Here is a 115,343-nt window from a genome sequence, read left to right on the forward strand (position 1 = left end):
GCGCGGCGTCGTCGCGGATCATCGACTGCATCCAGAAGAAGCTGGCGACGCGCCGGCCCTGCGTCACCGGTTCGACCCGATGCAGCGAGGAGGAGGGATAGAGCACCGCCTGCCCCGCTGGCAGCTTCACCTGCTGCACGCCGAAATTAGTCTCGATCGTCAGCTCGCCGCCCTCATAGCTTTCCGGCTCTTCCAGGAACACGGTGATCGACAGGTCGGACCGGACACGAAAGCCGGTGCCGGCCTGGATGCGCACCGCATTGTCGACATGGGTGCCGAACGCCTGCCCGCCGGCATAGCTGTTGAACAAAGGCGGAAAAATCTTGAGCGGCAGCGCAGCGGCGATGAACAGCGGCGATCGCCCAAGCGCATCGAGGATCATCTGCCCCGCCTGGCGCGCTTCCGGCGCGCTTTCGGGCAGTTGCAGGTTGCGCTTGGCCAGCGCCGACTGATGGCCGGAGGTGACATTGCCATCGACCCATTGCGCAGCATCGATCAGCGCGCGGATATGGGCGACGCCGGCGGCGTCGATCAGGTCGGGAATGACGATCAGCATGAAGGATACTCCGGGGCGGGATGGCCTGGGCTTGCGGTCGCGCAAGGCGCGCCGGTGAAGTCCTGTCTGTCAGGCCCTGTCTGTCAGGCCTTGTCGGTGCGGATGACGAAGGGGATTTCGACCACGCCCTTCACCCGCACGGCCTGACCGTCGCGGAGGATCGGGCGCCAACGCCAATGCTTGACCGCATCGCGCGCGGCATCATCCAGTCGCGCAAAACCACTGCTGCGGGCTATGCCGATGCTCTCGACACCGCCATCGGTGCCGACCACCAGCGCCAGGACGACCGTGCCCTGCTCGCGCTTGCGTCGGCTGTCGATCGGATAGCGGGGCGGCTTGCCCGACACCATCTGCGCGCCGATATCGCCGGCCTGGATGACCGAGGGGGCCGCAGCCGCCATGACCGGCGCGGCAGGGGCCGGCGGCGATGGCGGGGCCGATACCGCGACGGGCGATGGCGCGGGGACCGGATCGGGCGTGGTGGCGATCTGCACCGGCGGCACCGGTGTCTGGACGATCGGCGGCGGCGCCACGACCTGCGGCTGGGATGGCGGCGGCGGGGGCGCTTCGGCGGCGGGCGGCGGCGGGGGTGGCGACAGGTTCACCACCGTCAGCTTCGCCTCTTCGGCCCGGACGACATGATTGCGCACCTGGATCAGCGCGCCGATCAGCAGCGCATGCACGACCAGGATGGCGGCAATGGCGGGCACATTGGGGCCGCGACGCGCGCCATAGCGTTCGGCCGGAACAGCGATGGCATGGCCGCTGGCAACGGGCATCGGACGATCGTCACCGACATCGGCGAAATCGGTCGCATAGACCTCCGCCCTGCCCTGTGCCGCCTGCAGCATTGCCCGTCCTCCGTCCGTCAGCCTAGGTCCGCGATACAGCGGACCATAATGCGAATCAATTTCATTCGCAGCGCCCTAGCCTATTTCGCCCCGGCGCAGAAGTGCGGAAGAAACGCTATAGCAATAAGGGAAAGAGGCGGGAGACGCTCAGCCTTGCGGAAAATCCTGTGTCCGGACGCGGGCAAAGAGCCAGCAGCGGATCGCGCTGGCCAGATTGGGGGGATCGTCGGCCGCCATCCGCGTCACGTCGATCCGGGCGATCAGCGCATTGATCGGCAATTCGGCCTCGGCAGCCGCTTCACGCAGCGCCTGCCAGAAGATCGGCTCCAGACTGATCGCGGTCTGGTGCCCGGCAATGGTCACGCTGCGCTTGACCGGAGGGGCAAAGGGCGACGCCCCGGACACGGCTGCGCCATCGGAAGCGTCGCCCTTGGCCATCAATACATGTGCTGGCCGCCGTTGATCGACAGCGTGCTGCCGGTCACGAAGCCGCCCTCGTCGCTGCAGAAGAAGGCGACGCCACGGGCGATCTCATGCGCCTGCCCCAGACGGCCGACCGGGATCTTGGCGACGATCTTTTCCAGCACCGGTGCCGGCACGGCCGCGACCATGTCGGTGTCGATATAGCCGGGCGCGATCGCATTGACGGTGACGCCATATTTGGCGCCTTCCTGCGCCAGCGCCTTGGTGAAGCCATGGATGCCCGACTTGGCGGCGGCATAATTGACCTGGCCATATTGGCCGGCCTGGCCGTTGATCGAACCGATATTGACGATCCGGCCCCAGCCGCGCTCACGCATGCCGCCAAAGGTCGCCTTGGCCATGTTGAAGCAACCACCAAGGTTGATGCGCATGACTTCGTTCCAGTCGTCGAAGCTCATCTTGGCGAGCACGCCGTCACGGGTGATGCCCGCATTGTTGACGACGATGTCGACCGGGCCGAGCGCTTCCGCCACCGCAGCGCAACCGTCCAGGCAGGCCTGATGATCGCCGACATCCCATTTGAAGCTGGCAATGCCGGTGGCGTCGGTGAAGGCCTTGGCCTTTTCCTCGTTGCCGGCATAGTTGGCGGCAACCGTATATCCCATTTCCTTGAGTGCCAGGCTGATGGCTTCCCCGATACCGCGGGTTCCGCCGGTCACGATCGCTACTCTCGACATGCGCCTGTCCTCTCCTGTGCTAGACCCTCTGGTCCACCCATCCTGAAAGCTCGCGGCCGACCAGCCGCTGGTAGAGGGTGATAGCTTCGGGGGATGCGTTTAGACAGGGCAAAAAGGCAAATTTTTCGCCACCTTCCGCTAAAAAAACTTCTTTCGCGCGAAGCCCGATTTCCTCTAGGGTTTCCAGACAATCTGCCGAAAATCCGGGTGTCACGACAGCAATGTTCCGGACACCTTCCTTTACCAATCTGGTGAGCGTCGCTTCGGTCTCCGGTTCCAGCCATTTGGCCCGGCCGAAACGCGACTGAAAGCTCATATGGACGGGCAGGTCCATCGCCGCGTCGAGCAGCCGGACCGTCTCCACCGACTGGTGATAATAGGGATCGCCCAGTTTCAGCGTCCGTTCCGGCATGCCATGGAAACTGGCGAGCAGCGCATCGGGCCTGAAGTCGAGCTGCGCCAGATGGCCGTCGATCGACGCCTTCAACGCGGCGATATAGTCGGGATCGGCATAATAAGGCGGCAGGGTGCGGATCGCCGGCTGCAACCGCATGTCGGCCAACGCGGCAAAGGCCTTGTCCAGTGCGGTCGCGGTCGTCGCGCCGGAATATTGCGGATAGAGCGGCGCCAGCAGGATGCGCTCGCACCCGTGCGCCATCATCGCCTGGAGCCGGCTGGCGATCGATGGATTGCCATAGCGCATCGCCCAGTCGACGATCAGGTCCGGCCCCATCGCCTGCTGCAACGTCTCCGCCGTCTCGCGGGTATAGACCGCCAGCGGCGATCCGCCGGGCATCCACACCTGCTGATAGGCATGGGCCGACTTTTTCGGCCGCGTCGTCAGCACCGCGCCGCGCAGGATCGGCTGCCAGATGATCTGCGGAATTTCCACCACGCGCGGGTCGGACAGGAATTCCGCCAGATAACGGCGCACCGATTTGGCATCGGGCGCGTCGGGCGTGCCGAGATTGATCAGCAGCACGCCGACGCGCGATGGCGTTCGAGTGTCAACTTCGCTGTCAGGCATCAGCCATTTCCCATGATCGGCAGGCTGCGGAATCGCTGCCCGGTGACGGTGAAGAGCGCATTGGCGATCGCCGGCGCGGCGAGTGGTGCGCCAAGATCGGTGACGCCGGCCGGATCGGCCGTGCTGCGGATCAGTTCCACGCTGATCTCTCCTATGTCGCCCAGCCGCGGCAGGTTCATCCGCCCCAGCATCGCGCGCGTCGGCATGCCACCGGCATAGGGCACCGACGCCCCCATGGCGAGCGCGAGGCCATGGATCAACCCGCTTTCTATCTGCTGCCGCGCGATATCGGGATTGACCTGATCGCCGCAATCCACCGCCGCAACCATCCGCCGGACGCTGAGCTTGCTGCCCTCGATCCCCGCCTCGACCATCACGGCGGCATAGGCGCCGTTCATCATATGCGCGGCGATCCCCTGCCCGCTGCCGGCAATGCCCCCCTGCCAGCCGCCCATGGCCGCTGCCGTGGAGAGGCAATGGGCGAGGCGCGGGTTCCCGCCCAGCATCTGGATGCGGAAGGACATCGCCTCGATCCCCGCCAGATGGGCGAGTTCATCCAGGAAGCATTCGGTGAAGAAGGCGCCATGGAGATGCGCATTGCCGCGCATGAAGCCGAGCGGCAGGCCAACGTCAGCGGGATAATGATCCACCGCCCAGTTCGGAATGGCATAGGGCGGCACCATGCCGGCCACCGCCAGCCGGGTCGCCTTGTCGCCCGCTTCGGCGGCAGCCTCATGCGGCAGCTTGCCATGGGCGATGCGCGACCAGGTCTGGGTCATGGCGCAGGGAGCCGCCACCTTGGCCAGCCAGCCTTCGACCATGCCACCACGACCCAGCTTGGCCGCCATGCGGGCATGGGCCGGCGCGCCGGGCCGATCCTGGATCACATCCTCCAGCCGCGACCAGAGCAGTTGCACCGGACGACCGACATCGCGCGCGATCAGCGCGGCCTGCACGCCCGCCTCCCAATCCATATGCCGTCCGGTCGCGCCGCCGGCATGGAGCGGGTAGAGCGTCACCGCGCTGTCCGACAGGCCCAATGCATCGGCGATCGCGGCGCGGGCCAGCGCGGGCGCCTGCGTCGCCATCCAGACTTCGGTGCCCTCCTCCGTCACCCGTGCCGTCGCGCACATCGGCTCCAGCGCCAGATGCAGGCCGGGATCGACCTGATATTCGCTGGCCAGGATCGTCGCCTTCTCGAACACCGGCAGCAGGTCGCCCTGCACATAGAGACGCCGGCCGGCGTTCCCGGAAAAGGCATCCTCCAGCGCAGCATCGATGCGGCCGCTGTCGACCGGCGTGCCGCGCAGGGTGAAGCTGGGATCGATCAGATCGAGCGCCCGGTTCGCCGCCCACCAGTTTGTGCCGACCGCCGCGATCCAGCGCTCGGTGCGCACCAGCTTCAGGAAGCCGGTGACCTTCTGCGCCTCGGCATCGCGCGCATCCTTCAGCACGGCGTCGCCGATCGGCCCCTGCCGGATCGAGGCGAAGACCATGTCGGGCAAACGGATGTCGGCGGCGAAATTATGGCTGCCGTCGATCTTGGACGGGGTGTCGAGCCGCGGCAGATCCTGCCCGGTCAGCCGACCGTCATTGCCCTGACGATAGGGCAGGATGTCGGGCAGGGTGAAACCGGCCGCATCCTCCACTACATCGCCCAGCCGCAGCTTGCGCTCCGCGCCGTCGGTGATGATGCCATTCTGGATGTCGCAGCTTTCCCAGGGCACGCCCCAGCGCGCCGCCGCCGCCTTGCACAGCAGCACGCGCGCCGCCGCACCGGCCCGGCGATAGGCGTCCTGGAACATCGGCACCGACGTGCCTGCCCCGGTCAGCATCAGCGCACTGCGCGTAGCATATTGGTCGATCGCCCAGGTGCCGGCATCGCCCGCCACGCGGGTCCAGTCGCTCGCCAGCCAGTCACGCGCCAGCAGGCCGTTGGCATAGAGCGGGCTGATCGGCGCGCTCTGCACCGCGACGGTGCGCCAGTCGGCGCCAAGTTCGTCCGCCAAAATCTGCGGCAGGATGGTGGTCACCCCCTGCCCCATTTCGGTCTGCGGCACGATGGCGATCACCTGCCCGGCCCGATCGATCTTGAGGAAGGCGTCGAAAACCTGCTCGCCCGGCCCGACATTGAGATTGGGCCGATAGCTGCGCGGCCAGGCCGCCCAGGCCAGAACCAGTCCCGCTGCCGCGCCACCACCGACCAGCAGCGTGCGACGGCTCACACCTGTGTCGCTCAAACCTCTGTCTTTGCGTCGTTTCAACGGTGCCCGCGCCATGGCCTTGCTGATAGAGGCGCTGGGCCGTGCTGCCTAGGGCTAATCCGCCGCGATCGGCGCAAGGCCAAGCCGCCGGATCTCGATCGCAGGGCAATAGTCCATCACGACCTTGAGCCCCGCCGCTTCGGCCCGCGCCGCGGCATCGGCATCGATCACCCCCAATTGCATCCAGACCGACTTGGCGCCAGCGGCGATCGCCTGGTCCACCACCTCGCCCGCGGCCTCGCTGCGCCGGAAGATGTCGACCATGTCGATCCGCACGCCGATGTCCGACAGCCGATCCCAGACAAATTCGCCATGGACATGCTCACCGGCGATCTGCGGATTGACCGGCAGCACGCGATAGCCATGATCCTGCAGCGTCTTCATCACGCTGTAGCTCGGCCGGTCGGGGCGATCGGAAATGCCGACCAGCGCGATCGTCCGGGTTTCGTTGAGCAGATCGGCAATATCCTGCGCGGCGGTGAGCGGCATGGTGGTCCTCCTGTTCTGGCCCCCGATATGGGCAGGGCGAAGGCGCGAACAAGGGGCCTGGCGCGCGCCGTTCCTAACCAATTCCTAAGCAGCATCCGGCTAGGCCCGGCAATGCGCGATTCGCGCCGGCCGGTGGGGACGGGCCGTATTCAGGGGGTCTGAGATGAAGTCTGTCGTCATTGCCGCGCTTGCCATCATGTCCGCGACTGCCCAGCCGCTGCTGGCACAGGCCGATGCGCCGCTGCCCGTCATGCAGCCGCCCGAGGCCAGTCCGGCCATGGTCCTGCCCGCCAACACCGCCGTCATGCTGCGCATGAACAGCGAATTGTCCAGCAAGACCGCCAAGGAAGGGTCGATGTTCGACCTGTCGGTCGCCGATCCGGTGATGGTCGATGGCTATGTCGTCATCCCGATGAATGCCCGCGCCGTAGGCGAAGTGACCTGGCTGACCGGCAAGGGCGCCTTCGGCAAATCGGGCAAGATGAATATCGAGCTGCGCTATATCGAAGTCGCCGGGCGCCGCATCCCGATCAAGGGCAGCTTCCGCCAGGAGGGCGAAGGCAATACCGCCGCGACCATCGGTGGCGTGATCGCGGCCGGCGTGTTCGCGGGCTTCATCACCGGCAAGACGGCGATCATCCCGGCCGGCCGGGAACTGCAGGCCTTCACCCAGAATGAGATCGCGCTGGCACCGCCACGCCGCCCTGCGCCCATGCTGGGCCAGGCGGCGCCGATCCCCCCCAGCTACACGCCCGCACCCCGCGCCGCGCCGCTGCCGGCCGCCCGGCCAGCACCGCGTCGGTCGATGGTCGACCCGTCGCTGGAGATCAACGTCAAATAAGCCGGACTTGGCCGTGGCGCACCGCACGCGCCACGGCTAGACCCTGCCCATGTTCGATATTCGCGAAGACGATCTGAGCGGCGCGCCGACCCGCGCGCTATTGGCCATCCATCTGGCCGGCATGCAGGCGGAATCGCCGCCCGAAAGCGTCTTCGCGCTCGACCTGTCAGGATTGCAGCAGCCGGACATTTGCGTCTGGACCGCCTGGGATGGCGACGAGATCACCGGCGTCGCCGCGCTGCGCGACCTGGGCGGAGGCCAGGGCGAACTCAAATCGATGCGCACCCATCCCGATCATCTGCGCCGGGGCGTGGCCGCAGCGCTGCTGCGCCATATCATCGGGCAGGCACGGCAGCGCGACATGACCCGGCTCAGCCTGGAAACCGGCAGCGGCCCCGCCTTCGATCCGGCGCTGACGCTGTATCGCCGGCACGGCTTCGGCAATGGCGAGGCGTTCGGCGATTATCGCGCGAGCGCCTTCAACCAGTTCCTGCACCTCGGCCTCTGATCAGGCGGCCTTCGCCAGCCAGGCCGCGACCTTTTCGGCGACGGCGCGGAAGGCATCGGCATGCGGCCCTTCGCCAGCCGCCGGCGGATTACCCGCGTCGGAGCGCTTGCGAATGTCGATCGCCAGCGGAATGCGGCCGATGAAGGACAGGCCAAGCTCGCCCGCCGCGGCTTCCGCGCCACCGCAGCCGAACGGGTCGGACACTTCGCCACAATGCGGGCAGGCATAGCCGGCCATATTCTCGACCAGTCCGATCATCGGCACCTGCGCCTGTTCGAACAGGCTGATCGCGCGGGTCGCATCCATCAACGCCAGATCCTGCGGCGTCGAGACGATCACGGCGCCGGCCGGCTTGTGCTTCTGGAGCATGGTCAGCTGGATGTCGCCAGTGCCCGGCGGCAGATCGATGACCAGCAGGTCGGTGTCGCCCCAGTCGGCATCGATCAACTGCCCCAGCGCATTGCCGACCATCGGCCCGCGCCAGGCCAGCGCCTTGCCCGGATCGACCAGATGCGCCATCGACAGCATCGGAATGCCGAGCGGGCTTTCGACCGGGAAGAGGCGCTTTTCGCGCGCCTGCGGCTTCTGGTCCTCGCTGGCTAGCAGGCGGGCCTGCGACGGGCCATAGATATCGGCATCGACCAGACCGACCTTGTGCCCCAGCCGCGACAAAGCGATGGCGAGATTGGCCGACAGGGTCGACTTGCCCACCCCGCCCTTGCCCGACGCCACGGCGATGATGCGCGGCGCGCGGCGCTCGGCCGTCATGGCGATGCGCACGTCGGTGACACCCGGCAGCATCAGGCCGCCCTCGCGGATGGCGGCGGCCACGGCATCGCGCCGTTCGGGCGCCAGACCGCCCACGTCGAGCGCCAAGGTCATGACGCCATCCTTCACCCGCGGCGCGCTGGCACGGCCATCGGTCAGCGTCTTCAGGCGGGCGGCAAAATCATCGATATCGGTCATGACTGGGCCCTCTAGGCAATAATCGTCGTTAAGGGCACTGTTTTTCGCGTGCAGCCATTCCTATAGAGATGACATGAGAAGATTATTCGGGTGGATGCCCGGCATCGCGAGCGCCATGGCCCAGGGTCCCTGGGGCGGCAAGGGTGACGGGCCTGAGGGCAATGACGGACCGGGCAAGAACGGGTCCGGCGGGGGCAGTGATGGCCCGCGCAATCCCTGGACCCAGCCCGGCAAGCCGGCCGGCGGCAAATCCCCCTCCGCGATCGAGGAATTGCTGCGCAAGAGCCGCGAAAGCTTTGGCCAGGGCGGCGGCTTCGGTGGCCTGCCGCCGCGCGCGAACAGCCGGGCGCTGTGGCCGATCGCCGTCGGCATTGTCGTCGTCCTTTGGCTGGTGCTGACCAGTTTCCACCGGGTCGGCCCGCAGGAACGCGGCGTCGTCACCCTGCTCGGCAAATATAGCCGCACCCTCTCGCCCGGCATCAGCCTGACCCTGCCCGCCCCGTTCGAGGCGGTGCGCACGGTCGATGTCGAGGAAATCCGCACGATCGATATCGGATCGGCCAGCGCGGAGAGCGAAAATCTGGTGCTGACCGGCGACCAGAATATCGTCGACCTGGCCTATTCGGTGCGCTGGAACATCCGCAATCCGGAACTCTATCTGTTCCAGCTGGCCGACCCGGACGCATCGATCCGCGAAGTGGCGGAAAGCGCGATGCGCTCGGTGGTCGCCAGCGTCAGCCTGGACGATGCGCTGGGTGCGGGCCGCACCGAGATCGAGCAGCAGGTCGAACAGCGGATGCAGGAGATTCTCGACGGCTACAAGTCGGGCATCCGCGTCCAGGGCGTGGCGATCAAGCAGGCCGATCCGCCGGCCGCCGTCAACGACGCCTTCAAGGAAGTGTCGGCCGCGCAGCAGACCGCCCAGACCTATCTGAACGAGGCGCGCGCCGCCGCACAGCAGGTCACGGCCAAGGCGCAGGGCGAAGCCGCAGCCTTCGACAAGGTCTATGAACAATATCGGCTGGCACCCGACGTGACCCGCCGGCGCATGTATTACGAAACCATGGAGGGTGTCCTGTCCACCGTCGACAAGACGATCGTCGAAAGCGGCAACGTCACCCCCTTCCTGCCCCTTCCCGAACTCAAGCGGCGCGCCCAGGGCACACCCCAGTCGGCTGCCAATGCGACGGAGGAAGGCCAGTGAGCTTGCGCAATCCCATCGCCCTCGCCATCGGCGCGATCATCCTGCTGATCCTGGTCGGCAGCACCGTCACCATCGTGCCGGAAACCCGGCAGGGCGTGATCGTCCGCTTCGGCGAGCCCAAGCAGATCATCAACCGCTATCGTCCGAACGAGGATTTCGGCAAGACCGGCGCCGGCGTCATCCTGCGCGTGCCCTTCTTCGACCAGATCGTCTGGATCGACAAGCGCGTGCTCTCGGTCGAGATGGAGCGCCAGCAGGTGCTTTCGACCGATCAGCTGCGCCTGCAGGTCGATGCCTTTGCCCGCTACCGCATCGTCGATCCGCTGCGGATGTATATTTCGGCCGGCAGCGAGGAGAAGGTGTCGGACGCGCTGCGCCCGATCCTGGGCTCGGCGCTGCGCAACGAACTGGGCAAGCGGCCCTTCGCCGCGCTGCTCAGCCCCGAACGCGGCCAGGTGATGCAGAATATCGAGGCCGGGCTTGACCGGGTCGCGCGCCAATATGGCGCCGAGATCGTCGACGTGCGGATCAAGCGCGCCGACCTGCCCGATGGCACGCCGCTGGAAAGCGCCTTCACCCGCATGCGCACCGCGCGCCAGCAGGAAGCGCTGACGATCCGCGCCCAGGGCCTGAAGCAGGCACAGATCATTCGCGCCGAGGCCGACGCCAATGCCGCCCGCATCTATGCGGAAAGCTTTGGTAAGGACGCGAATTTCTATGACTTCTATCGCGCCATGCAGGCCTATCGTTATACCTTCGCCCCGGATCGGGCGGGCGGCACGACGATGGTATTGTCGAAGGACAATGAGTTCCTGAAGCAGTTCCAGGGCCGCTAACAGCAGGTTTCAGGATCATTACGGAACCAGTGTCATTCAATATCGGTTAAGGCAGGGCGGCGCATCGATAAGGCTCCCCGAGAGTCCCGCCCTTCCCGCTCCCGAATTTCTGAAGAGGACCGTCACGAGTGCGTTACGCTTATGCCATCACCGGCGCCCTGCTGCTCGGCGGCACCGCCATCGCCGTCACGACCAGCTCCAATGTCGGCGCGCAGACCGCCCAGAATGAAGGCCTGCAGGCCGCTGCACCCGCCGGTGCCCCGGCAAGCCTGGCCGACATGGTCGAAAAGCTGCAGCCGGCCGTGGTCAACATCTCGACCAAGCAGCGCGTCACCGTACAGAATCCCTTCGCCGGCACGCCCTTTGGCGACCTGTTCGGCCAGGGTGGCGGCGGCAAGCCGCAGACCCGCCAGGCCCAGTCGCTGGGCTCGGGCTTCCTGATCTCGGCCGATGGCTATATCGTGACCAATAATCACGTCGTGTCGGCCGGTGCGGAAGGCGCCAGCGTCGACAGCATCACGGTCACCATGACCAACAAGGAAGAATATCCCGCCAAGCTGGTCGGCCGCGATCCCGCAACCGACCTTGCCGTGCTGAAGATCGACGCGAAGAAGCCCCTGCCCTTCGTCAAGTTCGGCGACAGCACCAAGGCGCGCGTGGGTGACTGGGTCGTCGCGATCGGCAACCCGTTCGCCCTGTCGGGCACCGTGACCGCCGGCATCATCTCCGCCGTGCATCGCGGCACCGGCGGCACCTATGACAAGTTCATCCAGACCGACGCATCGATCAACCAGGGCAATAGCGGTGGCCCGATGTTCGACATGCGCGGCAACGTGATCGGCATCAACAGCCAGATCCTGTCGCCTTCGGGCGGCAATGTCGGCATCGGCTTCGCCATCCCCTCGGAACAGGCAGCGCCGATTGTCGACACGCTGCGCCAGGGACAAAGCATCAAGCGCGGCTATCTGGGCGTGCAGATCAGCCCGCTGGGCGAGGACATGGCGGACTCGCTCGGCCTTGCCAAGAATCGCGGCGAGTTCGTGCAGGGCGTCGAGCCTGGCAAGGGCGCCGAAAAGGCCGGCATCAAGGCAGGCGACGTGATCGTCAGCGTCGCCGGTCAGGAAGTGACGCCGGACCAGAATCTGTCGTCGATCGTCGCCAACAGCAAGATCGGGTCGAGCGTGCCGATCGTGCTGCTGCGCAACGGCCAGCGCATGACCCTGAACGCGGTCGTGGGCGAGCGCCCGAGCGAAGACGAACTCAATAACTTCGCCCAGCAGCAGGATGACGATTTCAGCCAGCAGGGCGACCAGGGCAGCGACACCCAGGCGGCCCAGAAGTCGCTGGGCATCTCCGCCATCCCGCTGACCCCCAGCATCACCCGCCAGTTGGGCGTTGCCGGCGACACCCGCGGCATCGTCATCACCGCTGTCGACGGGTCGACCGACGCCGGCGCCAAGGGCCTGCGTCGCGGCGACGTGATCCTGTCGGCCAATAACCGGCCGGTGCTGACCCAGGCGGATCTGGATGCACAGGTGAAGGCGGTGTCGGCCCAGGGTCGCAACGCCATCCTGCTGCAGGTGCTGCGTCGCGGCCAGGCGCCGTTGTTCCTGCCCATCCGCCTGCGCGACAAGTAAGTCAGCGAAAGCGACAATCGTTACGGGCCGCGCTTGCCGGATTGCCTGCCTCCCTTCTAAGAAGGAGCAGACAGTCCGGCGGGCGCGGCCCGACCCGTTTTTGAGGAGCATAGGCCCATGAGCGACGGCATCTTCCTTGGTCTGGGCGCGCCCGAAAAGGACGGCGGCATCCCCCAATATCTGAACCTGCGCCGGGCCAATCGCCACGGCCTGATCGCCGGCGCGACCGGCACCGGCAAGACGGTGACGTTGCAGGGCATCGCCGAAAGCTTCTCCGCGCTCGGTGTCCCGGTGTTCGTGGCCGATGTGAAGGGCGACCTGTCGGGCATTTCGATGGCCGGTTCGCCGACCGCCAAAAATGCCGACAAGCTGGTGTCTCGCGCCAGGGAAATCGGCATCGCCGATTACAGCTATGCCGACAATCCCGCGATCTTCTGGGACCTCTATGGCGAACAGGGCCATGCGATCCGCACCACGGTCAGCGAGATGGGGCCTCTGCTGCTGGCCCGGCTGATGGGCCTTAACGACACGCAGGAAGGCGTGCTCAACATCGCCTTCAAATATGCCGATGAGGAAGGGTTGCTGCTGCTCGACCTGGGCGATCTGCAGGCGATGCTCGCCTATTGCGCGGAGAATGCCGATACGCTCTCGGCCCGCTTCGGCAATGTGACCAAGGCCAGTGTCGGTGCGATCCAGCGCCAGTTGCTCCAGCTCGAAACCCAGGGCGGCGACCATTTCTTCGGCGAGCCCGCGCTCGACATCCACGACTTCCTGAAGGTGGATGACAAGGGGCGCGGTTATGTGAACATCCTCGCCGCCGACAAGCTGATGCAGAGCCCAAAGCTCTACGCCACCTTCCTGCTCTGGCTGCTGAGCGAATTGTTCGAGACGTTGCCCGAAGTGGGCGATCCGGAAAAGCCGGTACTGGTCTTCTTCTTCGACGAGGCCCATCTGCTGTTCGATGACGCCCCGGCGGCATTGCAGGACAAGATCGAGCAGGTCGTTCGCCTGATCCGTTCCAAGGGCGTCGGCGTCTATTTCGTCACCCAGAACCCGATCGACATTCCCGAAGCCATTGCCGGCCAGCTCGGCAACCGGGTGCAGCATGCGCTGCGCGCCTTCACCCCGCGCGACCAGAAGGCGATCAAGGCCGCGGCCGACACCTTCCGCATCAACCCCGATCTCGACATCGAGACGGCGATCACCGAACTCAAGACCGGTGAGGCGCTGGTGTCGCTGTTGCAGGAGGATGGCGCGCCCGGCGTGGTCCAGCGCACACTGATCGCCCCGCCCCGCTCGCGCCTCGGCCCGGTCGACGCCAAGGAGCGGGCGATCATCCAGTCGATCTCGCCCTGCGAGGGCAAATATGACACCGCCGTCGACCGCGAGTCCGCCGAGGAAATCCTGGCCGCGCGCGGCGAGGCCGCCGCTGCCGCCGCGCAGGCAGCCAAGGCCAAGGCCGAAGCCGACAAGGCCGCCGCCGCCCAGGCCAAGATCGAGGCCAAGCAGCGCGAACAGGAGTTGAAGGAGCAGGCCCGTCGTGACGCGGCCGCCGCGCGCGAGGCGGCCAAGCCCAGCAGCCTCGACAAGGCGGTGCAGTCGGCGACCCGCTCCGCCGCCTCCTCGGTCGGCCGCCAGGTCGCCAATGAACTGGGCCGCGCGGTGTTCGGCGGATCGAGCCGCAAATCCTCGGGCGGTGGCATTGCCGGCCAGCTGGTGCGCGGCATATTGGGCAGCCTGTTCAAATAAGGATAGGCCAGTAAGGATGAACAGGGGGCCGGTCGATTATGTCCGGCCCGTTGCTATCCGCCACGGGATAAGGCTAGAGCGCGGGCATGTCTTCCTCTGCAGCCGCGCCCCACCCGCTCCATTTCGGCAATTTCCGCGCCTATCTGGTCGGCCGTTTCTGCGCCACGCTGGCGCAGTACAGCATGATGATCCTGCTCGCCTGGCAGGCCTATAATGTCGCGCGGGAGACGATGAGCACGGGCGAGGCATCGGCGCAGCTTGGCCTCATCGGCCTGGCGCAGTTCCTGCCGCTCTTCTTCCTGACGCCGGTAACCGGCTGGGTGGCCGATCATTTCGACCGGCGGATCATCACCCGGCTGACGCTGGCGCTGTTGATGCTCGCCGCAGCCGTGCTGGCCTTTGCCACCTATGAGGGCTGGGTCAGTCTGCCGCTGATCTTCGGCATCGCGGTCATCGTCGGCATCGCCCGCGCCTTCAACGGCCCGGCCTATGGGGCATTGGCGCCCAATCTGGTGCCGCCCGCCGTGCTGCCGACCGCCATCGCCCTGTCATCGGTCGCCTGGCAGACCGGCGACATCCTCGGCAAGGCGGTGGGCGGCTATGCCTATGCGATCGAGCCCTGGGCCGCCTATGCGCTGTCGGCGGCCTTGTTCGGCGTCGGCCTGATATCGATGATGATGATCGGGCCGGTGCCCCAGCCGCCGCGCCAGCAGGGCCGCCATCCGATCCGCCAGATGATCGACGGCTTCACCTACCTCAAGAGCAACCGGCTGGTGCTGGCGACGATCACGCTGGACCTGTTCGCGGTATTGCTGGCCGGTGCGACCGCGCTGCTGCCCGTCTATGCCCGCGATATCCTGCATGTCGGGTCGACCGGCTATGGTCATCTGGCGATCGCGCCGGGGATCGGCGCGGCGCTGACCGCGCTCTGGTTCTCCTTCCGGCCGATGAAGACGCAGGTCGGCCTCAAGATGCTGGCGGCGGTCATCCTGTTCGGCCTGGCCACGATCGCCTTCGGCTGCACCGCCTTCCTGCCGCGCGACATCGCGGTGGAGGCCGGCATCGCCGCGCTGATCGTGCTGGGCGGCGCCGACATGGTGTCGGTGTTCGTGCGCCAGTCGCTGGTGCAGCTGCACACGCCCGATGCGATGCGCGGCCGCGTTTCCAGCCTGTCGCAACTGACCATATCCGCGTCCAATGAACTGGGCGAAGCGGAATCGGGCTTCCTTGCGGCGCTCGTTGGGCCTATCGCTGCGGTCATCGGGGGTGGCGTCGGCGCCATTCTCGTCACGATATTCTGGGCGCGGCTCTTTCCCGAACTGCGCCTTGCACGCACTTTCGACCCACCCGACTTAAGGGAGGCGGACATCAGCCAGGAGACGGCCCAATGAAAGCTGCCACTATTCTCGATACCATCGGCAATACTCCCCATGTCCGGGTCAACCGGCTGTTCGGGGACGCTGAAGTGTGGATCAAGTCGGAACGGTCGAACCCCGGCGGGTCGATCAAGGACCGCATTGCGCTCGCCATGATCGAGGCGGCCGAGGCATCGGGCGACCTGAAGCCGGGCGGCACGATCATCGAGCCGACGTCGGGAAATACCGGCGTGGGTCTGGCCATGGTCGCTGCGGTCAAGGGCTACAAGCTGATCCTGGTCATGCCCGAAAGCATGTCGATCGAACGCCGCCGGCTGATGCTGGCCTATGGCGCGAGTTTCGACCTGACCCCGCGCGAAAAGGGCATGAAGGGCGCGATCGAACGGGCGCTGGAGCTGGTGTCGCAGACGCCCGATAGCTGGATGCCGCAGCAGTTCGAGAATCCCGCCAATATCGACGTCCATGTCCGTACCACCGCGCAGGAAATCATCGCCGATTTCGCCGATGCGCCGATCGACGTGCTGATCAGCGGCGTGGGCACGGGCGGCCATATCACCGGCACCGCCGAGGTGCTGAAAAAGCAGTGGCCGAACCTGAAGGTCTATGCGGTTGAGCCGACCCTGTCGCCGGTCATCAGCGGCGGCCAGCCCGGCCCGCACCCGATCCAGGGCATCGGCGCGGGCTTCATCCCGGCGAACCTGCACACCCAGATATTGGACGGCGTGATTCAGGTCGATCCGGCCGATGCGAAGGACTATGCCCGTCGCGCCGCCAGCCAGGAAGGCATGCTGGTCGGCATCTCGTCGGGCGCCACGCTCGCCGCGATCGCGCAGAAGCTGAAGGAACTACCCGCTGGCAGCCGCGTTCTGGGCTTCAATTATGACACCGGCGAACGCTATCTCTCGGTGCCCGACTTCCTGCCCGAATAAACGGCACAAAGCCTAGGGCATGACCGGCGGCACTTTCCCTGACCGGCCACATCGCGCGATGTGGCTGATATGGCTGTTGCTGTTCGTCGGTCTGCCCATGGCGGTCGCCGGCTGGGAAAGCCGGCCGCGCGCAGGCGACGAGGCGGCGCAGGGCCGCCGGCTGACGGCTGTTGCAGCCGCCCGCCAGCGCCGGCCCGCAACCCCGCCGCCCGCCGTCGAACCCGTCAAAGTTTTTGCACTCGGCCCCGAGCAGGCCCGCGACCTCAACGCCCAGATCCCCTTTTCGCGCGATCCCAATCCATCGGCCCGACCGTTCCTGTTCCGTGGATCGGAAACCGACCTTGCCCGCGCCACGGACTGCCTGGCGGCCGCCCAGCTTTACGAAGCGGGCGACGATGCCGTCGGCGAGCAGGCGGTGGCACAGGTCGTGCTCAACCGCGTACGCCACCCGGCCTTCCCCAAGACGGTCTGCGGCGTGGTGTTCCAGGGGCAGGAACGGACCACCGGTTGCCAGTTCACCTTCACCTGCGACGGCGCACTGGCCCGCACGCCATCCACCAGCGCCTGGGCACGGGCGCGGGAGATTGCGCGCGGCGCACTGGCCGGCAAGGTGTTCAAGGCGGTCGGCTATGCCACCCATTATCATACCGACTGGGTCGTGCCCTATTGGAGCGGCAGTCTGGACAAGATCACCGCGGTCGGCACGCATCTGTTCTTTCGCTGGCGCGGCTGGTGGGGCACGCCGCCCGCCTTCCGCCTGGGCGAAGCCGGTGGCGAGCCGCTGATCGCCCGCATCGCCCGCCTGTCCGCCGCGCATCAGGGCCTGCCGGGCAGCGGCCTGCCGGGCATGCCGCCGGTGCTGGCGACCGAAGCCGCCGCCGCGCTGGCCGCCAGGCCGGAACGCGCCATCGGATCGGACTCACTGGGCAAGACGATCGGCGGCGTCCGGCTGATCGCGATCGCACCGGGCGGGCGCAGCTTCCTGGTCGAACTCAATCGCAGCAGCCCGCCGGAAAGCTGGCCGGCGCTGGCCGAGACCTTCTGTGCCGGCCGGCCCGAATGCCGGATCATGGGCTGGCGCGGCGGCGCCGTCCCGACCGGCCTGCCGCTCAACGACGCCCAGCTTGAGGCGATGAGCTTCGCCTATATCCATTATGTCGGCAACGGATTGCAGCGCGCACTGTGGAACTGCAGCCAGTTCCCCCGCCCGACCAAGGCCGAATGCATGCGCCAGCGCGTGCCGACCGCGACGCCAGCGCCGCCGCCCGCGGCCGTCATCGTGCCTTCGCTGGATGGCGTGCGGCGCAAAGAGCGGTTCGAGACGGTCAAGATTGCACCGGCCCCACCCGCCACGCCGCCGATCGTGACACCGAAGGTGACACCCGCAGCGCCAGCCGGCTCCTGATGCGGACGGCGCTGGCGGATTTCGTGTGCAATTACGTTATGGTATAAAATCACGACATTTTCCGGGGGCAAGATGGTTACGCGGCGGGGCTTTATCGGACGGGCAGGCGGCGCGCTGGGTGTCACTTTCGGTGTCGGCCTGGCGCTGGACGGCGCGGTTGCGGCCACGACCGGACCGTCGGATGGCTGGCCCGACGAGGCCCCCTTCCGTTTCGCCGGCGACATGACGGATTTCGAGGCGGCACAGCGCGCACTGCTCCCTCTCTATGACGTGGAGCGGGATTTCGCGACCTTCGACGCGGCCTATTATGGGGCGATGACCCGGCCGGTGGCAGCCAGCTATCGCGCCTATTCGCAATGGGTGAACCGCAACAATTCGCTGTTCCTGCGCAATGCCGCGCCTGGCCATCCGCGCGACGCCGAGCTGGACCGGTCGCGCGCGGCTGTGGCAAAGCTGCTCGGCGCGCAGACCGAGGAGATCGCGCTGTCGGGCGGCGGCACCGAAGCGCTCTATGCGCTGATCGCCAATTATGCGCTGCTCAAGGCGGGCGACGCGGTGATCTATGCCGATGTCGACTATGACGAGATGCAATATGCCTGCGACTATCTGGAGCAGAGCCGCGGCGCCCGCATCGTCCGCTTCAGCCTGCCCGAGCCGCATACGGAAGCGAATATCCTGGCCGCCTATGAGAGGATCTTGAAGGAAACGCCGCGCGCGAAGCTGCTGCTGCTCACCCATTTGTCCAATCGCAACGGGCTGGTGCCGCCGGTCAAGGCGATCGTCGCCATGGCCAAGGCACGGGGCATCGATGTGATCCTGGACAGCGCCCAGGCGGTCGGGCACCTGCCCTTCACGGTCGAGGAGACCGGCGCCGACTTCATCGGCTTCTCGCTGCACAAATGGCTGGCCGCGCCGCTCGGCACCGGCGGCATCTATATCCGCAAGGACCGGCTGCAGGACATTTCCCCCTGGCTCGGCAACCGCATCCATGGGCCGGAAGATATCCGCGCGCGCATCCCGACCGGCACGGTCGACTTCGCCGCCCGCCTGACCATCCCGCGCGCCATCGCGGTGCAGGATGCGATCGGACTAGAGGCGAAATATCGCCATCTCGTCCGGCTGCGCGACTATTGGGTCGAACGCGTCCGCGACATCGCCGGGCTGGAGATATTGGTGCCGCAGGAGGCCGGCCGCTTCGGCGCCGTCACCGGTTTCCGCCTGCCCGGCATGAAAGGCCCGGATGGCGCCAAACAGGCGGCCAAGCTGTTCCTCGACAAATATCGCCTGCTGGTGGTGGCCAAGGCCGGGCTTGCATCCGGGCCGGCGCTGCGCGTGACGCCCGCCCTGTTCAACAGCAGCGCCGAGCTGGACCGGCTGGTCGCGGCGATCAGGGCGGAGCGGACACTGTTCAGCTAAGGCGGTCCGCTGCCTGTGCGAGCAGGCGCCGGGCTTCGTCCGTCACCGCGATTGCGGCGGGTGAGAGCGACCGGCCGGCCCGTCGCACCAGCGCGATCTCGCTCTGTATGGGCGGGCGGTCAACCAGATCGAGCATGACCAGCGCACCGGCCGCGATATCGGCCAGCGCCGCCGCCGGCGCCCCAACCCAGACTGCGTCCGAGCGCAGGGTCAGATCCCGCAGGATATGGAAATTGTCGCAGATGAAAGCACCGGTCATGTCCGGCAAGCCGGCCAGAACCAGATCGGACGCGCTGGCAATGGCAAAAGGGCCCAGATCCGCCCGACCAAGCCCGGTCCGCCCGGCCAGCGGGTGCCCGCTGCGCACCAGCAGTCCGACCTCGATCGCCCCGACCGTCTGCACGCTGAGCCCCTGCACATCGGCCAGCGGCCAGCTATTGCCGAAGATCAGTTCGATCTGATCGTCCATCAGCGCCTGGACCAACTGGTCGGGCGTGCGGATCATCGTCCGCAGCAGCAGGCCGGGGCGGGTGCGCTGCACATAGGCGCCAAGATCGGGCAGCAGCAGACTGGCCATCAACGGGCCAAAGCCGATCGCGACCTCTCCCGCCTCACCGCGTGCCAGGAGCCGCAGGTCGCGATCCATCCCTGATGCCAGCCCGACCAGATCGCGCGCCTGATCGATGATCTGGCGGCCGATCGCGGTCGGCATCACCCCGCTGCGGCTGCGATCGAACAGTCGCACGCCATAGCGCACCTCGAACGCGGCGATCGAGCGGCTGAGCGCCGGTTGGGTGATGTTGAGCTGCTCAGCCGCGCGCGAAAAGCTGCGGGTCTGCGCGACGGTCAGTATGTGGCGAAGGCGAAGGATATCCATGCACAGATATTATCTTAATCGCATCCAATATGCATTGGACGATATGCATCGCACACAGCACCCTGAAGCGAACCGTTCCTGAACGGACGACAGGGAGAGACCATGCACGCATTCCTCTATGCCAGCGCCGGCGCCGCTGCGCTGATGATCGCCGCCGCCAGCCCGGCGCAGACGGCGCGCACCATCCTGCCCATTCCCCCCGCGCCCTTCACCGGGGTCATTGCGCCCGATGTCGCCCATTCGCGCCCGATGCCGGTGCAACCGGTCCGCGCGCCAGCCGGCGCCCCCAATGTCCTGCTGTTCATGAGCGACGATGTCGGCTTTGCCATGTCCAGCGCCTTTGGCGGCCCGGTGCCCACGCCCAATTTCGAGCGGCTGGCGGCGATGGGCCAGCGTTACAACCGCTTCCACACCACAGGCATCTGCTCGCCCTCCCGCGCGGCGCTGCTGACCGGGCGCAACCATCATGCCGCGGGCAATGGCTATCTGAGCGACCTGCCGGCGAGCTTCCCTGGCTATATGGGCCGGATGGGACCGGACACCGCCACGATTGCCCAGATGCTGCGCCCCAACGGCTATAACAGCGCAATGTTCGGCAAGGACCATAATGTGCCCAAGAGCGAGCAGAGCGAGGCCGGGCCGTTCGACAACTGGCCCACGGGCCGGGATTTCGAATATTATTATGGCTTCATCGCCGGGGATAATGATCAATATTCCCCCACCCTGTTCCGGGGGATCAGCCGGGTCGCGCCGGAGGAGAATAAGGGCGACCTGCTCGACAAGCGATTGGCCGACGAGATCATCCGCTATGTCCATAACCAGAAGGCAGCCGCCCCGGACAAGCCCTTCCTGATCTATTATGCGCCCGGTTCCACCCATGCCCCGCATCAGGCGCCCGCCGACTATATCGCCCGCTTCAAGGGCCGGTTCGACCAGGGGTGGGACCGGATGCGGGAGGAAAGCTATCACCGGCAACTGACCATGGGCATCCTTCCCAAGGGCACGCAATTGACCGCCCGGCCGGCCGAAATTCCCGCCTGGGACAGTCTTGATCCGCAACAAAGGGCCTTTGCCGCACGGACGATGGAGGTCGCTGCGGCGCAATTAGTCTATCAGGACGAACAGTTCGGCCGGGTGCTCGACGAACTGGAGCGCATGGGTCTGCTGGAGACCACGCTGATCAGCGTGATACTGGGCGACAATGGCGCCGCCGCCGAAGCCGGTGTCGAAGGCACCGTCAACGAGATGCAGACCGTCGGCCGCCATAATGAAAGCCCGCAATGGCTGGCATCGAATATCGACCGCATGGGCGGACCGATGACCTATGGCACCTATCCCGCCGGCTGGGCCTGGGCGATGGACACGCCGTTCCGCTGGACCAAGCAGGTGGCATCGATGCTGGGCGGCATTCGCAACGGCATGATCATGGCCTGGAAGGGGCATGTCGCAAAGCCGGGCAGCATCTGTGCGCAGTTCGGCCATCTCAACGATATCGTGCCCACCGTGCTGGAAGCCGCCGGCCTGCCCGCACCGACGAGCGTCAACGGAATCGCGCAGAAGCCTATCGATGGGAAAAGCCTGCTCCCCAGCCTGAGCCAGTGCCAGCCCAAGGCGCCGCGCACCCAATATTTCGAGATCGGGGGCAAGGCTGCCCTCTATCAGGATGGCTGGTTTGCCAGCATGGACGATGGCCGTGCGCCCTGGGCCGCGATGCCACCGGGCGGCGCCAATCCCCCCGTCACCTGGACACTCTATGATCTGGAGCGCGACTTTTCGCAGTCGACCGACCTGTCGACCTCGCAGCCCGACCGGCTCAAGGCGATGCAGGCCACATGGCAGGCGGAAGCCGAACGCAACCAGGTCTTTCCACTGGACCACCGTTTCGGCGCCGGCCGGGCGGAAGGCATGGCGGCCTTTATCGGCGGCGGCAGGCGCCATTATGAATATTGGGGCAAGGATATCAGCCTGCCAGCGGTCGGCCAGCCCTTCCTGGTCGGTCGATCCTTCACCATCACCGCCCAGTTGCACCTCGACAAGCCGGATGCATCGGGCGCCATCATGGCGCTGGGCAGCCATTTCGGCGGCTGGAGCCTCTATCTCGACCATGGTCGCCCCAGCTTCGTCTTCGCCCGGTCGACCAAGCCCGAAGAGGTTGCACGGGTCGCAGCGGCCAAGCCTCTTTCCGCCGGCAGCACGTCGATACGGCTGCGCTTTTTCACCAGCGGCTTCGGCAAGCCGGCAGAGGTGACCCTCAGTTCCGGTGACACCCAATTGGGGCAGCTTTCGCTGCCGGTCAGCTTCCTGATGCCGGCCGGCAACGGCGAGACGCTGGACATCGGCCAGGACATTGGCGTGACCGTCACCGACTATGCGACAGCCCACGGTCGGCTGGAAGGGGATGTCCGCCATCTGACGATCGACATGGATTGATCCTGCCCCTTCACAAAGCCGCCCCCTTTTCCTATATGGGCGGTTCGAAATCGGTCCGTTCCTGTCCTCCCCGGATGGGATGGTCCGTCCCCCTCATCGCTCGGGGTCCGGTTCGCATGGCGCACGAAACCGGCGGAATTGGGCGAGTTTGGCGGGCAACAAGACGCTGACAGTGCGGATCGGACAGTCCCGGCCCGCACTTTTTTGCGTGGAATATGGGGTGCGAATCACCCCGGATTCCAGAGCATCCGGACTGAATTTCCGTTGCAATGCGGAAAAACACGACGAACAGACGACAGGCAGGAACCGCATGGCGACCAAGGCTCTCCCAACGATCAACACCGGCGCTAAGAAGCGCATCCGCAAGGTGTTCGGCGACATCCACGAAGTGGTGCAGATGCCGAACCTGATCGAAGTTCAAAGGGAGAGCTACGAACAGTTCCTGCGCTCCAACCCCGCGATCGGCTATGTCTCGGGCCTGGAAAAGACCCTGCGCAGCGTCTTCCCGATCCGCGACTTCGCTGGCACCGCCGAAATGGACTTCGTCCATTATGAGCTGGAAGACCCGAAGTTCGACGTCGAGGAATGCCGCCAGCGTGGCATCACCTATGCCGCGCCGATGCGCGTCACCCTGCGCCTGATCGTGTTCGAGGTCGATGCCGACACCGAAACCCGTTCGGTCCTCGATATCAAGGAGCAGGACGTGTACATGGGCGACATGCCGCTCATGACGCAGAACGGCACCTTCATCGTCAACGGCACCGAGCGCGTCATCGTGTCGCAGATGCACCGTTCGCCGGGCGTCCTGTTCGACCATGACCGTGGCAAGACCCACTCGTCGGGCAAATATCTGTTCGCTGCCCGCGTCATTCCGTACCGTGGTTCGTGGCTCGACTTCGAGTTCGACGCCAAGGACATCGTCAACGTGCGTATCGACCGCAAGCGCAAGCTGCCGGTCACCGCGCTGCTGTACGCGCTCGGCCTCACCGCCGAAGAAATCCTGGGCCAGTTCTACAACAAGGTCACCTTCGTCCGTGGCGAAGGCGGCTGGCAGATCCCCTACACCGCCGAAGCCTGGCGCGGCCTGAAGCCCGCGTTCGACATCGTCGACGCCAAGTCGGGCGAAGTCGTGTTCGCCGCCGGCCACAAGATCAGCCCGCGCGCTGCCAACAAGGCGGAAAAGGATGGCCTGGCCACCCTGCTGATCCCGACCGAGGAAGTCTATGGCCGCTACAGCGCCTATGACCTGATCAACGAGAAGACCGGCGAGATCTACATCGAGGCTGGCGACGAAGTGTCGCCTGAAAACCTCGAAAAGCTGGACAAGGCGGGCATCGACCGCCTGGAACTGCTGGACATCGACCATGTCACCACCGGCCCCTGGATCCGCAATACGCTCAAGGCCGACAAGGCCGAAGAGCGCGACCAGGCCCTGAGCGACATTTATCGCGTCATGCGCCCCGGCGAGCCGCCGACGAAGGAAACCGCCGAAGCGCTGTTCGCCGGCCTGTTCTTCGATCCGGAACGCTATGACCTCTCCGCGGTCGGCCGCGTGAAGATGAACATGCGCCTCGACCTGGATGCCGAGGACACCGTCACCACCCTGCGCGTCGAGGACATCCTGGCCGTCGTCAAGGAACTGGTGAACCTGAAGGACGGCAAGGGCGAGATCGACGATATCGACAATCTCGGCAACCGTCGCGTCCGCTCGGTCGGCGAACTGCTGGAGAACCAGTATCGCGTCGGCCTGCTGCGCATGGAACGTGCGGTCAAGGAACGCATGAGCTCGGTCGACGTGTCGACCGTGATGCCGAACGACCTGATCAACGCGAAGCCCGCCGTGGCCGCGGTGCGTGAATTCTTCGGCAGCTCGCAGCTGTCGCAGTTCATGGACCAGACCAACCCGCTGTCGGAAGTCACCCACAAGCGCCGCGTGTCGGCCCTTGGGCCGGGTGGTCTGACCCGTGAGCGCGCCGGCTTCGAAGTCCGCGACGTTCACCCGACCCATTATGGCCGTATCTGCCCGATTGAAACGCCCGAAGGCCCGAACATCGGTCTGATCAACTCGCTGGCCACCTTCAGCCGCGTGAACAAGTACGGCTTCATCGAAACGCCGTATCGCAAGGTGATCGACGGCAAGGTGACCAACGACGTCGTCTATCTGTCGGCGATGGAAGAGGCCAAGCACACGATCGCGCAGGCCAACGCCGAAACCAATGCCGACGGCACGCTGGCGGAAGACCTGATCTCCGCCCGTGAAGCCGGCGAATTCCTGATGGCGCCGCGCGACAACATCACCCTGATGGACGTCAGCCCCAAGCAGCTGGTGTCGGTCGCGGCCTCGCTCATTCCGTTCCTGGAAAATGACGACGCCAACCGCGCCCTCATGGGATCGAACATGCAGCGTCAGGCGGTGCCGCTGGTCCGTGCCGAGGCGCCGTTCGTCGGCACCGGCATGGAAGGCACCGTGGCCCGTGACTCGGGCGCGGCGATCGCTGCCAAGCGCGCCGGCATCATCGACCAGGTCGACGCGACCCGTATCGTGATCCGCGCCACCGGCGATGTCGAACCCGGCCAGTCGGGCGTCGACATCTACACGCTGCAGAAGTTCCAGCGCTCCAACCAGGACACCTGCATCAACCAGCGTCCGCTGGTGAAGGTGGGCGAACTGGTGCAGGCCGGCGACGTCATCGCCGACGGCCCGTCGACCGAGTTCGGCGAGCTGGCGCTGGGCCGCAACGTGCTGGTCGCGTTCATGCCCTGGAACGGCTACAACTACGAAGACTCCATCCTGATCTCCGAGCGGATCGTGAAGGATGACGTCTTCACCTCGATCCATATCGAGGAGTTCGAGGTCATGGCCCGCGACACCAAGCTGGGTCCGGAAGACATCACCCGCGACATTCCGAACGTCGGTGAAGAAGCGCTGCGCAACCTCGACGAGGCGGGCATCGTGTACATCGGCGCCGAAGTGGAGCCGGGCGACATCCTGGTCGGCAAGATCACCCCCAAGGGTGAATCGCCGATGACCCCGGAAGAAAAGCTGCTCCGCGCGATCTTCGGTGAGAAGGCGAGCGACGTGCGCGACACCTCGCTGCGTCTGCCGCCGGGCGTCGCCGGCACCGTCGTCGAAGTCCGCGTCTTCAACCGTCACGGCATCGACAAGGACGAACGCGCCATGGCGATCGAGCGGGAGGAAATCGACCGTCTTGCCAAGGACCGTGAAGACGAACGCGGCATCCTCAACCGTGCGACCTTCAACCGTCTGCAGGAAATGCTGATCGGCCAGACCGCCACTGCCGCCCCCAAGGGCGTCAAGAAGGGCGTTGTGATCGACGAGGCTCTGCTGGGCGAAGTCGAGCGTCACGAATGGTGGAAGTTCGCGGTCGAGGACGATGTCCGTCAGACCGGCATCGAAGCCGTCAAGGCGCAGTATGACGAAGCGGTGAAGCTGATCGTCGAGAAGTTCGAGGATCGCGTCGACAAGCTGCAGCGCGGCGACGAGCTGCCGCCGGGCGTGCTGAAGATGGTCAAGGTGTTCGTCGCGGTGAAGCGCAAGCTGCAGCCGGGCGACAAGATGGCCGGCCGTCACGGTAACAAGGGTATCATCAGCCGCATCCTGCCGGCCGAAGACATGCCCTTCCTGGAAGACGGCACCCCCGTCGACTTCGTGCTGAACCCGCTGGGCGTGCCGTCGCGCATGAACGTCGGTCAGATCTTCGAAACCCATCTGGGCTGGGCCGCACGCGGCCTGGGCGCCCAGATCGGCCAGGCTCTGGACGCATGGCGTGACGCCAATCCGAACCCCGAGGCGGGCCAGCCCCCCGAGGCGGTGAAGGAACTGCTCAAGACGATCTATGGCGACAATTATGTCGCCGAAATCGAGGCGCGCAGCCCCGAGCAGATCGTCGAGCTGGCGCAGAATGTCCGTGCAGGCGTGCCGATGGCGACGCCGGTGTTCGACGGTGCCGTCGAATCCGACGTGTCGGCGATGCTGAAGCTGGCGGGCCTGGACGAATCCGGCCAGGTTTCGCTGTTCGACGGCCGTACCGGTGACGTGTTCGACCGCAAGGTGACCGTTGGCTACAAGTATGTCCTGAAGCTGCATCACCTTGTCGACGACAAGATCCACGCACGTTCCATCGGCCCCTACTCGCTCGTCACCCAGCAGCCGCTGGGCGGTAAGGCGCAGTTCGGTGGCCAGCGCTTCGGTGAAATGGAAGTGTGGGCGCTCCAGGCTTATGGCGCCGCCTACACGCTGCAGGAAATGCTGACGGTGAAGTCGGACGACGTGGTCGGCCGCACCAAGGTCTATGAGGCGATCGTCAAGGGCGACGACACGTTCGAGGCCGGCATTCCCGAAAGCTTCAACGTGCTGGTCAAGGAAATGCGTTCGCTGGGCCTCAACGTCGAACTCGCCGCGATGGACGAGATTGACGACGACGGCATGGCGGCTGCGGCGGAATAAGGGATGCGCGGGCGCTGCTCCGGCAGCGCCCCCTCCCCTGCTTCGCCCGAAAATTACACCCTCTAGAGGGACTTGAGATATGAACGAACTGACGAACTTCGCCAATCCGATCCAGAAGCCGGAAACCTTCGACCAGATCCAGATTGGCCTCGCCTCCCCGGAGCGCATCCGCAGCTGGTCCTTTGGCGAAATCAAGAAGCCGGAAACCATCAACTATCGCACGTTCAAGCCCGAGCGTGACGGCCTGTTCTGCGCCCGCATCTTTGGTCCGATCAAGGACTATGAGTGCCTGTGCGGCAAGTACAAGCGCATGAAGTACAAGGGCATCGTCTGCGAAAAGTGCGGCGTGGAAGTGACCGTGTCGAAGGTCCGCCGCGAGCGCATGGGCCATATCGAACTGGCCGCGCCGGTTGCCCACATCTGGTTCCTGAAGTCGCTGCCCTCGCGCATCGGCCTGCTGCTCGACATGCAGCTCAAGCAGCTTGAGCGCGTCCTCTATTTCGAAAGCTATATCGTCACCGAGCCGGGCCTGACCCCGCTGGAGAAATATCAGCTGCTGACCGAGGACGAACTGCTCGACGCGCAGGACGAATATGGCGAGGACGCCTTCTCGGCCGGCATCGGCGCCGAAGCCGTCAAGCAGATGCTGATGGATCTCGACCTGGAAGGCGAGAAGCAGGCGCTGCTGGACGAACTGGCCGTCACCAAGTCGGAACTGAAGCCCAAGAAGATCATCAAGCGGCTGAAGGTCGTCGAGAGCTTCCTGGAATCGGGCAACCGCCCCGAATGGATGATCCTGGACGTCGTGCCGGTCATCCCGCCGGAACTGCGCCCGCTGGTGCCGCTGGACGGTGGCCGCTTCGCGACCTCGGATCTCAACGATCTGTATCGCCGCGTCATCAACCGCAACAACCGCCTGAAGCGCCTGATGGAGCTGCGCGCGCCGGACATCATCGTCCGCAACGAAAAGCGCATGCTGCAGGAAGCCGTCGACGCCCTGTTCGACAATGGCCGTCGCGGCCGCGTCATCACCGGTGCCAACAAGCGTCCGCTCAAGTCGCTGTCCGACATGCTCAAGGGCAAGCAGGGCCGCTTCCGTCAGAACCTGCTCGGCAAGCGCGTCGACTATTCGGGTCGTTCGGTCATCGTGACCGGTCCGGAGCTGAAGCTGCACCAGTGCGGCCTGCCCAAGAAGATGGCGCTCGAACTGTTCAAGCCCTTCATCTACGCCCGCCTCGACGCCAAGGGTCTGTCCATGACCCTGAAGCAGGCCAAGAAGTGGGTCGAGAAGGAGCGCAAGGAAGTCTGGGACATCCTCGACGAAGTCATTCGCGAGCACCCGGTCATGCTGAACCGCGCGCCGACGCTCCACCGTCTGGGCATCCAGGCGTTCGAGCCCGTGCTGATCGAAGGCAAGGCGATCCAGCTGCACCCGCTCGTCTGCTCGGCCTTCAACGCCGACTTCGACGGTGACCAGATGGCCGTCCACGTGCCGCTCTCGCTGGAAGCCCAGCTGGAAGCGCGCGTGCTGATGATGTCGACCAACAACATCCTGTCGCCCGCCAACGGCAAGCCGATCATCGTTCCCTCGCAGGACATGGTCCTGGGTATCTATTACCTGTCGATGGAACGCGAAGGCGAGCCGGGCGAAGGCATGCTGCTGTCCGACATGCAGGAGGTCCATCAGGCCCTCTATGCCAAGGCGGTCACCCTGCACTCGAAGATCATCAGCCGCGTGCCGCAGACCGACGAAAATGGTCAGCAGTATATGAAGCGCTTCGAGACCACGCCGGGTCGCATGCTGCTGGGCGAATGCCTGCCCAAGTCGCACAAGGTGCCCTTCGACGTCGTCAACCGCCTTCTGACCAAGAAGGAAATCGGTGACGTCATCGACCAGGTCTATCGTCACACCGGCCAGAAGGACACGGTGCTGTTCGCCGACGCCATCATGTCGCTGGGCTTCCGCCACGCGTTCCAGGCCGGCATCAGCTTCGGCAAGGACGACATGGTCATCCCCGACAGCAAGGTGACGATGGTCGACGAGACCAAGGCACTGGTGGCGGATTATGAGCAGCAGTATCAGGACGGTCTGATCACGCAGCAGGAAAAGTACAACAAGGTGATCGACGCCTGGAGCCGTTGCGGCGACCAGGTCGCGAACGCCATGATGGACGAAATCCGTGCCCAGCCCAAGGATCCCAAGACCGGCCGTCTGGCGCCGATCAACTCGATCTACATGATGGCGCATTCGGGTGCCCGTGGTTCGCAGGCCCAGATGAAGCAGCTGGCCGGTATGCGCGGCCTGATGGCCAAGCCGTCGGGCGAGATCATCGAAACGCCGATCATCTCGAACTTCAAGGAAGGTCTGACCGTCCTTGAATACTTCAACTCGACCCACGGTGCTCGTAAGGGTCTGGCCGACACCGCGCTCAAGACGGCGAACTCGGGTTACCTGACCCGCCGTCTGGTCGACGTGTCGCAGGACTGCACCATCGTCGAGGACGATTGCGGCACCGAAAAGGCGCTGGAGATGAAGGCCATCGTACAGGGTGGTTCGGTCATCGCCTCGCTGGGCGAACGCATTCTGGGCCGTACCACGGCGCAGGATATCGTCGACAGCAAGGATGGCACCGTAATCATCCCGATCGGCACCCTGCTGGACGAAGCCATGATCACCCAGATCGAGGCGATCGGCACGCAGGCCGTGAAGATCCGCAGCCCGCTGATCTGCGAAAGCCGCATGGGCGTTTGCGGCAAGTGCTACGGCCGTGACCTCGCCCGTGGTACGCCGGTGAACATCGGTGAAGCGGTCGGCGTCATCGCGGCACAGTCCATCGGTGAACCGGGCACGCAGTTGACCATGCGTACCTTCCACATCGGCGGCGCGGCGAACTTCAACGAAACGTCGAACCTGGAAGCCCTGTCGGACGGCACGATCGAGCTGCGCGACATGCCGACCATCACCGACAAGAATGGCCGTCGCCTGTCGCTGGCCCGTAACGGCGAAGTCGCGATCATCGACAGCGAAGGCCGCGAACGCGAAACGCACCGCCTGCCTTATGGTGCCACCATCCTGTTCGCAGATGGCGATGCCGTGAAGAAGGGCGATCGCTTCGCCGAGTGGGATCCGTTCACCATGCCGGTGATCACGGAAAAGCCGGGTATCGTTAAGTATGTCGACCTGATCGACAACAAGACGCTGACTGAACAGACCGACGAAGCCACCGGCATCGCCCAGCGCGTCGTCATCGAACATCGTGGTGCCGCCCGGACCAAGGAAGACCTCCGTCCGCGCCTGACCCTGATGGACGACAATAGCGGTGAAGCCGCCCGCTACATGCTGGCGGTCGGTGCGACCCTGTCGGTCGACGATGGTGCAGAGGTTCAGGCCGGTGACGTGCTGGCGCGTGTCAGCCGTGAAGCGGCCAAGACCCGCGACATCACCGGTGGTCTGCCGCGCGTTGCCGAGCTGTTCGAAGCCCGCAAGCCCAAGGACAATGCGATCATTGCCAAGGTCTCGGGCCGCGTGCAGTTCCTCAAGGATTACAAGGCGAAGCGCAAGATCGCCATCAATCCCGAGGATGGCGGCGAGCCGGTCGAATATCTGATCCCCAAGAGCAAGGTGATCGACGTTCAGGAAGGCGACTACGTGAAGCGTGGCGACAACCTGATCGGTGGTTCGCCCGATCCGCACGACATTCTGGAAGTGCTCGGCATCGAGCCGCTGGCCGAATATCTGGTCGCCGAAATCCAGGAAGTCTATCGCTTGCAGGGCGTGAAGATCAACGACAAGCACATCGAGACGATCGTTCGTCAGATGCTGCAGAAGGTCGAGATCATCGAGTCCGGCGACACCACCCTGCTGGTGGGCGAGCAGGTCGATCGCGAGGAAATGGACGAGATCAACAGCAAGCTGCAGCCGGGCTTCGCCCCTGCTGCCGGCAAGCCGGTGCTGCTCGGCATCACCAAGGCCTCGCTGCAGACCCGTTCGTTCATCTCGGCGGCATCCTTCCAGGAAACCACCCGCGTCCTCACGGAAGCGGCGGTCCAGGGCAAGAAGGACACGCTGGTCGGCCTGAAGGAAAACGTCATCGTCGGCCGCCTCATCCCGGCGGGCACCGGTGCCGGCATGAATCGCCTGCGCGTTGCTGCCTCGTCGCGTGACGCGGCGATGCGGGCCGCGCTGCGCGCTTCTGCCCAGGTCGACCTGATCGCGCCGAAGAGCGCGGCCGAGGAACATGCGGCCGAACTGGCCCAGGGTCCGGAAGCCGCGATCGGCGACGATCCGCTGGGTGCCGTGCAGGGTGATGATTTCACCACGCAGGACATGGACTGACTTTGAAAAGGCGGGAGCCGCTTCCTACATCGGAAGCGGCTCCCAGCCCGGTTTTGAGAGAGACCGACATATTGCCCGCCGGATCAGAGATGATCCGGCGGGCTTTTCTTTGTCCGGTGAAGGCAGCCAGCCGGCGATCGGGAGGATCGACAAAAAACTGCGGAAAGGCTGCACAAAGCGCTTGACCGACTCTGAATCCCCGCCTATCTGCGGCCTCCCAAGCGGGGCAAGCCCTGCTGATGATGCCCGATCCTCTAATGGTAAGAGAGCGGACTCTGACTCCGTCAATCAAGGTTCGAATCCTTGTCGGGCATCCAATTCTTCCCCATCAGATAAAAACTGACCAGCAATGTTGTCGCGCGCCCTATGGACGTAGGCGGCCATCATCCCTATATACCGGTCGGTATGGAAATGACGGCAACACAGAGTGGCAGGGGTCGCCCGCGGGAGTTCGATCCCGAGGAAGCCCTGGCGGCTGCGCTTCAGGTCTTCTGGCGGCGCGGCTATGAAGGCGCATCGCTGGCGGAACTGACCGAAGCGATGGGCATCACCAAGCCCAGCCTCTATGCCTGTTTCGGCAACAAGGAAGCCCTGTTCCGCAAGGCGCTCGACCTCTATGAGCGCGACAAGCTCTGCTATGTGAAGTCGTCGCTGGAGGCACCGACCGCCAAGGCGGTGGCCGAGCGCATGCTGCGCGGATCACTGGCGATCCAGACCGGTAACAAAGATCCCCAGGGGTGCATGGGTGTCATCAGTTCGGTAGGCGGCACCGCCCATTCCGAATGTATCCGCGATGAGGTATTGGCCCGCCGCGCCTCGTCCGACCGCGCCCTGCTCGACCGGTTCGAACGCGCCCAGGCAGAGGGCGACCTCCCCGCCGGAGTCGAGCCACAGGCGCTTGCCTGTTACCTCTCGACCGTGATCCAGGGCATGGCCGTGCAGGCCGGTGCCGGTGTGCCGCGCGATCGGCTGGAACAGCTGATCGATACAACGCTCACCATGTGGCCGAGCAAATAGCGGAATTTATTTCGCTTTTGCAGCGATGCGGGCCTTGAAATTGCCGCACTGCAAATAAAATACCTCCCGGTACAAAAAGACGGTTGACGGGACAGCCCCCGTTAATATATACCATGCGGTACACAATGATGCTGGGTGTGTAGCCCAGGGAGGTCATCATGCAGCAATTCCACCATCGGCGCTGTCGACGATAGCGTCACCCAAAGGGGCGGTTTCCCGGTAACGGGTTCCTCCTGATTCACCATCTTTGCGCCCTCTTCGCGACGGTTTGTGCCGTTCGCGCCGCAGGGACGCATGCCCGCATCTTCGGGCACTTATTTCGGGACGCGATCCGCGCTTTTCCGCGCGCGGCCGTGTGCCCGCTTCAGATAGCAGGAAGGAACAGGCCATGGCTTTCCTTGATTTCGCCCAGGCGCTTGCCGGTCCGCAGATGGCGGTCGGCGCCGCCCGCCCCGCCCCCGCAGTGCCCGCCATCAGTGTCGAGGCCCAGGCAACCAGCTTTTCCGCCCAGGAATGGCAGATCGTCGACCTTGCCCGCACCGACGGGCTGCGCTCGCTGCGTGGCCCCGGTTCTTTCGCCCGTCTGCGCAAGTGGATCTGGGGCGAGGAACATAGCCCCACCCTGGCCAGCGAACGGCTGGAAGCACTGCGCCGCCTGGCCGTCGAGGCCTGGCACAAAGGCTATGCCGTGTCGCTTTCCGCCCTCGCCGCCTTCCGCGCGGCCGGCTTTTCCACCGCGCAGCTCGAATTGCTGCTCGCCACCATCAGCGCGGGCCGCACCGCCCGCGTCCCCCGGAGCTAATCCATGAACCAGTTCACCAAGATCACAGCCGACGGCACCGCGTCGGACGTTCACGCGCCACCGGGCAACCGCTGGTCGCGCAAGCATGGCGGCATCGCCGCCGTCGCGCTCATCGCCCTGTTCGGCATCGGCTGGAAGCTGGTCGACCGCCCGTCGGCCCAGGCCGCAGCCGCCCCGCTGGCGGCGGTCGGTGTTTCCGCGCCGCTCGCCCGCAGCGTGACGCAGTGGGATGACTATGTCGGCCGCTTCGCCCCCAGCCAGACGGTCGAGATCCGCCCCCGCGTATCGGGCGCGGTGACCGCCATCCACTTCCGCGACGGCGACTTCGTACGCCAGGGACAGTTGCTCTTCACCATCGATCAGCGCCCCTTCCAGGCCGCCCTGGCCGAAGCCCGCGCCAGCGTCGCCTCCGCTCGCAGCGCGCTGCTGCTGGCCCAGAATGACTATGGCCGCGTCCAGCGGCTGACCGGCGACGAAGCCGTGTCGGCCAGCGAAGTGGATTCGCTCCGCTCGCGCCTGCAGGCGGCACAGGCCGCCCTGGCCGGCGCGCAGGCCCGCGAACGCAGCCGGGCGCTGGATGTAGAATTCACCCAGGTCCGTGCCCCGATCTCCGGCCGCGTGTCGGATCGCCGTGTCGACATCGGCAATCTGGTGTCGGGCGGCGAAGGCAGCACCGCGTCGCTGCTGACCACGGTCAACAAGCTCGACCCCATCTACTTCAACTTCGATGCGTCCGAAGCGCTCTACCTCAAGTCGCAGCGCGACAAGGAGAATGGCGGCGCGGTCGAGGTGCGGTTGCAGGATGAGGCGGACTATAGCCACAAGGGCCGGCTCGACTTCACCGACAATGGCCTTGATCCCCGGTCGGGCACGATCCGCATCCGCGCAGTCTTCGACAATCCGGGCAATTTCCTGACCCCCGGCCTGTTCGGCAATATGCGTCTGGCCAATGGCGGCAAGGCCAATGCCCTGCTGGTCCCGGACGAGGCGATCCAGTCCGACCAGGCACGCAAGACCGTGCTGGTGGTGGACAAGGATGACAGCGTCGCGGTGAAGCCGGTCGAGCTAGGCCCGATCGTCGATGGGTTGCGCATCATCCGCAGCGGCCTCGATCCGCAGGACCGGGTCGTCGTGACCAATATCCAGGCGGCGATGCCCGGCGCCAAGGTCGCGGTGAAGCCGGCCCGGATTACCCCGACCCCGGCACCCGTCACCCCGGTCGACAGCGCCGCCCCGGTCGCCGCCCAGGCCACCTTCGCTCGGTAAGCACTGACCCCACCCTTCACACGGGTGGGGTCAATCAAACGAAATCCCAAGCCCGTGATCCGGCCCGGCCGGATCGCGCGGTATCCCTTTCGCTCGTTCGCAAAGGATGATCCGATGCGTTTCTCCCGTTTCTTCATCGACCGGCCGATCTTTGCCGCCGTCATCGCGGTGGTCATCACCGTGGTCGGTGCGCTCGCCTTTATCGGCCTGCCGGTATCCCAATATCCCGACATCGTGCCCCCCACGGTCACGGTTTCCGCCCAATATCCCGGCGCATCCGCCGAAACGGTCGCGTCGACCGTGGCCGCGCCGATCGAACAGGAAATCAACGGCGTCGACGACATGCTCTATCAGAGCAGCCAGTCGACCGGCGATGGCAAGGTCGTCATCACCGTCACCTTCAAGATCGGCACCGACCTGGATGCCGCGCAGGTGCTGGTGCAGAACCGCGTCGCGGTCGCCATCCCCCGCCTGCCCGAGGAAGTGCAGCGGCTGGGCGTCGTGACCCGCAAGACCACGCCCGAATTCCTGATGGTTGTGAACCTGCAGTCGCCCGACGGCACCTATGACCGCGACTATATTTCCAACTATGCCCTGACCCAGGTGCGCGACAGACTGGCTCGTCTGGATGGCGTGGGCGACGTGCAGCTGTTCGGTTCGCGCGACTATGCCATGCGCATCTGGATCGATCCCGATCGCGCCGCCGCGCTGGACCTGACCGCCGGCGAGATCGTCTCGGCGCTCCGGGCACAGAATGTCCAGGTGTCGGCCGGCTCGATCGGCCAGCCGCCCTATGATCGGGGCGAAGCCTTCCAGCTTGGCGTCGAGATGCAGGGCCGCCTGACCACGCCCGATCAGTTTTCCGACATCGTGATCCGTTCGGACGCCGATGGCCACCAGGTGCGCGTGCGCGATGTCGCCCGCGTAGAGCTGGGCGCGCAGGATTATGGCACCAACACCTATCTCAGCAACAAACCGACGGTCGTCATCGCGACGATGCAGCGCCCCGGCTCCAACGCGCTCGACGCGGCGCAGAAGGTCAAGGCGGAGATGGAGCAACTGTCCAAGCGCTTCCCCAAGGGCCTGGAATATAGCATCATCTACAACCCCACCGAATTCATCAGCCAGTCGATCGACGCCGTCTATCACACGCTGTTCGAAGCGGTGATCCTGGTCGTCATCGTCATCCTGATCTTCCTGCAGAACTGGCGCGCGGCGGTCATCCCGATCATCGCGATCCCGGTCTCGCTGATCGGCACGGCAACGATGCTGGCTGCGGTCGGATACTCGCTCAACAACCTGTCGCTGTTCGGCCTGGTGCTGGCGATCGGCATCGTCGTCGACGACGCGATCGTCGTGGTCGAGAATGTCGAACGCAATATCGAAAACGGCATGAGCCCGCTGCAGGCGGCGCGCGTGTCGATGGACGAAGTGTCGACCGCGCTGATCGCGATCGTGCTGGTGCTGTGCGCCGTGTTCGTGCCGACTTTGTTCATCACCGGCATTTCCGGTGCCTTCTACCAGCAGTTCGCGGTCACCATCTCGACCGCGACGGTGATCTCGCTGATCCTTTCGCTCACCCTGTCGCCGGCTGCAGCCGCCCTGCTACTGAAGCCCAAACATGGTGCCCATGATCTCGACAATGCGCCGCGCTGGCGCCAGATCACGGCCAGGGCAGCGGATCGCTTCAACCAGGGCTTTGATCGGATGAGCGCGGGCTATGCGCGCCTCACCCGCTTCCTTGTCGCCCGACCCAAGAAGATGCTGCTGACCTATGCCGGCCTGATCGCCGCCACCATCGCCCTGTTCTGGGTGACGCCCGGCGGCTTCATCCCGGCACAGGACCAGGGCTACTTCCTGGCCGTCGTCCAGCTGCCCTCGGGCGCATCGCTGGAGCGCACCGACAAGGTGACGCGCGAGGTCGCAGCGAAGATCCTGCCGATCAAGGGGCTGCGCGGTGCGGTGATGTTCGCCGGCTTCCACGGCCCGTCGCAGACGCAGGCGCCCAACAGCGCGGCGATCTACTTCCCGTTCAAAAGCTTTGCCGAGCGCAAGGCGGAAGGTGCCACCTATGCCGGGATCATGGATCAGGCGAACAAGGCGGTCGCGGGCTATGACAAGGCGCGCATCCTGCTGGTGCCGCCGCCGCTGATCCAGGGCATCGGCTCGGCCGGTGGCTATCGCCTGATGCTGGAGGACCGGGAGGATCGCGGCTATACGGAACTCAACAAGGTTGCCGGCGAACTGATCGGCAAGGCCAATCAGAGCCCCAGCCTGGCGCAGGTCTATACCCTGTTCGACGTCGGCACCCCGCGCATCTTCGCGGATGTCGATCGCCGCAAGGCCGACCTGCTGGGCGTGCCGCCCGAGCGCGTGTTCGAAGCGATGCAGGTCTATCTCGGCTCGGCCTTCGTCAACGACTTCAACCTGCTCGGCCGCACCTATCGCGTGACTGCCCAGGCCGATGCCGACCATCGCGGCACCGTGGCCGACATCGCCAACTTGAAGACCCGGTCGAACAGCGGCCAGATGGTACCGATCGGTTCGGTCTCCACCTTCCGCGACAAGACCGGCCCCTATCGCGTGGTCCGCTACAACCTGCTGCCCGCGGTGGAAATCGATGGCGACACGGCACCGGGCTATTCGTCGGGCCAGTCGCTCAGCACGATGGAGAAGCTCGCCGACGCGGCCCCCGCCGGCTATGCCAGCGAATGGACCGGCGTTGCCTATCAGCAGATCAGTGCCGGCAATACCGCAGGCATCGTCTTCGGCATGGCGGTCTTCTTCGTCTTCCTGGTGCTGGCGGCGCAATATGAGAGCCTGACCTTGCCGCTGTCGATCATCCTGATCGTGCCGATGTGCCTGTTCGCGGCCATGCTGGGCGTGAACCTGCGCGGGATGGACAACAACATCCTGACGCAGATCGGTCTGGTCGTGCTGATCGCGCTCGCGGCGAAGAACGCCATCTTGGTGGTCGAATTCGCCAAGCAGGCGGAAGAGGAACAGGGGCTGAGCCCGGTCGAGGCCGCGGTTCAGGCGGCGCAAACCCGTCTGCGCCCGATCCTGATGACCAGCTTCGCCTTCATCCTGGGGGCAGTGCCGCTGGTGATCGCCAGCGGGGCCGGTGCGGAACTGCGCCAGGCGCTGGGCACGGCAGTCTTCTTCGGCATGACCGGCGTGACGGCCTTCGGCCTGCTCTTCACCCCCACCTTCTATGTCGTGTGCCGTGCGCTGGGCGATCGTTTCGCCCGTCGCCGGCGCCCGGAGGCTGACGATGCTGCGGCATTGCAGCCGGCCGAATGAGGACAAAAGCCATGACAAGGAACCTGATTGCCCTGTTGCTCGGCGCCAGTGCGCTGACGGCCTGCGCCGCCGGGCCGGATTACAAGGCCCCTGCCACTCCGACCACGGCCGCCGCCCCCTTCATCGGGGCGGCGAACCCGGCGGTCGCCCAGAGCGCCGCCGACGACCATTGGTGGCGGCTCTATAATGACCCGCTGCTCGACGGACTGGTCGGCGATGCGCTCAAGGCCAATACCGACATCCGCGTCGCCGTCGCCCGGCTGGAACGCGCCCGCGCCCAGTTGCGCGGCGCCCGGTCCGACCGGTTGCCCAGCACCAATATCAGCGGCTCCCCGACCTATGGCCGGGTGTCGCAGGCCCAGACCCTGCCCGGCATGGACCGGGAAAACTGGACCGTCGATATGGGGCTGGACGTCGCCTATGAAGTCGACCTGTTCGGCCGGGTGAAGCGCAGCATAGAGGCCGCGCGCGGCGATGTCGGCGCGGCCCAGGCCGATGCCGATGCCGTCCGCGTCGCGGTGGTCGCCGATACGGTGCGCGCCTATGTCGACGCCACCGCATCGGCCCAGCGTCTCGCCGTCGCGAAGGAAACGATCGACCTGCTCGACAAGTCGATCCGCATCACCGGCGCCCGCTTCGATGCTGGCCGGTCCGACCGGCTGGACGTGATCCGGGTGACCACCCTGCGCGAACAGCAGCAGGCGCTGATCCCCAATCTGGTTGCCGATCGCAATGCCGCGCTGTTCCGGTTGGCGACGCTGACCGGGCGGACGCCGCAGGACCTGCCCGCGTCCGTCCAGAACGCGACCGTGACACCGAATGTGACACAGCCGATCCCGGTCGGCGATGGCCAGGCACTGCTCGCCCGGCGGCCGGACGTGCGCGCGGCCGAACGACGGCTGGCGGCCGACACCGCCCGCGTCGGCGTGGCCACCGCCGATCTCTATCCGCGCATCACCCTGGGCGGATCGATCGGCACCACGGCGATCGGCGGCGGCAATCTGTTTGGCGCCGGGCCGCTCAACTTCCTGCTGGGGCCACTCATCAGTTGGGCCTTCCCCAATCAGGAAGCCAACCGGGCGAAGATCGCGGCGGCGAGGGCGGATGGCGACGCATCGCTCGCCGCCTTTGACGGCACGGTGCTGCAGGCGCTGGAGGAAACCGAGACGGCGCTGTCCACTTACGCCAATGCGCTGGAGCGGCGGGCGACGCTGCAATCGGCGCGGGACGAGGCGGCTCGGGCTGCGCGGATCAGCCTGGCGCGCCAGCGCGAGGGGCAGATCGACTTCCTGACCGTGCTGGACGCGCTGCGCACCCAGGCATCGGCCGACGCGGACCTGGCGACCGCCAATCGCGCCGTCGCCTTTGCCCAGGTGGATCTGTTCCGCGCCCTGGGCGGCGGCTGGACCACGACCTGATACGGAAAGGGGCGGCGTTTTCAAAACGCCGCCCCTTTTTCCTGTCAGACGATGAAGTTGCCCTGATGGGCGAATGTCTCGATCTCATGCCGGCCGCTCGGTGCCTCCCGCGCCTGCAGCGCTTCGGGCAGGCTGGCCTTGTCACCCTGACGCCCGATCGCGATCGCCGCCTCGATCCGGAATCGCTCCGGCACGGCCAGTTCGGCGCGGGCCTTGTCGAAATCGACGCCGGTCATGGCATGGGTATGATAGCCAAGCCGCGTCGCCTGTAGCGCCAGCGTCGCCCACGCGGCGCCTGCGTCGAAGCTGTGGCTGTGCGAAGGCTTGTAATCTTCCGATCCCGGCGCGGCCATCAGCGTGTCGGAAATGACGAAGACCAGCGCGCCCGCATGCTGCACCCAGCCCTGGTTGAACGGAAAGAGCAGGTCGAGGAAGCGCGCCCAGTCGGCACTGTCGCGATGGGCATAGAGGAAGCGCCAGGGCTGGTAGTTGAAGGCCGAGGGCGCCCAGCGGGCGGCGTCGAACAGCGTGTCGATATCGGCCTGGGGAATGGCGGAGCCGTCAAAGGCGCGGGGCGACCAGCGCTCCAGGATCAGCGGATCGACGGGACGGGTAACTTCGCGCGGGCTGGTGGCCATCTGGATCTCCTTCAAGGCGATGACGCGATCGGCGCGCCATGCTGTTGGAAATCTATCTAGCGGATGTTCCGCCGCTGCGAAGAGGTATTGGGCTTTCGCCCTGGAAACACAGGGTTTCCCTGATCAGGCGCAGGCATCCTGTGGCTGGCGTTCGCGATCGGCACGCGACACCGGTGCGCCACGGTCATCGGCATCGCGCTCGAACAGCACGACGGCAGGTTCCCTGAAAAGGGCCTGCGCCAGCCGTTCGCGCAGGCGCGTCAACGGTCCGTCCTGATCCTGATAGGCCATATGTGCGTCCTCTCTGCCGACTCGGGCGGCTTATCTACCGATGGTATAGAGAATCGTCCCCCAAGCAATGCTGGCCGTCGCGGTAGAAAAGCTATCCATCCCGGCCGCTTCGGAAAATCATACGCAAATACTATGCAGCCGCCCCGGCCCGCGTCTCGCATTCAAACGGAAGAGGGGCCTAATCGGGCGCTCGCTAACGACCCGGTCCGCCTCCCGCGGCGGGCGTGATGCGGGAGTTACCCCCATGCAGGATCTCTTGTGGATCGGCATCATCCTGGCGCTCACGGCGGCTAGCCTCGGCTATGTCCGGCTGTGCGGCGACGCCTGAAGGAGGGATGCCATGACCATCGACCTCTGGCTCGCGGCGATCACCGCCGCCGGGCTTCTCGTCTATCTCGTCGCCGTGCTCGCACGGCCTGAACGCTTTTAAGGGGGGCCGCACATGACCTTCCAGGGATGGCTGCTGATCGCGGCCTTTGTCGGCATCTTGCTGGCGCTCACCAAGCCGATGGGCCTGTGGCTGTTCGCCCTTTATGAGGGCCGCCGCACCCCGCTTCATGCCGTGTTCGGTCCGATCGAACGGGGCTTCTACACATTGTCGGGGATCGATCCCGACGCCGAGCAGAGCTGGCGCCGCTACGCGGCCCATATGCTGATCTTCAACGTCGCGCTGCTGCTCTTCACCTATGCGGTGCTGCGCCTGCAGGGCCTGCTGCCGCTCAACCCGCTGGGCTATGGCGCCGTGGCAGCCGATGGCGCGTTCAACACCGCGATCAGCTTCACCACCAATACCAACTGGCAATGGTATTCGGGCGAGGCCGTGATGTCGAACCTCAGCCAGATGCTGGGACTCACCATCCAGAACTTCCTGTCGGCCGCCACCGGCATTGCCCTCGCCTTCGCCCTGTTCCGCGGCTTTGCCCGGCGCAGCGCATCGACGATCGGCAATTTCTGGGCCGACGTCACCCGCGTGACCATCTATCTGCTGCTGCCGATCTGCATCGTCTATGCCCTGTTCCTGATCGCGAGCGGCGTGCCGCAGACGCTGGCCGGGTCGGTCGACGTAACCACGCTGGAAGGCGTCAAGCAGACCCTGGCGCTTGGCCCCGTCGCCAGCCAGGAAGCGATCAAGATGCTGGGCACCAATGGTGGCGGCTTCTTCAACGCCAACAGCGCCCATCCCTTCGAGAATCCGACCGCGCTCACCAATCTGGTGCAGATGCTGTCGATCTTCGTGATCGGCTTTGGCCTGACCTGGACCTTCGGCAAGGCCGTCGGCAATCCGCGCCAGGGCTGGGCGATCCTCGCCGCCATGCTGGTGATCTTCCTTGCCGGCGTCACCGTCACCTATTGGCAGGAAGCGGCCGGCAATCCGGTGCTCCACAATCTGGGCGTCGCCGGTGGCAATATGGAAGGCAAGGAAGTCCGCTTCGGCATGGCTGCCTCTTCCCTCTTCGCAGTCGTCACCACGGCGGCAAGCTGCGGCGCGGTCAACGCCATGCATGACAGCTTCACCGCACTGGGCGGCATGATCCCGCTGTTCAACATCCAGCTGGGCGAAGTCGTCATCGGCGGCGTCGGCGCAGGCATCTACGGCTTCCTGCTGTTCGCCATCCTGGCCGTGTTCGTCGCGGGCCTGATGGTCGGCCGCACGCCGGAATATGTCGGCAAGAAGATCGAGAGCCGCGAAGTCAAGCTGGCCGTGCTCGCCATCGCCGTGCTGCCTTTGATCATCCTGGGCTTCACCGCCATCGCCAGCGTCACCGACGCAGGGCTGGCCGGTCCGCTCAACAAGGGACCGCATGGCTTCAGCGAGATCCTCTACGCCTTCACCAGCGCCGTCGGCAACAATGGCTCGGCCTTTGCCGGCCTGTCGGCCAACAGCCCCTTCTATAACGGGATGCTGGGCGTCGCGATGTGGATCGGCCGCTTCTTCATCATCATTCCCATGCTGGCCATCGCAGGCAGCCTGGCCGCGAAGAAATATACGCCCGAAACCGCCGGCAGCTTCCCCACCACCGGGGCGCTGTGGACCGGTCTGCTGGTCGGCATCGTGCTGATCGTGGGCGGCCTGACCTTCCTGCCCAGCCTCGCCCTTGGCCCCATCGCCGATCATCTCGCGATGATCCGTGGCCAGCTTTTCTAAGGATCCATGCACATGGCTCGGTCCGAACAAAAATCGCTCTTCACGGCGGACCTGATCGTTCCGGCGATCGGCGACGCCTTCCGCAAACTCAATCCCAAGGAACTGATCCGCAACCCGGTGATGTTCACCACCGCGATCGTCGCGGTCCTGCTGACCGTCCTGCTCCTTGTCGGACAGGACAGCCTGGCCGTCGGCTTCAAGCTGCAGCTGGTGATCTGGCTCTGGCTCACGGTCCTCTTCGGCACCTTTGCCGAGGCGCTGGCAGAAGGCCGTGGCAAGGCGCAGGCCGCCTCGCTGCGCGCTACCAAGGCGGACCTGACCGCCAAGCGGCTGAAGGGCCATGGCGAAAGCTATGAAAATGTCGCCGCCAGCGCGCTGAAGCTGGGCGACGTGGTGCTGGTCCAGACCGGTGACCTGATCCCGTCCGACGGCGAGGTCGTCTCCGGCGTCGCCTCCGTCAACGAAGCGGCCATCACCGGCGAATCCGCGCCGGTGATCCGCGAGGCGGGCGGCGACCGTTCGGCCGTGACGGCGGGCACCCGCGTCATTTCCGACGAGATCCGCGTCCGCGTCACCGTCAATCCCGGCCAGGGCTTTCTCGATCGCATGATCGCGCTGGTCGAGGGTGCGGAGCGGCAGAAGACGCCGAACGAGATCGCCCTCACCCTGTTGCTGGTGGGCCTGACCATCATCTTCCTGATCGCGGTCGGCACCATTCCCAGCTTCGCCAGCTATGCCGGCGGCGCCATTCCGGTGGCGATCCTGGCGGCGCTGCTGATTACCCTGATCCCGACCACCATCGCTGCCCTTCTGTCGGCGATCGGCATTGCCGGCATGGACCGTCTGGTGCGCTTCAATGTGCTCGCCAAGTCGGGCCGTGCGGTCGAGGCGGCGGGCGACATCGACGTGCTGCTGCTGGACAAGACCGGCACCATCACCGTGGGTGATCGTCAGGCGACCGAATTCCGTCCGGTCGGCGGCGCCACCCCGGCCCAGCTCGCACAAGCCGCGCTGCTCGCCAGCCTGGCGGACGAGACGCCCGAGGGCCGTTCGATCGTGCTGCTGGCCCGCGAAGGCTTCAACCAGTCGGTAGACGCCCTGCCCGCCAATGCGGAGATCATTCCCTTCACCGCCCAGACCCGGATTTCCGGCGTCACCATCGATGGATCGACGATCCAGAAGGGGGCGGTGGATTCGGTGCTGAAGGCCAATCCGGGCCTGGGCTCCACTCCGGTCGCCAACGAACTGCGCCGCATCACCGACGAGATCGCCCGTGCCGGCGGCACCCCGCTGGCGGTGGCCAAGGACGGCAAGCTGCTGGGCGCGATCTTCCTGAAGGATATCGTCAAGGCGGGCATCCGGGAACGGTTCGGCGAACTGCGCCAGATGGGCATCCGCACGGTGATGATCACCGGCGACAACCCGCTGACCGCCGCCAGCATCGCGGCCGAGGCCGGGGTCGACGACTTCCTGGCGCAGGCAACGCCGGAAGACAAGCTGGCCCTGATCCGCAAGGAACAGCAAGGCGGTCGCCTGGTCGCGATGTGCGGCGACGGCACCAACGACGCCCCTGCCCTGGCGCAGGCCGATGTCGGCGTCGCCATGAACACCGGGACCCAGGCTGCCCGCGAAGCCGGCAACATGGTCGACCTGGACAGCGATCCGACCAAGCTGATCGAGGTGGTGGGTCTGGGCAAGCAGCTGCTGATGACGCGCGGCGCGCTCACGACCTTCTCGGTCGCCAATGACGTGGCCAAATATTTCGCGATCATCCCGGCCATGTTCGTGGCGCTCTATCCGGGCCTTGGCATCCTCAACGTCATGGGGCTGGCCACGCCGGAAAGCGCAATCCTGTCGGCGATCATCTTCAACGCGCTGATCATTCCCTGTCTGGTGCCGCTGGCGCTCAAGGGCGTGACCTATCGCCCGATCGGCGCCGGTCCGCTGCTGGCCCGCAACCTCGCCATCTATGGCCTGGGTGGCCTGATCGCGCCGTTCGTGGGCATCAAGCTGATCGACCTTGCCGTCAACGGCCTCGGCCTCGCCTGAGGAAGGACAAATCCATGTTTACCGATTTCAAATCCGCCCTGCGTCCGGCCCTGACCATGACGCTGCTCTTCGCCCTGCTGCTGGGCATTGCCTATCCGCTGGCGCTGACCGGCATCGGCCAGGCGGTGTTCCCGTCCCAGGCCAATGGCAGCCTGGTCGAGGATCAGGGCAAGGTCGTCGGTTCGACCATCATTGGCCAGGCCTTCACCTCGGACATCTATTTCCACAGCCGTCCGTCGGCGGCGGGCAAGGGCTATGACGGCCTTGCCTCCTCCGGCTCCAACTATGGTCCGACCAGCCAGGCGCTGGCCGACCGCGTCAAGACCGACGTCGAGACCCTTCAAGCTGCTACACCTGGTCGTTTTGTTCCGTCCGATCTGGTGACCACCTCTGCCTCGGGGCTCGACCCCCATATCAGCCCCGAGGCAGCTTTTTATCAGGTCGATCGCGTCGCCGCCGCGCGCGGGATCGACGCGGCGCGCGTCCGCAGCCTGGTAGAACAGAGCGTCGAGCAGCCCCTGCTGGGCTTCATCGGCGAACCCCGCGTCAATCTGTTCGATCTCAATCGACGGCTGGATGCAATTGACGCTAAACGGACCAAGTGAACGAACAGCATCGCCCTGATCCAGAAGCCTTCCTGCGCGCCGCTGCGCAGGAAGGCCGTGGCCGCCTGAAGGTCTTTCTCGGCGCCGCGCCGGGGGTGGGCAAGACATGGGAGATGCTGACCGAAGGACGGCAGCGGCGCGAGGCAGGCGTCGATGTCGTCGTCGGCGTGGTGGAGACCCATGGCCGGCGCGAGACCGAAGCGCTGGTCCATGGTCATGAGATCATCCCCCGCCGCACCGTCGACCATCAGGGCCACAGCCTGGGCGAGATGGACATCGATGCGATCCTGGCGCGCCACCCCCAACTGGCGCTGGTCGACGAGCTGGCGCACAGCAATGCGCCGGGCAGTCGCCACCCCAAACGCTATCAGGATGTCGAGGAATTGCTGGCCGCCGGCATCGATGTCTATTCGACGATCAACATCCAGCATGTCGAAAGCCTCAACGACGTCGTCGCCTCCTTCACCCGCGTCCGCGTGCGGGAAACGGTGCCCGATTCGATCCTGGAACATGCCGAGATCGAAGTGGTGGACATTCCGCCCGACGAGCTGATCGAGCGGCTGAAGGACGGCAAGGTCTATATCCCGCAGGAAGCCAGCCGCGCCCTCAACCATTTCTTTTCCAAGTCGAACCTGACCGCCCTGCGCGAACTGGCGCTGCGCCGCGCCGCCCAGGCGGTCGATGCCCAGATGCTCGACTATGTCCGCGCCCATGCGCTGGCGGGCAGCTTCGCCGCCGGCGAGCGAGTGATCGTGGCGGTGAGCGAGCAGCCGAGCGCCGCCGGTCTGGTCCGCTCCGCCAAGCGGCTGGCCGATGCGCTGCGCGCGCCCTGGACCGCCATCCATATCGAAACCCCGCGTGGGCCTCAGCTGTCGGACGAGGACCGCCAGCGTCTGGCCGATACGCTTGCCCTCGCCTCCCGCCTGGGCGCCGAAACGGCTTCCATCCCCGCCCCCAGCGTCGCCGATGGGCTGCGCAGCTTCGCCGCCGACGCGCGCGCCACCCAGATCGTGATCGGCAAATCGGCGCGCAGCTGGTGGTTCGAATTGCGCCATGGGTCGGTGGTCGACCGGCTGGTGCGCGACATCGGCCCGGTCGCCGTCCATGTCATGCCCGGCGAGGAAAGCGCGCCGCGCCCGCGCGCCGCCGGCGGCGGCCATTGGGGCGACCCGATCGGCTATGTCTGGTCGATGCTGGCAGTGATCGGCATGACCCTGCTCGGCCGGCTGATGCTGGAGGTGATCGACCTCGGCAATATCGCCCTTCTCTATCTGGTGCCGGTGATGTTCGCCGCGGCCAGTCATGGCCTGCGCACCGGTCTTGCCACCGGCCTCGCCTCCAGCCTTGCCTATAATTTCTTCTTCCTGCCGCCCACGGGCACGCTGACCGTCAGCAATCCGGAAAATGTCATCTCCATCCTCGTCTTCCTGGGCGTGGCGGTGGTGACCAGCCAGTTTGCCGCGCGGATGCACGCCCAGTCGGTCCTTGCCCAGTCCAGCGCCCGGCAGAACGCGACGCTGGCCGGCTTCTCGCGTCAACTCACCGCCTCGCCCAGCCTGGAGGAAATCCGCCACGCCATCTGTGCCGAGATCGCCCGGCTGTTCGACGTGCGCACCGTGCTGATGATCCCGTCGGATGAAGGGCCGCAATTGCGCGCTGCCTATCCGCCCGAGGACCGGCTGGACGAGATCGAGCGCGCCGCCGCGCGCTGGGCAATGGAGCATGGCGAGCCGGCCGGGCGCGGCTCCTCCACCCTGACCGCTTCGGACTGGCTGTTCCTGCCAGTGACGGCCAAGGACGCGGTGCTGGCCGTGATCGGTCTGGCCCGCGAGGATGCCGGCGAACCGGTCCGATCCGATCAGTTCCCGCTGCTGATGAGCCTGATCGATCAGGCGGCGATCGCGCTCGACCGCATGGCGCTGGAGGAGGCGATGCTGGAAGCCGGTCAGATTCGCGAGCGCGACCGGCTGCGGTCTGCCCTGCTCTCCTCGGTCAGCCATGATCTGCGCACGCCGCTCACCACCATCATCTCCGCCACGCGTGAGATGCGCACTCACCCCTCGCCCGAACTGATCGATACGCTGGATGGCGAGGCCCAGCGCCTGTCCCGCTTCGTCGCCAATCTGCTCGACATGGCGCGGGTGGAGGCCGGCGCATTGCCGATGCGGGCGGAGGCGACCGACCTGTTCGACGCCGTCGCCAGCGCCGCCCATGACAGCCGCAGCGCGCTGGCCGATCGCCAGCTCGACGTGCAGATCCCGCCCGACATCCCGCTGGTCCGGGTCGATCCGGTGCTGCTGCACCATATCCTCATCAACCTGCTCGACAATGCCGGCCGCTATGGCGATCCCGGCACCCCCGTGACCGTGCGCAGCCTGCGCGAGCCCGACGCCATCTCCCTGTCGGTGATCGACCAGGGGCCGGGCATCCCGGCCGGCATGGAAGCGCGGGTGTTCGACACCTTCACCCGGCTGGAAGGATCGGATCGGTCGAAGACCGGCACAGGCCTGGGCCTCGCCATCGTCAAGGCCTTTGCCGAGGCGATGGGCCTTACCGTATCGGCGCGCACAGTGTCGGAACCTGCCGGCGCCTGTTTCACCCTGCACATTCCCCAATCCCTCATCCTCACCGACATCATGGAAAAGGACATCGCATGAAGCCGCGCCACAGCCTGCTGATCGTCGACGACGAACAGCAGATCCGCCGGCTGATCCAGGCCGCCCTCGCCCGCGCCGACTATGCCACGATCGAAGCGCAGACCGCGCGCGAGGCGCTGGACAAGCTGCGCAGCGAGCGGCCCGACATCACCCTGCTGGACCTGGGCCTGCCCGATCGCGACGGGCTGGAACTGGTGCCGATCATCAAGAAGGAAAGCGACACGACCCTCATCATCGTATCGGCGCGCGACGCCACCGATGAGAAGGTCGCCGCGCTGGACCTGGGCGCCGACGATTATCTGACCAAGCCGTTCGACACCGACGAACTGCTTGCCCGCGTGCGGGTGGCGCTGCGCAATCGGATGACGCGCGATGGCGGATCGACCAAGGTGACAGCCGGCGACCTGACGATCGACCTGGTCGCCCATATCGTCACGAAAGGCGGGGTCGAGGTGCATCTGACGCCCAAGGAATATGGCGTGCTGGAGCAGCTGGCGCGCTTTCCCGGCCGGGTCATCACCCACAAGCAGATCATGGACCATGTCTGGCCCAACGAACATGCCCATCATGTCGAATATCTGCGCGTGCTGGTGCGCGGCCTGCGCCAGAAGCTGGAGGCTGACCCGCAACGCCCCCAGATCATCAGCAATGAACTGGGGATCGGCTACCGCCTGAAACAGGGCGCAGACTGACTTCTCTCCGAACGTCATCCCGGACTTGATCCGGGATCCATTCAGAGCTTCCTCACAGCCGTAGCGCCGAATGGATCCTGACTTTCGTCAGGATGACGGCAACGAGGAAAGCCTTAGATCTCGATCTGCGACCCCAGCTCGACGACGCGGTTGGTCGGCAGGTTGAAGAAGGCCATCGGGCTTTCGGCATTGCGGATCATCCAGGCGAACAGCTTTTCGCGCCACATCGCCATGCCCGGCCGTTCCGACGGGATCAGCGTCTGGCGGCTGAGGAAATAGCTGGTGTCCTTGACGCTGATCGGCCCGCCACAGTCGTGGACCGACTTCATCGCCGCTGGAATATCCACATCCTCCATGAAGCCGTGACGCAGGATAAGCCGGTAAAAGCCCGATCCATGATCCTCCACCGTCGTGCGCCCCTGCAGCGGCAAATGCGGCACGCCCTGGGTGCGCACGGTCAGGATGATGACCCGTTCGTGCAGCACCTTGTTATGCTTCACATTGTGCAGCAGCGCTGGCGGCACGCCGTCGGTGGTGGAGGAGAGGAAGATCGCCGTCCCCGGCACGCGCTTGAGCGAGGCCAGCGTCGATCGCACGAACAGGTCCAGCTCCATCGCCCCTTCGCGCAGATAATGGCGCATGATCCGCCGCCCGGTCGCCCAGGTGGTCAGCACGGTGAAGACCACCGCCGCGACCAGCAGCGGGAACCAGCCGCCATCGGGGATCTTGGTCACGTTCGACGCGAAATAGGCGCCGTCGATGATCAGGAACAGGCCGGTGACGCCCGCCGCCGCCGGCAGTGGCCAGCGCCATACGCTGAAGGTCAGCACGCCCAGCATGCAGGCGGTGATGACCATCGTGCCGGTCACTGCGATGCCATAGGCGGCCGCCAGGTTGCTGCTGTTGCCAAAGCCCAGCACCAGCAGGATGACGAAGATCAGCAGCAGCCAGTTGATGAGCGGCACATAGATTTGCCCCGCCGCCGAAGCGCTGGTGTGCAGGATGCGCAGGCGCGGCAGGAAGCCCAGCTGCACCGCCTGCTGCGTAACCGAGAATGCGCCCGAGATCACCGCCTGGCTGGCGATGATCGTCGCCATGGTGGCCAGGATCACCAGCGGCAGACGCGCCCAGTCAGGCGCCATCAGGAAGAAGGGATTTTGCGCCGCCGCCGGATTGTCGAGCAGCAACGCCCCCTGCCCCAGATAGTTGAGCATCAGGCAGGGGAAGGCGGCATAGAGCCAGGCGATACTGATCGCCTTGCGCCCGAAATGGCCCATATCGGCATAGAGCGCCTCCGCCCCCGTCACCGCCAGCACGACCGAGCCAAGCGCCAGAAACGCGAGCTTCGGGTCAATCGCGAAGAAGCGGACCGCCCAGAGCGGATTGACGATGCCGATGATTTCGGGGTGCTGCACGACATTGGCGATGCCGAGGGTGGCGAGCGTGATGAAATAGATCGCCATGATCGGGCCGAAGGCCATGCCGACCATGGCCGTGCCAAAGCGCTGGATCAGGAACAGCGCGATCAGGATGACGATCGCGATCGGCAGCACCAGATCGGCCAGGCTCGCCTGCACGATGGTCAGGCCCTCGACCGCCGAGAGCACGGAAATGGCCGGCGTGATGATCGCGTCGCCATAGAAGAGCGCGGTCGCAATCACGCCCAGCATCGCGATCGCCGGGGTCCAGCGGGTCTCCCCCAAGCGCCGGCCGATCAGCGCCAGCAGCGCCATGCTGCCGCCTTCACCATCATTGTCGGCGCGCATGACGATGAACACATATTTGACGGTGACGACCAGCGTCATCGTCCAGAAGATCAGCGATAGGACGCCATAGATATGCAGCGGATCGACCGCCAGCGGGTGATGGCCGACGAAGCTTTCCTTGAGCGCATAGAGCGGCGAGGTGCCGATGTCGCCGAACACCACGCCCAGCGCACCGAGCGCAAGCGCAGCCGGTCGGCCATGCGGCGTGCGATCCTGGCCTGCGGCCGGATCCCCCTGTTCAGTCATCTATGCGTGCCCTTCGTCTTTCTATCGGGCCGCCATGCCATGAAAGGCCATTTGAAAACCATAGGGGTCTGCCCTCCCCGGCATATGTTTCGCATATGATTCCGGCCCAGGCGGCCTGCATCAGCTTCAAATGCTATGAAATCCCTACGCAATCTGCCGGTTCCCTGTCTCGCATCCCTATGCCCGTCCGCTTAATTGCGATGCCGCCGCAACGGAGGCGGCATGCGATGCATAATTGGCGTCCCCGCTGGACCTTGAAGATCGGCCTGCGCCTGCTCGGCCTCGCCTTGCTGGCCACGCTCTGGCCCGAAGGGCGCGCCCTGGCCGCGCTCGCTCATGGCCATCCAGCGATCACCATCGGCCAATTGTCGCTCGCCGCGCTGGCCTTTCTATGTGCCAGCGGCGGGATGGCGCTGCTGTTGATGGGCCCCGACCTGTGGAAGCCGGTGCGCCTGGCCGATCGCTGGACCGCGCGATAAGGTTCATGACCAAGATTTCATGATGGGATCATCCGGCGGGAAGCCGGGCCGGCCTATTGCCGCGTCATCGTCGCAGAGGAGTAGCGACGCGCGGACCACAGGCCATGACCAGACCCATTTTCTTCGATCCCACCGGCCGGCGCGGCATCTGGGCGCGGCGCGCCCTCGCCGCCCTGCTGTGCGCCATCATCGCCGCCACCATCGCCTTTGCGACGACGCTGATCGCCGTCCCGTCTGAAGGCGACCTGGCGCTGCCTTTACCCCAGCCACGCGCCGCGCATCTGACCGGCATGTCGCGGCTGCGCCATGACCTGTCCAAATGGCTGCCGCGCTGGCCCGGCCATGTCGCACAGGCCCGTCCGCTCAATGTCGGCTTCTATGTCCCCGATGACGAAAGCAGCATCGCCTCGCTGCGTCGTCATGTCGGCCAGCTCGACTGGGTCGTGCCCGCGCTGGTGACCGTGCCCGGCAGCGATCCCGCGCCCCGTTTCCATGCCGACCCGCGCCTCGACCAGATGATCGCCAGCATGGGCCGACCGCCCAAGCTGCTGCCGATGGTCCAGAATCTGGATGCCCATGGCTGGAACGGCGCCGGCACCGCCCGCCTGCTCGCCAATCCGGGCGCCAGCCGCCAGCTCGCCCAGCGGCTCGCCGCCTCGGTCGCGGCGCATCATGATGCCGGGCTGGTGATGGACTTTGAATCGCTGCCATCCGGCGCGCTGCCCGCCTATCTCCATTTCCTGCGCCAGTTGCGCAGCGCCCTGCCCGCCCGCGCCAAGCTGGCGGTCACCGCCCCCGCCGGCGAGGAGTGGCCGCTCGCGCGCCTTGGCCAAGTCGCCGACCATGTCATCTTCATGGCTTATGACCAGCATTGGCAGGGCGGCACCCCCGGCCCGATCGCCGCGCAGGACTGGTTCGCCCGCGCGGTCGAGGATGCCAGCCGCCGCATCGGCCGCGATCGCATCATCGTCGCGCTCGGCAGCTATGCCTATGACTGGCATGATGGCGGCGCCGACGCCCTGTCGCTCGACGAGGCCTGGCTCGCCGCCCATGACAGCGACGCCCCGGTCAGCTTCGATCCCGCCAGCGGCAATGCCGGCTTCGCCTATGATGATGACGGCCATCGCCATCAGGTCTGGATGCTCGACGCCGCCGCCAGCTGGAACGAGTTGCAGGCGCTGCGCCGCCTCGGCATCCAGGGCGTGGCGCTGTGGCGGCTGGGCAGCGAGGATCCGGGCATCTGGTCCGATCTCACCGCCTTCCGCAACGGCAGCCGGCCCGACCTGCGTCAGGTCGCGAGCAAGCTCGACACCGATGTCGAGGGATCGGGCGAGATATTGCGCATCACCGCCACGCCGACCGACGGCAGCCGCTCGATCGCCTTCGGCCCGCAGGGGACGATCCTGCGCGAAACCTATCATGTCCTGCCCACCCCCTATCAGGTGCGGCGGACCGGCGGCGCCCAACCCAAGATGCTGGCGCTGACCTTCGACGACGGCCCGGACGCGACCTGGACGCCCAAGATCCTGTCGGTGCTGGAACAGCATCATGTGCCCGGCACCTTCTTCGTCATCGGCGAAAATGCGCTGGAGCATCCCGGCCTGTTGCAGCGGATCGTCGCCGACGGCGACGAGATCGGCAACCACAGCTACAGCCATCCCAACCTCGCCACCTGGTCGGACGAGAGCACGCGCCTCGAACTCAACGCCACCCAGCGGCTGGTCCAGGCCTATACCGGACGCAGCATGAAGCTGTTCCGCGCGCCCTATTTCGGCGACGCCGAACCGACCACGGCGGATGAACTGGGGCCGGCACTGGCGGCGCAGAAGGCGGGCTATACGGTCGTCGGCCTGCACGTCGATCCCAATGACTGGCAGCGGCCGGGCACCGATATGATCGTCCGCCAGGTGATCGATCAGGTCCATGCCGCCGATGCCGAGCGGTCCGGGAATATCATCCTGCTGCATGATGGCGGTGGCGAACGGTCACAGACGGTCGCGGCCCTGCCGCAGATCATCACCACCCTGCAGAAGGAAGGCTATCGCTTCGTGCCGGTGTCGCGCCTTGCCGGCCTGTCGCGTGACGCGGCGATGCCGCCAGTCCGTGCCGGCGACCTGACCGCCGTGCGCGTCGATGTCGGCATGTTCATCACCTTGGCCGTTATCTCTGCGCTGCTCGGCTGGATCTTCTATGTCGCCATCTCGCTCGGCATTGCCCGTGCGCTGCTGATGAACTTCCTCGCCTGGTTCCAGACCCGGCGTGACCGCGCGGCCCCGCCCGTCTATCAGCCAATCGTCTCGGTCATCATTCCCGCCTATAATGAGGCGCGGGTTATCGAGGCGTCGGTGCGGCGCGTGCTGGCCAGCGACTATCCCGCACTGCAGTTGATCGTCGCCGATGACGGATCGAAGGACGATACCAGCGCCATCGTCGCCCGCGCCTTTGCCGACGATCCGCGCGTCACCCTGCTCACGCTGCAGAATGGCGGCAAGGCGGCGGCGCTCAACCGCGCCCTCAAGGATGCCACCGGCGAGATATTGATCGCGCTCGACGCCGACACCCAGTTCGAGCCGCTCACGATCGCGCGGCTGGCGCGCTGGTTCGCCGATCCGGCGATCGGCGCGGTGGCCGGTGACGCCCGTGTCGGCAACCGGGTCAATCTGGTCACCCGCTGGCAGGCGCTGGAATATATCACCGCGCAAAATCTGGACCGGCGCGCGCTCGCCGGCTTCGACGCCATGACGGTGGTGCCCGGCGCCGTCGGTGCCTGGCGCCGGGCGGCGCTGGATGCGGTCGGCGGCTATCCCGAAGATACGCTGGCCGAGGATCAGGATCTGACCATCGCGATCCAGCGCGCCGGCTGGCGCGTCACCTTCGATCCCGAGGCGGTCGCCTGGACCGAGGCGCCTGAAAGCTTCAGGGCATTGTCGAAGCAGCGCTATCGCTGGGCCTTCGGCACGCTGCAATGCCTGTGGAAACATGCCGCCATCCTGCGCAGCCGCAAGCCGACCGGCCTCGCGCTGGTCGGTATGCCGCAGGCCTGGCTGTTCCAGATCGTCTTTGCCGCCATCTCGCCGCTGATCGATCTGGCGCTGCTGCTGTCGATCGCCGGGACGATCCTGCGCGTGCAGCAGCATGGCTGGGCCCAGACCAGCGGCGACGTCGCGACCATGGCGCTCTACTGGCTGGTGTTCACCGGCATCGATATTGCCTGCGGCTGGATGGCCTATCGGCTCGACGGCAACAAGGTGCGCTACCCCGCCCATCTGCTGGTTGCCCAGCGCTTCGTCTATCGTCAGATCATGTATTGGGTGGTGGTGCGCGCGATCGCATCGGCCATTGGCGGCTGGGTCGTGGGATGGGGCAAGCTGGAGCGGTCGGGTCGCGTCTCGGTCACGCCGGCTGCGGCGGCTCCCGGCATGAACAAAGTGTAACATGACACGCAACCCCGCCTCGCCCATTCTACCCGCAAAGACAGCTCAGGACATGGCCAGGAACATGGAGGCCCCGCGCATAGACAAGACCGCAACCAGCCGCCTGCTGATCGGGCTGGCGCTGTGTGCGGCGTTGATGAGCGGCGCCTTCTTCCTGCATGTCCGCCGCGATGCGGAGGATCATGGCAGCGTGTCGGGCGCCAGCGCCCAATTGCTGCCCGGATTGACGCTGGAAAATGCAGAGCCGGCCGGCACGGGCCTGGTCGTCACCAGCATGGAATCGAGCGGCCCGGCAGCCCGCGCCGGCATCGCCGTGGGCGACGACCTCATCCGTATCGACGGCACGCCGATCGCCTCGCTGGACCAGGCCAATGCCTATCTCAGCCAGCATGACAACGCCCATCTCATATTGGGCTTGCGGCATCAGGATGCCGTCCGCATGGTGGCGCTCGACCGTTCGCCAGATTAGGGGGCCGCGCGCATGAGCCACAAGATTCTGGTGGTGGAGGATGATGCCGCCACCGCAGCCTATATCGTCAAGGGCATGACCGAGGCGGGCTTCACCGTCGATCAGGCCGATAATGGCCGCGACGGCCTGTTCCTGGCCAGCGACGGCAGCTATGGCGCGATCATCCTCGACCGGATGATGCCGGCGATGGATGGCATGGCGATGCTGAAGGCGCTGCGTGCCGCCAGCATCGAGACGCCGGTCATCTTCCTGTCCGCGCTCGGCACGCCCGAGGATCGCGTCGAAGGGCTGACCAGCGGCTCCGACGATTATCTGACCAAGCCCTTCGCCTTTGCCGAACTGCTGGCACGGGTACAGTTGCTGCTGCGCAAGGCCGGCGGCAGCGCCGCGGTTGTCACCAGCCTGCGCTATGACGATCTCGACATGGACCTGCTTGCCCGCCGGGTGAAACGGGCGGGCAAGGCGATCGACCTGCAACCGCGCGAATTTCGCCTGCTCGAATATTTCCTGCGCCATCCCGACCAGGTCGTCACCCGCACCATGTTGCTGGAGGGCGTGTGGGATTATCATTTCGACCCCGGAACAAATGTGATCGACGTCCATATCAGCCGCCTGCGCCGCAAGCTGGACGACGGGTCCGACCGGCCGATGCTGCACACGGTGCGGGGCATGGGCTATCGCCTGGGCCTCGATGGCTGAGGCTGGGGCGCGGGCCGGGGCTGCGGCCGGCTGGCGCGGCTTTGCCCGGTCGACCATCGGCCGTTTCGTCGGGCTCGCCTTTCTCTGCCAGTTCCTGGTGACCGGCGGCGTGCTGCTGTTCGTGCAGCAGGCAAGCCAGCGTACCGTCGTCGCCGCCGACCGCGATGCCGTCCATGATCTGCGCGACGAATTGCTGCGGGTGACGCGGGAACGCGGCGCGTCCGGGTTACGGCAGGATATCGAACGGCGCCTGCCAACGGTGCGCAGCGAACGGATCGTGCTGCTGCTGACCGATCCGCAGGGCCGCATCATTGCCGGCAATCTGGGTGCCTGGCCGACGACGATCCCCGACGATACGCCCTGGCGCACGATCGAACTCTATCGCATCGGCGGCGAACAGCCCGAACCGATCGGCGTCAGCACCACCCGCCTGCCCGATGGCGGGCGGCTGCTCGCCGGCATCGTCACGTCCCACAGCCTGCAACTGACCCGCATCTATGAGGAGGCGCTGACCATCGCCTTCCTGATGAGCCTGCTGCTCACCCTCATCATCGCGATCCTGCTCGGTCGGGTGCTGACGCGGCAGATTTCGGCGATCGCCGACACCGCCAATGCGGTCGCGGTCGGCGCCTTCCATCGCCGGGTCGCCACCGACGGCAGCGGCGACGCCTTCGATCGGCTGGGCCTGTCGATCAACGCCATGCTGGAGCGGATCGACGCGCTGGTCAGCCAGTTGCGGATGATGACCGACGGACTGGCCCATGACCTCAAATCCCCCGTCACCCGCCTGCTCTCGGTGGTCGAGCAGGCCAGCGCCCAGACCCGCGACGACCAGGCGCTCGACGCGCTGGAAAAGGTGCATCGCGAGGCGCAAACCTTGCAGGGGATGCTCTCCACGGCCCTGCTGATCAGCCGCACCGAGGCGGGTTTCGGCAGCGACCGGATGCGCGACACGGTGATCGCCGAACTGCTGGAGGATCTGGCCGAGGTTTATGGCCCGCTGATCGAGGATAGCGGCTTCACCCTGCATGTCGCGGCGCCGGCCGGCCTGGCCTTCCCACTACACCGCGAACTGGTGAGCCAGGCGATCGCCAATCTGATCGAAAATGCGCTCAAATATGCCGAGGGCGGCGACCGGATCGCGCTCGATGCGGCGATGGAGGGCGACGCGCTGACCATCGGCGTCAGCGACAATGGACCGGGCATTCCCGCCGACCAGCATGAGACGGCGATGAAGCGCTTCGGTCGGCTCGATCCGTCGCGCAGCAAGCCGGGATCGGGGCTTGGCCTGTCGCTGGTCGAGGCGGTGGCACGACTCCATCATGGCGCGTTGCTGCTGGACGATGCCGGTCCCGGCCTGCGCGCGACATTGCGCCTGCGCCGCCACGCCTGAGCCGCACCCGATTTTTCGCGATTTTTGGGAAAAGCGCATCCCGGCCGACAGCGTAGCGCGTGCAGTCGCCTGCCATCGGCCGGGATGAAGCGTCGTCACCCAATTGGAGAGGGAGGGTGACAACGTTGTCCTGGCCATTAGCGCCATCCCGCCCGGCTTGCAACAGGGATTTGGCACGCTTCGCCGCAAGACATGAAAAAAGCCGCCAAACCCTTGCAGGCTGGCGGCTTCTTTTCCGTCGATCGACTTGCCTCAGCCGCCGTAGAGATTGGTCGGCAGGCCCTTCACGCCGCATTCCACCTCGAAAAAGGCGCCGTCATAGTCGGATTCGGGCAGGCCGATCGCCGCAGAACTGACGAACATGCGGTCGAGGTCGGGACCGGCGAAGGTGATGTTGGTCACCTGCTTGGCCGGCAGTTCGATCGCCCGATCGAGCTTACCCTCGGGCGAGAAGCGGCTGATCCGCGAACCGCCCCAATGGGCCACCCACAAATAGCCTTCGGCATCCACCGTCATGCCATCGGGATGGCCATCGGCTTCGGTGAAGGTGATGAAGGGCTGGCGATCATGAATCGTTCCGTCCGGGCCGCGGCGGAAGCGATACATGATCCGGCGGCCGGTATCGCTATGATAGAGACATTCGCCACAGGCCGAGAAGGCCGGGCCATTGGGCACGCGATAGCCATCGTCCATCACCGTGACCGAACCATCGGGATCGAGGCGATAGAGCGCGCCGACATCCTGCCCTTCGGCCATGTCCATCGTGCCGCACCAGATGCGGCCATCCTTGTCCGCCTTGCCATCGTTCATGCGATTGCCGGGCAGATGCGGTTCGGGATCATGGATCGGGGTGATCGCCAGCGGGTCCAGCGTGAAGCTGGCAAAGCCGCTCTGGAAACCGCCGATGAAGCCGCCCTGCGCCCGCTCGGCCACCCAGCCAAGCGGTTCGGGCATGGCCCAGCGCGACACCCGGCCATCGTCGAGCGACAGCCGGTTGAGCGCCGGGGCCAGGATATCGACCCAATAGACCGCATTTTCACGGGCGGACCAGAGCGTCCCCTCCCCCAGCGTGTCGCGGATCTCGCCGCGTTCGATCTTGCGCCAGGCGGTCATGTCAGCGCTTCACCGACAGGCGATAGACCATCTGGTGATGATAGGGCTTGCCCGGATCGACCCGCGCCGAAACGAAGCTCGGCTGGTTGGGCGAGTCGGGGAATTTCTGCGGCTCCAGCGCGATGCCGTCGCCCATGCGATACACATGGCTGTTCTTGCCAATGAAGGTGCCGTCGAGGAAATTGCCGGTATAGAATTGCACGCCCGGCTCGGTGGTCAGCACTTCGAGCACACGGCCCGACGCCGGATCTTCCAGACGCGCCGCCAGGCCCGGCGTCTTGGTCAGCCCCTTGTCGAGCGCGAAATTATGATCGTAGCCACGGCCCGCAATGATCTGCGCATCATGGCCATCGCGAATGCCGTCGGCAACGCGGCGACCATTGCGGAAGTCGAACACGCCGCCTTCCACCGGCTTCAGTTCGCCGGTCGGGATCAGATTGGCATCGACCGGGGTATAGGCCTTGGCCGGGATCGTCAGCACATGGCCCAGCGCGCCGTCGGTCGAGCCTTCGCCGCCCAGGTCGAAGATCGCATGGTTGGTCATGTTGACGATGGTCGGCTTGTCGGTCTTCGCGTCGAACGCGATGCCCAGATTACCGCTCTCGTCCAGCGTGTAGGTGACGGTGACGTCCAGCTTGCCGGGATAGCCCGAATCGCCATCGGCGCTGACCAGCGACAGCACCAGCGTCGCGACCGGGCCGCTCTTGACCGACACGACCTTCCACACCTGCTTGTCGAAGCCCTTGCCGCCGCCATGCAGCGAATTGACCTTGTCGTTGAGCGGCAGCTGATAGGCCTTGCCGTCGAGGCTGAACTTGCCGCCGGCGATGCGGTTGGCATAGCGGCCCACGGTCACGCCGAAGAAGTTGGGATGGTCGACATAGCCGGCCAGATCGTCATAGCCCAGCAGCACGTCGGCGCTCTTGCCGTCCTTGTCCGGGCCGGACAGCGACTGGAGCGTTGCGCCATAGCTCAGGATCTTGGCCGACACGCCATGGCTGTTGCTCAGCGTGATCGTCTCGATCGCGGTGCCGTCCGCCAGCTTGCCGGCGGGCGCGCGGCTGGCATCCGCCGCCATCGCCGTGCCGCTTGCGAGCGACAGGGCCAGTGCGTATGACAGCGCTGTTTTCAAATCGACGACCTTTCGCATGGACTTCCTCTCGTGAAACCTACGCCCATTGACGGGCGGTTACGGGGGATATACTCCGACAAAATAAGCGGACGCAACCCTTGATCGGTCTCGTCAGCTAGTGGAACTGCACTGGAGAAGGATGAATGGCAGGACCGATTTCCTCAGGCGCTGCGCCGGTCGCAACGCATAACCCCGGCACGCGTTATGGGCCCGCGCTCGCACTGCTGGCCAGCCTCTTCTTCATGTGGGGCTTCATCACCGTCATCAACAACACGCTGCTGCCGCATCTGCGCAGCGTGTTCGAGCTGAGCTATACCCAGACGACCTTGATCGAATCGGTCTGGTTCATCGCCTATTTCGTCGCCTCGATTCCCTCGGCCAAGCTGATCGAGCGGGTCGGCTATCAGAAGTCGCTGGTGATCGGCCTGCTGATCATGGCCGCCGGCGCGCTGGGCATGACGGTCGCCGCCTCCATTCCCTCCTATGGCGTGACCCTGGTCATGCTGTTCGTGATCGCCAGCGGCATCACGCTGCTGCAGGTCGCCGCCAACCCCTATGTCGCGGTCGTCGGCAAGCCGGAAACAGCCTCGTCGCGCCTCAATCTGGTGCAGGCGATGAACTCGGCCGGCACGATGCTGGCCCCGATGTTCGGCGCCTATCTGATCCTCGGCCGGTCGAAGGCCGGCACGGCGCAGGGTGAAGTCGTCCTGACCCAGGCCGAACGCCTGGCCGACGCCCAGTCGGTGATCCTGCCTTATGTGCTGGTCGCGATCGTGCTGGTGGTGCTGGCCTTCGTCATCGCCCGCTTCCCCTTGCCCGCCATGGGCAGCGCCACCTCGCGCCTCGCCAAGGAAGAGCGCAAGAAGCATTCGCTCTGGTCGCACCGCAACCTGGTGTTCGGCATCCCGGCGATCTTCATCTACCTGATCGCGGAAATCGGCGTCGCCAACCTGTTCGTCAATTTCGTCAGCCAGCCCACCATCGCCAACCTGACCCATGAGCAGGCCGGCAATTATCTGTCGCTGCTGTGGGGCGGCATGATGGTCGGCCGCTTCGCCGGTTCGGCGATCATGCAGAAGTTCGACGCGGGCCATGTCCTCGCCGCCTTCTCGGTCGGCGCCTTCATCGTGATGATGGTCACCGTCTTCACCACCGGCCCGGTCGCCATGTGGTCGCTGATCCTGGTCGGCCTGTTCCACTCGATCATGTTCCCGACCATCTTCACCCTCGGCATCAAGGGCCTTGGCCCGCTGACCGAAGAAGGTTCGGGCCTGCTGGTGATGGCGATTGCCGGTGGCGCACTGGTCGTGGTGCAGGGCTGGATGGCCGACCATTATGGCCTGCAGACCAGCTTCCTGCTGACCGCCGCCTGCGAACTCTATGTCCTCTTCTACGCCCTGTGGGGATCGAAGACGACGCAGGCGCTGCCAGAGCCGGAACTGCACTAAGCGTCAGGCTTGGACCCAAACAGAAAAGGCCGGGGTGGATCGCCACCCCGGCCTTTTTCTTTAGGTTGTTTTGTTAGCTACCGCACCGGCCCGCACCCCCACCCGGCCACCCAGACATGGTATCCTGATGGGAGGCCGAGTGGGGTTCAAACGAGTCACGTGCCTCGTTTGAAGGCTGGTGCGGTTCTTGCAAATGCGCTCTTCCGCGCATTTTTCGTCAGACGCCTCAGCGCCCCATCGTGCTCGCCGTGTCCTCCAGCGCCAGGTCGACCAGCACGCCCATCGCCTCGGCCGCCGCGACCGGATCGCCCGCCGCGATCGCGTCATAGACGCGGACATGGTCGGGAATCGGGTTGCGCGGCAGGGCACGGGCGCGCTGCTTGAACTGGGTTGTCCAGTTGACCGCAGCGCCGATACTGGCAGTCAGCGTCAGCAAGGCATCATTGCGCGTCGCGTTCAGGATCGCATTGTGGAAATCGCGGTCGGCCGCGCGCCCTGCCTCGGTCGCCAGCGTATGGCGGCGCATCGCGGTCAGCGCATCCTTCATGATGCGCAGATCCTCCTTGTCGCGCCGAATCGCCGCCAGCCGCGCTGCTGCCGGCTCGACGATGGCACGCAGCTCGAACAGGTCGCGCACGAACTGGATGTCGGGTTCGCCGGCAAAGGCCCAGGCCAGCACTTCGGGGTCCAGCAGGTTCCAGCGATTGCGCGGCAGCACGCGCGTGCCCGCCTTGGGCCGGCTTTCCACCAGCCCCTTGGCGGTCAGCACCTGGATCGCCTCGCGATAGGCGCTGCGCGATACTTCCAGTTCCTCGGCAAAGGCGACTTCGCCCGACAGCGTGTCGCCGGGCTGATATTGGCCGGACAAGATCGCCATGCCCAGCTTGTGCGCGATCGCGCCATGCAGCCGGCGGCCGGGGCCGCGCGTCGGCTTGGCCGCCCCTCCGCCATTGTCCGCCCCTGCCCCATTTCCGGGCGGCTTCCCCTGTTCCATTCACGCTCCTCTCGGCCTGCCCCTCATCAGGCATGGCTCTTCTTAAAAGACAATCATTGCCATTACCATCTTCCTGTAATATGTCGGAGTAATTAAGGGATGGAAAGGGAAAAGGCGGCCGCCATTCGGCTGATTGCCCGACCTTTCCAGGCAGCGCGCCAGCATGGCGCAAAGCGGGATTGTCTAGCCAATACCAGCGCCATGGATCGGCGCGCGGGAGGAGAGTTTTTCATGACATTGCGTCTGTTGCAGCACCGCGCCGAAAACGGCGTCCGGTCCGTGGTCGCGGCCGAAGGTGACACCGCCCATTTCGTTCCCGGTTTCAACAGCATCCGCGCGCTCGCGCTGCATGCCATCGACCGCAAGATCAGCCTGGCCGAAGCGGTCGCCGCCGCAGGCAAGGGTGATGCTGTCAACATCGCTGTCGCTTTCGAGGCCGGCGAACTGCTCGCCCCGATCGACCATGAGGATGGCGCCCATATCCAGCTGACCGGCACCGGCCTCACCCATCTCGGCTCGGCCGAAGGTCGCGACAAGATGCACCGCGAAGCGGCCGCTGCCGAAAAGCAGACCGATTCGATGCGCATGTTCCTGGAAGGGCTGGAGGGCGGCAAGCCCGCCGCCGGCCAGACCGGCCAGCAGCGCGAATGGTTCTACAAGGGTGACGGCTCGCAGCTCGTCGGCCCGACCGATCCGCTGACCATGCCCGCCTTTGCCAAGGATGGCGGCGAGGAACCGGAAATCGCCGGCATCTACATCATCGGCTCCGACGGCATGCCCTATCGCCTCGGCCTCGCGCTCGCCAACGAGTTCAGCGACCATGTGACCGAGCGCCACAATTATCTGTGGCTCGCCCACTCCAAGCTGCGCCAGGCCTCGCTTGGCCCGGAACTGCTGGTCGGCACCCCGCCCGAGCATATCGAGGGCACCAGCCGCATCCTGCGCGACGGCCAGACCATCTGGGAAAAGCCGTTCCTGTCGGGCGAAGGCAATATGTCGCACAGCTTCGCCAATCTGGAACATCATCATTTCAAATATGACCTGTTCCGCCGCCCCGGCGACGTCCATGTCCATTTCTTCGGCACCGCCACCCTGTCCTTCAGCGACGGCGTGCAGACGCAGGAAGGCGACGTGTTCGAAATCATCGCCGCGCCCTTCACCCTGCCGGTGCGCAATGCGCTCAAGCGAGCCGAACCTGTCGAAGTGACCGTACAGGCGCTCTGAAGCGATGGACCCGATCCGCATCGCGATCATCGGCATCGGCAAGATTGCACGCGACCAGCATGTCCCCGCCATCCGTGGGAACAGCGCGTTCAGTCTTGCCGCGACGGTCAGCCCGCATGATGCCGGGCTGGACGGCGTGCCGCACCATGCCAGCCTGGACGAATTGCTGGAACAGGGGCCGGCCGTCGATGCGGTCGCGCTCTGCACCCCGCCCCAGGTCCGTTACGACCTGGCGGCGCAGGCCCTGGCCAAGGGCATCCATGTCTTCCTGGAAAAGCCGCCCGGCGCGACCCTGGCCGAAGTGGCCGCACTGAGCGCCCGTGCCGACAAGGTCGGGGCCAGCCTGTTCGCGGCCTGGCATTCGCGCTTTGCCGCCGGCGTCGCTCCGGCCCGCGCCTGGCTCGCCGAGCGGCGGATCGACAAGGTGTCGATCATCTGGCGCGAGGATGTCCGCGTCTGGCATCCGGGCCAGGCCTGGATCTGGCAGCCCGGCGGCCTCGGCGTATTCGACCCCGGCATCAACGCCCTGTCGATCGCGACCCATATCCTGCCGCGCCCCTTCTTCCTGAAGGACGCGACCCTGGTGCTGCCGGAAAACCGCGCAGCGCCGATTGCCGCCGACATGCTGTTCCGCGACACCGCCGGCGCCGAAATCCACATGGATCTCGACTGGCGCCAGACCGGCCCGCAAAGCTGGGACATTATCGTCGAGACCGATGCCGGCCCCTTGAAGCTCAGCCATGGCGGCGCCGTGCTGTCGCTGCCCAGCGGCACCGAGCATGGCGAGGATATCGAATATGCCGGCCTCTACAGCCGCTTCGCCACATTGATCCGCGGCGGCCGCAGCGATGTCGATACCGACCCGCTGCGCCTGGTTGCCGACGCCTTCCTGCGCGGCAAGCGGGAAACCACCGACGCATTTCACGACTGACATTCGAGAGGAGAGAGGAATGTTGAAAGCCCTGCGCCGTACCACGGCCGCGCTGCTGCTGTGCGCCACCGCGCTCGCCCCAGCCGCGCACGCCCAGACCGGCGGCAAGCCGACCACGGCGACGATCCATGCCGACCAGCCCGGCGCCGTCTATGACAAGCGCGTCTTCACCCAGTTTGCCGAGCATCTGGGCAATGGCATCTATGGCGGCCTGTGGGTCGGCAACGACAAGTCCATCCCCAACACCAACGGTTTCCGCAACGACGTGGTCGCCGCGCTGCGCAACCTGTCGGTACCGGTGATCCGCTGGCCCGGCGGCTGCTTCGCCGACGAATATCACTGGCGTGAGGGCATCGGCCCCAAGAAGGACCGCCCGGTCAAGGTCAACACCCATTGGGGCGGCGTGACCGAACCCAACACCGTCGGCACGCACGAATTTTTCGAGCTGCTGCGCCAGGTCGGCGCCGAAGCCTATATTGCCGGCAATGTCGGCAACGGCACGCCCCAGGAAATGGCCGAATGGGTGGAATATATGACCGCGCCCGCCGGCAGCCTTGCCGAACTGCGCGCCAAGAACGGCCATAAGGAGCCCTGGGCCGTTCCCTATTTTGGCATCGGCAACGAGCTGTGGGGTTGCGGTGGCAACATGCGCCCCGAATTCGCCGCCGACGAAACCCGTCGCTACGCCACCTTCGTCAAGGCGCCGGCCGGCACCAAGATCATGAAGGTCGCCGCCGGCGCCAATGTCGACGACTATAACTGGACCGAAACCATGATGCGCGTCGCGGGCGACAAGCTCGATGGCGTCTCGCTCCATTATTATGTCCATCCCGCCGGTGGCTGGCCGCCGCGCGCACCCGCCGTCGACTTCGACGAAAATGGCTGGGCCGACGCACTCAACGGCGCGATGCACATGGACGAACTGATCACCAAGCACAGCGCGATCATGGACAAGTACGACCCCAAGAAGCGCGTCTTCCTGGCGGTCGACGAATGGGGCGCCTGGTATGCCCAGGATCCGGGCACGCATCCTGGCTTCCTGCGCCAGCAGAACACGCTGCGCGACGCGCTGATCGCCTCGATCCATCTCGACATCTTCGCCAAGCATGCCGACCGCGTCCGCATGACCGCGATCGCGCAGATGGTGAACGTGCTGCAGGCGATGATCCTGACCGACGGCAAGAAGATGGTGCTGACGCCCACCTATCATGTCTTCGAGATGTACAAGCCCTGGCAGGACGCCACCGTGCTGCCGATCGACATCCAGACGCCCTGGTATGCGAAGGATCAGTACACGATGCCGGCGGTCAGCGGCTCGGCGGTCAAGGGCAAGGACGGCAAGGTCCATGTCGGCCTGTCGAACCTCGACCCGAACCAGACCAACACCGTCACCGTGAAGCTGGACGGCCTCAATGCCGCCAGCGTCACCGGGCGCATCCTGACGGCGTCGGCGATCAATTCGCATAATACGTTCGACGCACCCGAAGCCGTCAAGCCCGTCGCCTTCACCGGCGCACAGGTCAGCGGCGGCACGCTGACCGTCGCGCTGCCGCCCAAGTCGGTGGTCGTGCTCGAACTGCAATAAGGCTTTTCGCCAACTGGGTGGGCGGCTCCTCGGGGCTGCCCGCCCATTTTTCGTTTCCGATAATTTGGGGAGAGGCCGGCAGATGCGGCAGACCATCATCATCTTGGCAAGCCTTGCCCTGCTGGCCGGCAGTGCGATTGCGCAGGCGCCAACCGAGCAGCCCGCCACCACGCTCAACGACCGCCTGACCGGCGATCTCGTCCCCACCCATGATCCGGTCATCATCCGCGAAGGCGGCACCTATCATGTCTTCAGCACCGGGCATGGCGACCGGCTGATCGAGACGCGGACCTCGCCCGACCTTGTCCACTGGACCGCCGGCAAGCCCGTCTTCACCGCCCTGCCCGACTGGGCCAAGCAGGCGATCCCCGGCAGCAACGGCATGTGGGCGCCCGACATCAGCTTCGTGAACGGCCGCTACCGCCTCTATTATTCGGTCTCCACCTTTGGTTCGAACCGCTCGGCCATCGGCCTTGCCACCAGCCCGACACTCGACCCCAAGGCGAAGAATTTCGGCTGGCGCGACGAGGGGCTGGTCGTCATGTCGACCAGGGAGGATGATTATAACGCGATCGATCCCAATTTCATCATCGACCGCGATGGTCGCCACTGGCTGAGCCTCGGCAGCTTCTGGACCGGGATCAAGCTGTTCGAGCTGGATCCCAGGACCGGCAAGCCCAAGGATCCCAAGGCCAAGCCCCATGCGATCGCGCGTCGCCCTGCCCCCGCCGGCGGCCCCGCCCCGGTCGAAGCGCCCTTCATCATCGACCATGGCGGCTATTATTGGCTGATGGTCAGCTATGACTATTGCTGCAAGGGCGTGAACAGCACCTATTACACCGTGATGGGCCGCTCCAAGGACATCACCGGTCCCTATCTAGGCAAGGACGGCAGCCCGCTGATGGAAGGCGGCGGCAGCATCTTCCTGCGCGCCGACCTGCAGGAACAGCAGCGCTTCCGCGGCCCCGGCCATGCCGGCTGGCTGCATGATCGCGATGGCAAGGACTATGTCGTCTACCATGCCTATGACAAACAGGCGAACGGCGCCCCGACCCTGCGCATTGCGCCGGTGCGCTGGGGGGCTGACGGCTGGCCTGTTGCCGATTATTGATCCAATTGTCTGACTATCGCCGCGTCCCGCCGCGGCATCAGGAGAGAGAAGAATGAATTTCGCCCTGTCCCGTCGTCTGTCCCGCCGTGGCTTCCTTGCCAGCACCGCCGCCTTGTCGGCCGCGCCGATCGCCGCCCGCGCCGGTGCCGCCGCTCCGGCCGTTGCCGCCCCGGTGCCGGTCAATCCGCTGGTCAAGCAGCGCGCCGACGCGCAGGTCTTCCTGCACGATGACGGCTATTATTACATGACCGGATCGGTGCCCGAATATGACCGTCTGGTGCTGCGCCGCTCCAAGACCCTGGCCGGCCTTGCCACCGCCGAGGAGGCGGTGCTGTGGCGCCATGAGGCAAGCGGCCCGCGCTCCGGCTTCATCTGGGCGCCCGAACTCCACCAGATCGACGGCAAATGGTATATGTATTTCGCCGCCGGCCCGAGCGGCGGTGGCGACGACGTGTTCCGCATCCGCACCTATGCCGTGGTGTGCGACGGCGCCGATCCGATGGCCGGCAAGTGGAGCGTGCTGGGCGAATTCCAGGCCCCCTGGGACAGTTTCAATCTCGATTCCACCAGCTTCGTCCACAAGGGCGTGCGCTATTTCGCCTGGGCCCAGAAGGAACCGGGCATCAACACCAACAGCAATCTCTACATCGCCAAGCTCGAATCGCCGCTGAAGCTGGCCGGCAAGGCGACCCGCCTGACCGTGCCCACGCTCGACTGGGAAGTGCGCGGCTACAAGGTGGCCGAAGCCCCCGCCGTCCTGCATCGCAATGGCCGTCTGTTCATGACCTATTCGGCCAGCGCCACCGACGCGCGCTATTGCCTGGGCATGCTGACCGCGGACGAGAATGCCGACCTGCTCGATCCCAAGAGCTGGACCAAGTCGCCCCAGCCGGTGTTCAAGACCTGCACCGAAACCAGCGTCTATGGCCCCGGCCACAACAGCTTCACCGTGGACGAGAAGGGCCGCGACATCCTCGTCTATCATGGCCGCGACTATGAGGCGATCCAGGGCGACCCGCTGTTCAACCCGGACCGTCACACCCGCGTCCAGCGCCTCTATTTCCAGGCCGACGGCACACCGGACTTCGGCGTGCCCGTGGGCAACGGCGCCATGCCCGAACGGTTCGTCTCGGCTGCCGATCCCAAGGCGCTGCTGGCCCATCAGGGCACGGAGCTGATCGCGGGCAATCCCGCGCTCGCCCAGACCCAGTTCCGCCAGTCGCCCGGCCGCGCCGGCGCGAAGAGCGTGATGCTCTCCCCCATCCTGCTGCCCGATCATTATCTGGTCGCGGCGAAGGACGGCACGGTCAGCCTGATGAAGGATGATCGCAGCGCCGATTTCGCGCTGCGCAGCCAGTTCGTCCGGTTCGAGGATGCGGCCCAGGGAACGGTCCGCTTCGCGACCATCGCCGTCGCCGGCAAGCATCTCGCCGCAATCGACGGGCGCATCGGCCTCGCGCGCAGCAAGGATCCGCGCACGCAATGGTACGCCGACTGAACGCGACTCGCCGAGTCTGACAAATAGGGCCATGGGCTCGCGCCGCCAAAAGCCGCGCAAGCCCATGGCCTTTCGGCCTTTTATGGCCTGAAACGCCCGAAAAACCGGGCCAGAATCGCTGCGGCAAATTTGCAACATGGGTGCCACGTAGCGCAACCCCTGCCCAATATTTCACTTGCGCTTCTCAGCATGTGGAAATAATTAGTCCGAGTAATTCGTGGGCATGGCAACGGGCCAGCCCCTTGGGGAGGACTTGAAAATGGCTATCCGGCCGATCGCACTCTGTTCTGCGTCGCTTGTCGCGCTGACCCTGTCGGGCGCCGCCTTCGCGCAGACTGACGCCGCTCCGCAGACCGTTACCCAGGAAGCACCGACCGAAGATATCGTCGTCACCGGCGTGCGCGCGTCGATCGTCGGCGCCCTGAACGTCCGCAAGGAATCGACCCAGATCGTCGATTCGATCGTGTCCGAAGACGTCGGCAAATTGCCTGACAATAATGTCATCGAAGCGCTTCAGCGCGTAACCGGCATCCAGGTCACCGACCGCGCCGGCGGCGAAGCGGCGACCATCACCATTCGCGGCCTGACCGATCCGTTGACCACCCTTAACGGCCGCAACATCTTCACTGCCGCCGGCACGTCCTTCGCCCTGCAAGACATCTCGGCCAACCTCGTGAAGCAGGTCGATGTCTACAAGACCCGCTCGGCCGACCAGCTCGAAACCGGCCTGGCCGGCCAGATTGACGTGCAGACCCGTCGCCCGCTCGACTTCGATGGCTTCACCATTTCCGGCCTGGCGCGCGGCGTCTATTCGGAACTGGCGGACAAGTTCAATCCGAACGTCGCGCTGCTGGTCAGCGATCGCTGGGAAACCGGCATCGGTGACATCGGCTTCCTGATCAACGGCAGCTACACCCGTGCCCATTATCGTAACCAGAATCTCCAGGCCGGCGCCATGGTGCCCTTCGCCACCGAGAATCCGCCCGAAGGTTCGGGCCTGACCCCGCTGCAGCGTATCTTCCCTGGCGCGACCAACGAGAATTGGACGCCGGGCCTCGACGCCGGCCTGCCGACCGCACCGGGTTCGACACTCAACATCAACGGCGTCGAAACGCCCTATTATCTGTCGCGTGACGCCGTCATCGCGTCCGACCTCTACGGCAAGCGCGAGCGTCCGTCGGTCAATGCTGCGCTCCAGTGGGCGCCCAATGACAGTTCGGTTTACACCGCCGAGGTGTTCTACACCGGCTTCCGTGGGGAAACCTTCAACAGCCTGCACTTCAGCTTTGCCGACTGGTGGGGCAACCTGCCCGCCGACGTGGCCAACAGCTTTGAACTCTATGATGGCACCAACATCATCAAGTCGCGCCAGATGGGCGCGGTCGCCGGCTTCAACAGCGGCGACATGGCGACCAACAAGACAGACAGCTATGTCTATGCGCTGAACGCCAAGTGGGACGTGGGTGAGCGCGGCAAGATCGTCGCCGACATCGCCTATCAGGACAGCAAGAACGAAACCTCCTTCTTCGCTATCCGTACCGATCGCGGCCCGCTCGACATCGACGTCGATTTCAACGCGGGTGGCGGCCTGCCTGCCTACAGCTTCGCCAATCAGGGCGTGCTGACCGACGCAAGCCAGTGGACCGTGGGCAACCTGTTCGACAGCGGCACCAAGAACACCGGCAGCGCCCTGACCATGATGCTGGACGGCGAATATAAGTGGGATGAAGGCTTCCTGCATCGCATCAAGGCCGGCTTCCGCTTCGATGATCGCAATGCCGATTCCTACGTCCGCGATCAGGGCGCCGGCGGCCTGCCGGGCATGACGCTGGCGGCCTTCAGCCAGGGCACTCCCTTCACCAACAGCGGCTTCTTCGACGGACGCGCAGACATCCCGACCAGCTGGGTGCTGGCTGACCCGCGCAGCATGGACAAGGATGCTGTCCGCAGCCTCTATCGTTCCGTAGCCCCCGGCCTGTTGCTGTCGGACGAAATGACTTTCGGCCATGTGTTCGGCATCAACGAAACCAATCTGGCCGCCTATGTCATGGCTGATGGTGAAGTCGAAATCTTCGGTCGCCCGCTGCAGCTTCAGGCTGGCGTGCGCTTCGTTGCGATCGACACGCTGTACGACTATTTCGACCGCGGCAATAATTTCGCCCGCACCACCGTGTCGACCGGTTCGGAAAAGTTCCTGCCGTCCTTCACCGCGCGCTATAATCTGACCGACAATCTGCGCATCCGCTTCAACTATGGCGAAACGCTGCGCCGTCCGGCCTTTGGCGACCTCAACCCCAACCTGGCGCTGACGGGCGATCTCTCCCGCATCGGCTTCGGCTCGGGTTCGTCGGGCAACGCCAATCTGCGTGCGACCCATTCGAAGAATATGGACCTTGCGATCGAATGGTATTTCGAACGCAACAGCGCCATCTATGCGACCGCTTTCCGTCGCAAGATCGACGGCCTGGTCGTTCCGCTGACCGTGCGTGAGTTCATCCCGAACAACTATCTGCCGCGCAACGAAACCTATACCGAATATTTCAACATCACCCGGCCGGAAAACGCGTCGAACGGCACGCTCAAGGGTGTGGAACTGGGCCTCACCTACTTCCCGTCCTACCTGCCCTCGATCCTCGACGGCCTGGGCTTCACCGGCAGCGCGACGATCCTGGATTCCGAACAGACGATCCCGGTCGTCAACAATGAAGGTGAGATCACCGGCACCGCCAAGTCGGCCTTCTTCGGCGTGTCGAAGCTGTCCTATAACGCCACGCTGGCCTATGACAGCGGCCCGGTCGGTGCCCGCCTGTCCTACATCTGGCGCAAGGGCTTCCTGAACAACAATGAAGGCCGCTCCTTCGCCAACCCGATCGGCATGTGGCGCGCGCCCGAAAAGAGCCTGGACTTCCAGCTGACCTGGAACGTCAATGACGATATCGGCGTCACTTTCGACGCGGTGAACATCACCAAGGCGAAGCAGCAGAACTATTACAAGTTCGGCGATGTCGGCAATCCGACGGAGTTCAACTCCAGCACGCTGCTGATTGATCGGACCTTCGCTCTGGGTGTTCGCTTCAAGTTTGACTGAGTGCCCGATGGGGCGTGGCGTCTCCTCGCTGCGCCCCATTTTCATGGCGGTCGTTCCGGGAATCCTCTCCAACTCCCCGGAACGGCCGCCATATTTGTTTCAGGATATAGGGAGACGGACGATGCGCGCGATGAGGATGCTTCTGCTGGCAGGGGCTGCCATGATCGGCATGGGCGCCGCCTCTCCCCGCTCCGCCGGCCTCGACACCCATGCCATCGCTGCGCAGCGCTTCGGCAATGACGCGCCCTGGTATCAGGATCGCATCCCCTTCTTCGAATCCGCCGACCCGAAGATCGACGCCGTCTATTATTATCGCTGGCAGCTCTATCGCGGGCATCAGCGCGATCTGGGCGAAGAAGGGTATATCACCACCGAATTTTTCGACGATGTCGACTGGCAGCGCCATCCCTATGCCAGCCTCAACGACGCGACCGGCTTTCATCTGGCCGAAGGTCGCTGGCTGAACGACCGGCGCTTTGCCGACGACTATATCCGCTTCATGTATCGCGGCGGCAATGACCGCCACTTCACCGACTATATGGCGGACTCAGTCTGGGGCCGTTACCTGATCGATGGCGACAAGGCAGGCGTGCTCGAACATCTGCCGGTGATGCGCCACATCTATCGCCTGTGGGACGAGAAGTTCGACTTCGACAAGGGCCTCTATTTCGTCGAGCCGCTGCTCGACGCGACCGAATATACCGTATCCTCGATCGACGCCTCGGGCGGCAAGGACGGGTTCCGGGGCGGCGACGCCTTCCGCCCCTCGGTCAACAGCTACATGTATGCCAATGCCCGCGCACTGGCGAAGATGGCGACCATGGCCGGCGACACCGCCATGGCGCAGGAATATGAAGCCCGCGCGCAGGCGCTGAAGGACCATGTCCTTGCCGACCTGTGGAGCGAGAAGCTCGACCATTTCATCGACCGGCACCAGAGCCGCAAGAATCCGCACGTCAAATATTGGGATCCTATCCGCAACCGCGAACTGGTCGGCTACCTCCCCTGGATGTTCGACCTGGTCCCGGACGAGGCGAAATATGCCGGCGCCTGGGCGCATCTGCTCGACCCCGCCTCGCTCGCCGGCAAGGCGGGCATGCGCACGGTCGAGGCCAATTACGAATATTATATGCGGCAATATCGCTATCTGGGCGACGCGCCCGAATGCCAGTGGAACGGCCCGATCTGGCCCTATCAGACGACTCAGGTGCTGATCGCCATGGCCAATCTGCTCGATCATCATGCTCAGCAGGGCCCGGTGACCCGCAGCGACTATATGCGCCTGCTGCGCCAATATACCGCGCTCCACTATCAGGGCGACCGGCTCGATCTGGAGGAGGATTATCATCCCGAGACCGGCAAGCCGATCGTCGGCCTCGACCGCAGCCATCATTATTTCCATTCGGGCTATAACGACCTGATCCTGGGCGGTCTGGTCGGCATCCGTCCGCGCGCCGACGATGTGCTGGAGGTGAACCCGCTGCTGCCCGATGCCGGCGATCCGCAGGCGCTGGCCTGGTTCCGGGCGCAGGACGTGCCCTATCATGGCCATCGCATCGCCGTGACATGGGACGCGGACGGCAGCCATTATGGCCGGGGCAAGGGCCTGTCGGTTGAGGTCGACGGCAAGGAAGTCGCCCGGCGCGAAACGCTGGGCCGGATCGAACTGCCGGTGGCGCGCGTCGCCAATGCGCCCGTCGCCCGGCCGATCAACCGCGCCGTGCAACTGGTGCGCAGCCAGTTCCCGATGGGCAGCGCGTCGAGCAACACCGACCCCGAAAATGTCCATGACGCGATCGACGGCCGCACCTGGTTCTTCCCCGAACTGCCCAATGGCTGGTCCTCCGCGCCCGGAGAGGCCAACCAATGGTATGCCATTGACCTGGGCAAACCCGTGTCCATCGGCCGCGCCGAACTCGCCTTCTTCGCCGACGGCAAGCAGTTTGCAGTGCCGCAATCCTATCGCCTGCAGGCCATGGTCGATGGCCAGTGGCGCGATGTCGCGACGCCCAAGGGTGCGCCGCTCGCCAATGGCGTGACCGACCTGCGCTTTGCCGGCCGCGCCGCGCGCCAGTGGCGGGTGCTGATGCGCCAGCCCCAAGGCAAGGCGATCCGGCTGGCGGAGGTCAAGCTGTTCGACCGCTGAATTGGCTATGGCCCTGGATCGTGACGCAGCCTAAACGGACCGTCGCCCTGTTCAGCAAGCTGTGTTAGGGCGGATCGATCGGCGGCCCGGCACTGCAGGCCGCCAGCAATAAAGGGCATGATGGTGACAGCGGCTGGCGAGCTTCGGTTTCGCTTTCGATTGCTCGGCGATTTCCGCCTGATCGACGAGGCGGACGGACGCGACCATAGCCCGCGCAGCCGCAAGGCCTGTGCCCTGCTCGCCCATCTCGCGCTGGAACCCGATCGCCGCGCCAGTCGCGACCGGCTGGTCGGCCTTCTATGGAGCGACCGAGGCGAGGTGCAGGCCCGCGCCAGCCTGCGCCAGGCACTGACCGACCTGCGTGCGCATCCGGCCGCCCCGCTCATCCATATCGAACGGCGTGACCTGCATCTGGCAGAGGGTGGCTTTTCCAGCGATCTGGGCGAGATACTGGCCTGCGCCGCCGCCAACGACCTGAACGGACTGGCCCGTATCCTGGATGGCGCAGGCAGCGCGATACTGGACGGGCTGGAGGGGCTGGATCGCAGCTTCGACGACTGGCTGATGATCGAACGGCAACGCTGGCGCGAGCGCATCGTCCAGGATGTGCTGCACGCCGTCGAGCGCAATGGCCAGGACGATCTGCTCGACCTGCGCCGTGCGATCCTGACCCAGTTGCAGCGGCTCGACACCGGCGATGAACGGATCGCCCGGCTCGGCATGGCGCTCGACCAGAAGGCCGGCGACCATGTCGCGCTCCACCGCCGCTACCGCCAGTTGGAGACCGGGCTGCAACGCGATCTGGATGCCCGCGTGTCGCCCGACACCGAAAGGCTGCTGCGCGAACTGACGACGGTCGGATCGGTCATCGCTCCCGCCCCGCGCGCGACCGCCGCGCCCGCCATCGCCACGATCCCGCAGGCCAATGTCGAGCCGCCGATCCTGGTGATCGCCCCATTCAGCCTGATTGGCGATGGCGGCCCGGACGGCGCCCTGCTGACCAGCATCTGCCATGACGATCTGCAGACCGCCCTGGGCGGCATGCGCGACCTGCGCATCCTGTCGGTCGACGCGCCATCGGCCGAGCGGATGAAGGCGGCCGCCCCCGCTTCGATCGCCAGCTATGCGCTGGACGGGTCGGTCCGCGCCGACGGCGATGGCTGGCGCATCAACCTGCGCATGACGCGGATCGACAGCGGCTTCCTGGTCTGGACGCGCCAGTTGACCGTGCGCCAGGGCGAATTGCTCGCCGCGATCGACGATCTGGTCGCCCGGATCGCCGGCGCCATCCTGCCGGTGGTCGAACGCGATGTCGGCAAGCTGATGGAAGGACGCGTGCCCAGCGGGTCGGACGCCTATCCGCTCTATTTCACCGCCCGCGCCAAGATATTGGCCGCCGCCAGCCTGGTCGAGGTGCAGGAAGGGGCCGACCTGCTGGAGCGCGCGATCCTGCTGGAGCCGCGCCTGACCAATGCCTATCTGCAACTGGCGCGCCTCTACAACACCGATTTCATGCAGTTGATGGCGGGCCATGATGCTGCGCCGCTGCGCGCCCGCGCCTTCGACCTCTGCACCCGTGCGGTCGCGCTGGAACCCACCCATGGCGGCGTGCAGTCGCGCCTCGCCTGGTGCTATTTGCGGCGCGGCGACATGAAGCAGGCGATGCAGGGATTCATGACCGCGCTCGACCTGACGCCCTTTCACGCCGACGGCATCAACGAGATCGGCTTCGGCCTCGTCCATCTGGGCGAGATGAAGGAAGCGCAGCGCCTGATCGCCCGCGCCTTCGAGCTAAACCCTTTCCCGTCGGACGAATATTTTTCCGATCTCGCGGTGCTCTACGCCCTGTCCGGCGAACATGGAGCGGCGGAAACCCAATTCGAGATCGGCCGCAACCGATCGATCCATTATCTGGCGGTGCGGGGCGCCAATCTGGGCATGCTGGGCGGCGCGAAGCAGGCCGCCCCGGTGATCGACGAACTGCGCCAGCGTTTCGCCAGCCTGTGGCAGGGCGACACCCCGGCCCGCGACGCCGATCTGGTCGACACCATGATCCAGTTCCTGCCGCTGCAGGGGCCGGCCGAACGCAGCCTGTTCCTGACCGGGCTGGAACAGGCCGGATTGCGCATCACGCCGCGCTGATCTCCGCGCGCAGGCTGCGCAGGAAGAAGCTTTGCGGCGGCGGCGCGACACGCGGCGCGACCACCGGGCCCGCAATCGCCCGCAGCAACAGCTCCGCATCCTTGCGCTTGAGGCTAAGCCCCTGATCGATCGGTGGCAGGTCGCGCCCGGTCGCCTGGCGGAAGGCGTCGCCGATCAGCGCCCAGCTGCGATCGCGGAAATTCATCCGCCGCGCCAGCCGCAGCAGCAGCGCGCGGTCGCCTGCCGCCATCTCCACCTGCGCGATCGCATGTTCGGCATCGACCAGCGCCAGCGTCATCGCGCGATGGCCCAATTCTGCCGGCGCATGACTGACCATCACCGCATCGTCCCGCTCGATCTGCCCCGTCCTGTAAGCCTGCGCGATCGCGCCGATGCCGACCATGCCGAACGGCGCCAATTCCGCCGCGCGCAATGCGCCCAGGCTGGCCGCGCCATAGACAGCAATGCCCTCGGCCATCACCTGGATGATTTCCTTGTGCCAGACCGACGGCGTGGTTTCGAACAGTCCGTCGATCAGGCCGATCGCGGCCGGTCGTTCGATCGCGGCGCGCAGCATGTCGCCGCGCCGCGCCGGCCCGCGCAACGCGACACCATCGGGCAAGGCCATCGCGGAACCGCCCAGGCTCGGCCCGGCAAAGACGATCGCATGCCTGCTCATGCCGGCTCCATCGCCACCTGCATCGCGCCCGTGCGCGATGGCCGGTCATGATCGCCAAAGGCCGGCACCAGCAGCTTCACCACATCGATGCCAAGGTCGGGCCGGGTCAGGTCATGACAGGCGACCGGCCCTGCCCCCACCATCGCACAGCGATCGAGCAGCCAGGCCAGATCATCCTCCGCCCCGTCATGCGCCACGGAGGGCACCGCCGACCAGGGCCGGGTTGCCGGCGCGAAATCGAGCATCGCCAGCAGGAAGCCCTGCCGCTGCTGCCCGGCATCGCGATAGCGCGCCGGATCGATATCGTCGCGCGCACCGGCGATCAGCGCGGCACGGGTCTGCGCCGCCTCGCAAATGGCGCGAGCGAGTGCGACGCCGGCATCGGGATGGCATCCCGCCCCCATTGCCGGCGGCAATTGCACGCTGCGGGCCACACCGCGTTCCGTGATGGCGCAGCCGATCACCGCTGCGCCGATCGGACCGGTCATGTCCCACAAGGACAGCGACAGCCCCGCGCGCCGCACCCGTGCGATCAGGCTGCGCCCCAGCCGGTCGGTCACGCTGTCCAGATCGATCGCGCTTGCCCGGCGCGCACGCAGCCCCTGTTCCAGCCAGCGGGCATGATCCTCGCGCTCGATCAGCTCGCACAGCGCCGAACAGCGCGCCTCGGCCGGGGTGTTGCCGGATGCCAGCCCATTGCTGTTGGGCCACAGATCGGGTTCGGCCGGCACGGTGAAATCCATCGTCACCAGCCCATGGGGTATCCGCATGGGTCGGCCGCTCAGCAGGTCGATCGCCTCGACCCAGCCGCGCGGTCGGGCCGGATCGAAGGATGCGCCCTGCTTGTCAGCCCGCGCCATCTGGCTCCAGAGCCGGGCTTCGCCGGCGTCGGCACAACTGTGGCTGCTGGCGGGACAGGTTTCGGCATGGTGCAGCTCAATCGCTTCCATCAGCGCGGAGACGCGGGCGGCATCGGGCGTAGCGCCCTTGCCCTGCGACACCGACAGCGAAAGTGACAAGGGACGCACCGCCTGGAATACGGGGATGCCGATGCGATCCAGACCGGTCACATCGGCAAGCCGCGTGACACCCAGCGCACGGGCGACAGGCGCGATCCGTGCGAGGGTGTCGGCAGGACGGCGGGAGCGATGCGCCCCACGCCGAAACATCTTCATGGGCGCGATCGGCCTCAGGCGAAGTCGGCCTTGCCCGACCCGATCTCGGCAAAATAGGCGCGGGTGGCGCGCTGCTGCCCCGGCAGGGCGACCGCATCCAGAACCGGCCCATCGGTGAACAGGCCGGCCACGCCGGCGATCGCCGCCTTGGCATCATCGCTGTCATCGTCGGCGGCCAGATAATGGACCTGCTCGACAAAGGCATAGCCAACGACCTTGTTCGGATCGGCCGGGTCGGTCAGCTTGATGACATAATTGGCGTCGGTGTCGTAGGATTCAGCCATATATACCCCCATAGTTCGTGACGGATCAAAAGTAGGTTGCGGAACCGTAATGACAAGCAGGGCGAGGACAATAAGGGAAACCCCTATCAACGCCGCACGGAGCATATCAGACATAAGCGAAGGGTTCGACTGAGCGCTTCACATACATGGCCTTGCCGTTCGGGCTGACCGACACGCCCCAATAGCATGCCTCGCCCATCCCCGGTTCGATCGAGATGCGCACATCCTTGCTCGGCAATTCCACCTGCACCGGATCATTGCCGGCCGGCAGGCTGAGTTCCAGCGTGTGGGCGACGCCGATCTTGGCGCGGGTCTTCACATGGTCGAGCCAATGCACCAGCCGGTCGCCGATCGAGATACGGACGCTGTCATCCTTGAATCCCTGTTCGAGTGCGATGGTGATTTTGCGGAATTCCGACATTGTTGGTCCCCTTTCGGAATGATGGGGCGCACCGCCATGACAGGCGACGCGCCTGTATGAATCAGATACTGAGGCCGTTCGCCTTGAGGGCCAGCATGCGCTGCATGTCCTGGCCGAGGTTGAAGCCGCCGATGACATCGCCCGCCCGAACCGCGTCGAAGCCCAACCCCGCCTGGCGCAGCGCCGGGGCAACCCCGCCATCCAGTGCGCGAGCGAGCTTGCCCGCCTCGCGCAGGAAACGGGTATGGCCGACGGCATTGACGGCGGCATCGGCGCTGCCCTCGGTCGCGATCGCCAGCAGGTGGCGTGCTTCCTTGAGATCGGCGTCATAAACCTCGATGCGGCGGGCGGCCGCAGCAGGGGTCTCACCGGGCCGTGCCCGCTCATCCACCTGCAGCAGCTTATATTCGTCGGCCAGCGGGCCGGCGAGCGCGATCGCCGCCTGGCGCGCGAGCGGATGCTGGCGCATCCGCGTGGCCGCCCGCAGCGCATCGACCGCCGACCCAACCCCGCGCGTACCGTTGACGGCCAGCACCTGGCCGACTTCCGGGGTGAAGATATCCTGCGCCAGCCGCTCTTCCTCGCGGCTTTCGGGCGGCTCCACCTTCACCTCCAGCGGGTTGGAGATGACGGCCCGGCCATCGACGACCAGCATCGCCTGGATGGTGTAGCGCCCCGGTTCGGTCATGTCCCAGCCATTGCGGCCGGCGCCGACCAGCACACTGTCATACAGCGCCTCACCCTGACCCAGAATGATTTCCAGGCTCTCGCCGCAATGGCGCGAATAGGGCGACCATTGGCGCGCGGGCCGGCCATCCTTGCTGATGATCAGGGTCAGGCCGGCCCGTTCCGACAGGCGCGCCGCCGATGCCAGCTTGGGCCGGCCGCTGCGGTTGACCAGTGCCATCTCGACCACCGGCGGCAACAGATAGGGCAGGCGATTGTCGCGGGCATTGACCGACAGGATCAGGCCGAACTCCTCATTGGGGTCCAACGCCACCTGCGAGAAGCCATGCTGGTCGAACCAGTCGGCATTGCCCATCTGCACGAAGCGTTCGGGGCCATGGCGCATGAACAGCAGTTCGGGATCGGAAAAGCGGAAATCGAAATCGGCAAAGAAGGCCGCCTGGCCGCCCGCCACCGCATAGGGATAGTTCATGAAGCTGCGCGCTTCGGGATCGTCGGCCAGCGGAATCCAGGGCGTGCCCAGCGACTTCTGCCAGCTATGCGCCAGGTTGAAGGCATGGCCGACCTCATGCGCGGCGGTCCAGAAGCGCATTCGCCGCACCCAGGCGTCGGGATCGGCATCGCCTGCCGGCGGATGGGCGATGAAGGCGTCGGTAAAGATCGCCGTCCCCTGGCGATGGTTCGACCCGATATCGTCGAACATGATGCCGCCCAGGCTGCTGCCCTGCACATGGAGCGAGGCGAACAGCACCCACAGCGACCATTGCGGCTTGTCGGCAAAGCGCGACCAGTAGATCTGCATCGCATCATGCATTTCCTGGTCGGTCCAGCGCTGGTCGGCGCCGGCTGCGCCGAGCGGGATGGCGCCATTGCCGGGCGCATCGCTGACGTTGAAGCCCGCCCGCCGATAGACGGTGTCGAGGCTCAGCGTCTCGCTGGCCATGGTCGCGGGATGATTGGGATGATCGTGCGTGCCGATCTCCGTCACGCGGGTCGCACCGGCCACCGTGTCATATTCGAACTCGGCCGGACGGAAGCTTGCAGAGCTGAACTGATAGGTGCGCACGAAGCTCGCTGCGCCGCCGCCGCTGAAGGTCGCCTCCACCTTGCGCTGGGCGGCCAGCAGGCTCTTCGTCACCTTGAGGCTGATCTGGGTATGGGGGATGGCGCCGACCTGGCCATCCTTGAACCAGATCTGGCCGCTATAATGATTGGCCCCGGTCCGGGTCAGCGCCGCGACCCAGCTGACGACTGGCCCCAGCGGGCCGGCGCGCGTGCCGCTGACCGTCATCTGCGGATAGCGGCCATCGACGTCCAGCCGCAATTCCTCGCGCGTGTAGAGCGTCAGCGCATTGACATCGTCGTCGAAGCGATCGACCGCACCGGGCAGCGCGCGCGGCATCGGGAAGCGCGGCGAGCGCACGAAATTGTAGCGGCCGCTGGCCTGCACCAACAGCGGCAGGTGCCGCACCGGCCGCAGCTTGGGGTCGATGTCGAAACCGGCCATGTCGGTATCGAGCGCGCTGTCGCCGTCAAAATCGGCGGGATCGAAATCGGCAGTCATCATTCCCTCCTGTCGGCGCGCGTCGGATGCCCGCGCTCGCAGGGTCGGGAATGGCATGGCCAGTGTGAGGCCAGGCGTTGGTCGAACGTGAAAAAAGCGTCAATCCGACCGAAAAATCGCTTTCCGTAGCGTCAATATCAGGAGAATTGCGCCACATCCCGCCGCGATCCCGGCATGCAGCAGCCAGAAGGCAGTGGCCGGCATGCGGGCGTAGAAGCCCCCCACCCAGCCGATCAAAATATTGCCCAGAAAGAAGACGAGATAATAGAGGCCGATCGCCAGTCCGGCCTGACGCGGCGGCGCGGCGCGGGTGAACAGCGCCAGGCTGACCGGCAATATATGGGCGAAGCCGATGCCGTTGAGCAGATGGAAGGCGATCGCCCAGCCAAGCCCCGTTCTGCCGTCCGCACCCGCCAGCGCCGATCCCAGTGCCAGGCAAAGCATGCCCCCGGTCGCAAAGAGCGACCCGATCGTCAGCTTGGCAAGATCACCGGGCTCGGGCCGGTAGCGCGCATAGCGGCGATAGACGAAAGGCAGGCCCGCAAGGATGGCCAGGCCCAGCCCGGCATCAAGGGTGATGAGCCAACTGGTCGGCACGCGCAGCCCGCCCAGCGTCAGCTCCAGATGCGCGTCGCCCCAGATCAGATAGGCGTTGAATATCTGATTGTTGGGCAACAGCGCCACCGCCAGCAGCGGGATCAGCAGGACGATGCCCAGCAGGCCACGCAGATCCTGCCCGGTCATGCGCCCGCGTCCTTTCGATCTGGGGCGATAATCGTCAACCGGCAGATGCCTGCGTCCGGCGAGATAGATGATCGTGGCGATCGCCATACCAACCCCGGCGACGGCAAAGCCGACATGCCAGCCGCGCGTTTCCGCCAGCGTGCCGATCACCAGCGGCGCGGCGATCAGGCCGATATTGATGCCCAGATAATAAAGCTGGAACGCGCCGTCGCGGCGCGGATCGTCACGACCATAGAGCGCGCCGATCTGGCTGGCGAGATTGCCCTTGAACAGGCCGCTGCCCAGCACCAGCAAGCCGAGCGCGGGCAGGAAGGCGGCCTGGACCGCCATCAGAAAATGCCCCGCCATCATCGTCAACGCGCCCAGCAGCACCGTGCGATGCCGGCCCAGCAGCCGGTCCGCGACCAGCCCACCCAGGATCGGTGTCACATAGACGCTGGCGAAATAGGTGCCGACAATGGCGGAGGCGAGCGGCTGGCCGTCGAGCCCGCCATAGAGCCGGCGAAAGACATCGAAGAAAAGCAGGCCGTCGGCCTGTCCCGGCTGCAGCAGATGCTTGACCAGATAGAGGGCCAGCAGCGACTGCATGCCATAATAGGAGAAACGCTCCCACGCTTCGGTGAACAGCAGATAGGCGAGGCCCCGCGGATGGCCCAGGAACGTGTGATCGCCCTGGCTCATGGCTGCGCGCCCGGCCCCTTGTAGATGACGCCGTCCTTCATCACGAAGCCGACCTGGCGCAGCGCGCCGATGCTGCGGGTCGGATCGCCCTCGACCGCGACCAGATCGGCGAGCAGGCCCGGCTTCACCGCGCCCAGCCGGTCGGCGATACCGAACAGTGCCGCATTGCCGCTGGTCGCGGCGACCAGCACGTCGCGGGGCGCCATGCCGGCGGCCGCCATCAGTTCCGCCTCGCGGGCATTGTCGCCATGGGCAAACACACCGACATCGCCGCCCAGGCAGATGGCGACGCCCGCCGCCCGCGCGCGATCCAGCGCCTGGCGCGCCTGCGTCACCGCCGCCGGCGCCGGTTCCGCCCCGGTCCAGCCGCGATAGCGCGCGGTGGCATCGGACGCCGCCAGGGTCGAGCAATAGCCGACATTGTGCGCCTTCATCAGCGCGAAGGTCGCGGCACTGCCCTCATAGCCATGCTCGATCGTGTCGACCCCGGCCAGGATCGCCCGGCGCATTCCTTCGTCGGTGGCGGCATGGGCCGCGACCTTGCGCCCGGCGCTGTGCGCAGCCTCCACCGCTGCGGCCATTTCCGCCTGGGTGAAGGTCGGCCGGCTCGGCTCACCCTTGCCCCAGCGATAGTCGGCATAGAGTTTCACGACATCGGCGCCGGCCGCGATCTGTCGCCGCACCGCCGTCACCAGATCGGGGCCGCCGGCTTCCTCCGCGCCCAACGGCACGACGACGCCCGGCTCGAACCCGCGCGGGCCATAAGCGCCCGGTGCCACCAGCGCACGGGTCGCCACCAGCATGCGTGGCCCGGCGACGATACCCTGCTCGATCGCCTGCTTGAGGCCGACATCGGCATAGCCCGCCCCTTCGGTGCCCAGATCGCGCACGGTGGTGAAACCCGCCATCAGCGTCGCCCGCGCCGACACCGTGGCTCGCACGGTGCGCAGCGCCAGCGGCTCGTGCAGCACCTGATCGTCCCAGCTTGTCTCGTTATAGGGGTGCAGGAAGAGGTGCGAATGGCCCTCGATCAGGCCGGGGAGCAAGGTCTTGCCGGGCAGGTCGATGACGGTCGCTCCGGCCGGCACCACGATCCCCGGTCCGGCCGCCTCGATCCGGTTGCCACGCACCAGCACCGCCCATCCGCGATGCGACGCCGCGCCGTCGAACACGGCATCGGGGCGCAGCAGATAGAGCGCCGGCGCGGCCTCCTGTGCCACGGCCGGCATCGGCGCGACGAACAGAAAGGCCAGCAGGATCAAAAGCCTGTGCATCGATATCATCCCCCTTGACGGGAGGCAGCTTGCGCCGTCCCGCCCCCTTCATTACTCCCCCTCTCTATGACGAAATTCCTGCCGCGCGCCACCTCCCTTGCGGGGGCATTGGTCGCTCTTGCCGCCTGCCCTGCCCTTGCCCAATCGCCGACCGCGCTCTCGCCGGCCAAGGTCACCATCACCCGCGACCAGTGGGGCATCGCCCATGTCCATGGCGCAACCGATGCCGACGCCGTGTTCGGCATGGTCTATGCCCAGGCCGAAGACGACTTCAACCGCATCGAAACCAATTATCTGGTCAACTTGGGCCGCCTCGCCGAAGCCGAGGGCGAGAAGGCGATCTGGCAGGATCTGCGCCAGCGCCTGTTCATCGATCCTGCCCGGTTGCAGGCCGACTATGCCCGCAGCCCGGCCTGGCTCAAGAAGCTGATGCAGGCCTGGGCCGATGGCCTGAATTATTATCTCTCCACCCACCCGATGGTGAAGCCGCGCGTCATCACCCGGTTCGAGCCGTGGATGGCACTGAGCTTCACCGAGGGCAGCATCGGCGGCGATATCGAGCGGGTGCCGCTGACCCAGCTACAGGCCTTTTACGAAAAGAAGCCGGCGGCGCTGACCATGCTGGAACAGGGCCTCGCCTATCACGAGCCGCAGGGGTCGAACGGCTTTGCCATCGCGCCGTCCCGGACGGAAGGCGGCCATGCGCTGTTGATGATCAACCCGCACACCAGCTTCTTCTTCCGGTCCGAACTGCAGATGAGCAGCGACGAGGGGCTGGACGCCTATGGCGCGGTCACCTGGGGCCAGTTCTTCATCTATCAGGGCTTCAACCGCCATATCGGCTGGATGCACACGTCGAGCGGCATCGACAATGTCGATGAATTTGCCGAGACGATCGTGCAACAGGGCGATCGCCTCTTCTACCGCTATGGCAAGGAATTGCGGCCGGTCACCGAAAAGACCATCGCCATTTCCTACCGTACCGAAGACGGCAAGCTCGCCCAGCGCGCCTTCACCGGCTACTCCACCCATCATGGCCCGATCGTGCGGACGCAGGGCGACAAGTGGATCGCCTTCGCGCTGATGAACAAGCCGGTGCCGGCGCTGGAACAAAGCTATCTGCGCACCAAGACCAGCGATTATGCGAGCTTCCTCAAGGTCGCAGAGAATAAGGCGAACAGCAGCAACAACACGCTGCTGGCCGACGACAAGGGCGAGATCGCCTATCTCCACCCGCAATTCGTGCCGATCCGCGACGATCGTTTCGACTATACGAAGCCGGTGGACGGCAGCGATCCGGCGACCGACTGGCGCGGCCTGCATGACCTGTCCAGCCTGCCCCAGGCGGTGAACCCGAAGGGCGGCTGGGCGATGAACACCAATAACTGGCCCTGGACGGCGGCCGGCGCGGACAGCCCCAAGCGCGAGGACTTTCCCCGCTATATGGACCAGGCCGGCGAAAATCCGCGCGGCCCCCATGCGCAGATCGTGCTGTCGGCCAATGCGCATTTCACCCTCGATAGCCTGATCGGCGCGGCCTATGATCCCTATCTGACCGGCTTCGCGCGGCTGGTTCCGGGCTTGATCGCCGCGCAGGACAAGACCCCCGATCCCGCGCTGGCCGATGCGGTGCAGAGCCTGCGCGGCTGGGACTATAAATGGAGCCTGACCTCGACCCAGACCTCGCTCGCGGTCTTCTGGGGCGAGGCGCTGTGGAAGGCGGTGGCTCCGGCCGCCAAGGAAGCGGGCCTGTCCACCATCGACTATATGGCCACCCGCGCGACCGACGCGCAGAAGCTGGCGGCGCTGCGCGAGGCGGTCGAGCGGCTGACCACCGATTTCGGCAGCATCGCCGTGCCCTGGGGCGAGATCAACCGCTACCAGCGCAATGACGGCGCGATCGTCCAGACCTTCGACGACGCCAAGCCCAGCACGCCCATCCCCTTCGCCTCGTCGCAATGGGGGTCGCTCGCGGCCTTCGGCGCGGCGCGCTATCCGGGCACGAAGCGCTATTATGGCACCAAGGGCAACAGCTTCGTCGCGGCGGTCGAGTTCGGGCCGAAGGTCGTCGCCCGCGCAGTCAGCGCCGGCGGCGAGAGCGGCGATCCCCACTCGCCCCATTTCGCCGATCAGGTCGACCTCTATGCCAAGGGCGAACTGCGCCCGGTCTATTTCTACCCCGAAGACATAAAGGCCCATGCCGTGCGCACCTATCGGCCCGGCGAATAAGGACAGATGATGCACACCGCCCGCCTCGCCGCCCTGATCGCCTGCGCCCTGCCCTTCGCCGCCTTTGCCCAGCCGCCCAAGCCGGCGGAGGACGCGATACTCTATAGCGGCGCCACCATCATCGACGGCACCGGCGCGCCGCCGCGCGGCAATCAGGACATGCTGGTGCGCGGCGAGCGGATCGCCGCATTGGCGCCGCATGGCAGCCTGCCCGCCGCCGATGTCGCGGGCGCCAAGCAGGTCGATCTGGCCGGCCGCTATGTCATCCCCGGCCTGATCGACAGCCATGTCCATATGGCGACCCCGCCCAACGCGGTTCAGGCCAAGGCGATGCTGCGCCGCAATCTCTATGGCGGGGTGACGGCGGTGCGCGACATGGCCGACGATCTGCGCTCGGTCGGCGAACTGGCGCGCGAGGCGCGGATGGCGGAAATTCCGGCGCCCGACATCTATTATGCCGCGATCATGGCCGGCCGCCCCTTCTTCGCCGATCCGCGCGTCGCCGCCGCCAGCCAGGGAGTGACGCCGGGCACCGCGCCCTGGATGCAGGCGATCGACGACAGGACCGACCTCAAGGAAGCCATCACCCTGGCGCGTGGCACATCGGCCAGTGCGATCAAGATCTATGCCGACCTCACTCCGCGCCAGGTAAAAGCGGTGACCGCCGCAGCCCATCGCCAGCATATGCTGGTCTGGGCGCATAGTTCGGTATTCCCTACCCGCCCGGCCGACGTGATCGCCGCCGGGCCGGATGCGATCAGCCATGTCTGCTATCTCGCCTATCAGCGCGAGCCGGTGATGCTGGCGGCCTATGAAGACCGGACGCCGGTGCATGAAAATCTGCTGGAGCCGGGCGATGATGACCCGGTGATGGCCGACCTGTTCCGCGCGATGCTGAAACAGGGCACGATCCTCGACGCGACCGGCGCCCTGTTCGTGAAATATGAGGCCAAGCGCAAGGCCGATCCCAAGGCGAAGCCGCTGCGCTGCACCGGCGACCTCACCACCCGCCTCACCCGTCAGGCGTGGAAGATGGGTGTCCCCATCTCCACCGGCACCGACTTCGTTGGCGAGGTCGAGGATCAGTGGCCCGCCGTTCATGAGGAACTGCTCTTCCTTGCCCGCAATGTCGGCATGCCCCCGGTCGAGGTGATCCGGTCCGCCACGCTGGTCGGCGCGCAGGCGGCCGGGCAAGCCAAGGATATGGGGTCTATCGAACCGGGCAAGCTCGCCAATTTCGTGGTGCTGAAGAGCGATCCGGTCGCCGACATCGCCAATATCCAGACGATCGAGACGGTGGTGAAGCGCGGCAAAGCCTATGCCCGCAACGCCTATGTGCCGGTGACGAAGGAAGAAATGGGGGACGACGAATGAAGCTCGATCGGCGCAATTTCATGGGGGTGTCGGCCGCGATGCTGGCGGCAAGCAGCGCGCGGGCAGCGGGCATTGACGCCGATCCGATCAAGGACATGATCGTCATCAATGCGCTCGGCGGCCTCGGCGATCCCAACCAGCCGGCCGATTCCCTCGTGCCGCAGTTCAGCCCGCGCGTGCTGGCCGAAGCCCATGCGTCGGGCCTCACCGCCGTCAACATCACCATTGGCTATGTCTCCGGATCGGCGGACCCGTTCGAGCAGAGCGTGCGCGAAGTGGCCGAGACCGATGCGCAGGTGCGGGCCAACAGCCGCGACCTGATGAAGATCCTGACCGCCGCCGACATTCGCCGTGCCAAGGCGGAGGGCAAGACCGGGCTGATCTACGGCTTCCAGAATGGCGCGATGATGGGCCAGGATGCCCGCCGGGTCGACATCTTCGCCAATCTGGGCGTGCGCATCTTCCAGCTGACCTACAACCCCGCCAACCAGCTGGGTGACGGATCGATGGCGCCGGGCAATCGCGGCCTCACCCCGTTCGGGCGCGAGGTTGTCGCGCGCTGCAATGCGCAGCGGGTGATGGTCGACCTGTCCCACAGCGGCGAGCAGACCTGCCTGGAAGCGGCACGCATTTCCAAACAGCCGATCTCGATCAATCACACCGGTTGCCGCGCGGTCACCAATCTGCCGCGCAACAAGACCGACGCGGAATTGAAGCTGGTCGCCGATCGCGGCGGCTTCATCGGCATCTATTTCATGCCCTTCCTTGATCTGTCCGGCCATGCCCGCGCCGAACATGTCGTTGCCCATATCGACCATGCGGTGAAGCTGTGCGGCGAGGATCATGTCGGCATCGGCACCGACGGCACGGTGACGCAGATCGACGACCTCAAGGCCTATGAGGCGGTGCTGGCCAAGGAAATCGCCGCGCGTCAGGCCGCCGGCATCAGCGCCAAGGGCGAACGGCCCGACACCTATCCCTTCGTCGTCGACCTGCGCGGCCCGGACCAGTTCCGCAAGCTCGCCGGCCTGCTGCGCGCCAAGGGCTATTCGACGGCCCGCATCGAGAAGATATTGGGCGGCAATTTCCTCGCCTATGCCGAGACGATCTGGGGAGCATGAACCGATGCTGGCAGGCGTAGAACTGGGCGGCACCAAATGCATCTGCATCCTGGGCACCGGGCCGGACGATATCCGGGCGCAGGTGGAAATTCCGACCACCACGCCTGCCGAGACCCTGTCGGCGGTGGCCGCGACCTTGGCCGGATGGGATTTCACAGCGCTGGGCCTTGGCAGCTTCGGACCGCTTGATCTTGATCCGGCGTCGGCCAGTTTCGGCTCGATCGTCAGCACGCCCAAGCCGGGCTGGAGCGGGACGGACATCACCCACCTCGCGGCCGGACGCCCCTTCATGGTCGATACCGATGTCAATGGCGCGGCGCTGGCCGAGGGGCGCTGGGGCGCGGCGCAGGGGTTGACCAGCTGGGCCTATGTCACGGTCGGCACCGGCATCGGCGTGGGCAGCATCGTGTCCGGCATGCCAGTGCGCGGACTGGGCCATAGCGAGGCCGGGCATATGCGCGTGCCGCGCGCCGCCGGAGACGATTTTGCAGGCAATTGCCCTTTTCACGGCGATTGCCTGGAGGGACTGGCCAATGGCCCCGCGATCGAGGCGCGGACCGGCCAGCGCGGACGCGACGTGTCCGCTGATGATCCGCAATGGTCGTTCGTCGCCCATGCACTGGCGGCGATGTGCCATAATCTGGCGCTGACCACCCTGCCCCAGCGTATCCTGATCGGCGGTGGCGTCGCCATGGGCCAGCCCCAGTTGATGCCATTGATCCGCGATGAACTGACCGCCAGCCTGGCGGCCTATGGCGCGGCTGCGACGATCGCGTCGATGGACGACTATGTCGCCCACCCGGCACTGGGCGACCGCGCCGGGCCGCTCGGGACGATCGCCCTTGCCGACATGGCCCTGGCGGCATCGCGACACTGATCGCCACACGGATGCTACGCCCCTGGACCCTGCCGCTCAAGGAACGGGTGCGGATCGCGCCGGACAGCCCGCGCTACATGCAGATCGCTCATGGGCTGATCCACGAGATCGAGCGCGGCCGGCTGTTGCCCGGCGAGTTTCTGCCGAGCAGCCGGGAACTCGCCGCCGCGCTGGAGGTCAATCGCAAGACCATCGTCACCGCCTATGAGGAACTGATCGCGCAGGGCTGGCTGGTGAGCGCGGGCACGCGCGGCACGATCGTGTCGACCTCCCTGCCCAGCAGCGACGATGCCCCTGCCCCGCCGATCGCCCCCGACACCCGCCAGCCGGACGAAACCGAATATCCCTTCCTGGCCGCACCCGACCGGCTGATCGCCATCCCGGCGGGCAAATGGCGCAAGCTGGACGAGGGCGTCGCCGACGGGCGCCTGTTTCCCGCCGACCTGCTCGCCCGCGCCTATCGCAAGGCGGCGGAGGGCGCGTCGCGCGCCAATGCGCTCCACTATCGTGATCCGCGCGGGTCGCCACGGCTGCGGCAGGAAATTGCCAGCATGTTGCGGCGCCAGCGCGGGCTGATGGTCGGCGCGGAAAATATCTGCATCACCCGCGGCAGCCAGATGGGCGTGTTCCTGACCGCGCGCATCCTGATCCGGCCGGGCGACGCGGTGCTGGTCGAACGGCTGACCTATGAGCCGGCTGTCGCCGCCTTCCGTGCCTGCGGCGCCAAGATCGTCACGGTCGGGCTGGACGAGGATGGCGTCGATGTCGCCGATGTCGAGCGCGCCTGCCGCAAGCATCGCGTCCGCGCCATCTTCGTGACGCCGCATCACCAGTTTCCGACCACCGTGTCGATGCGGCCCGAGCGGCGGCTGCGCCTGCTGGAACTGGCGCGGCAATTCGCCTTCGCGATCATCGAGGATGATTATGACCATGAATTCCACTTCGGCGCGCAGCCGCTGCTGCCGATGGCGAGCTACGCCCCGGCGCGGGTGATCTATGCCGGGTCGATGTCCAAGCTGCTCGTGCCGGCACTGCGCATCGGCTATATCGCCGCCGCGCCCAAGGTCGTCGACGCGCTGGCCTATCAGATCTCGCTGATCGACGGCATGGGCAATACCGTGACGGAGGAGGCCGCCGCCGAGCTGCTGGAAAGCGGCGAGGTGCGGCGCCATGTGCGCAAGACGGCGCAGATCTACGCCCGGCGGCGCGATGCCTTCGCGCGCAATCTTGACAGCGAAATGGACAGGTTGATCGATTATCGCCTGCCCGATGGCGGCCTCGCCTTCTGGTTGCAGTTCAAGGACATGGCGGCGCTTGACCGGCTGGAAGCGCGGGCGCCCGAGATCGGCCTCAGCTTTGCCTCCTCGCACAGCTATGCGGCCGAGGAAGGGACCGAGCGGGGGCTGCGCATCGGCTTTGCCAGCCTGACCGAGGAGGAGGCGAAAGAGGTGTTGCAGGCACTGCGCCGCTGCGCCGAACCCTGATCCTTACTTGGACCCCTTCACTTTCCTGAATTGGATGTTTCGGGCGGGTCCAATGCCGGCGCAGTGTCATGCATATGAAATATGCGCCCCGCTCCCCGGACGACATCGTCACCCTGATCGGCGACCATCCGCTTTGCTGGATCGTCTCCCATAGCGAGGCCGGCTTCGGCGCGACGCCGCTGCCGCTGCTGGCCGAATGCGACGCGGACGGTGCGCTGGTGTCGCTGCTGGGCCATTTTGCCCTGTCCAACCCGCAGGTCGCGCAACTGCGCGCGGCGCCGCGCGCCACCGTGCTGGTGAACGGGCCGCAGGCCTATATCTCGCCCGAAATGCAGTCGAACCCGACATGGGTGCCGACCTGGAACTATGCGATGGCGGTGCTGACCGTCGATGTCGAGTTGTTGCCGGAGGCTACGCGCGAATCGATCGAGACGCTGACCGACCGGATGGAGGCGGGCCGCGTCGCCCCCTGGCATATCGACGATGCCGGCGCCCGGCTGGAACCGATGATGAAGCATATCATCGGCTTTCGCGCCCATGTCCGCGCGATCGACGGCCGGTTCAAGCTGGGCCGCGACGAAAGCCGCCAGGGCATCAACGAGATTGTTGGCAGCCTGGCCCCCGGCGGGCTGCGCGACTGGATGCATATCTACAATGAGGACCGGCTGGACGAAACCAGCCGCGAGGGAGCAGAGCAATGATGTTCAGCCGACGCGAAATGCTGGCCGGGGGCGCGACCGGCCTGGCATTGAGCAGCAGCCTGTGGGCGAAGGGACAGGTGCTCGACACCGCCTATGTCAACGCGACGGTCTGGACCGGCGAAGGCATGCCGACGGCGCGATCGGCGATCGGCATCGCCGGCGGACGCATCGCCGCGATCGGCGCGGCGGCGGTCAAGGCGCAGTCGGGCAAGAGCACGCGGGTCATCGATCTGGGCGGCGCCTTCGTCATGCCCGGCTTCACCGACGCCCACACCCATTTCCTCACCGGATCCTATCTGCTGAGCCAGCCCAATCTGCGCGAGGCGAAGAGCCCGCAGGAATTTGCCCGCATCGTCGGCGAGGCGGCCAAGAGCCTGAAGCCCGGCCAATGGTTGCAGGGTGGCAGCTGGGACGCGGAGCTATGGGGCGGTGAATTGCCCGACCGCAGCTGGATGGACCCGGTGACGCCGAACACCCCGGTCGCGGTACAGCGACTGGACCTGCACATGCTGGCGCTCAATTCGCTGGCGCTGAAACTGGCCGGGATCGACCGCAACACCCCCGACGTGGCCGGCGGCATGATCGTGCGCGACAAGGATGGCAACCCGACCGGCATCCTGAAGGATGCGGCGATGGATCTGGTCAAGCGCGCCATCCCCGCGCCGACCGACGCCGACAAGGAGGATGCCGCGCGCCAGGGCATCGCCCATGGCCTGTCCAAGGGCGTGGTGCAGGTCCACACCACCGAACTGGACTGGATCACCCATGACACGCTGCGCCGCCTGCGTGCCAAGGGCGAGACCGACATGCGCTTCTATTCCTTCGTGCCGTTGCAGGACTGGGCGAAGCTCAAGGCGCTGATCGATGCCGAAGGACGCGGCGACGACTGGGTGCGCTGGGGCGGGCTGAAGCTGCAATATGACGGGTCGCTGGGGTCGCGCACGGCGATGTTCTATCGCCCCTATGACGACGCGCCCGACAATGAAGGCTTCCCGATCCACAAGCGCGCCGATGTCCAGCAATGGACCAATGATGCCGACGCGGCGGGCCTGCAGATCACCATCCACGGCATCGGCGACAAGGCGAATGACGAGGCGCTGGACATCTTTGCCGCCGCCGCTGCGAAGAATGGCCGGCGCGACCGCCGTTTCCGCATCGAACATGCCCAGCATCTGACCCAGGCCGCGATCCCGCGCTTTGCCCAGCAGCAGGTCATCGCATCGGTCCAGCCCTATCATGCGATCGACGACGGACGCTGGGCGATCCAGCGCGTCGGCGCCGAGCGGCTGAAGGGCACCTATGCGTTCAAGTCGCTGCTCGATGCCGGGGCGAAGGTCGCCTTCGGATCGGACTGGCCGGTGGCGCCGCTTGATCCGCTGACCGGGGTCGCCGCCGCCGTGCTGCGCCAGACGATCGACGGCGCGAACCCCGGCGGCTGGCTGCCCGAGCAGAAGATCAGCATGCTCCAGGCGCTGCACGCCTACACCGCGACCAACGCCTTTGCCGGTTTCAGCGACGACCGGATGGGCCTGCTGAAGCCCGGCATGCTGGCCGATTTCGCGGTGCTGGATGCCAATCTGTTCGCGATCGATCCGGCGAAAATCGGCGCAACCAAGGTGCTGCGCACGATCGTCGGCGGTCGCCAGCGCTTTGGCGAAGGGAGCGACATCTAACAACAGAGCAAGGGAGAAAGCCGGCCGGAACAAGGCCGGTTCTCACATCATAAGGGGAATGACAATGAACAGACTGACGCATCTCAAGACTGTGAGTTTCACCGCCATGGCGGCCGCGACCATCTTGTCCGGCACCGCCCTTGCCCAGGCCCCGGCCGCCAGCGACAGCGAGACGATCATCGTCACCGCCGGCAAGCGCGACGAGGATATCCGCCAGGTCGCCCTGCCGATCAGCGCCGTCACCGGCGAGCAGCTCAAGAAGATGAACGCCAACAGCCTGTCGGACTATATCGTCCGCCTGCCCGGCGTCGTGTTCAACGATTACCAGCCCGGCATTTCGGAAGTCGTGATCCGCGGCGTCGCCGCCACCACCTATCACGAGCAGGGCCAGACCACGGTCGGCTATTATCTCAACGAAGTGCCGGTGGTCGAGCCGGGCTTCCCGATCGGCATTCCCGACGTCGACACGTTCGACCTGCAGCGCGTCGAAGTGCTGCGCGGGCCGCAGGGCACGCTGTTCGGCTCCTCGACGCTGAGCGGCCTCGTCAACTATGTCGCCAATGTCGCCGATCCGTCCAAGGTCGACGCCGCCGCATCGGGCCTGGTCGGCACGACCAAGAATGCCTCGGGCGAACTCAACTATGCCGCCAAGGCGATGATCAACATCCCGCTGGTCGCCGATCAGCTGGCGCTGCGCCTGGTCGCGCTGCAGCGGTCGGACGCGGGCTATCTCGACAATCCCGGCATCGGCGTGAACGGCTCGAACGATTATCGCACCCGCGGCCTGCGCGGATCGATCGTCGCCAATCTGGGCGAGACGACCAAGGTCACCTATCTGTCGAGCTGGCAGGACAGCAAGCTGGACGACCAGACCTATCTCGACCTGCCAAACCCCTATGTCCGCAACCTGCCGCGCGCCGAAACCCAGAAGACGAAATTCTGGATGAACAGCCTGCGGCTGGACCAGGAAGTGAGCGACATCGCCAATCTGACGGTGCTGGGGTCGATCACCAAGAAGACCAACACCACCATCTTCTCCTACCCCTATGCCTATGTGACCGGCGTCACCACCGGCGACGGCGCCGCCTATTCGCTGGGCGAGGCCGATGCGCTCATCAAGACGGTGGAGGCCCGCCTCGCCTCGGCCGGCGACGGTCCGTTCAAATGGCTGGTCGGCGTCAGCTATTTGCAGGCCAAGAAGAACAGCTATGACCAGATCTTCCAGGCAGGGGCGGCCGACTATATCGACGCCAATCCCGACCTGTTCGGCGGCTATTCCGGTGCGCAGCTGACGCCGGGCGACCGCCTCTATGGCTATTTCACCAAGAGCACGAACGAGGATTTCGGCATCTTCGGCGAACTGTCCTACAAGCCGGTGGAGCAGATCGAGATCACGCTGGGCGGTCGCTATTATGACACCACCGCCAAGGCCGACGTGCTGAACCAGGCCGGTGCGCTGGGCGGCTATGAAGGCGGCTATACGCCGACCGACAGCAGCGGCAGCGTCAACCAGAAGGAAGACGGCTTCCTGCCCAAGGCGACGATCGCCTGGCGCCCGTCGAAGGATGTCATGGTCTATGCCACCTATTCGCAGGGTTATCGCGTCGGCGGCATCAACCCCAATGCCGGCCTGCTGCCCAGCATTCCGGAGGCCTATGAGAGCGACAAGGTCAAGAATTACGAAATCGGCGTGAAGGCGCAGACGCCCGACGGCCGCTTCGCCATCGACCTGACCGGCTTCCACCTCGACTGGAACAATATCCAGGCGCGTCTCTTCGGCCCGGCGCCCTCCTATTATTCCTATGTCGTCAATGCCGGTGGCGCGCGGGTCAACGGTGTGGAATTTTCCGGCACGGTGAATTTCAACAAGATCGTCCACTTCACCACCAACGTCACCTGGCAGGATGCGGAGCTGACCGAATTCCTGCCCTATCCGTTCGACGTTGCGGGGCTGGGCGGCTATGCCAAGGGCACGACACTGCCGGGTTCGTCCAAATGGTCGATCGCCAATAATCTGACGCTCAGCTTCGCCGATGTGACCGGCGCGCCCAGCTTCGACATCGCGCATCGCTACCTGTCGTCGGCGCCGACCAGCTTCGACGATGTCTCGCGCCGTGGTGACTTCAACGTGTTCGACCTCCGCGCCTCGGTCAGCCTGGGCGAGAAGGTCCGGCTGATGGCCTTCGCCAACAATGTGTTCGACAAATATGGCGTGCTGAACGCCCCGTTCGCGAACGATGCGGCGACGCCGCAGGGCTCGATCATCCGGCCGCGCACCATCGGCCTGCGCGCCGACTGGAGCCTCTAACCGCCTTGAAGAACGGGGCCGCATCCGCAAGGCTGCGGCCCCGTTCCCTATCTGCCTTCCTAGCCCCTGACCGAAAGGCCGCAATGCGTTCTCTTGCCTCCCTGCTGCTGGGTGCGTCCCTGCTTTGTGCCCATCCCGCGCTGGCGCAGGACAGCAAGGGGCTGAGCCTGACGCCCACCCGAACGCTGCGCTATGACGCGCATGAGGCGACGTGGATGCAGCCGGACATGTCGCCCGATGGCCGGACGATCCTGTTCGACCTGCTGGGCGACATCTATGCGCTGGACGCCGGCGGCGGGACGGCGCGACCGCTGCTGACCGGCATGGCATTCGAGCGCAATCCGGTATTCTCGCCCGACGGCAAGCAGTTTGCCTTCCTTTCCGACCGGTCGGGCGTCACCAATCTCTGGATCGCCAATGTCGATGGCACCGGCCTAAAACAGCTGTCGCAGGACCAGTCGCTCGCCATCTATTCCTCGCCGGCCTGGTCACCCGATGGCCGCTCTGTCTATGTCTCGCGCACGGTCCATTCGATCCTGGCGTTCGAGCTGTTCATGTATGACCGTGACGGCGGCAGCGGCATCCAGATCACCAAGGCGGGATCGCCCGACAATTGGGACGCGAAGATGAACGCCATGGGCGCGGTCGCGACGCCCGATGGCCGCTATCTCTATTATGCGACCAAGCGCGGCCATACCTGGACCGAGAATGACCTGCCCAACTGGTCGATCGCCCGCCGCGACCTCAAGAACGGGCAGGACGAGACGATCATCCAGTCGGCCGGCGGGGCGATGCGCCCGGCGCTGTCGCATGATGGCAAGCTGCTCGCTTATGCCAGCCGGCAGGGCCAGAAGGACGGTCTCAGGCTCCGCAATCTGGAGACGGGCGAGGACAAATGGATCGCCTTCCCGATCGACCGGGACGGCCAGGATGGCGGCTATTATGCCGACCTGCTGCCGCGCTTCAGCTTCATGCCGGGCGACAAGGCGATGTTGATGAGCATCGGCGGCGGGATCAGGCGGCTCGACATTGCATCGGGCAAGATCAGCGACATCCCCTTCACCGCGCCGGTGCACCTGGGCCTCGGCCCGCTGACCCGCGTGCGGCAGACGGAAGAGACCGGCCCGGTGCGCGTCCGCGTGGTGCAGGCGCCGCGCCAGTCGCCCGATGGCGGCAGCGTCGCCTTCACCGCGCTGGGCGGCCTCTATGTCCAGAAGCTGACAGCGAACATGACACCCAAACGCATCGTCGCGGCCGATGCCTTCCAGCCGAGCTGGTCGCCCGATGGCAAGAGCATTGCCTATGTCAGCTGGACCGCCAAGGAGGGCGGCCATGTCTGGACGATCCCGGCGGCGGGCGGCACGCCGCGCCGGCTGACGCAGGTCCCGGCCTTTTACAGCCAGCCTATCTTCACCCCCGACGGCAAGGGCGTGGTGGCCTTGCGCGCGAACCAATATGACCGGCTGCGCACCGCGTCGGAGATCGATCCCGCGCGCCCGACCGACATCATCCACATGCCCGTCGGCGGCGGCGCAGCGCGGCTGATCACCCATGCCATGGGCGCCCGCCAGCCGCAGTTCGGCGGCGAAAGTGACACCCTCTATTTCTATGGCGCGGGCGGCCTGTCCTCGGTTCCGCTGGCGGGGGGCGATCCGCAGCCGCTGCTGCGCGTGCTGGCCCATGGCCTTGGCCAATATTTCCCCGGCCCCGCACCGGTCGAGGATGTGCGGATCAGCCCGGACGGCAGCCGCGCGCTCATCAAGTCGTTCAGCCAGGCCTATCTGGTCGATATCCCGCCGGCCAATGGCGGCGAGCCGGCGACCGTCAATCTCGACACGCCGGCGGTGGCGCGACGCAAGCTGACACGGGTCGGCGCCGACTTCATCGACTGGGCCGACAAGGGCGCGACCGTCACCTGGTCGGTCGGATCGACCTTCCGCCGGTTGCCGACCGATCAGGCGCTGTCTGCTGCGCCGGGCACGGCCGAGGCGGTGGCGCAGAGCTTCGCATTGCCGGTCGAACTGCCGCGCGATGTGCCCCGCGGCAGCGTCGTGCTGCGCGGCGCGACCGTCATGCCGATGGCGGGCGGGCAGGATGTGATCCGCAATGCCGATATCGTCATCACCGACAATCGCATCGTTGCGGTCGGCGCCAGCGGATCGATCGCCGTGCCGCAGGGCGCGACGATCCGCGATGTCGGCGGCAAATATATCGTCCCCGGCTTCGTCGACACCCATGCCCATTGGTTCGCGATACGGCGCGGCATCCAGGAACGCGGCCATTGGGACTTTGCCGCCAACCTCGCCTTCGGTGTCACCTCCGCGCTCGACCCGCAGCCCTTCACCACCGACATCTTCGCCTATCAGGACATGATCGATGCCGGCATGATGCGGGGGCCGCGCGCCTGGTCGACCGGGCCGGGCGTGTTCGTGAATGCGGAAATCCACAGCAAGCAGGATGCAGTCGACGTCCTCACCCGCTATCGCGACCATTATCGCACCCGGAACATCAAGAGCTACATGATCGGCGACCGCGCCCAGCGCCAGTTCATGGTCGAGGCGGCAGCGGAACTGGGCATGATGCCCACGACGGAGGGTGCGAGCGACATGGTGCTGAACCTGACCCACGCGATCGACGGCTTTTCCGGCAATGAACATGCCATCCCGGTGTCGCCGCTGCGCGAGGATATCGTCCGCCTGTTCGCGCAGAGCCGCACCAGCTACACGCCGACCATTCTGGTCGCCTATGGCACCACCCCGGCGCTGTTCGACTTCATCATCAACAAGCGGCCGCAGGACGACGCGAAATGGACCCATTTCGTGCCGGCGGGGATCGTCAGCGACAAGCTGCGCAACCGCCACTGGATGCCGCCCGAAGCGCAGAGCTGGCAGCAGATCGCGGCAGACGCGGTGAGGATCCAGCGCGCCGACGGCCTCGTTGGCCTTGGCAGCCATGGCGAGATCCAGGGGCTGGGCTATCAGTGGGAGTTGCAGGCCTTTGCCGCTGGTGGGGCGACGCCGATGGAGGCGCTGAAGGCCGCGACGATCGGGTCGGCCGAGGTGATCGGCCATAGCGACGATGTCGGCAGCCTGGAGCCGGGCAAGTTTGCCGACCTGCTGATCCTGGACGCCGATCCGCTGGCCGACATCGCCAATGCGCAGAAGATCGGCGCCGTCATGAAGAATGGCCGGCTCTATGATCCCGCGACGCTGGATGAAATCTGGCCGACGCCAGCCAGACTGGCCGAACCCTGGTTCGCGCAGGATGGTGCCACCCCGACGCCCTGAGCCATGTCAGCGCGTCGGGCTGTCCTCCAGCACGGTCGCACGGAACGCCTCGGCCGGGGGCGACAGGGTGCGATGATGGATCATCCATAGCGAACTGGTGACGGGCGAGGTAAAGCGGCGGTTGACAACATTGTCGACATGCAGCCGCGCCATCGATCGCGCGATCACGGTCGGGCCGAACCCGGCGGAGACGAGGCCCAGCAAGGTCGCCAGGCTGCGCGCCTCATGCGCGATCCGCGGCACGAACCCCGCCGCCTCGCACTGGGCGAAGAAATGCTCGGTAAAGCCCGCACCATTGGGCGCGCCATAGAGGACCAGCGGCTCGCCGGCGAGATCGGTGATGCTGGGATCCTCCTTGCGCAGCGCCAGCGGATGATCGTCGCGCAGTGCCAGCAGCATATCCTCGGTCAACAGGCAGTGCGACACCATGTCCTCGGGCAGCACCGGCGGCAGGAAATCGCGCACCAGACCGATGTCGAGCTGATGGTTGCGCACATTCTCGATCTGCTCGTCGCGCCCCTGTTCGCGCAGGATGAGTTCGACCTGCGGATAGGTCTGGCGAAAGCGATAGAGGGCGCTGGCGATCTGCGGCACGAACGGGCCGGACGCGGTGAAGCCCAGACCCAGATGGCCGATCTCGCCACGCTGCGCCCGGCGCGCGGTCTGGCTGGCGCGATCCGCCTGCACCAATGTCGCCCGCGCCTCCGGCTCGAACAGCCGGCCCGCTTCGGTCAGGCGAACACGGCGGCTGGTGCGGTCGAACAGGCGCACGCCCAGTTCCTCCTCCAGCGCCCGGATCTGCTGGCTGAGCGGCGGTTGCGATATGCCCAGGCGCAGCGCAGCCCGGCCGAAATGCATTTCCTCGGCAACAGTCAGGAAATAGCGGAGATGGCGGAGATCCATTGATCCATTCGTTAGAAATATCGATTATGCCATATTATATATTAGACGCAGAATGTCCAAGGGCGCATGGCCCATCGCGGATGTGGCGGTGGTCCTCATCGTCCCATGGCATTGTGCGCGGATTCGCCCCCGATCCCGCTGCGCGTGCCATATTGCGGCCGACCAGCGGATTGCCGTCACATTCATGAATGCCGTTCATAGGCTCATGCCGCCATGCCGCTCTGGCAACCCGGCTGCAGAACCCGTAAAATAAGGGCATTCCTTCTGGAGAGGCGCCAAATTTTCGCACCCCGGCATCGTTCCGCCGGGAGATGCGCCGGGAGTCGTGAATGATCGGTATCGTCAAGGTTGCCCTGCATCGCCCGCTGACCTTCATTGTCATGGCGATCCTGATCGCGATCGTGGGCATCCTGTCCGCCGCGCGCACCCCGGTCGACATGTTCCCCAATATCCGCATCCCGGTGATCGCGGTCGCCTTCCAATATGCCGGCCTGTCGCCCGAGGACATGTCGGGCCGCATCGTCGGCCCCTATGAGCGCGTGCTGACCACCACGGTCAACGACATCGAACATATTGAAAGCCAGTCGCTGCAGGGCATTGGCGTCATCAAGATCTATTTCCAGCCCGGCGCCGACATCCGCACCGCCACCGCGCAGGTGACGTCGATCTCGCAAACCGTGCTACGCCAGATGCCGCCGGGCGTCACCCCGCCGCTGATCCTGAACTATAGCGCGTCGACGGTGCCGATCCTGCAGCTCGCTTTGTCGGGCAAAGGCCTGTCGGAACAGCAATTGTTCGACCTTGGCCAGAACCAGATCCGGCCGCAGCTCGTGACCATCCCCGGCCTCGCCATGCCCTTCCCCTCGGGCGGCAAGCAGCGCCAGGTGCAGATCGACCTCAATCCTCTGGCGCTCCAGTCAAAGGGCCTGTCGGCGCAGGATGTCGGCAACGCCATCGCCGCGCAGAACCAGATCAACCCGGCCGGCTTCGTCAAGATCGGCGCGACCCAATATAGCGTCCGCCTGAACAACGCGCCGGAATCGATCGCCGCGCTCAACGACCTGCCGGTCAAGGTGGTGAACGGCGCAACCATCTACATGCGCGACGTCGCCTATGTCCGCGACGGCGCCGGTCCGCAGCAGAATATCGTCCATGTGGAAGGCAGCCGTTCGGCACTGCTGACCGTGCTCAAAAATGGCAGCACCTCCACCCTCGCCATCGTCGACGGCGTGAAGCAGGCGCTGCCGAAGATTTCGGCTACCCTGCCCGACACGCTCAAGATCCTGCCGATCGGCGACCAGTCGCTGTTCGTGAAGGCCGCGGTCGAGGGCGTCATCCATGAAGGCGCGATCGCCGCCGCGCTCACCTCGCTGATGATCCTGCTGTTCCTGGGCAGCTGGCGCTCGACCGTCATCATCGCGCTGTCGATCCCGCTCGCCATTCTGGCGGCGATCGCGGCGCTGGCGATGTTCGGCCAGACCCTCAACGTCATGACGCTGGGCGGCCTCGCGCTGGCGGTCGGCATCCTGGTCGACGACGCGACCGTGACGATCGAGAATATCAACTGGCACCTGGAACAGGGCAAGGGCGTGATCGAGGCGATCCTGGACGGCGCGGCACAGATCGTGACGCCGGCCTTCGTCTCGCTGCTCTGCATCTGCATCGTGTTCGTGCCGATGTTCTTCCTGCCCGGCGTCGCCGGCTTCCTGTTCGTGCCGATGGCGCTGTCGGTGGTGTTCGCGATGATCGCGTCCTTCATCCTGTCGCGCACGCTGGTGCCGACCATGGCGATGTATCTGCTGAAACCGCACCATGTCGGTGACGAGGACGAGCATCTGGCCGGAACGGCGACGTCGAGGAACCCGCTCGTCCGCTTCCAGCGCGGCTTCGAATATCGGTTCGAGAAGGTCCGCACCTCCTATGTCGGGATGCTTCACCGCGCCCTGGGCGCCCGCAAGCCCTTCCTGATCGGCTTCATGGCGGTCGTCGTCCTGTCCTTCGGCCTGCTGCCGTTCCTGGGCAGCAACTTCTTCCCGTCGGTCGATTCCGGCCAGATCGCCATGCATATCCGCGTGCCGGTCGGCGCCCGGATCGAGGATACGGCCGCCCGCTTCGACCAGATCGGACGCGAAGTGCGCAAGATCATCCCGGCCGACCAGCTGGGATCGATCACCGACAATATCGGCCTGCCGGTCAGCTCCATCAACACCGTCTACAACAATAGCGGCACCATCGGTCCGCAGGACGGCGACTTGCTGATCGCGCTCAACAAGGGTCATCGTCCGACCGACGAGTTCGTCTCGCAGCTGCGCCGCGAACTGCCGCGCCGCTTCCCCGGCACGACCTTCGCCTTCCTGCCCGCCGACATCACCAGCCAGATCCTGAACTTCGGCGCGCCCGCGCCGATCGATATCCAGATCGCGGGCAAGGATGCGGAGGCGAACCGCGCCTATGCGCAGAAGCTGCTGGCGAAGATCACGACCATTCCGGGCCTGGCCGACGCCCGCATCCAGCAGCCCGGCCGTGCGCCGCAGTTGGACGTCGATGTCGATCGCTCGCGCGTCGGCCAATATGGCCTGACCGAACGCGACGTGACCACCAGCCTTGCCAGCTCGCTGGCCGGCACCTCGCAGACCGCACCGGTCTTCTTCGTGAACCCGCAGAACGGCGTCCAATATCCGGTCGTCGCGCAGGCCCCCGAATATCTGGTCGGATCGATGAGCGACCTGTCCAACGTGCCGGTGTCGGGTGCGGGCGCCAGCGCGGTGCAGCCGCTGGGCGGCCTGGCCACCATCGTCCGCTCCAACACCGTGCCGGTCGTGTCGCACTATAATATCGCGCCGGTGCTCGACATCTTCGCCACCACCCAGGGCCGTGACCTGGGCGCGGTGGCGGGCGACATCGATCGGGCGATCAAGTCGCTGAAGGCGGAGGAGCCGAAGGGCGCCACCATCACCATTCGCGGCCAATATGCGACGATGAACACCGCCTTCTCGGGCCTTGGCTTCGGCCTCGCCGGTGCGATCATACTCATCTACCTGCTGATCGTCGTCAACTTCCAGAGCTGGGTCGACCCGTTCGTCATCATCACCGCCCTGCCCGCGGCGCTGGCCGGCATCATCTGGATGCTGTTCATGACCGGCACCACTTTGTCGGTGCCGGCGCTGACCGGCGCGATCATGTGCATGGGCGTGGCGACCGCCAACTCGATCCTGGTCGTCAGCTTCGCCCGCGAACGGCTCGCCGAACTGGGCGACGCGACCAAGGCCGCTCTGGAAGCCGGCATGGTCCGCTTCCGACCGGTGCTGATGACCGCGCTCGCCATGATCATCGGCATGGGCCCCATGGCCCTGGGCCTGGGCGAAGGCGGCGAACAAAATGCCCCGCTGGGCCGCGCCGTCGTCGGCGGCCTGATCTGCGCCACCATCGCCACCCTCTTCTTCGTCCCCACCGTCTTCGCCTTCGTCCATAGCCGCAAGGCTGCGAAGGCCAACAACATGGAAATGCAGCCGAGCCATGTCTGACCATAACAGCATCGAAAATCCCGAGCAGGCCGGCCCCGACAGCGGCACGCTGAAGAAGATCGGCATCGGCGCGGCGGTGGTCGCGCTCGCCGTGGTCGGCGTGGGCGTCGCTTCGCGCATCAGCGCCACCAACGAACTGCGCGAAACCGCCGCCGACGCATCGGTGCCGACCGTCGCGGTGGTGAAGCCGACGATGAATGGCGAGGGCAATGACCTGGTCCTGCCCGGCAATGTGCAGGCCTATAACAGCGCCGCCATCTATGCCCGCACCAATGGCTATGTCCGCCGCTGGCTGGCCGATATCGGCGACCGGGTGCGCGCGGGCCAGCCGCTCGCCGTGCTCGACGCGCCCGATCTCGACCAGCAGGTTGCTGCCGCGCAGGCCGATTATCAGACCGCACTGGCCAACCAGCGCCTCGCCGAAACCACCTCGAAGCGCTGGAGCGCGATGCTGGCGCAGGACGCCGTCTCGCGGCAGGAGGCGGACGAGAAAGCCGGCGATCTCGCCGCCCGCACCGCCGTTTCCAACGCGGCGCTCGCCAACGTCAAGCGACTGAAGGCCCAGCAGGGCTTCACCCGCCTCGCCGCGCCGTTCGACGGCGTCGTCACCAGCCGTTCGGCCCAGATCGGCGCGCTGGTCGTATCCGGCAATGCCGCCGCCCAGCCGCTGTTCACCGTGTCCGACATCCACCGCATGCGCATCTATGTCCGCGTGCCGCAGGGCTATTCGGCCTCGGTCCGTCCGGGCATGGGCGCGACCCTGACCCTGCCCGAATATCCCGGCCGCAGCTTCAACGCGACCCTGACCAGCAGTTCCGGCGCGGTCGATGCGCAGTCGGGCGCGGTGCTGGTCCAGTTGCAGGCGGAAAATCCCGACGGCGCGCTGAAGCCCGGCGCCTTCGCCCAGGTCAGCTTCAAGGTCAGTGCCGGCCAGGGCAATGGCATGACCCTGCCGGGCAGCGCGATCCTCTACAGCAACAACGGCCCGAGCGTCGCCGTGGTGGGTGCTGACAATCGCATCACCATGAAGCCGGTCGCCATCGCCCGTGACGAGGGCGCCACGGTGCAGATCGCCAGCGGCCTCAGCCCCAATGACCGGATCGTCGACACCCCGCCGGACGCGATCCGCACCGGCGACACGGTGAAGGTGCAGGCGTCGGCGCCCGCCGGCGGAAAGGGCGCGACGCATGCGCGCTGACCGCCGGATCGGCGGCGCGGGCATGACATTGGCTGCGGTCTTGCTGGCCGGCTGCTCGATGGCGCCGGCCTATCAGCCGCCCCAGACCAGCGCCCCCGCCGAATATAAGGAAGTGGCGGGCTGGACCGCCGCCCAGCCGGCCGACGCGACGCCGCGCGGCAATTGGTGGGAAGCGTTCAACGATCCCGTCCTCAATGACCTGGAAACCCGCGCCGAGCAGGCCAGCCCGACCTTGGCTGCCGCGCTCGCCCGCTACGACCAGGCGCGCGCCGCCGCACGGGTGGAAAATGCCGACCTGTTCCCGCAAATCAGTGCCGGCGCCGATGCCAGCCGCCGCCGCGTGTCGGGCAACCGATTCCAGGGCAATGGCAGCGCCGTTACCTATAATGACTATGTGGTAGGCGGCAGCCTCGACTATGAGCTCGACCTGTGGGGCCGCATCCGCAACAGCGTGAAGGCGGCGCGGGCCGATGCCGACGCCAGCAATGCCGATCTCGCCTCCGCCAGGCTCAGCCTGCAGGCGGCGGTCGCCGACGCCTATGCGCGGCTGCGCGGGCTGGATGCACAGGCGGAACTGCTGCACCAGACGGTCGAAGCCTTCGGCAAGGCCTATGACCTGACCGACCGGCGCCACAAGGGCGGCGTGTCGTCGGGCATCGACGTCAATCGCGCCAAGACGGTGCTGGACAATGCGAAGGCGGACATCTCCGCCATCGCCAATGAACGCGCCGCGACCGAGCATGAGATCGCCGCGCTGGTCGGCGCGATCGCGTCGGACTTCAGCATCGCCGCCCGCACCCAGCCGCTCGCCGCGCCGGACGTGCCGACCGGCGCGCCCTCGCAACTGCTGGAACGCCGGCCCGACATCGCGGCGGCCGAACGGCGCATGTTCGCCGCCAATGCGCGCATCGGCGTCGCCAAGGCGGCCTTCTTCCCGACGCTGACGCTGGGCCTGACCGGCGGCTGGGAAACCACCCATGGCGACCTGTTCAGCGCGCCCAACAGCTTCTGGGGCCTGGGCCCGGCATCAGCACTGCTCAACCTGTTCGACGGCGGCAAGCGCCGCGCGCAGGTGAAGATGTCGCGCGCGGAGTATGAGGAACTGGCTGCCGGCTATCGCGACACGGTGCTGACCGCCTTCCGCCAGGTCGAGGATGCGGTTGCCGCCAATCATCACCTGTCCGACCAGATCGGCCATCAGCGCAGCGCCGCCGACGCCGCGCAGCGCACCAGCGATCTGGCACTGACCCGCTATCGCGATGGCGCGTCGGACTATCTGGAGGTGGTGACGGCCCAGACCGACGCGCTTGACGCCCAGCGCGCGGTGCTGATCGCTCAGACCCAGCGGATGCGCGCCAGCGTCGCGCTGGTGAAGGCGCTGGGCGGGGCCGCCTGATCTCGCTATTGGGCTGACGACAAAAGACAGGAGCGCCCCATGACCAAGACCGTCCTCATCACCGGCGCGACCGCCGGCATCGGCGAAGCCGCCGTCCGCGCCTTTGCCGCCGATGGCTGGCAGGTGATCGGCACCGGCCGTCGCGCCGATCGGCTGGAAAAGCTGGCCGCCGAAATCGGTGACGCCTTCTGCCCGCTGGTGTTCGACATGCGCGATGAAGCCGCGATCGATGCGGCGCTGGCCAGCCTGCCCGAAGCCTTCCGCGCGATCGACATGCTGGTCAACAATGCCGGCCTGGCGCTCGGCACTGCGCCGGCCCAGTCGGCCGACCTCGCCCAGTGGCAGCAGATGATCGAGACCAACATCACCGGCCTCGTCACCGTCACCCACAAGCTGTTGCCGGGCCTCGTCGCGCGCAAGGGCGGGATCATCAATCTGAGTTCGGTCGCGGCGACCTATCCCTACACCGGCGGCAATGTCTATGGCGGCACCAAGGCGTTCGTGCGCCAATTCTCGCTCGGCCTGCGGTCGGACCTGCACGGCACCGGCGTGCACGTCACCTCGATCGAGCCGGGCATGGTCGAGACCGAATTCACCCTGGTCCGCACCGGCAGCCAGCAGGCGTCCGACACCCTTTACGGCAATGCCAATCCGATGACTGCGGAGGATATCGCCGCCACCCTGCTGTGGGTCGCGAACCAGCCCGCGCATCTCAACATCAACACGCTGGAACTGATGCCGGTCAGCCAGTCCTTCGCCGGCTTCCAGGTCGCGCGCGAGGGGTAAAAACTGCCGTTCGGGCTGGGCGAAACCGAAGCTCAGCCCGAACGGAATAGGCTAGGCCCGCACCTCGCCCGCCGGGGTCAGTTCGATCGCGTCATAGCCCTTCCAGCGATAGAAGAGCGCGCTGGCGATCCAGCAGGCGATGAACAGGCCGATGATCGCGAAGCCCAGATCGTTGAAATGCTCGCCCAGCGTGGCGGCGACATCCCAGATGCCGCCGGAGAGGCCCAGCTTGTCGCCGAGCAGCGCCAGCGTCTCGATCGTGCCGATGCCGATCGCCACCGCCGCCGACAGGGCGGTGATGACGATGTTGTAGTAGAGCTTGCGCAGCGGCTTCACGAACGCCCATTGATAGGCGCCCATCATCAGCATGCCGTCGACCGTATCGACCAGCGCCATGCCCGCCGCGAACAGCAGGGGCAGCACCAGCACCGGGCCGAGCGCAAAGCCGTCGCTCGCCTGCGCGGCGGAGAGGCCCAATATCGCCACTTCGGTCGCGGTGTCGAAGCCCAGGCCAAAGAGGAAGCCGAGCGGCGCCATCTGCCAGGGGCGCGAGATCAGGCGGAAGACCGGACGGAACAGGCGCGACAGCGGCCCGCGCCCGCCGGTCAGCATGTCGAGATCCGCCTCGACATAGGTGCCGCCCGCCTGCACCCGGCGGAAGGTCGTCCAGACCTGGCGCAGGATCACGAGGTTCATGATCGCGATGGCGAACAGGAAGGTGGCGGAAATCAGCGTCGCCACCACGCCGCCGGCGGCACGGAACCGCTCCAGCCCGGCCAGCGCACTGACCGCATAGGCGAGGCCCAGCGCGGCGATCAGCACGATCGCGCTATGGCCGATCGCGAACCACAGGCCCACGGTCAGCGGCCGCTGCCCATCCTGCATCAGCTTGCGCGTCACATTATCGATCGCGGCGATATGATCGGCATCGACCGCATGGCGCAGGCCAAGGCCCCAGGCGAGCAGGGCCGTGCCCATCATCACCGGCCGGTCGCCGAACAGGGCGAAGGCCCAGCCCCAGACGGCCAGATTGGCAATAACGAGCGCCGCGATCAGCGGCACGCTACGCCGCCGAAGCGACGCCTGTGAAGGGGTGGCGGTCATGCGGTTTCTCCGATCAGGGGCCGTAGGGCGCGGGCGCGCCGCCGGCGATTGCGGACACGGCGCAGGTCGCGCCGCAGCTTGGAAAGGCCCATCCATGTGCCGGTGCCGCAGACCAACGTGACCATGGCGAGCAGCGGCAGGACGATGATGTCCCACCAGGGACGGGTGCGAAGCCACGGGAAATCGAGCCGGTGCAGCCCGTCCTGCAGCCAGCGGAAGGCGCGGCCATTGCGGTCGAAGGCGCGGATCAGGCGGCCCGATGCCGGATCGACATAGAGGCGTGTCGCCTGGTCATCGGCCAGGATGACGCGCCACACCGGCAGGGCGACGCTGGCCTTGTGACCATAATAATAAGCGTCTTCCTGGCGCAGCAGGTCGAGCGAGGCGATCGGTGGGCCATCATGCAATGCGGCGCGCAGGCCCGCTTCGGACAGGGCGTCGGGTCGGCCGTTGGTGTCGAAGCGCTGTGCCTTGCCAGCCCGATCAATCGCCACCAGATGGACGGCATCGGCAAAGGGGACCGCCTCCAGCCGGACGGTGCCTTGCGGCAAGGCGGACAGCGCCGCGATCGCCCGGCGCGCATCGCCCCAGGCGAAGTCGCCGTTCAGCCGCTGGCGCTGCGTCATCATCGCCTCGCTGTCCAGCAGCCCCCAGGGGTTCATCGACAGCAGCCCGCTCGCCACCCAGGTCAGCGTCAGGATGCCGAAGAACAGCCCGGCCATATGGTGCCACCACCACAGGCCGCGATAGGGCGATCCGATGCTGCCGTCGCGGCGGCGGCGCAGCCGGGCGATGCCGACCCACAGGCCGGTGATCGTCAGGAAGCAGCCGATCAGCGAGGTCCAGATGACGACCTGGCTCCACAGCGCGCCATCCTGCCGCAGGATGGTGGGATAGAGCCAGTGCGGCACCGCGCCGAGCCAGCCCCAGAAGCGCTGGAAACGGGTGGTCAGCTGCACCACCTCCCCGCTCCTGCCCGAGACATAGGCCTGCGTCCCGGCCGCATCGGCATAATCGACACGGTAGAGCGGCGCATTGCGGCGAAAGGTCTGGACCGTCCACTGGTCCATCTCCGTCTGGGCGACCTGCCCGACCGGGCCGGCAATGGCGCTGTTGCGGCCGAACTCGATCGCGATCCTGTGGATATTTTGCGGATCGACCTGCTCGACCGGTTTCCCCGACGCCCAGTCATGGGTGCCGACGGACACCCGCATCTGCGGGATGGTCCGCGTCGGATCGAGCGCCGGCGTCACCCGCAACAGGGGCCGCCCGGCCATCATCTCGATCCGGGCGGCGGACAGCGCCATGGTATCGGGCAGCGTGCCCGCTTGCCCGGCCGACAGGGTGAGAGGCGCAAGCCCCCCAAGCTGTGCGGCCGGTGTCAGGCGCGGATAGTCGACATAGAGCATCACGAAGCCGGACAGGCACCACAGCGTCATGACGGCGCCGATGATGATGCCCAGCCAGCGATGCAGCAGCAGGACCGGCCGCAACATGGTCAGAAGCTCAGGCCATAGCTGACCCGCAGCGTGCGCGGCACGCCCCGGTAGAAGTAGAGGAAGCGGCTGTTGCTGCCGTCCAATACCCCTGCATCGCTAACCGCCGAGCGATAGCCGGTGGAGGCGTAATCACGGTCGAACAGATTTTCGACATTGATGCCGAACCGGTTGCGCCGCGCCTGATCCAGCCACAGATGCGCGCCCGCATCGACCACGGCATAATTGCCATAGTTCATCCGGCCAAAACCCGATGCGGTCGACCAGACATCGCCCACCCAATTGGCCGACAGATTGGCGCCGAAGCGGCCCGTTTCCGGCGCATAGACGATCGCGGCGCGGCCATATTGTTCCGGATTGCGATCCCGCTGCACCGAACTGCCCTGATTTCGGACGCGCGACCAGGTGTAGCTGGCCGACAGGCCCCAGCCGCCGGTCAGGTCGGCGTTCAGCTCCAGCTCGGCACCCCTGGCCCGCACCTTGTCGCGAACGTTGATATAGGTGCCGTCGGGAAAGGCGGGATCGTCATAGGTCGTGTCGATCAGGTCGATGATGCGCCGGTTGAAATAGGTCGCCTTCCAGCGGATCGCGCCGCCGGCCAGCGCGCCGCCGAGCGCGGCGTTGAGGTTCAGGCTTTCCTCCGGCTTCAGGTTCGGGTTGCCAACCTCGCAACAGGGATCATTGCCATAAAGCTGCGAGGCGTCGGGCAGCACGAACGAGGTGCCGCCATTGGCCTCCACGAACAGCGCGTCGCTGACATCATAACGGCCCGAGACGTTCCAGATCGTCTTTTCCGATCCCTTCGCCTTGTTGTAGCGCAGGCCCGCGGCGATCCGTCCCTTGCTCGACAATTCGTCATTGGTGCGCAGCTGGAAGATGCCGGCATGGACCTGTTCATCGGTCGGCGCGATCAGCAGGACGTCGTCGCGGCCATTGAAGCTCTGGAAATCATAGCCGATCAGCGTGTCGATGCCGCGCAGCATGTTGAGCTGCACCACCGCGCTGCCGCCATAATCCTGATAGCCCCAGAAGGTGCCGGCCGGGTAGATGACCTGCGGCGGCCCGGCGGGCACGGGGTTGCGGATCTGGACATAGGCAGTCTTCCAGTCGTGGAAATAGCCCTTGAGGAAGAATTGCACGCCATCCTCGCCGGTATAGTCGAGGCGCAGGCTGGCCACTTCCTCATTCCGGTCGTTGCGGCTCTGTTTGGTCCGGGTCGCGCTGATATTGTCGAGATCGGCCTTGGTATGCTGGTAGAGCGCGTTGAGGCGCAGGTCCGGCGCGATATCATATTGATATTTGATGCCCGCCGACCAGAGATCATAGCCGCGGGCGCGATCGGTGGCGCTGGGCTGCATCACGTCATAGGGGCGGTAGCCGTCCGACTGGCTGCGATTGGCCCAGACCACGAAGCGATGCTGGCCGATCGCGCCGCGCACATAGCCATCCAGGCTGGTGCCGGCGAAGCTGTCGAGGCTGGCATTGATCTGGCCGCCCAGATCGTCGCTGAAATCGCGGGTAACGACATTGATGACGCCGGCCGCCGCCTGGGTGCCGTAGAACAGGCTTTCGCCGCCTTTCAGCACCTCGATCCGCTCGATCATGCTGGCGGCCATGGTGTCGTTGGGCGAGGTGCCGCCATAGAGGCGATTGTTGAGGCGGATGCCGTCCATCGTCCACAGCACATCCTTGGTGCGCGATCCCTGCAACGCGATGTCGACATAGCTGAACGGTCCGGACTGCGAGCGGATGAACAGGCCCGGCACCGCTTCGAGCGCGCGGGCGGTGTCGATCGCGGCGGCATCGCGGATCTGCGTGTCGGTGACGATCTCGATCGCATGGCCATAGCGCGACAGCTGCTGCGGCAGCGTCTCTTCCAGGCTGGTGCCGGTGACGACGATGCTGTCGCCCTCCCCTTCATCGGCGAAAGCCGGCGACGCGATAGCAAGCGAAAGGGCCAGGGCGGCCCGCGAAACAGTGATAGACTTCATATATTCCCCCATCCGGCGCCGCGTTCGACGGGCGGGGGCAACCTTCACGAGCGGCACGCGCGCGAACGTCCGACACACGCGCCGGCCGGGCGCCCAAGGGCAACCGACGCGCGTCGTCGCAGCGGCCCCAGCCGCTCGTTCGTCGCTCAGACGGAAGTTACCGTGCCGCGGCCATCCCCTGGACCAAGGCAAGAGCGACCAGACGCCGGCAGGTCTCCTGGCTCACGGGTCATCGCTTGATGCACGGCCTTCCCAGGCCTCGCAGGATTTAGCGTCCGGCCCAGTGGCTGGCGGATCGGTCATTCTGCCGTCCGCACATATGCATCGCGCTCACCGCTTACAGTTGCAGGGACAGCCTCGGCTTGGGATGGCGAACCATCCGTACCGTGTTCCCTATTAAGCCCCTTTCGGGACACCGGCGCGATCATGATCCCAGGCCCTACGGCGCGGGATCGGCGGGATCGATAATCGAATATCAGGCGGGCTGCAAGCCGGTCTCAAAACCAGGCGCGCAGGCCGATCACCAGGCTGGTGGCGGATGGCTTATCGCCGGCGGCACGGGCATGGTCGGCCGTGTCGCCCAGCTTGCGCTCCCAATTGATGCCGACATAGGGCGCGAATTCGCGGGCGATCTCGTAGCGCAGCCGCAGCCCCAGCTCGATATCGGACGGGCCGGCGCCGATTCCCAATTCGGGCACGTCCTGGGCCGCCAGGTTGAACTCGGCGGCGGGCTGCAGGATCAGCCGCTGGGTGATGCGCTGGTCATAGCTCGCCTCCAACCGCAAATGGGCGTCGCCCCTGGTCGACAGGAAGGCTTCGGCCCCGACCTCGAACCAGTAAGGCGCCAGGCCGTCGATGCCGATCACCGCATAGCTGCGGTCCGGCCCTTCGCCGAAATCCTGCCGCACGCCCGCCTGCAGGTTGAACCAGGGGTCGATCGCCCGGCTGTAGAGCGCCTGAACCTCGGCCCGTTCGAGCGATCCGCCGAACCTCCCTTCACCCTCGCTCTTGACCGCGAAGCGGTTGATGTCGCCGCCGATCCAGCCCTCGCCTTCCCAGGCATAGCCATCAGCGCCCTTGCCGGCGAGATATTCCAGCCGATCGAGCATCCATTGCGAATAGGTCATGCCGCCCCCTTCCGCGATCATCGCCGCGCGGGCGCGGGCCATGGCGGCGGGGTCATAGAGCGCGTCGGCGGCATGATCGGTCGGCACCGGCGGCGGCGTGCCTTGCGGGATGGCGGCGTCGGCAGCCGGCGCCATTGGATTCTGGGCATGCCCCATTGCCCCATGATCCATTTGGCTGTGATCGACAGTCTGGGCCTGCACCGGCACGGCGGCGGCGAGCAGCAGGAGCGCGAGCAGCCTCATGCCGCGTCCTCCCCATGGCGGACCGTCACCACCCGCATCATCCCGGCATGCATGTGCATCAGCATATGGCAGTGGAACGCCCAGTCGCCCAGCGCATCGGCGGTGAGGTCGAAGCTGACCTTGCCGCCCGGCAGCACATTCACCGTATGCTTGCGCGGATTATGCGTCGCCTCGCCGGTCACCAGTTCGAAGAAATGACCATGCAGATGGATGGGGTGCGGCATCATCGTGTCGTTGATGAGCGTCACGCGCACCCGTTCCCTATGGCGGAAGGCGATCGGCTCGGCCCCTTCCGACAGCTTCACCCCATCGAACGACCACATATAGCGTTCCATGTTCGCGGTCAGGTGGATGTCGAGCGACCGGGTCGGCGTGCGCAGGTCCGTGTTCGGTGTCAGCGACCGCAGATCGGCATAGGTCAGCACGCGATGGTCGACATCCTCCAGCCCCGTCGGCCTGTCAGCGGTGCGATCGGCCGGCATCGGCGACAGGGTGGCGACGCCCGGCCCCATTTTCACGCCCGGCGCGACCGACTTGTCGCGCATCTTCATGCTATGCCCGCTCATGGCGTCATTGGCCGGCTGGCTGAGGTCGATCACGCCGCCATGGCCCATATCCATGCCGCCCATGTCCATGCCCATATCCTTCATGCCCAGCAGCGGCCGGGCGCGCCGGGCCGGCACGGGCGCGACCATGCCGAGCTGCGGCGCCAAGGTGGCGCGAACCAGGCCCGACCGGTCGATCGCCTCGGCAATCAGGGCATAGGGCTTCGCTTCGCCGGGCTGGACGATCACATCATAAGTTTCGGCAATGCCGATCTGGAACTCGTCGGTCTCGACCGGCTGCACATCCTGCCCGTCGCACTGAACGACGCTCATCGGCAGGCCGGGCAGGCGAACATTGAAATTGGTCATCGCCGATGCGTTGATGATGCGCAGCCGCACCCGCTCGCCCGGCGCGAACAGGCCGGTCCAGTTTTCGGCTGTGCCCATGCCGTTCACCAGATAACTGTAGGTGGCGCCGGTGACGTCGGAAATATCGGTCGGGTCCATGCGCATCGCGCCCCAGTCGATCCGGTCCTTGAGGCCCTGATCCTTCCCCGCCAGCAACCCGGCCAGCGTCTGGCGCTGCATGTTGTAATAGCCGCCCATCTGCTTGAGCCGTTGCAGCAGCCTGTGCGGATGAACCGGGCTCCAGTCGGCGAGCAGGATCACATGCTCCCGGTCATAGGCCACCGGATCGGGGCCAGCGGGATCGATGATGATCGGCCCGTAAAGCCCCATCGCCTCCTGCATGCCCGAATGGCTGTGATACCAGTAGGTGCCCGCCTGCCGCACCGGAAAGCGATAGATGAAGGTCTCGCCTGGCGCGATACCGGGGAAGCTGATACCCGGCACGCCATCCATCTGGAAGGGCAGGATCAGCCCGTGCCAGTGGATCGAGCTATCCTCCTTCAGCCGGTTGGTGACGGCGATGTTGACACTCTGCCCCTCGCGCAGGCGGAGGAGCGGTGCCGGCGTGCCGCCATTGACGCTGATCGCATGGGCCGATCGGCCGCTGGTCGCAAAATGCCCGTCGCCGATGCTGAGCGCGATCGTCTCGCCCGACAGCGCGCCCTGCGCCGCGTCCTGCGTGCCGGTGGCGGCCCAGCCGGGCAGCGCCTGCGCCAATGCAAGCGCGGCGCCACCCCGGATCAGGCTGCGGCGGTCGAGAGGGAGGGAAGGCAGGTCGGTCATGCTGCTCTATACGCGCGCGCCGTCGCTTTCCCTCAACCTGTCCTGCAATTGCCTGCGGGCGCGGTAGAGACGGGTTTCCACGGTCTTTTCGGTGACGCCCAATATCTGCGCGACCTCGGCCTGGCTCATGCCCTCGATCCCGCGCAGCAAAACCACCTCGCGCAGCGCCATCGGCAGTGCCGCCACGGCCGCCTCGATCCGGGCGACGCCGGCGCGGGACTGGGCCGCCTGTTCGGGGTCGGGCGCCGCGTCGGCGACATGGGCGGCATCCTCGATCGGCCGGGCGAAGCTGAAGAAGCGACGCACCGCGCGGCGGCGGGCCCAGTCATGGCATTTGTTGATCGTGATCCGCGCGATCCAGCCGCGAAAGGGCCGGCGTCCGTCATAGCGGGCGAGCGCGGCAAAGGCGGCGACGAAGCTTTCCTGCACGATGTCCATTGCCGCGTCGGCATCGCCGACATGGCCGCGCGCCAGCCGATAGACGGCATCGCGGTGCCGCCGCATCAGCGCGCCATAGGCCGCCTGCCGCCCGGCCAGCGCCTGCGCCGCCAGCGTGGCATCATCGGGATCGTCGGCCGTCACCCGACAGGCTGGGTCAGCGCCTTGACCACCGCCGCGTCGAACAGCGCGGCCTGATCGGGGCGCAGCACGCCGCGCATCGCGAAGATGTGCTTCAATGTTTCCTTCTGCAATTCCCCCATCGCCTGGTGCGACCGGTCGACCGCCTGGGCCACGCGCGGGCCATAGCCATGTTCGGCGGCGATCGCCGCGGCAAGGCGCTGATTGTCAGCGCGCATTTCCGCGTCGAGCGCCGCCTTGCGCTGGGCGAAGGCGGCTTCCAGATCGGCGATGCGCTGCTTCTGGCCGGCGTCCAGGGTCAGCCGATCGTGGAGCAGGGCATGGACCTCATTCTCCACCGGCGGCGCGGGCGCCAGCCAGATACGCGCGACCAGCACGGCGGCCAGCGCCGCGGCAAAGGCGACCAGCGCCACCAGCCAATAGCGTTTGCCCATGCCTATCGCTCCAGCAGGCGCGAGGGCGCATAGTCGGACATGCCGATCAGCAGCGGGCCGGGCGCGGCCTGCGCCGGCTGCGCGGGCACGGCGCTGCCGATCCAGCCGATGCCGATCGCCATCACGCCGGCCAGCATCAGGCTGCGCCGCGCGACGCTGCGTTCGCGGCGGCGGTCCAGCCCCTGCATCACCGCCGCCTCCAGCCCGTCGAAGCGCGCCGTCGCCGGCGCGTCGCGCAACCCGGCCAGCATGTCATCCAGATCGTCCATCGTCCCGTCCTTCATGTCCTGCCTGACGATACGCATCCGGCCGGCCCATCCCTCGAACAAAATAGCGCGGCGCGTGAGGGATGCGACAGGACAATGCGTATTCCCCTGCAAGACGCGCATTTTTCCGGAGTTTGCCATGCCCCGCCTGCCCCTGATCGCTGCTGCCCTTGTGCTGACCGCCCTGCCCGGCGCCGCCTTCGCCAAGCCGCAGCTCGTTGCGGCCAACCCCGCCGCCAATGCCAGCGTCGCCAAGCCGACCCGGCTGACTCTGAGCTTTACCGAAGCGCTGCAGGCCGATCATAGCAGCATCACGCTCACCATGACCGGCATGCCGGGCATGGCCGATCATCCGCCGATGCCGATCAAGGGCTTCACCACCGCCCCGGCCGCCGATGGCAAGGGCCTGGTCATCACCCTGCCCCGCGCCCTCCCAACCGGCAGCTATGATCTTCAATGGACGGTGATGGGCAACGATCATCAGCCGGTCAGCGGCACATATGGTTTCAAGGTGCGCTGAGGGGGGACAAGTACCCGGCTCAACGAGCCCCTTCAGGTCCGAAATGGGTGGAAACAAGACATAGCCCCTCCCTTCCAGGGAGGGGTTGGGGTGGGTTGCGAGCGCAGCGAGTTTCTGCCCTATCGACCGTAGACCGCCGCTACGCGGCGCACCCACCCCCGGCCCCTCCCTGGAAGGGAGGGGAGTAGGAAACGTCAGCTTCTGATCGCTTCCGGCCACCCGCTTTCCTACTCGGCCTTTCTCTGATCTATCCTGTGGGATGGTCCGCCTCCTCCACGCCTCCCGCGTTCACGTGCATCAGCGGCGCAAATCTGTCGCTTCCCTGTCGCCTGGATGTCGCGTCGGCGACGCGTCGGGATGACCCGCATCA

Annotated in this window: 83 protein-coding genes, 1 tRNA gene and 1 riboswitch (1 of these 85 only partly in view); of the genes, 53 read left to right on the forward strand and 31 right to left on the reverse strand. The window is 66.0% G+C overall.

Annotated elements, in window-relative coordinates; all coding sequences use genetic code 11:
• From E5554_RS22100 to E5554_RS22130, 7 genes are all read right to left on the reverse strand, one after another.
• Positions 1-556: the 5' portion of a Fe2+-dependent dioxygenase gene (locus E5554_RS22100; RefSeq protein ID WP_010335919.1), read on the reverse strand. Its footprint begins 128 nt before the window's first position; 556 of the gene's 684 nt are visible here — the first part of the coding sequence; it begins with the start codon at positions 554-556; its stop codon lies beyond the left edge, outside the window.
• Between the two features lie 83 nt (positions 557-639).
• The gene (locus E5554_RS22105; RefSeq protein WP_136188106.1) at positions 640-1,407 is read right to left on the reverse strand and encodes an energy transducer TonB; all 768 of its coding nucleotides are present in this window, start codon (positions 1,405-1,407) and stop codon (positions 640-642) included.
• 147 nt (positions 1,408-1,554) lie between these two features.
• The gene (locus tag E5554_RS22110) at positions 1,555-1,845 is read right to left on the reverse strand and encodes a ribbon-helix-helix domain-containing protein (RefSeq protein WP_136188107.1); all 291 of its coding nucleotides are present in this window, start codon (positions 1,843-1,845) and stop codon (positions 1,555-1,557) included.
• Positions 1,845-2,567: an acetoacetyl-CoA reductase gene (gene phbB, locus E5554_RS22115; protein WP_004208456.1), complete on the reverse strand. Its 723-nt coding sequence runs from the start codon at positions 2,565-2,567 to the stop codon at positions 1,845-1,847. The genes E5554_RS22110 and phbB overlap by 1 nt, the downstream gene beginning before the upstream one ends.
• Positions 2,568-2,586: 19 nt before the next feature.
• The gene (gene hemH, locus E5554_RS22120) at positions 2,587-3,594 is read right to left on the reverse strand and encodes a ferrochelatase (protein ID WP_136188108.1); all 1,008 of its coding nucleotides are present in this window, start codon (positions 3,592-3,594) and stop codon (positions 2,587-2,589) included.
• Entirely contained in the window at positions 3,594-5,873 is a 2,280-nt protein-coding gene (locus E5554_RS22125) for a molybdopterin cofactor-binding domain-containing protein (RefSeq protein WP_136188109.1), read from the reverse strand. Before E5554_RS22125 ends, hemH begins: the two co-directional genes overlap by 1 nt.
• A 39-nt stretch (positions 5,874-5,912) precedes the next feature.
• The gene (locus tag E5554_RS22130) at positions 5,913-6,347 is read right to left on the reverse strand and encodes a CoA-binding protein (RefSeq protein WP_017500408.1); all 435 of its coding nucleotides are present in this window, start codon (positions 6,345-6,347) and stop codon (positions 5,913-5,915) included.
• Between the two features lie 163 nt (positions 6,348-6,510).
• Between E5554_RS22130 and E5554_RS22135 the strand changes: the two genes are divergently transcribed.
• Both E5554_RS22135 and E5554_RS22140 read left to right on the forward strand, forming a co-directional pair.
• Complete coding sequence (locus E5554_RS22135; protein WP_136188110.1) at positions 6,511-7,188, forward strand: hypothetical protein; 678 nt, start codon at positions 6,511-6,513, stop codon at positions 7,186-7,188.
• Between the two features lie 49 nt (positions 7,189-7,237).
• Complete coding sequence (locus E5554_RS22140) at positions 7,238-7,696, forward strand: GNAT family N-acetyltransferase (protein ID WP_136188111.1); 459 nt, start codon at positions 7,238-7,240, stop codon at positions 7,694-7,696.
• Here E5554_RS22140 and E5554_RS22145 read toward each other — a convergent pair whose 3' ends face one another.
• Entirely contained in the window at positions 7,697-8,464 is a 768-nt protein-coding gene (locus E5554_RS22145) for an Mrp/NBP35 family ATP-binding protein (protein WP_247594458.1), read from the reverse strand. It lies immediately after the preceding gene.
• 271 nt (positions 8,465-8,735) lie between these two features.
• On the opposite strand from E5554_RS22145, the gene hflK reads away from it, so the two are divergent.
• The 8 genes from hflK to E5554_RS22185 all read left to right on the forward strand — a co-directional run bounded on the left by hflK (position 8,736) and on the right by E5554_RS22185 (position 19,214).
• Positions 8,736-9,866 carry an FtsH protease activity modulator HflK gene (gene hflK / locus E5554_RS22150; protein ID WP_202600508.1) on the forward strand — a complete coding sequence of 377 codons (1,131 nt, stop codon included), beginning with the start codon at positions 8,736-8,738 and terminating at the stop codon, positions 9,864-9,866.
• The gene (locus tag E5554_RS22155; protein ID WP_004208464.1) at positions 9,863-10,702 is read left to right on the forward strand and encodes a protease modulator HflC; all 840 of its coding nucleotides are present in this window, start codon (positions 9,863-9,865) and stop codon (positions 10,700-10,702) included. The genes hflK and E5554_RS22155 overlap by 4 nt, the downstream gene beginning before the upstream one ends.
• Before the next feature lie 128 nt (positions 10,703-10,830).
• The gene (locus tag E5554_RS22160) at positions 10,831-12,339 is read left to right on the forward strand and encodes a Do family serine endopeptidase (RefSeq protein WP_017500403.1); all 1,509 of its coding nucleotides are present in this window, start codon (positions 10,831-10,833) and stop codon (positions 12,337-12,339) included.
• 117 nt (positions 12,340-12,456) lie between these two features.
• Complete coding sequence (locus tag E5554_RS22165) at positions 12,457-14,088, forward strand: helicase HerA-like domain-containing protein (protein WP_125997417.1); 1,632 nt, start codon at positions 12,457-12,459, stop codon at positions 14,086-14,088.
• Between the two features lie 86 nt (positions 14,089-14,174).
• Positions 14,175-15,479: an MFS transporter gene (locus E5554_RS22170; protein WP_004208467.1), complete on the forward strand. Its 1,305-nt coding sequence runs from the start codon at positions 14,175-14,177 to the stop codon at positions 15,477-15,479.
• Positions 15,476-16,393, forward strand: coding sequence for a cysteine synthase A (gene cysK / locus E5554_RS22175; RefSeq protein WP_010338110.1), 918 nt, complete (start codon positions 15,476-15,478; stop codon positions 16,391-16,393). Before E5554_RS22170 ends, cysK begins: the two co-directional genes overlap by 4 nt.
• A 19-nt stretch (positions 16,394-16,412) precedes the next feature.
• Positions 16,413-17,798 (forward strand): cell wall hydrolase, encoded by a 1,386-nt coding sequence (locus E5554_RS22180; protein ID WP_136188113.1) that lies wholly within the window; start codon positions 16,413-16,415, stop codon positions 17,796-17,798.
• Between the two features lie 72 nt (positions 17,799-17,870).
• Positions 17,871-19,214, forward strand: coding sequence for an aminotransferase class V-fold PLP-dependent enzyme (locus E5554_RS22185; RefSeq protein ID WP_136188114.1), 1,344 nt, complete (start codon positions 17,871-17,873; stop codon positions 19,212-19,214).
• On the opposite strand, the gene E5554_RS22190 is transcribed toward E5554_RS22185, so the two are convergent.
• The gene (locus E5554_RS22190) at positions 19,207-20,091 is read right to left on the reverse strand and encodes a LysR family transcriptional regulator (RefSeq protein ID WP_136188115.1); all 885 of its coding nucleotides are present in this window, start codon (positions 20,089-20,091) and stop codon (positions 19,207-19,209) included. The two genes, E5554_RS22185 and E5554_RS22190, sit on opposite strands and share 8 nt — an antisense overlap.
• Before the next feature lie 102 nt (positions 20,092-20,193).
• On the opposite strand from E5554_RS22190, the gene E5554_RS22195 reads away from it, so the two are divergent.
• From E5554_RS22195 to E5554_RS22235, 9 genes are all read left to right on the forward strand, one after another.
• Positions 20,194-22,521 (forward strand): arylsulfatase, encoded by a 2,328-nt coding sequence (locus E5554_RS22195; RefSeq protein WP_168708748.1) that lies wholly within the window; start codon positions 20,194-20,196, stop codon positions 22,519-22,521.
• Between the two features lie 310 nt (positions 22,522-22,831).
• Positions 22,832-26,989 (forward strand): DNA-directed RNA polymerase subunit beta, encoded by a 4,158-nt coding sequence (gene rpoB / locus E5554_RS22200; RefSeq protein ID WP_037508426.1) that lies wholly within the window; start codon positions 22,832-22,834, stop codon positions 26,987-26,989.
• A 79-nt stretch (positions 26,990-27,068) separates the two neighbouring features.
• On the forward strand, positions 27,069-31,325 hold the full coding sequence (rpoC, locus tag E5554_RS22205; protein WP_004208472.1) for a DNA-directed RNA polymerase subunit beta': 4,257 nt from the start codon (positions 27,069-27,071) through the stop codon (positions 31,323-31,325).
• A gap of 243 nt (positions 31,326-31,568) precedes the next feature.
• Positions 31,569-31,642: transfer RNA gene (locus E5554_RS22210), tRNA-Gln, on the forward strand.
• A gap of 88 nt (positions 31,643-31,730) precedes the next feature.
• The gene (locus tag E5554_RS22215; RefSeq protein WP_136188116.1) at positions 31,731-32,342 is read left to right on the forward strand and encodes a TetR/AcrR family transcriptional regulator; all 612 of its coding nucleotides are present in this window, start codon (positions 31,731-31,733) and stop codon (positions 32,340-32,342) included.
• Positions 32,343-32,730: 388 nt separating this feature from the next.
• Positions 32,731-33,144: a hypothetical protein gene (locus tag E5554_RS22220; protein WP_010338106.1), complete on the forward strand. Its 414-nt coding sequence runs from the start codon at positions 32,731-32,733 to the stop codon at positions 33,142-33,144.
• 3 nt (positions 33,145-33,147) lie between these two features.
• Positions 33,148-34,410: an efflux RND transporter periplasmic adaptor subunit gene (locus tag E5554_RS22225; protein WP_136188117.1), complete on the forward strand. Its 1,263-nt coding sequence runs from the start codon at positions 33,148-33,150 to the stop codon at positions 34,408-34,410.
• 114 nt (positions 34,411-34,524) lie between these two features.
• Positions 34,525-37,713 (forward strand): multidrug efflux RND transporter permease subunit, encoded by a 3,189-nt coding sequence (locus tag E5554_RS22230; RefSeq protein WP_136188118.1) that lies wholly within the window; start codon positions 34,525-34,527, stop codon positions 37,711-37,713.
• A gap of 11 nt (positions 37,714-37,724) precedes the next feature.
• Entirely contained in the window at positions 37,725-39,131 is a 1,407-nt protein-coding gene (locus E5554_RS22235) for a TolC family protein (RefSeq protein WP_136188119.1), read from the forward strand.
• 44 nt (positions 39,132-39,175) lie between these two features.
• On the opposite strand, the gene E5554_RS22240 is transcribed toward E5554_RS22235, so the two are convergent.
• Complete coding sequence (locus tag E5554_RS22240) at positions 39,176-39,769, reverse strand: nitroreductase family protein (RefSeq protein ID WP_037522043.1); 594 nt, start codon at positions 39,767-39,769, stop codon at positions 39,176-39,178.
• Positions 39,770-39,892: 123 nt separating this feature from the next.
• The gene (locus E5554_RS23150; protein WP_168708749.1) at positions 39,893-40,060 is read right to left on the reverse strand and encodes a hypothetical protein; all 168 of its coding nucleotides are present in this window, start codon (positions 40,058-40,060) and stop codon (positions 39,893-39,895) included.
• 340 nt (positions 40,061-40,400) lie between these two features.
• Here E5554_RS23150 and kdpF point away from each other — a divergent pair, with 340 nt between their 5' ends.
• From kdpF to E5554_RS22270, 6 genes are read left to right on the forward strand one after another with little or no spacing between them, the layout of a single operon-like run.
• A complete protein-coding gene (kdpF, locus tag E5554_RS22245; RefSeq protein WP_004208480.1) occupies positions 40,401-40,490 on the forward strand; it encodes a K(+)-transporting ATPase subunit F in 90 nt (29 codons plus the stop codon).
• A 12-nt stretch (positions 40,491-40,502) separates the two neighbouring features.
• Positions 40,503-42,206 (forward strand): potassium-transporting ATPase subunit KdpA, encoded by a 1,704-nt coding sequence (gene kdpA, locus E5554_RS22250; RefSeq protein ID WP_136188120.1) that lies wholly within the window; start codon positions 40,503-40,505, stop codon positions 42,204-42,206.
• Between the two features lie 12 nt (positions 42,207-42,218).
• Positions 42,219-44,255, forward strand: a complete 2,037-nt coding sequence (kdpB, locus tag E5554_RS22255; RefSeq protein ID WP_136188121.1) for a potassium-transporting ATPase subunit KdpB — start codon at positions 42,219-42,221, stop codon at positions 44,253-44,255.
• A 14-nt stretch (positions 44,256-44,269) separates the two neighbouring features.
• A complete protein-coding gene (kdpC, locus tag E5554_RS22260; RefSeq protein WP_136188122.1) occupies positions 44,270-44,860 on the forward strand; it encodes a potassium-transporting ATPase subunit KdpC in 591 nt (196 codons plus the stop codon).
• Positions 44,857-47,517 (forward strand): sensor histidine kinase KdpD, encoded by a 2,661-nt coding sequence (locus tag E5554_RS22265; protein ID WP_136188123.1) that lies wholly within the window; start codon positions 44,857-44,859, stop codon positions 47,515-47,517. Before kdpC ends, E5554_RS22265 begins: the two co-directional genes overlap by 4 nt.
• Positions 47,514-48,209 carry a response regulator transcription factor gene (locus E5554_RS22270; protein WP_136188124.1) on the forward strand — a complete coding sequence of 232 codons (696 nt, stop codon included), beginning with the start codon at positions 47,514-47,516 and terminating at the stop codon, positions 48,207-48,209. Before E5554_RS22265 ends, E5554_RS22270 begins: the two co-directional genes overlap by 4 nt.
• A gap of 113 nt (positions 48,210-48,322) precedes the next feature.
• On the opposite strand, the gene E5554_RS22275 is transcribed toward E5554_RS22270, so the two are convergent.
• Entirely contained in the window at positions 48,323-50,221 is a 1,899-nt protein-coding gene (locus tag E5554_RS22275; protein ID WP_136188125.1) for a potassium transporter Kup, read from the reverse strand.
• 227 nt (positions 50,222-50,448) lie between these two features.
• Here E5554_RS22275 and E5554_RS22280 point away from each other — a divergent pair, with 227 nt between their 5' ends.
• The 5 genes from E5554_RS22280 to E5554_RS22300 all read left to right on the forward strand — a co-directional run bounded on the left by E5554_RS22280 (position 50,449) and on the right by E5554_RS22300 (position 56,695).
• On the forward strand, positions 50,449-50,700 hold the full coding sequence (locus E5554_RS22280) for a hypothetical protein (protein ID WP_125997405.1): 252 nt from the start codon (positions 50,449-50,451) through the stop codon (positions 50,698-50,700).
• 104 nt (positions 50,701-50,804) lie between these two features.
• Positions 50,805-54,134, forward strand: a complete 3,330-nt coding sequence (locus E5554_RS22285) for a glycosyltransferase (RefSeq protein WP_136188126.1) — start codon at positions 50,805-50,807, stop codon at positions 54,132-54,134.
• Between the two features lie 52 nt (positions 54,135-54,186).
• The gene (locus E5554_RS22290; protein ID WP_247594334.1) at positions 54,187-54,603 is read left to right on the forward strand and encodes a PDZ domain-containing protein; all 417 of its coding nucleotides are present in this window, start codon (positions 54,187-54,189) and stop codon (positions 54,601-54,603) included.
• Between the two features lie 12 nt (positions 54,604-54,615).
• Entirely contained in the window at positions 54,616-55,302 is a 687-nt protein-coding gene (locus E5554_RS22295) for a response regulator transcription factor (RefSeq protein ID WP_136188128.1), read from the forward strand.
• Positions 55,295-56,695: a HAMP domain-containing sensor histidine kinase gene (locus E5554_RS22300; RefSeq protein ID WP_136188129.1), complete on the forward strand. Its 1,401-nt coding sequence runs from the start codon at positions 55,295-55,297 to the stop codon at positions 56,693-56,695. Before E5554_RS22295 ends, E5554_RS22300 begins: the two co-directional genes overlap by 8 nt.
• Positions 56,696-56,947: 252 nt before the next feature.
• On the opposite strand, the gene E5554_RS22305 is transcribed toward E5554_RS22300, so the two are convergent.
• Together E5554_RS22305 and E5554_RS22310 are read right to left on the reverse strand one after the other, a co-directional pair.
• Entirely contained in the window at positions 56,948-57,808 is an 861-nt protein-coding gene (locus E5554_RS22305; protein ID WP_136188130.1) for an SMP-30/gluconolactonase/LRE family protein, read from the reverse strand.
• A 1-nt stretch (position 57,809) separates the two neighbouring features.
• Entirely contained in the window at positions 57,810-58,958 is a 1,149-nt protein-coding gene (locus tag E5554_RS22310) for an aldose epimerase family protein (protein WP_136188131.1), read from the reverse strand.
• 125 nt (positions 58,959-59,083) lie between these two features.
• On the opposite strand from E5554_RS22310, the gene E5554_RS22315 reads away from it, so the two are divergent.
• Positions 59,084-60,388: a sugar MFS transporter gene (locus E5554_RS22315; RefSeq protein ID WP_004208494.1), complete on the forward strand. Its 1,305-nt coding sequence runs from the start codon at positions 59,084-59,086 to the stop codon at positions 60,386-60,388.
• Between the two features lie 226 nt (positions 60,389-60,614).
• Here the strand turns inward: E5554_RS22315 and E5554_RS22320 are convergent, their stop codons facing one another.
• Positions 60,615-61,382, reverse strand: a complete 768-nt coding sequence (locus E5554_RS22320; RefSeq protein WP_136188132.1) for a FadR/GntR family transcriptional regulator — start codon at positions 61,380-61,382, stop codon at positions 60,615-60,617.
• A 231-nt stretch (positions 61,383-61,613) separates the two neighbouring features.
• Here E5554_RS22320 and araD1 point away from each other — a divergent pair, with 231 nt between their 5' ends.
• The 8 genes from araD1 (at position 61,614) to E5554_RS22360 (ending at position 75,107) form a co-directional block, all read left to right on the forward strand.
• Positions 61,614-62,606 carry an AraD1 family protein gene (gene araD1, locus E5554_RS22325; protein WP_136188133.1) on the forward strand — a complete coding sequence of 331 codons (993 nt, stop codon included), beginning with the start codon at positions 61,614-61,616 and terminating at the stop codon, positions 62,604-62,606.
• Between the two features lie 4 nt (positions 62,607-62,610).
• Complete coding sequence (locus E5554_RS22330) at positions 62,611-63,537, forward strand: Gfo/Idh/MocA family oxidoreductase (protein ID WP_004208497.1); 927 nt, start codon at positions 62,611-62,613, stop codon at positions 63,535-63,537.
• A 19-nt stretch (positions 63,538-63,556) separates the two neighbouring features.
• Entirely contained in the window at positions 63,557-65,122 is a 1,566-nt protein-coding gene (locus E5554_RS22335) for an alpha-L-arabinofuranosidase C-terminal domain-containing protein (RefSeq protein ID WP_136188134.1), read from the forward strand.
• Between the two features lie 82 nt (positions 65,123-65,204).
• Entirely contained in the window at positions 65,205-66,233 is a 1,029-nt protein-coding gene (locus E5554_RS22340; protein WP_136188135.1) for an arabinan endo-1,5-alpha-L-arabinosidase, read from the forward strand.
• A gap of 52 nt (positions 66,234-66,285) precedes the next feature.
• Entirely contained in the window at positions 66,286-67,731 is a 1,446-nt protein-coding gene (locus E5554_RS22345; protein WP_136188136.1) for a glycoside hydrolase family 43 protein, read from the forward strand.
• Positions 67,732-67,990: 259 nt separating this feature from the next.
• Positions 67,991-70,819, forward strand: a complete 2,829-nt coding sequence (locus E5554_RS22350; protein ID WP_136188137.1) for a TonB-dependent receptor — start codon at positions 67,991-67,993, stop codon at positions 70,817-70,819.
• A gap of 130 nt (positions 70,820-70,949) precedes the next feature.
• Complete coding sequence (locus tag E5554_RS22355; RefSeq protein WP_247594335.1) at positions 70,950-72,965, forward strand: discoidin domain-containing protein; 2,016 nt, start codon at positions 70,950-70,952, stop codon at positions 72,963-72,965.
• Positions 72,966-73,082: 117 nt separating this feature from the next.
• Positions 73,083-75,107, forward strand: a complete 2,025-nt coding sequence (locus tag E5554_RS22360; protein ID WP_136188139.1) for a trifolitoxin synthesis, TfuA — start codon at positions 73,083-73,085, stop codon at positions 75,105-75,107.
• Here the strand turns inward: E5554_RS22360 and E5554_RS22365 are convergent.
• From E5554_RS22365 to E5554_RS22395, 7 genes are all read right to left on the reverse strand, one after another.
• Positions 75,094-75,786 (reverse strand): TfuA-like protein, encoded by a 693-nt coding sequence (locus E5554_RS22365; protein ID WP_136188140.1) that lies wholly within the window; start codon positions 75,784-75,786, stop codon positions 75,094-75,096. The genes E5554_RS22360 and E5554_RS22365 overlap by 14 nt on opposite strands.
• The gene (locus E5554_RS22370) at positions 75,783-76,961 is read right to left on the reverse strand and encodes a YcaO-like family protein (RefSeq protein WP_136188141.1); all 1,179 of its coding nucleotides are present in this window, start codon (positions 76,959-76,961) and stop codon (positions 75,783-75,785) included. Before E5554_RS22370 ends, E5554_RS22365 begins: the two co-directional genes overlap by 4 nt.
• A gap of 14 nt (positions 76,962-76,975) precedes the next feature.
• Positions 76,976-77,245: a hypothetical protein gene (locus E5554_RS22375; protein WP_069337971.1), complete on the reverse strand. Its 270-nt coding sequence runs from the start codon at positions 77,243-77,245 to the stop codon at positions 76,976-76,978.
• Positions 77,246-77,351: 106 nt separating this feature from the next.
• On the reverse strand, positions 77,352-77,666 hold the full coding sequence (locus E5554_RS22380) for a hypothetical protein (RefSeq protein ID WP_004208507.1): 315 nt from the start codon (positions 77,664-77,666) through the stop codon (positions 77,352-77,354).
• Positions 77,667-77,727: 61 nt separating this feature from the next.
• On the reverse strand, positions 77,728-79,920 hold the full coding sequence (locus tag E5554_RS22385) for a hypothetical protein (RefSeq protein WP_247594336.1): 2,193 nt from the start codon (positions 79,918-79,920) through the stop codon (positions 77,728-77,730).
• A gap of 96 nt (positions 79,921-80,016) precedes the next feature.
• The gene (locus E5554_RS22390; protein ID WP_136188142.1) at positions 80,017-81,342 is read right to left on the reverse strand and encodes a peptide MFS transporter; all 1,326 of its coding nucleotides are present in this window, start codon (positions 81,340-81,342) and stop codon (positions 80,017-80,019) included.
• Entirely contained in the window at positions 81,339-82,616 is a 1,278-nt protein-coding gene (locus tag E5554_RS22395; protein WP_136188143.1) for an amidohydrolase family protein, read from the reverse strand. The genes E5554_RS22390 and E5554_RS22395 overlap by 4 nt, the downstream gene beginning before the upstream one ends.
• 66 nt (positions 82,617-82,682) lie before the next feature.
• Here E5554_RS22395 and E5554_RS22400 point away from each other — a divergent pair, with 66 nt between their 5' ends.
• From E5554_RS22400 to E5554_RS22440, 9 genes are all read left to right on the forward strand, one after another.
• Positions 82,683-84,845 (forward strand): penicillin acylase family protein, encoded by a 2,163-nt coding sequence (locus E5554_RS22400; RefSeq protein ID WP_136188144.1) that lies wholly within the window; start codon positions 82,683-82,685, stop codon positions 84,843-84,845.
• Positions 84,846-84,854: 9 nt separating this feature from the next.
• A complete protein-coding gene (locus E5554_RS22405) occupies positions 84,855-86,219 on the forward strand; it encodes an amidohydrolase family protein (protein WP_136188453.1) in 1,365 nt (454 codons plus the stop codon).
• Complete coding sequence (locus tag E5554_RS22410) at positions 86,216-87,340, forward strand: membrane dipeptidase (protein WP_136188145.1); 1,125 nt, start codon at positions 86,216-86,218, stop codon at positions 87,338-87,340. The genes E5554_RS22405 and E5554_RS22410 overlap by 4 nt, the downstream gene beginning before the upstream one ends.
• Before the next feature lie 4 nt (positions 87,341-87,344).
• Positions 87,345-88,217, forward strand: a complete 873-nt coding sequence (locus tag E5554_RS22415) for an ROK family protein (RefSeq protein ID WP_136188146.1) — start codon at positions 87,345-87,347, stop codon at positions 88,215-88,217.
• 11 nt (positions 88,218-88,228) lie between these two features.
• On the forward strand, positions 88,229-89,701 hold the full coding sequence (locus E5554_RS22420) for a PLP-dependent aminotransferase family protein (protein ID WP_004208515.1): 1,473 nt from the start codon (positions 88,229-88,231) through the stop codon (positions 89,699-89,701).
• A gap of 68 nt (positions 89,702-89,769) precedes the next feature.
• On the forward strand, positions 89,770-90,402 hold the full coding sequence (locus tag E5554_RS22425; protein WP_136188147.1) for an FMN-binding negative transcriptional regulator: 633 nt from the start codon (positions 89,770-89,772) through the stop codon (positions 90,400-90,402).
• Positions 90,399-92,075, forward strand: coding sequence for an amidohydrolase (locus tag E5554_RS22430; protein WP_136188148.1), 1,677 nt, complete (start codon positions 90,399-90,401; stop codon positions 92,073-92,075). Before E5554_RS22425 ends, E5554_RS22430 begins: the two co-directional genes overlap by 4 nt.
• A 64-nt stretch (positions 92,076-92,139) precedes the next feature.
• Positions 92,140-94,383: a TonB-dependent receptor gene (locus E5554_RS22435; RefSeq protein ID WP_136188149.1), complete on the forward strand. Its 2,244-nt coding sequence runs from the start codon at positions 92,140-92,142 to the stop codon at positions 94,381-94,383.
• Between the two features lie 83 nt (positions 94,384-94,466).
• On the forward strand, positions 94,467-97,670 hold the full coding sequence (locus tag E5554_RS22440; protein ID WP_136188150.1) for an amidohydrolase family protein: 3,204 nt from the start codon (positions 94,467-94,469) through the stop codon (positions 97,668-97,670).
• Positions 97,671-97,676: 6 nt separating this feature from the next.
• Here E5554_RS22440 and E5554_RS22445 read toward each other — a convergent pair whose 3' ends face one another.
• Complete coding sequence (locus tag E5554_RS22445; protein ID WP_048937423.1) at positions 97,677-98,573, reverse strand: LysR substrate-binding domain-containing protein; 897 nt, start codon at positions 98,571-98,573, stop codon at positions 97,677-97,679.
• A 329-nt stretch (positions 98,574-98,902) separates the two neighbouring features.
• Between E5554_RS22445 and E5554_RS22450 the strand changes: the two genes are divergently transcribed.
• The 4 genes from E5554_RS22450 to E5554_RS22465 are packed head-to-tail and all read left to right on the forward strand — an operon-like array spanning position 98,903 to position 105,477.
• Entirely contained in the window at positions 98,903-102,097 is a 3,195-nt protein-coding gene (locus E5554_RS22450; protein ID WP_136188151.1) for an efflux RND transporter permease subunit, read from the forward strand.
• The gene (locus tag E5554_RS22455) at positions 102,090-103,295 is read left to right on the forward strand and encodes an efflux RND transporter periplasmic adaptor subunit (protein WP_136188152.1); all 1,206 of its coding nucleotides are present in this window, start codon (positions 102,090-102,092) and stop codon (positions 103,293-103,295) included. The genes E5554_RS22450 and E5554_RS22455 overlap by 8 nt, the downstream gene beginning before the upstream one ends.
• The gene (locus E5554_RS22460; protein WP_136188153.1) at positions 103,285-104,691 is read left to right on the forward strand and encodes an efflux transporter outer membrane subunit; all 1,407 of its coding nucleotides are present in this window, start codon (positions 103,285-103,287) and stop codon (positions 104,689-104,691) included. Before E5554_RS22455 ends, E5554_RS22460 begins: the two co-directional genes overlap by 11 nt.
• 39 nt (positions 104,692-104,730) lie before the next feature.
• The gene (locus E5554_RS22465) at positions 104,731-105,477 is read left to right on the forward strand and encodes an SDR family NAD(P)-dependent oxidoreductase (RefSeq protein ID WP_136188154.1); all 747 of its coding nucleotides are present in this window, start codon (positions 104,731-104,733) and stop codon (positions 105,475-105,477) included.
• A gap of 51 nt (positions 105,478-105,528) precedes the next feature.
• On the opposite strand, the gene E5554_RS22470 is transcribed toward E5554_RS22465, so the two are convergent.
• The 8 genes from E5554_RS22470 to E5554_RS22505 form a co-directional block, all read right to left on the reverse strand.
• Complete coding sequence (locus E5554_RS22470; protein ID WP_136188155.1) at positions 105,529-106,581, reverse strand: HoxN/HupN/NixA family nickel/cobalt transporter; 1,053 nt, start codon at positions 106,579-106,581, stop codon at positions 105,529-105,531.
• Positions 106,578-108,077, reverse strand: coding sequence for a PepSY domain-containing protein (locus E5554_RS22475; protein WP_136188156.1), 1,500 nt, complete (start codon positions 108,075-108,077; stop codon positions 106,578-106,580). Before E5554_RS22475 ends, E5554_RS22470 begins: the two co-directional genes overlap by 4 nt.
• Positions 108,078-108,079: 2 nt before the next feature.
• Positions 108,080-110,068 carry a TonB-dependent receptor gene (locus E5554_RS22480; protein WP_136188157.1) on the reverse strand — a complete coding sequence of 663 codons (1,989 nt, stop codon included), beginning with the start codon at positions 110,066-110,068 and terminating at the stop codon, positions 108,080-108,082.
• 189 nt (positions 110,069-110,257) lie between these two features.
• Positions 110,258-110,503: riboswitch (cobalamin riboswitch) on the reverse strand.
• Between the two features lie 62 nt (positions 110,504-110,565).
• On the reverse strand, positions 110,566-111,438 hold the full coding sequence (locus E5554_RS22485; protein ID WP_136188158.1) for a copper resistance protein B: 873 nt from the start codon (positions 111,436-111,438) through the stop codon (positions 110,566-110,568).
• Positions 111,435-113,174 carry a copper resistance system multicopper oxidase gene (locus E5554_RS22490; RefSeq protein ID WP_136188159.1) on the reverse strand — a complete coding sequence of 580 codons (1,740 nt, stop codon included), beginning with the start codon at positions 113,172-113,174 and terminating at the stop codon, positions 111,435-111,437. The genes E5554_RS22485 and E5554_RS22490 overlap by 4 nt, the downstream gene beginning before the upstream one ends.
• A gap of 6 nt (positions 113,175-113,180) precedes the next feature.
• Positions 113,181-113,756, reverse strand: a complete 576-nt coding sequence (locus tag E5554_RS22495; protein WP_136188160.1) for an RNA polymerase sigma factor — start codon at positions 113,754-113,756, stop codon at positions 113,181-113,183.
• Complete coding sequence (locus tag E5554_RS22500) at positions 113,753-114,187, reverse strand: periplasmic heavy metal sensor (RefSeq protein ID WP_125997373.1); 435 nt, start codon at positions 114,185-114,187, stop codon at positions 113,753-113,755. The genes E5554_RS22495 and E5554_RS22500 overlap by 4 nt, the downstream gene beginning before the upstream one ends.
• 2 nt (positions 114,188-114,189) lie before the next feature.
• The gene (locus E5554_RS22505) at positions 114,190-114,492 is read right to left on the reverse strand and encodes a hypothetical protein (protein ID WP_136188161.1); all 303 of its coding nucleotides are present in this window, start codon (positions 114,490-114,492) and stop codon (positions 114,190-114,192) included.
• Between the two features lie 100 nt (positions 114,493-114,592).
• On the opposite strand from E5554_RS22505, the gene E5554_RS22510 reads away from it, so the two are divergent.
• On the forward strand, positions 114,593-114,973 hold the full coding sequence (locus E5554_RS22510; RefSeq protein WP_136188162.1) for a copper resistance protein CopC: 381 nt from the start codon (positions 114,593-114,595) through the stop codon (positions 114,971-114,973).
• Positions 114,974-115,343 lie beyond the last annotated feature (370 nt).

Origin of the sequence: Sphingobium sp. PAMC28499 (assembly GCF_004795815.1) — a bacterium.
Taxonomy (GTDB): Bacteria; Pseudomonadota; Alphaproteobacteria; order Sphingomonadales; family Sphingomonadaceae; genus Sphingobium; species Sphingobium yanoikuyae.

Coding starts and splice junctions, on each gene's coding strand:
- E5554_RS22105 (WP_136188106.1), bottom strand. CDS start 1,407: ATGCTGCAGGCGGCACAGGGCAGGGCGGAGGTCTATGCGACCGATTTC.
- E5554_RS22110 (WP_136188107.1), bottom strand. CDS start 1,845: ATGGCCAAGGGCGACGCTTCCGATGGCGCAGCCGTGTCCGGGGCGTCG.
- phbB (WP_004208456.1), bottom strand. CDS start 2,567: ATGTCGAGAGTAGCGATCGTGACCGGCGGAACCCGCGGTATCGGGGAA.
- hemH (WP_136188108.1), bottom strand. CDS start 3,594: ATGCCTGACAGCGAAGTTGACACTCGAACGCCATCGCGCGTCGGCGTG.
- E5554_RS22125 (WP_136188109.1), bottom strand. CDS start 5,873: ATGGCGCGGGCACCGTTGAAACGACGCAAAGACAGAGGTTTGAGCGAC.
- E5554_RS22130 (WP_017500408.1), bottom strand. CDS start 6,347: ATGCCGCTCACCGCCGCGCAGGATATTGCCGATCTGCTCAACGAAACC.
- E5554_RS22135 (WP_136188110.1), top strand. CDS start 6,511: ATGAAGTCTGTCGTCATTGCCGCGCTTGCCATCATGTCCGCGACTGCC.
- E5554_RS22140 (WP_136188111.1), top strand. CDS start 7,238: ATGTTCGATATTCGCGAAGACGATCTGAGCGGCGCGCCGACCCGCGCG.
- E5554_RS22145 (WP_247594458.1), bottom strand. CDS start 8,464: ATGACGGCCGAGCGCCGCGCGCCGCGCATCATCGCCGTGGCGTCGGGC.
- hflK (WP_202600508.1), top strand. CDS start 8,736: ATGAGAAGATTATTCGGGTGGATGCCCGGCATCGCGAGCGCCATGGCC.
- E5554_RS22165 (WP_125997417.1), top strand. CDS start 12,457: ATGAGCGACGGCATCTTCCTTGGTCTGGGCGCGCCCGAAAAGGACGGC.
- E5554_RS22170 (WP_004208467.1), top strand. CDS start 14,175: ATGTCTTCCTCTGCAGCCGCGCCCCACCCGCTCCATTTCGGCAATTTC.
- cysK (WP_010338110.1), top strand. CDS start 15,476: ATGAAAGCTGCCACTATTCTCGATACCATCGGCAATACTCCCCATGTC.
- E5554_RS22180 (WP_136188113.1), top strand. CDS start 16,413: ATGACCGGCGGCACTTTCCCTGACCGGCCACATCGCGCGATGTGGCTG.
- E5554_RS22185 (WP_136188114.1), top strand. CDS start 17,871: ATGGTTACGCGGCGGGGCTTTATCGGACGGGCAGGCGGCGCGCTGGGT.
- E5554_RS22190 (WP_136188115.1), bottom strand. CDS start 20,091: ATGGATATCCTTCGCCTTCGCCACATACTGACCGTCGCGCAGACCCGC.
- E5554_RS22195 (WP_168708748.1), top strand. CDS start 20,194: ATGCACGCATTCCTCTATGCCAGCGCCGGCGCCGCTGCGCTGATGATC.
- rpoB (WP_037508426.1), top strand. CDS start 22,832: ATGGCGACCAAGGCTCTCCCAACGATCAACACCGGCGCTAAGAAGCGC.
- rpoC (WP_004208472.1), top strand. CDS start 27,069: ATGAACGAACTGACGAACTTCGCCAATCCGATCCAGAAGCCGGAAACC.
- E5554_RS22215 (WP_136188116.1), top strand. CDS start 31,731: ATGGAAATGACGGCAACACAGAGTGGCAGGGGTCGCCCGCGGGAGTTC.
- E5554_RS22220 (WP_010338106.1), top strand. CDS start 32,731: ATGGCTTTCCTTGATTTCGCCCAGGCGCTTGCCGGTCCGCAGATGGCG.
- E5554_RS22225 (WP_136188117.1), top strand. CDS start 33,148: ATGAACCAGTTCACCAAGATCACAGCCGACGGCACCGCGTCGGACGTT.
- E5554_RS22230 (WP_136188118.1), top strand. CDS start 34,525: ATGCGTTTCTCCCGTTTCTTCATCGACCGGCCGATCTTTGCCGCCGTC.
- E5554_RS22235 (WP_136188119.1), top strand. CDS start 37,725: ATGACAAGGAACCTGATTGCCCTGTTGCTCGGCGCCAGTGCGCTGACG.
- E5554_RS22240 (WP_037522043.1), bottom strand. CDS start 39,769: ATGGCCACCAGCCCGCGCGAAGTTACCCGTCCCGTCGATCCGCTGATC.
- E5554_RS23150 (WP_168708749.1), bottom strand. CDS start 40,060: ATGGCCTATCAGGATCAGGACGGACCGTTGACGCGCCTGCGCGAACGG.
- kdpF (WP_004208480.1), top strand. CDS start 40,401: ATGACCATCGACCTCTGGCTCGCGGCGATCACCGCCGCCGGGCTTCTC.
- kdpA (WP_136188120.1), top strand. CDS start 40,503: ATGACCTTCCAGGGATGGCTGCTGATCGCGGCCTTTGTCGGCATCTTG.
- kdpB (WP_136188121.1), top strand. CDS start 42,219: ATGGCTCGGTCCGAACAAAAATCGCTCTTCACGGCGGACCTGATCGTT.
- kdpC (WP_136188122.1), top strand. CDS start 44,270: ATGTTTACCGATTTCAAATCCGCCCTGCGTCCGGCCCTGACCATGACG.
- E5554_RS22270 (WP_136188124.1), top strand. CDS start 47,514: ATGAAGCCGCGCCACAGCCTGCTGATCGTCGACGACGAACAGCAGATC.
- E5554_RS22275 (WP_136188125.1), bottom strand. CDS start 50,221: ATGACTGAACAGGGGGATCCGGCCGCAGGCCAGGATCGCACGCCGCAT.
- E5554_RS22280 (WP_125997405.1), top strand. CDS start 50,449: ATGCATAATTGGCGTCCCCGCTGGACCTTGAAGATCGGCCTGCGCCTG.
- E5554_RS22285 (WP_136188126.1), top strand. CDS start 50,805: ATGACCAGACCCATTTTCTTCGATCCCACCGGCCGGCGCGGCATCTGG.
- E5554_RS22290 (WP_247594334.1), top strand. CDS start 54,187: ATGGCCAGGAACATGGAGGCCCCGCGCATAGACAAGACCGCAACCAGC.
- E5554_RS22295 (WP_136188128.1), top strand. CDS start 54,616: ATGAGCCACAAGATTCTGGTGGTGGAGGATGATGCCGCCACCGCAGCC.
- E5554_RS22300 (WP_136188129.1), top strand. CDS start 55,295: ATGGCTGAGGCTGGGGCGCGGGCCGGGGCTGCGGCCGGCTGGCGCGGC.
- E5554_RS22305 (WP_136188130.1), bottom strand. CDS start 57,808: ATGACCGCCTGGCGCAAGATCGAACGCGGCGAGATCCGCGACACGCTG.
- E5554_RS22310 (WP_136188131.1), bottom strand. CDS start 58,958: ATGCGAAAGGTCGTCGATTTGAAAACAGCGCTGTCATACGCACTGGCC.
- E5554_RS22315 (WP_004208494.1), top strand. CDS start 59,084: ATGGCAGGACCGATTTCCTCAGGCGCTGCGCCGGTCGCAACGCATAAC.
- E5554_RS22320 (WP_136188132.1), bottom strand. CDS start 61,382: ATGGAACAGGGGAAGCCGCCCGGAAATGGGGCAGGGGCGGACAATGGC.
- araD1 (WP_136188133.1), top strand. CDS start 61,614: ATGACATTGCGTCTGTTGCAGCACCGCGCCGAAAACGGCGTCCGGTCC.
- E5554_RS22330 (WP_004208497.1), top strand. CDS start 62,611: ATGGACCCGATCCGCATCGCGATCATCGGCATCGGCAAGATTGCACGC.
- E5554_RS22335 (WP_136188134.1), top strand. CDS start 63,557: ATGTTGAAAGCCCTGCGCCGTACCACGGCCGCGCTGCTGCTGTGCGCC.
- E5554_RS22340 (WP_136188135.1), top strand. CDS start 65,205: ATGCGGCAGACCATCATCATCTTGGCAAGCCTTGCCCTGCTGGCCGGC.
- E5554_RS22345 (WP_136188136.1), top strand. CDS start 66,286: ATGAATTTCGCCCTGTCCCGTCGTCTGTCCCGCCGTGGCTTCCTTGCC.
- E5554_RS22350 (WP_136188137.1), top strand. CDS start 67,991: ATGGCTATCCGGCCGATCGCACTCTGTTCTGCGTCGCTTGTCGCGCTG.
- E5554_RS22355 (WP_247594335.1), top strand. CDS start 70,950: ATGAGGATGCTTCTGCTGGCAGGGGCTGCCATGATCGGCATGGGCGCC.
- E5554_RS22360 (WP_136188139.1), top strand. CDS start 73,083: ATGATGGTGACAGCGGCTGGCGAGCTTCGGTTTCGCTTTCGATTGCTC.
- E5554_RS22365 (WP_136188140.1), bottom strand. CDS start 75,786: ATGAGCAGGCATGCGATCGTCTTTGCCGGGCCGAGCCTGGGCGGTTCC.
- E5554_RS22370 (WP_136188141.1), bottom strand. CDS start 76,961: ATGAAGATGTTTCGGCGTGGGGCGCATCGCTCCCGCCGTCCTGCCGAC.
- E5554_RS22375 (WP_069337971.1), bottom strand. CDS start 77,245: ATGGCTGAATCCTACGACACCGACGCCAATTATGTCATCAAGCTGACC.
- E5554_RS22380 (WP_004208507.1), bottom strand. CDS start 77,666: ATGTCGGAATTCCGCAAAATCACCATCGCACTCGAACAGGGATTCAAG.
- E5554_RS22385 (WP_247594336.1), bottom strand. CDS start 79,920: ATGATGACTGCCGATTTCGATCCCGCCGATTTTGACGGCGACAGCGCG.
- E5554_RS22390 (WP_136188142.1), bottom strand. CDS start 81,342: ATGAGCCAGGGCGATCACACGTTCCTGGGCCATCCGCGGGGCCTCGCC.
- E5554_RS22395 (WP_136188143.1), bottom strand. CDS start 82,616: ATGCACAGGCTTTTGATCCTGCTGGCCTTTCTGTTCGTCGCGCCGATG.
- E5554_RS22400 (WP_136188144.1), top strand. CDS start 82,683: ATGACGAAATTCCTGCCGCGCGCCACCTCCCTTGCGGGGGCATTGGTC.
- E5554_RS22405 (WP_136188453.1), top strand. CDS start 84,855: ATGCACACCGCCCGCCTCGCCGCCCTGATCGCCTGCGCCCTGCCCTTC.
- E5554_RS22410 (WP_136188145.1), top strand. CDS start 86,216: ATGAAGCTCGATCGGCGCAATTTCATGGGGGTGTCGGCCGCGATGCTG.
- E5554_RS22415 (WP_136188146.1), top strand. CDS start 87,345: ATGCTGGCAGGCGTAGAACTGGGCGGCACCAAATGCATCTGCATCCTG.
- E5554_RS22420 (WP_004208515.1), top strand. CDS start 88,229: ATGCTACGCCCCTGGACCCTGCCGCTCAAGGAACGGGTGCGGATCGCG.
- E5554_RS22425 (WP_136188147.1), top strand. CDS start 89,770: ATGCATATGAAATATGCGCCCCGCTCCCCGGACGACATCGTCACCCTG.
- E5554_RS22430 (WP_136188148.1), top strand. CDS start 90,399: ATGATGTTCAGCCGACGCGAAATGCTGGCCGGGGGCGCGACCGGCCTG.
- E5554_RS22435 (WP_136188149.1), top strand. CDS start 92,140: ATGAACAGACTGACGCATCTCAAGACTGTGAGTTTCACCGCCATGGCG.
- E5554_RS22440 (WP_136188150.1), top strand. CDS start 94,467: ATGCGTTCTCTTGCCTCCCTGCTGCTGGGTGCGTCCCTGCTTTGTGCC.
- E5554_RS22445 (WP_048937423.1), bottom strand. CDS start 98,573: ATGGATCTCCGCCATCTCCGCTATTTCCTGACTGTTGCCGAGGAAATG.
- E5554_RS22450 (WP_136188151.1), top strand. CDS start 98,903: ATGATCGGTATCGTCAAGGTTGCCCTGCATCGCCCGCTGACCTTCATT.
- E5554_RS22455 (WP_136188152.1), top strand. CDS start 102,090: ATGTCTGACCATAACAGCATCGAAAATCCCGAGCAGGCCGGCCCCGAC.
- E5554_RS22460 (WP_136188153.1), top strand. CDS start 103,285: ATGCGCGCTGACCGCCGGATCGGCGGCGCGGGCATGACATTGGCTGCG.
- E5554_RS22465 (WP_136188154.1), top strand. CDS start 104,731: ATGACCAAGACCGTCCTCATCACCGGCGCGACCGCCGGCATCGGCGAA.
- E5554_RS22470 (WP_136188155.1), bottom strand. CDS start 106,581: ATGACCGCCACCCCTTCACAGGCGTCGCTTCGGCGGCGTAGCGTGCCG.
- E5554_RS22475 (WP_136188156.1), bottom strand. CDS start 108,077: ATGTTGCGGCCGGTCCTGCTGCTGCATCGCTGGCTGGGCATCATCATC.
- E5554_RS22480 (WP_136188157.1), bottom strand. CDS start 110,068: ATGAAGTCTATCACTGTTTCGCGGGCCGCCCTGGCCCTTTCGCTTGCT.
- E5554_RS22485 (WP_136188158.1), bottom strand. CDS start 111,438: ATGAGGCTGCTCGCGCTCCTGCTGCTCGCCGCCGCCGTGCCGGTGCAG.
- E5554_RS22490 (WP_136188159.1), bottom strand. CDS start 113,174: ATGACCGACCTGCCTTCCCTCCCTCTCGACCGCCGCAGCCTGATCCGG.
- E5554_RS22500 (WP_125997373.1), bottom strand. CDS start 114,187: ATGGGCAAACGCTATTGGCTGGTGGCGCTGGTCGCCTTTGCCGCGGCG.
- E5554_RS22505 (WP_136188161.1), bottom strand. CDS start 114,492: ATGCGTATCGTCAGGCAGGACATGAAGGACGGGACGATGGACGATCTG.
- E5554_RS22510 (WP_136188162.1), top strand. CDS start 114,593: ATGCCCCGCCTGCCCCTGATCGCTGCTGCCCTTGTGCTGACCGCCCTG.